Origin of the sequence: Vibrio inusitatus, assembly GCA_024346935.1 — a bacterium.
Classification (GTDB): Bacteria; Pseudomonadota; Gammaproteobacteria; order Enterobacterales; family Vibrionaceae; genus Vibrio; species Vibrio inusitatus.
On sequence record AP024879.1, the window covers coordinates 115,343 to 230,685 of the forward strand.

Annotated in this window: 103 protein-coding genes, 1 pseudogene and 1 riboswitch (2 of these 105 running past the window's edge); of the genes and pseudogenes, 60 read left to right on the forward strand and 44 right to left on the reverse strand. The window is 42.9% G+C overall.

Annotated elements, in window-relative coordinates; translation table 11 throughout:
* Positions 1 to 346: the end of a bile acid:sodium symporter family protein gene (locus OCU48_RS13745; RefSeq protein ID WP_420719129.1), read on the forward strand. 590 nt of this gene lie to the left of the window's left edge; 346 of the gene's 936 nt are visible here — the last part of the coding sequence; the start codon falls outside the window, past its left edge; it ends in the stop codon at positions 344 to 346.
* A gap of 74 nt (positions 347 to 420) precedes the next feature.
* On the opposite strand, the gene OCU48_RS13750 is transcribed toward OCU48_RS13745, so the two are convergent.
* Genes OCU48_RS13750 through OCU48_RS13775 form a run of 6 tightly spaced genes read right to left on the reverse strand, consistent with a single transcriptional unit; the run spans position 421 to position 4,991 of the window.
* Entirely contained in the window at positions 421 to 1,200 is a 780-nt protein-coding gene (locus OCU48_RS13750) for a heme ABC transporter ATP-binding protein (protein ID WP_141346391.1), read from the reverse strand.
* On the reverse strand, positions 1,200 to 2,264 hold the full coding sequence (locus OCU48_RS13755; RefSeq protein ID WP_141346390.1) for a FecCD family ABC transporter permease: 1,065 nt from the start codon (positions 2,262 to 2,264) through the stop codon (positions 1,200 to 1,202). Before OCU48_RS13755 ends, OCU48_RS13750 begins: the two co-directional genes overlap by 1 nt.
* A gap of 2 nt (positions 2,265 to 2,266) precedes the next feature.
* Positions 2,267 to 3,112, reverse strand: coding sequence for a heme/hemin ABC transporter substrate-binding protein (locus tag OCU48_RS13760; protein ID WP_141346389.1), 846 nt, complete (start codon positions 3,110 to 3,112; stop codon positions 2,267 to 2,269).
* Complete coding sequence (locus OCU48_RS13765) at positions 3,112 to 3,531, reverse strand: ExbD/TolR family protein (RefSeq protein ID WP_141346388.1); 420 nt, start codon at positions 3,529 to 3,531, stop codon at positions 3,112 to 3,114. Before OCU48_RS13765 ends, OCU48_RS13760 begins: the two co-directional genes overlap by 1 nt.
* On the reverse strand, positions 3,528 to 4,199 hold the full coding sequence (locus OCU48_RS13770; RefSeq protein ID WP_141346387.1) for a MotA/TolQ/ExbB proton channel family protein: 672 nt from the start codon (positions 4,197 to 4,199) through the stop codon (positions 3,528 to 3,530). The genes OCU48_RS13765 and OCU48_RS13770 overlap by 4 nt, the downstream gene beginning before the upstream one ends.
* A gap of 24 nt (positions 4,200 to 4,223) precedes the next feature.
* A complete protein-coding gene (locus OCU48_RS13775; protein WP_141346386.1) occupies positions 4,224 to 4,991 on the reverse strand; it encodes an energy transducer TonB in 768 nt (255 codons plus the stop codon).
* Between the two features lie 202 nt (positions 4,992 to 5,193).
* On the opposite strand from OCU48_RS13775, the gene hutW reads away from it, so the two are divergent.
* The 5 genes from hutW to OCU48_RS13800 all read left to right on the forward strand — a co-directional run bounded on the left by hutW (position 5,194) and on the right by OCU48_RS13800 (position 11,901).
* Complete coding sequence (gene hutW, locus OCU48_RS13780; protein ID WP_141346385.1) at positions 5,194 to 6,591, forward strand: heme anaerobic degradation radical SAM methyltransferase ChuW/HutW; 1,398 nt, start codon at positions 5,194 to 5,196, stop codon at positions 6,589 to 6,591.
* A gap of 15 nt (positions 6,592 to 6,606) precedes the next feature.
* Positions 6,607 to 7,125, forward strand: a complete 519-nt coding sequence (gene hutX / locus OCU48_RS13785; RefSeq protein ID WP_141346384.1) for a heme utilization cystosolic carrier protein HutX — start codon at positions 6,607 to 6,609, stop codon at positions 7,123 to 7,125.
* The gene (hutZ, locus tag OCU48_RS13790) at positions 7,125 to 7,706 is read left to right on the forward strand and encodes a heme utilization protein HutZ (protein WP_141346383.1); all 582 of its coding nucleotides are present in this window, start codon (positions 7,125 to 7,127) and stop codon (positions 7,704 to 7,706) included. The genes hutX and hutZ overlap by 1 nt, the downstream gene beginning before the upstream one ends.
* A 98-nt stretch (positions 7,707 to 7,804) precedes the next feature.
* Positions 7,805 to 9,949, forward strand: coding sequence for a TonB-dependent hemoglobin/transferrin/lactoferrin family receptor (locus tag OCU48_RS13795; protein ID WP_141346382.1), 2,145 nt, complete (start codon positions 7,805 to 7,807; stop codon positions 9,947 to 9,949).
* A gap of 170 nt (positions 9,950 to 10,119) precedes the next feature.
* On the forward strand, positions 10,120 to 11,901 hold the full coding sequence (locus OCU48_RS13800; protein ID WP_208727195.1) for an ABC transporter ATP-binding protein: 1,782 nt from the start codon (positions 10,120 to 10,122) through the stop codon (positions 11,899 to 11,901).
* 58 nt (positions 11,902 to 11,959) lie between these two features.
* On the opposite strand, the gene OCU48_RS13805 is transcribed toward OCU48_RS13800, so the two are convergent.
* Entirely contained in the window at positions 11,960 to 12,520 is a 561-nt protein-coding gene (locus OCU48_RS13805; RefSeq protein ID WP_141346380.1) for a DUF4136 domain-containing protein, read from the reverse strand.
* Positions 12,521 to 12,644: 124 nt separating this feature from the next.
* Between OCU48_RS13805 and OCU48_RS13810 the strand changes: the two genes are divergently transcribed.
* Complete coding sequence (locus OCU48_RS13810) at positions 12,645 to 13,820, forward strand: BamA/TamA family outer membrane protein (protein WP_141346379.1); 1,176 nt, start codon at positions 12,645 to 12,647, stop codon at positions 13,818 to 13,820.
* Between the two features lie 93 nt (positions 13,821 to 13,913).
* Here OCU48_RS13810 and OCU48_RS13815 read toward each other — a convergent pair whose 3' ends face one another.
* The 7 genes from OCU48_RS13815 to napF form a co-directional block, all read right to left on the reverse strand.
* Entirely contained in the window at positions 13,914 to 14,063 is a 150-nt protein-coding gene (locus tag OCU48_RS13815; RefSeq protein WP_167496210.1) for a hypothetical protein, read from the reverse strand.
* A gap of 1,467 nt (positions 14,064 to 15,530) precedes the next feature.
* Complete coding sequence (locus tag OCU48_RS13820; RefSeq protein ID WP_141347402.1) at positions 15,531 to 15,671, reverse strand: TIGR02808 family protein; 141 nt, start codon at positions 15,669 to 15,671, stop codon at positions 15,531 to 15,533.
* A gap of 9 nt (positions 15,672 to 15,680) precedes the next feature.
* Entirely contained in the window at positions 15,681 to 16,253 is a 573-nt protein-coding gene (locus OCU48_RS13825; RefSeq protein ID WP_141347401.1) for a NapC/NirT family cytochrome c, read from the reverse strand.
* A gap of 32 nt (positions 16,254 to 16,285) precedes the next feature.
* Positions 16,286 to 16,840, reverse strand: a complete 555-nt coding sequence (locus OCU48_RS13830; protein WP_371859144.1) for a nitrate reductase cytochrome c-type subunit — start codon at positions 16,838 to 16,840, stop codon at positions 16,286 to 16,288.
* Positions 16,841 to 16,908: 68 nt separating this feature from the next.
* A complete protein-coding gene (gene napA, locus OCU48_RS13835; protein ID WP_141347400.1) occupies positions 16,909 to 19,398 on the reverse strand; it encodes a periplasmic nitrate reductase subunit alpha in 2,490 nt (829 codons plus the stop codon).
* Positions 19,395 to 19,724 carry a chaperone NapD gene (locus OCU48_RS13840; RefSeq protein ID WP_141347399.1) on the reverse strand — a complete coding sequence of 110 codons (330 nt, stop codon included), beginning with the start codon at positions 19,722 to 19,724 and terminating at the stop codon, positions 19,395 to 19,397. Before OCU48_RS13840 ends, napA begins: the two co-directional genes overlap by 4 nt.
* Positions 19,711 to 20,229 carry a ferredoxin-type protein NapF gene (gene napF / locus OCU48_RS13845; RefSeq protein WP_141347398.1) on the reverse strand — a complete coding sequence of 173 codons (519 nt, stop codon included), beginning with the start codon at positions 20,227 to 20,229 and terminating at the stop codon, positions 19,711 to 19,713. Before napF ends, OCU48_RS13840 begins: the two co-directional genes overlap by 14 nt.
* 177 nt (positions 20,230 to 20,406) lie before the next feature.
* Between napF and narQ the strand changes: the two genes are divergently transcribed.
* Together narQ and OCU48_RS13855 are read left to right on the forward strand one after the other, a co-directional pair.
* Positions 20,407 to 22,125, forward strand: a complete 1,719-nt coding sequence (gene narQ, locus OCU48_RS13850; protein ID WP_141347397.1) for a nitrate/nitrite two-component system sensor histidine kinase NarQ — start codon at positions 20,407 to 20,409, stop codon at positions 22,123 to 22,125.
* Between the two features lie 13 nt (positions 22,126 to 22,138).
* Positions 22,139 to 22,744 carry a response regulator gene (locus OCU48_RS13855; RefSeq protein WP_141347404.1) on the forward strand — a complete coding sequence of 202 codons (606 nt, stop codon included), beginning with the start codon at positions 22,139 to 22,141 and terminating at the stop codon, positions 22,742 to 22,744.
* Positions 22,745 to 22,791: 47 nt separating this feature from the next.
* Here OCU48_RS13855 and OCU48_RS13860 read toward each other — a convergent pair whose 3' ends face one another.
* The 4 genes from OCU48_RS13860 to moeA all read right to left on the reverse strand — a co-directional run bounded on the left by OCU48_RS13860 (position 22,792) and on the right by moeA (position 26,418).
* The gene (locus OCU48_RS13860) at positions 22,792 to 22,998 is read right to left on the reverse strand and encodes a dodecin (protein WP_141347396.1); all 207 of its coding nucleotides are present in this window, start codon (positions 22,996 to 22,998) and stop codon (positions 22,792 to 22,794) included.
* A gap of 329 nt (positions 22,999 to 23,327) precedes the next feature.
* Positions 23,328 to 24,284, reverse strand: a complete 957-nt coding sequence (gene tal, locus OCU48_RS13865) for a transaldolase (RefSeq protein ID WP_141347395.1) — start codon at positions 24,282 to 24,284, stop codon at positions 23,328 to 23,330.
* Positions 24,285 to 24,422: 138 nt separating this feature from the next.
* Complete coding sequence (locus tag OCU48_RS13870; RefSeq protein WP_141347394.1) at positions 24,423 to 25,172, reverse strand: molybdopterin-synthase adenylyltransferase MoeB; 750 nt, start codon at positions 25,170 to 25,172, stop codon at positions 24,423 to 24,425.
* Between the two features lie 7 nt (positions 25,173 to 25,179).
* Positions 25,180 to 26,418 carry a molybdopterin molybdotransferase MoeA gene (gene moeA / locus OCU48_RS13875; protein ID WP_141347403.1) on the reverse strand — a complete coding sequence of 413 codons (1,239 nt, stop codon included), beginning with the start codon at positions 26,416 to 26,418 and terminating at the stop codon, positions 25,180 to 25,182.
* Between the two features lie 171 nt (positions 26,419 to 26,589).
* Between moeA and folE the strand changes: the two genes are divergently transcribed.
* Entirely contained in the window at positions 26,590 to 27,243 is a 654-nt protein-coding gene (gene folE, locus OCU48_RS13880; RefSeq protein ID WP_141347393.1) for a GTP cyclohydrolase I FolE, read from the forward strand.
* Positions 27,244 to 27,259: 16 nt separating this feature from the next.
* Here the strand turns inward: folE and OCU48_RS13885 are convergent, their stop codons facing one another.
* Positions 27,260 to 28,231, reverse strand: coding sequence for a TDT family transporter (locus OCU48_RS13885; RefSeq protein WP_141347392.1), 972 nt, complete (start codon positions 28,229 to 28,231; stop codon positions 27,260 to 27,262).
* Between the two features lie 932 nt (positions 28,232 to 29,163).
* On the opposite strand from OCU48_RS13885, the gene OCU48_RS13890 reads away from it, so the two are divergent.
* Entirely contained in the window at positions 29,164 to 30,144 is a 981-nt protein-coding gene (locus OCU48_RS13890) for a CobW family GTP-binding protein (protein ID WP_141347391.1), read from the forward strand.
* A 627-nt stretch (positions 30,145 to 30,771) separates the two neighbouring features.
* Here OCU48_RS13890 and OCU48_RS13895 read toward each other — a convergent pair.
* The 4 genes from OCU48_RS13895 to OCU48_RS13910 form a co-directional block, all read right to left on the reverse strand.
* Positions 30,772 to 30,933 carry a hypothetical protein gene (locus OCU48_RS13895; protein ID WP_167496235.1) on the reverse strand — a complete coding sequence of 54 codons (162 nt, stop codon included), beginning with the start codon at positions 30,931 to 30,933 and terminating at the stop codon, positions 30,772 to 30,774.
* Positions 30,934 to 31,056: 123 nt separating this feature from the next.
* Entirely contained in the window at positions 31,057 to 32,001 is a 945-nt protein-coding gene (gene ylqF / locus OCU48_RS13900; RefSeq protein WP_141347132.1) for a ribosome biogenesis GTPase YlqF, read from the reverse strand.
* Between the two features lie 311 nt (positions 32,002 to 32,312).
* The gene (locus OCU48_RS13905; protein ID WP_141347131.1) at positions 32,313 to 32,810 is read right to left on the reverse strand and encodes a MarR family winged helix-turn-helix transcriptional regulator; all 498 of its coding nucleotides are present in this window, start codon (positions 32,808 to 32,810) and stop codon (positions 32,313 to 32,315) included.
* 34 nt (positions 32,811 to 32,844) lie between these two features.
* Positions 32,845 to 33,738: a DMT family transporter gene (locus tag OCU48_RS13910; RefSeq protein ID WP_141347130.1), complete on the reverse strand. Its 894-nt coding sequence runs from the start codon at positions 33,736 to 33,738 to the stop codon at positions 32,845 to 32,847.
* A gap of 850 nt (positions 33,739 to 34,588) precedes the next feature.
* Between OCU48_RS13910 and OCU48_RS13915 the strand changes: the two genes are divergently transcribed.
* The 6 genes from OCU48_RS13915 (at position 34,589) to OCU48_RS13940 (ending at position 40,819) form a co-directional block, all read left to right on the forward strand.
* Positions 34,589 to 35,977 (forward strand): coniferyl aldehyde dehydrogenase, encoded by a 1,389-nt coding sequence (locus OCU48_RS13915; RefSeq protein WP_141347134.1) that lies wholly within the window; start codon positions 34,589 to 34,591, stop codon positions 35,975 to 35,977.
* Positions 35,978 to 36,015: 38 nt separating this feature from the next.
* Entirely contained in the window at positions 36,016 to 36,459 is a 444-nt protein-coding gene (locus tag OCU48_RS13920; RefSeq protein WP_141347129.1) for a hypothetical protein, read from the forward strand.
* A gap of 319 nt (positions 36,460 to 36,778) precedes the next feature.
* Complete coding sequence (locus OCU48_RS13925; RefSeq protein ID WP_141347128.1) at positions 36,779 to 37,177, forward strand: DUF4345 domain-containing protein; 399 nt, start codon at positions 36,779 to 36,781, stop codon at positions 37,175 to 37,177.
* On the forward strand, positions 37,177 to 38,949 hold the full coding sequence (locus OCU48_RS13930) for a sulfatase family protein (protein ID WP_141347127.1): 1,773 nt from the start codon (positions 37,177 to 37,179) through the stop codon (positions 38,947 to 38,949). The genes OCU48_RS13925 and OCU48_RS13930 overlap by 1 nt, the downstream gene beginning before the upstream one ends.
* Before the next feature lie 149 nt (positions 38,950 to 39,098).
* A complete protein-coding gene (locus OCU48_RS13935; RefSeq protein ID WP_141347126.1) occupies positions 39,099 to 40,331 on the forward strand; it encodes an anaerobic sulfatase maturase in 1,233 nt (410 codons plus the stop codon).
* Positions 40,331 to 40,819, forward strand: a complete 489-nt coding sequence (locus OCU48_RS13940; protein ID WP_141347125.1) for a hypothetical protein — start codon at positions 40,331 to 40,333, stop codon at positions 40,817 to 40,819. Before OCU48_RS13935 ends, OCU48_RS13940 begins: the two co-directional genes overlap by 1 nt.
* A 48-nt stretch (positions 40,820 to 40,867) precedes the next feature.
* On the opposite strand, the gene OCU48_RS13945 is transcribed toward OCU48_RS13940, so the two are convergent.
* Positions 40,868 to 41,437: a TetR/AcrR family transcriptional regulator gene (locus tag OCU48_RS13945; RefSeq protein WP_141347124.1), complete on the reverse strand. Its 570-nt coding sequence runs from the start codon at positions 41,435 to 41,437 to the stop codon at positions 40,868 to 40,870.
* Positions 41,438 to 41,605: 168 nt separating this feature from the next.
* Here OCU48_RS13945 and OCU48_RS13950 point away from each other — a divergent pair, with 168 nt between their 5' ends.
* The 10 genes from OCU48_RS13950 (at position 41,606) to OCU48_RS13995 (ending at position 51,562) form a co-directional block, all read left to right on the forward strand.
* Positions 41,606 to 42,277 carry an NAD(P)H-binding protein gene (locus tag OCU48_RS13950; RefSeq protein ID WP_244312385.1) on the forward strand — a complete coding sequence of 224 codons (672 nt, stop codon included), beginning with the start codon at positions 41,606 to 41,608 and terminating at the stop codon, positions 42,275 to 42,277.
* Between the two features lie 70 nt (positions 42,278 to 42,347).
* On the forward strand, positions 42,348 to 42,863 hold the full coding sequence (locus OCU48_RS13955) for a chalcone isomerase family protein (RefSeq protein ID WP_141347123.1): 516 nt from the start codon (positions 42,348 to 42,350) through the stop codon (positions 42,861 to 42,863).
* Between the two features lie 73 nt (positions 42,864 to 42,936).
* Positions 42,937 to 43,431, forward strand: coding sequence for a hypothetical protein (locus OCU48_RS13960; RefSeq protein WP_244312384.1), 495 nt, complete (start codon positions 42,937 to 42,939; stop codon positions 43,429 to 43,431).
* Positions 43,432 to 43,502: 71 nt separating this feature from the next.
* Positions 43,503 to 44,372 (forward strand): DUF302 domain-containing protein, encoded by an 870-nt coding sequence (locus tag OCU48_RS13965; protein WP_141347121.1) that lies wholly within the window; start codon positions 43,503 to 43,505, stop codon positions 44,370 to 44,372.
* Positions 44,373 to 44,561: 189 nt separating this feature from the next.
* Positions 44,562 to 45,242 carry a hypothetical protein gene (locus OCU48_RS13970; protein WP_141347120.1) on the forward strand — a complete coding sequence of 227 codons (681 nt, stop codon included), beginning with the start codon at positions 44,562 to 44,564 and terminating at the stop codon, positions 45,240 to 45,242.
* A gap of 29 nt (positions 45,243 to 45,271) precedes the next feature.
* Positions 45,272 to 45,805 (forward strand): DUF3332 family protein, encoded by a 534-nt coding sequence (locus tag OCU48_RS13975; protein ID WP_141347119.1) that lies wholly within the window; start codon positions 45,272 to 45,274, stop codon positions 45,803 to 45,805.
* A gap of 295 nt (positions 45,806 to 46,100) precedes the next feature.
* The gene (locus tag OCU48_RS13980) at positions 46,101 to 47,204 is read left to right on the forward strand and encodes a helix-turn-helix domain-containing protein (protein ID WP_141347118.1); all 1,104 of its coding nucleotides are present in this window, start codon (positions 46,101 to 46,103) and stop codon (positions 47,202 to 47,204) included.
* Between the two features lie 146 nt (positions 47,205 to 47,350).
* Positions 47,351 to 49,717, forward strand: a complete 2,367-nt coding sequence (locus OCU48_RS13985; protein WP_141347117.1) for a glycoside hydrolase family 3 N-terminal domain-containing protein — start codon at positions 47,351 to 47,353, stop codon at positions 49,715 to 49,717.
* A gap of 133 nt (positions 49,718 to 49,850) precedes the next feature.
* Positions 49,851 to 51,044 (forward strand): DEAD/DEAH box helicase, encoded by a 1,194-nt coding sequence (locus OCU48_RS13990; protein ID WP_141347116.1) that lies wholly within the window; start codon positions 49,851 to 49,853, stop codon positions 51,042 to 51,044.
* 185 nt (positions 51,045 to 51,229) lie between these two features.
* The gene (locus OCU48_RS13995; RefSeq protein WP_141347115.1) at positions 51,230 to 51,562 is read left to right on the forward strand and encodes a TehB family protein; all 333 of its coding nucleotides are present in this window, start codon (positions 51,230 to 51,232) and stop codon (positions 51,560 to 51,562) included.
* Positions 51,563 to 51,648: 86 nt separating this feature from the next.
* On the opposite strand, the gene OCU48_RS14000 is transcribed toward OCU48_RS13995, so the two are convergent.
* Positions 51,649 to 53,301: a sulfatase-like hydrolase/transferase gene (locus tag OCU48_RS14000; RefSeq protein WP_141347114.1), complete on the reverse strand. Its 1,653-nt coding sequence runs from the start codon at positions 53,299 to 53,301 to the stop codon at positions 51,649 to 51,651.
* A 312-nt stretch (positions 53,302 to 53,613) separates the two neighbouring features.
* On the opposite strand from OCU48_RS14000, the gene OCU48_RS14005 reads away from it, so the two are divergent.
* The 4 genes from OCU48_RS14005 (at position 53,614) to OCU48_RS14020 (ending at position 57,008) form a co-directional block, all read left to right on the forward strand.
* Positions 53,614 to 54,747, forward strand: a complete 1,134-nt coding sequence (locus tag OCU48_RS14005; protein ID WP_141347113.1) for a DUF3179 domain-containing (seleno)protein — start codon at positions 53,614 to 53,616, stop codon at positions 54,745 to 54,747.
* Between the two features lie 76 nt (positions 54,748 to 54,823).
* Positions 54,824 to 55,363, forward strand: a complete 540-nt coding sequence (locus OCU48_RS14010; RefSeq protein WP_208727226.1) for a sulfatase-like hydrolase/transferase — start codon at positions 54,824 to 54,826, stop codon at positions 55,361 to 55,363.
* Between the two features lie 54 nt (positions 55,364 to 55,417).
* On the forward strand, positions 55,418 to 56,500 hold the full coding sequence (locus OCU48_RS14015; protein WP_208727224.1) for a sulfatase-like hydrolase/transferase: 1,083 nt from the start codon (positions 55,418 to 55,420) through the stop codon (positions 56,498 to 56,500).
* Positions 56,501 to 56,579: 79 nt separating this feature from the next.
* Positions 56,580 to 57,008 (forward strand): DUF4174 domain-containing protein, encoded by a 429-nt coding sequence (locus OCU48_RS14020; protein ID WP_141347112.1) that lies wholly within the window; start codon positions 56,580 to 56,582, stop codon positions 57,006 to 57,008.
* Between the two features lie 113 nt (positions 57,009 to 57,121).
* Here OCU48_RS14020 and OCU48_RS14025 read toward each other — a convergent pair whose 3' ends face one another.
* The 5 genes from OCU48_RS14025 to nrfA all read right to left on the reverse strand — a co-directional run bounded on the left by OCU48_RS14025 (position 57,122) and on the right by nrfA (position 62,466).
* A complete protein-coding gene (locus OCU48_RS14025; protein WP_141347111.1) occupies positions 57,122 to 57,514 on the reverse strand; it encodes a 3D domain-containing protein in 393 nt (130 codons plus the stop codon).
* Between the two features lie 426 nt (positions 57,515 to 57,940).
* Positions 57,941 to 58,537 carry an acetate uptake transporter gene (locus OCU48_RS14030; RefSeq protein WP_141347110.1) on the reverse strand — a complete coding sequence of 199 codons (597 nt, stop codon included), beginning with the start codon at positions 58,535 to 58,537 and terminating at the stop codon, positions 57,941 to 57,943.
* A 272-nt stretch (positions 58,538 to 58,809) separates the two neighbouring features.
* Positions 58,810 to 60,171, reverse strand: coding sequence for an APC family permease (locus OCU48_RS14035; RefSeq protein WP_141347109.1), 1,362 nt, complete (start codon positions 60,169 to 60,171; stop codon positions 58,810 to 58,812).
* 190 nt (positions 60,172 to 60,361) lie between these two features.
* Entirely contained in the window at positions 60,362 to 60,997 is a 636-nt protein-coding gene (locus OCU48_RS14040; protein ID WP_141347108.1) for a TPR domain-containing protein, read from the reverse strand.
* An 83-nt stretch (positions 60,998 to 61,080) separates the two neighbouring features.
* On the reverse strand, positions 61,081 to 62,466 hold the full coding sequence (gene nrfA / locus OCU48_RS14045) for an ammonia-forming nitrite reductase cytochrome c552 subunit (protein ID WP_371859136.1): 1,386 nt from the start codon (positions 62,464 to 62,466) through the stop codon (positions 61,081 to 61,083).
* 512 nt (positions 62,467 to 62,978) lie between these two features.
* Between nrfA and nrfB the strand changes: the two genes are divergently transcribed.
* The 6 genes from nrfB (at position 62,979) to OCU48_RS14075 (ending at position 68,052) form a co-directional block, all read left to right on the forward strand.
* On the forward strand, positions 62,979 to 63,563 hold the full coding sequence (nrfB, locus tag OCU48_RS14050; RefSeq protein ID WP_141347106.1) for a cytochrome c nitrite reductase pentaheme subunit: 585 nt from the start codon (positions 62,979 to 62,981) through the stop codon (positions 63,561 to 63,563).
* Between the two features lie 8 nt (positions 63,564 to 63,571).
* Positions 63,572 to 64,258 (forward strand): cytochrome c nitrite reductase Fe-S protein, encoded by a 687-nt coding sequence (gene nrfC / locus OCU48_RS14055; RefSeq protein WP_141347105.1) that lies wholly within the window; start codon positions 63,572 to 63,574, stop codon positions 64,256 to 64,258.
* Between the two features lies 1 nt (position 64,259).
* A complete protein-coding gene (gene nrfD, locus OCU48_RS14060; RefSeq protein ID WP_141347104.1) occupies positions 64,260 to 65,207 on the forward strand; it encodes a cytochrome c nitrite reductase subunit NrfD in 948 nt (315 codons plus the stop codon).
* A gap of 72 nt (positions 65,208 to 65,279) precedes the next feature.
* The gene (locus OCU48_RS14065) at positions 65,280 to 67,244 is read left to right on the forward strand and encodes a heme lyase CcmF/NrfE family subunit (protein WP_141347103.1); all 1,965 of its coding nucleotides are present in this window, start codon (positions 65,280 to 65,282) and stop codon (positions 67,242 to 67,244) included.
* The gene (locus OCU48_RS14070; protein WP_141347102.1) at positions 67,241 to 67,675 is read left to right on the forward strand and encodes a cytochrome c-type biogenesis protein; all 435 of its coding nucleotides are present in this window, start codon (positions 67,241 to 67,243) and stop codon (positions 67,673 to 67,675) included. Before OCU48_RS14065 ends, OCU48_RS14070 begins: the two co-directional genes overlap by 4 nt.
* A complete protein-coding gene (locus OCU48_RS14075) occupies positions 67,672 to 68,052 on the forward strand; it encodes a hypothetical protein (protein WP_141347101.1) in 381 nt (126 codons plus the stop codon). The genes OCU48_RS14070 and OCU48_RS14075 overlap by 4 nt, the downstream gene beginning before the upstream one ends.
* A gap of 248 nt (positions 68,053 to 68,300) precedes the next feature.
* Here the strand turns inward: OCU48_RS14075 and OCU48_RS14080 are convergent, their stop codons facing one another.
* The gene (locus tag OCU48_RS14080) at positions 68,301 to 69,872 is read right to left on the reverse strand and encodes an arylsulfatase (RefSeq protein WP_141347100.1); all 1,572 of its coding nucleotides are present in this window, start codon (positions 69,870 to 69,872) and stop codon (positions 68,301 to 68,303) included.
* Between the two features lie 422 nt (positions 69,873 to 70,294).
* Here OCU48_RS14080 and OCU48_RS14085 point away from each other — a divergent pair, with 422 nt between their 5' ends.
* The 11 genes from OCU48_RS14085 to OCU48_RS14135 all read left to right on the forward strand — a co-directional run bounded on the left by OCU48_RS14085 (position 70,295) and on the right by OCU48_RS14135 (position 86,051).
* Entirely contained in the window at positions 70,295 to 71,356 is a 1,062-nt protein-coding gene (locus OCU48_RS14085) for an efflux RND transporter periplasmic adaptor subunit (protein WP_141347099.1), read from the forward strand.
* A gap of 2 nt (positions 71,357 to 71,358) precedes the next feature.
* Complete coding sequence (locus OCU48_RS14090) at positions 71,359 to 74,451, forward strand: efflux RND transporter permease subunit (protein ID WP_141347098.1); 3,093 nt, start codon at positions 71,359 to 71,361, stop codon at positions 74,449 to 74,451.
* A gap of 137 nt (positions 74,452 to 74,588) precedes the next feature.
* On the forward strand, positions 74,589 to 76,136 hold the full coding sequence (locus OCU48_RS14095) for an arylsulfatase (RefSeq protein WP_141347097.1): 1,548 nt from the start codon (positions 74,589 to 74,591) through the stop codon (positions 76,134 to 76,136).
* Between the two features lie 162 nt (positions 76,137 to 76,298).
* Positions 76,299 to 78,524 (forward strand): tetratricopeptide repeat protein, encoded by a 2,226-nt coding sequence (locus OCU48_RS14100; RefSeq protein WP_244312387.1) that lies wholly within the window; start codon positions 76,299 to 76,301, stop codon positions 78,522 to 78,524.
* A gap of 73 nt (positions 78,525 to 78,597) precedes the next feature.
* Positions 78,598 to 79,596: an AAA family ATPase gene (locus OCU48_RS14105; protein ID WP_141347095.1), complete on the forward strand. Its 999-nt coding sequence runs from the start codon at positions 78,598 to 78,600 to the stop codon at positions 79,594 to 79,596.
* A 21-nt stretch (positions 79,597 to 79,617) separates the two neighbouring features.
* Complete coding sequence (locus OCU48_RS14110; RefSeq protein ID WP_141347094.1) at positions 79,618 to 80,562, forward strand: DUF58 domain-containing protein; 945 nt, start codon at positions 79,618 to 79,620, stop codon at positions 80,560 to 80,562.
* Positions 80,559 to 81,107 (forward strand): DUF4381 domain-containing protein, encoded by a 549-nt coding sequence (locus tag OCU48_RS14115; protein ID WP_141347093.1) that lies wholly within the window; start codon positions 80,559 to 80,561, stop codon positions 81,105 to 81,107. The genes OCU48_RS14110 and OCU48_RS14115 overlap by 4 nt, the downstream gene beginning before the upstream one ends.
* On the forward strand, positions 81,100 to 82,143 hold the full coding sequence (locus tag OCU48_RS14120; RefSeq protein WP_141347092.1) for a vWA domain-containing protein: 1,044 nt from the start codon (positions 81,100 to 81,102) through the stop codon (positions 82,141 to 82,143). The genes OCU48_RS14115 and OCU48_RS14120 overlap by 8 nt, the downstream gene beginning before the upstream one ends.
* Positions 82,136 to 83,830 (forward strand): VWA domain-containing protein, encoded by a 1,695-nt coding sequence (locus OCU48_RS14125; protein ID WP_141347091.1) that lies wholly within the window; start codon positions 82,136 to 82,138, stop codon positions 83,828 to 83,830. Before OCU48_RS14120 ends, OCU48_RS14125 begins: the two co-directional genes overlap by 8 nt.
* Entirely contained in the window at positions 83,820 to 85,118 is a 1,299-nt protein-coding gene (locus OCU48_RS14130) for a BatD family protein (protein WP_141347090.1), read from the forward strand. The genes OCU48_RS14125 and OCU48_RS14130 overlap by 11 nt, the downstream gene beginning before the upstream one ends.
* A 24-nt stretch (positions 85,119 to 85,142) precedes the next feature.
* Entirely contained in the window at positions 85,143 to 86,051 is a 909-nt protein-coding gene (locus OCU48_RS14135) for a LysR family transcriptional regulator (protein WP_141347089.1), read from the forward strand.
* Between the two features lie 59 nt (positions 86,052 to 86,110).
* Here the strand turns inward: OCU48_RS14135 and OCU48_RS14140 are convergent, their stop codons facing one another.
* Positions 86,111 to 86,431 (reverse strand): hypothetical protein, encoded by a 321-nt coding sequence (locus OCU48_RS14140; RefSeq protein ID WP_141347088.1) that lies wholly within the window; start codon positions 86,429 to 86,431, stop codon positions 86,111 to 86,113.
* A gap of 211 nt (positions 86,432 to 86,642) precedes the next feature.
* Positions 86,643 to 86,741, forward strand: a riboswitch (TPP riboswitch).
* A 109-nt stretch (positions 86,742 to 86,850) separates the two neighbouring features.
* Between OCU48_RS14140 and thiC the strand changes: the two genes are divergently transcribed.
* A complete protein-coding gene (thiC, locus tag OCU48_RS14145) occupies positions 86,851 to 88,782 on the forward strand; it encodes a phosphomethylpyrimidine synthase ThiC (protein WP_141347087.1) in 1,932 nt (643 codons plus the stop codon).
* Positions 88,783 to 90,238: 1,456 nt separating this feature from the next.
* Here thiC and OCU48_RS14150 read toward each other — a convergent pair.
* Both OCU48_RS14150 and OCU48_RS14155 read right to left on the reverse strand, forming a co-directional pair.
* Positions 90,239 to 91,933 (reverse strand): alkaline phosphatase family protein, encoded by a 1,695-nt coding sequence (locus tag OCU48_RS14150; RefSeq protein WP_141345698.1) that lies wholly within the window; start codon positions 91,931 to 91,933, stop codon positions 90,239 to 90,241.
* 28 nt (positions 91,934 to 91,961) lie between these two features.
* Positions 91,962 to 92,747, reverse strand: coding sequence for a formylglycine-generating enzyme family protein (locus OCU48_RS14155; RefSeq protein WP_141345699.1), 786 nt, complete (start codon positions 92,745 to 92,747; stop codon positions 91,962 to 91,964).
* A gap of 139 nt (positions 92,748 to 92,886) precedes the next feature.
* On the opposite strand from OCU48_RS14155, the gene OCU48_RS14160 reads away from it, so the two are divergent.
* Both OCU48_RS14160 and OCU48_RS14165 read left to right on the forward strand, forming a co-directional pair.
* On the forward strand, positions 92,887 to 94,218 hold the full coding sequence (locus tag OCU48_RS14160; RefSeq protein WP_141345701.1) for an anaerobic sulfatase maturase: 1,332 nt from the start codon (positions 92,887 to 92,889) through the stop codon (positions 94,216 to 94,218).
* Positions 94,215 to 95,216, forward strand: a complete 1,002-nt coding sequence (locus tag OCU48_RS14165; RefSeq protein ID WP_244312306.1) for a tetratricopeptide repeat protein — start codon at positions 94,215 to 94,217, stop codon at positions 95,214 to 95,216. The genes OCU48_RS14160 and OCU48_RS14165 overlap by 4 nt, the downstream gene beginning before the upstream one ends.
* Here the strand turns inward: OCU48_RS14165 and OCU48_RS14170 are convergent.
* Together OCU48_RS14170 and OCU48_RS14175 are read right to left on the reverse strand one after the other, a co-directional pair.
* A complete protein-coding gene (locus OCU48_RS14170) occupies positions 95,175 to 95,471 on the reverse strand; it encodes a hypothetical protein (protein ID WP_141345703.1) in 297 nt (98 codons plus the stop codon). The two genes, OCU48_RS14165 and OCU48_RS14170, sit on opposite strands and share 42 nt — an antisense overlap.
* Positions 95,472 to 95,795: 324 nt before the next feature.
* The gene (locus OCU48_RS14175) at positions 95,796 to 96,515 is read right to left on the reverse strand and encodes an SDR family oxidoreductase (RefSeq protein ID WP_141345705.1); all 720 of its coding nucleotides are present in this window, start codon (positions 96,513 to 96,515) and stop codon (positions 95,796 to 95,798) included.
* A 140-nt stretch (positions 96,516 to 96,655) separates the two neighbouring features.
* Between OCU48_RS14175 and OCU48_RS14180 the strand changes: the two genes are divergently transcribed.
* From OCU48_RS14180 to OCU48_RS14190, 3 genes are read left to right on the forward strand one after another with little or no spacing between them, the layout of a single operon-like run.
* Positions 96,656 to 97,102 (forward strand): methyltransferase family protein, encoded by a 447-nt coding sequence (locus OCU48_RS14180; protein WP_141345707.1) that lies wholly within the window; start codon positions 96,656 to 96,658, stop codon positions 97,100 to 97,102.
* A gap of 3 nt (positions 97,103 to 97,105) precedes the next feature.
* Positions 97,106 to 98,029, forward strand: coding sequence for a LysR family transcriptional regulator (locus OCU48_RS14185; RefSeq protein WP_141345709.1), 924 nt, complete (start codon positions 97,106 to 97,108; stop codon positions 98,027 to 98,029).
* Complete coding sequence (locus tag OCU48_RS14190) at positions 98,030 to 98,581, forward strand: DUF805 domain-containing protein (RefSeq protein WP_141345711.1); 552 nt, start codon at positions 98,030 to 98,032, stop codon at positions 98,579 to 98,581.
* 59 nt (positions 98,582 to 98,640) lie between these two features.
* Here OCU48_RS14190 and OCU48_RS14195 read toward each other — a convergent pair whose 3' ends face one another.
* The 3 genes from OCU48_RS14195 to OCU48_RS14205 form a co-directional block, all read right to left on the reverse strand.
* Positions 98,641 to 98,877 carry a hypothetical protein gene (locus OCU48_RS14195; protein WP_141345712.1) on the reverse strand — a complete coding sequence of 79 codons (237 nt, stop codon included), beginning with the start codon at positions 98,875 to 98,877 and terminating at the stop codon, positions 98,641 to 98,643.
* A gap of 232 nt (positions 98,878 to 99,109) precedes the next feature.
* Entirely contained in the window at positions 99,110 to 100,141 is a 1,032-nt protein-coding gene (locus tag OCU48_RS14200; RefSeq protein ID WP_141345714.1) for an acyltransferase, read from the reverse strand.
* A 181-nt stretch (positions 100,142 to 100,322) separates the two neighbouring features.
* The gene (locus OCU48_RS14205; RefSeq protein WP_141345716.1) at positions 100,323 to 101,555 is read right to left on the reverse strand and encodes an L-lactate MFS transporter; all 1,233 of its coding nucleotides are present in this window, start codon (positions 101,553 to 101,555) and stop codon (positions 100,323 to 100,325) included.
* A gap of 548 nt (positions 101,556 to 102,103) precedes the next feature.
* On the opposite strand from OCU48_RS14205, the gene OCU48_RS14210 reads away from it, so the two are divergent.
* Both OCU48_RS14210 and OCU48_RS14215 read left to right on the forward strand, forming a co-directional pair.
* Positions 102,104 to 102,460: an NADH:ubiquinone oxidoreductase gene (locus OCU48_RS14210; protein ID WP_141345717.1), complete on the forward strand. Its 357-nt coding sequence runs from the start codon at positions 102,104 to 102,106 to the stop codon at positions 102,458 to 102,460.
* Between the two features lie 203 nt (positions 102,461 to 102,663).
* The gene (locus OCU48_RS14215) at positions 102,664 to 104,169 is read left to right on the forward strand and encodes an NAD(P)H-hydrate dehydratase (RefSeq protein ID WP_141345719.1); all 1,506 of its coding nucleotides are present in this window, start codon (positions 102,664 to 102,666) and stop codon (positions 104,167 to 104,169) included.
* Positions 104,170 to 104,201: 32 nt separating this feature from the next.
* On the opposite strand, the gene ggt is transcribed toward OCU48_RS14215, so the two are convergent.
* Complete coding sequence (gene ggt / locus OCU48_RS14220; protein WP_141345721.1) at positions 104,202 to 105,938, reverse strand: gamma-glutamyltransferase; 1,737 nt, start codon at positions 105,936 to 105,938, stop codon at positions 104,202 to 104,204.
* Positions 105,939 to 106,611: 673 nt separating this feature from the next.
* On the opposite strand from ggt, the gene OCU48_RS14225 reads away from it, so the two are divergent.
* Positions 106,612 to 107,655, forward strand: coding sequence for a GMP reductase (locus tag OCU48_RS14225; RefSeq protein WP_141345723.1), 1,044 nt, complete (start codon positions 106,612 to 106,614; stop codon positions 107,653 to 107,655).
* A gap of 114 nt (positions 107,656 to 107,769) precedes the next feature.
* Here the strand turns inward: OCU48_RS14225 and OCU48_RS14230 are convergent, their stop codons facing one another.
* Positions 107,770 to 108,831, reverse strand: a complete 1,062-nt coding sequence (locus OCU48_RS14230) for a phage integrase (protein WP_141345725.1) — start codon at positions 108,829 to 108,831, stop codon at positions 107,770 to 107,772.
* Positions 108,832 to 108,943: 112 nt separating this feature from the next.
* A complete protein-coding gene (locus tag OCU48_RS14235; protein ID WP_141345727.1) occupies positions 108,944 to 109,177 on the reverse strand; it encodes a restriction endonuclease subunit S domain-containing protein in 234 nt (77 codons plus the stop codon).
* A gap of 1,629 nt (positions 109,178 to 110,806) precedes the next feature.
* Between OCU48_RS14235 and OCU48_RS14240 the strand changes: the two genes are divergently transcribed.
* Both OCU48_RS14240 and OCU48_RS14245 read left to right on the forward strand, forming a co-directional pair.
* Complete coding sequence (locus OCU48_RS14240) at positions 110,807 to 111,529, forward strand: hypothetical protein (RefSeq protein ID WP_141345729.1); 723 nt, start codon at positions 110,807 to 110,809, stop codon at positions 111,527 to 111,529.
* Between the two features lie 98 nt (positions 111,530 to 111,627).
* Complete coding sequence (locus tag OCU48_RS14245) at positions 111,628 to 112,335, forward strand: hypothetical protein (protein ID WP_141345731.1); 708 nt, start codon at positions 111,628 to 111,630, stop codon at positions 112,333 to 112,335.
* 80 nt (positions 112,336 to 112,415) lie between these two features.
* Here the strand turns inward: OCU48_RS14245 and OCU48_RS14250 are convergent.
* Both OCU48_RS14250 and OCU48_RS14255 read right to left on the reverse strand, forming a co-directional pair.
* Positions 112,416 to 113,142, reverse strand: a pseudogene (locus tag OCU48_RS14250) (IS5 family transposase); the annotation flags it as partial.
* A gap of 117 nt (positions 113,143 to 113,259) precedes the next feature.
* Positions 113,260 to 114,066, reverse strand: a complete 807-nt coding sequence (locus OCU48_RS14255) for a hypothetical protein (protein WP_141345733.1) — start codon at positions 114,064 to 114,066, stop codon at positions 113,260 to 113,262.
* 568 nt (positions 114,067 to 114,634) lie between these two features.
* Here OCU48_RS14255 and OCU48_RS14260 point away from each other — a divergent pair.
* Positions 114,635 to 115,343, forward strand: the 5' portion of a protein-coding gene (locus OCU48_RS14260) for a hypothetical protein (RefSeq protein ID WP_141345734.1). It continues 89 nt past the right edge of the window; the window shows 709 of its 798 coding nt (coding positions 1-709); its start codon is at positions 114,635 to 114,637; its stop codon lies off the right edge, out of view.

Here is a 115,343-nt window from a genome sequence, read left to right on the forward strand (position 1 = left end):
CGTTTACAGTGCATTTTGTGACTCCATTGACCATGGGATCTGGAGCGACTTTTCGCCGATGCTTCTGCTTGTTTCAGCGTTGATCTGCTTGGTTGTGTTGATGGTGATGGTACACGGCATCAAATGGGGCGCGCGTAAGGTTGGGTTTAATCACCAAGATGAGGTAGCAGCGGTATTCTGCGGTACTAAAAAAACCTTAGCCGCCGGTATTCCAATGGCTAAGGTCATCTTTGCTCACGATCCTAATCTGGGGATGATACTGCTTCCAATCATGTTGTATCATCCAATCCAAATTTTCTACTGCGCCGTACTAGCCAACCGCTATACCAAAGTTGAAACGGCATAGCATCACACCCGTCATCCTGACGAAAGTCAGGACCTTAGATACAACCCCACTTTGCAAAAAGTGCCCAGAGCCAATCAAGCAGCGGACAATATTACTGGATGCTGCTGCGTGGGGTGCGGCACGATCTGCGTTTTCCAGCGATAAACTTCTTCGATAGTTTGTGAGTTTAATACTTCCCACGGTGTGCCGTCAGCGACGATATTACCTTGGTTCAATACCACTATTCTATCGGCGTATTGCGCCGCTAAGTTAAGATCATGCAACACCGCCACAACGCAAGCTCCTGAATCTGCTTGCTCCTTCGCAAGCTTGAGAGTGTTGTGCTGGTGGCTCAAATCAAGTGCTGAGGTTGGCTCATCAAGAAACAGCACCTTGTTATGTTTAACTGAGTCTAACTGGGTGAGTACTCGTGCAAAATGCACTCGTTGCTTTTCCCCTCCGGATAAGCTGGGATACAGGCGCTCAGCGAGAGGGAGAACTCCGGTTAGATTCATTTTCTCTTTGGCAATACGGCTTATCTCTTTTTGTCCACCCGGTAGGGTCAAACCACCTAATTCAACCACCTCTTGAGCGGTGAAATTAAAGGTAAGCGAGCTAGATTGTGGTAGCACTCCAAATTGCTTAGCTAATGACTTTTTATCCCAGTCTTGAGTCGGCTTTCCGAACAGAAAATGTTGCCCAGTATAGGATATCTCATTGCTGAGGGTCTTTAGCAGTGTACTCTTGCCTGTGCCATTTGGGCCCAGAAATACGGTGAATTCATTTGGGTAAAATTCGATGTTCACTTTATCTAATATTGTTCTGTTGCCAATATTTACCGAAATATCAGAACATTGAACTGAGGGTGTACGCATTAGATTCGCCCCTTTTGTGAGATAAGTAGCCATAGGAAGAAAGGTGCTCCTAGCACTGCGGTAATAATACCCACAGGAATTTCCAAGGGAGCGACCAAGATTCTCGATAACATGTCAGATATGAGCAGTAACAACGCCCCAAGTACCGTTGCCAGAGGAATCAAGATTTTGTGATTTGGACCTGCGATCATTCTCCCTAGGTGGGGCACTATGAGGCCGATAAAGCCTATCATTCCCGCAAGAGAAACGGTAACACCTACACCGGCCGCCGTAAGTAAAATCAAGCGACGTTTAAGTTTTTGCACGTCAATTCCTAGATGGCCTGCTTCAGCCTCACCAAGTAATAAAGCATTTAGGTTGGCAGACTCTCGATAGAACAAAATGCCAAGGACTAACAATACGATGCTTCCAAAAGCTACCCCAGCAAAATTAGCTCCGGCTAATGAGCCCATTGTCCATAAAGACAAGTCACGCAAGGCTTGATCGTCGGCATAATAGTTGAGTAGTCCCAACATTGCGCCGGAGAGTGCGCCAATAGCGACACCTGCCAGCAACATCATAGTCACAGAGGTGCCGTTAGGGGATGTACCCAGTTGATACACCACAAGGGTTGTAATAGCGCCACCTAAAAAGGAAAAGATGGGCACAGTGCCAAACATCAAAAGGGCAGGGTAGGTTTGAGCAAGAGACCCAAACACGACGATAGCCAAAGCTGCGCCCAATGCCGCTCCTGCAGAGACGCCGATAATTCCAGGATCGGCCAATGGATTACGGAACAATCCCTGCATAACGGTACCACAGATGGCCAATATTCCGCCGATGGCGATAGCAAGTAGAGTGCGAGGCAGCCTGACTTGTTGCACTATCATATTAACATGCGCGGGCAAATCGGAGCTGGGCATGCCTGGTAGAGTGAAGTCCGGTAGTAGGGCACTGATGCTCTGAGTAAAGCTGATATCCATGGGACCAACACTTATTGAGAGTATGCTAGCGAGATAAACCCCGAGTAGAGCGATACCCATTAGCGCTGGTGTTGGCAGTTTTAATGATGATGCAAAGTTCATAATCAGTTGCGCTCAAATGTTTGATAGAGTGATTGGCTTAACTCAACACTTTCAATACCAAAACCGCCAATGATAGCGCTACTTGGTATTGGGATAATTTTGTTGTCTGCCGCTGCTGGTGTAGCCGCTAATAGTGGAAATTTCTCGATAATACCTTGCTGTCCGCCTAGTGCATCCCACGTACGTTGGGCAACCAAAATGTAGTCTGGTTGAACGCCGACGATTGCTTCAAATGACATTGACTTATAAGAGCTGAAATTACTGTTAATTGGGTTGGTTGCACCTGCAAGCTGAATGATCTTGTCTATCGTCGTTTCAGAGCCCGCGACTGTTGCCGGCCTTCCTTCGCTGAGCATGGCAAAGATAGCTTTAGGTTGGTGCGCTGAATCAAGGCTCTGCAAGGTTTCAATCTGTTGATGAAGCTGCTGTTTTAATTCTGAAGCCTGTTCTTGTTTACCCGTTATCTTAGCAATGGCATCAATACGACCGGCAAGATCGGTTTCGCGATCTCCTGACGGGACAGTAATCACTTCAATACCCGCAGATTTCAGCAATTTTAATGTTGAATCAGGGCCCATCTCATGAGAACCAATCACATGAGTGGGGTTTTGTGCCATTAGACCTTCAGCAGAGAGTTGACGATGGTATCCCACTTGAGGCAATGAACCTGAGTGATCAAAGTGACGACTCGTTACATCAATTGCAACCAATTGGTCTTTTGCATCTAGAGCGTACATAAGCTCGGTAATGCTAGAACCGACACTAATGATTCGATTTTGCTCACCCGTTGAGTTGGCGAAAACAGGTAGCGCTAAGAAAAGGCTAAGTATTAAGAGGAATGGTTTCATTATTTACTCTCTTCCATGACGATATTGGTAGCGTCGATGTTATTGTTTTGAAGCCACGCGAGAACCTTAAGCATGGACTCAACGTCGGCGGATTTATCCGGTGAGATAATCAAATCTCGCTTTGGTGATGCCTGCACTTGGAGTCGCAATTCATCAGTAAACTCTTCCCAGCTTTGAAAGCTAACACCATCGATGGCCCATTTTGGCTCTGAAGCAAGAATATTAACCGCAATGACTTCTTTATCTTGGTCGTTCAAGACTTGAGCATCGTCGGTTTGAGGTATTGCTACTTCCATGGTTTTTATAGTGATGTTTGCAGTCAATAGAAGAAACACCATGACAATGAAGATGATGTCCAGCAAAGGAGTGAGGTCAGGAGTGAATTCTTCATCAAACAAACTGGATTGCGACTTGATCATGCGACGACCTCTTCACATGTCTTTGCATTGTCTGGGCAGTCAATGTAAATGCCTTCTATATGCAGATTACTGTGGTTTAGGGTGTATTCGATCTTGGCCAAGGTTTTCTCTACCCACATGCTAAGAAGTTGTGCACCAGTAATGGCTGGTAGGGCGATAAGCAAGCCAACTGCAGTAGTCGACATAGCCAAACCCAGGCCATCGGCTAGGACTGCAGGAGAGATGGCTCCGGAGGTGTGAGCAAGTCCTTTAAACATATCAATCAAGCCAAGCACAGTGCCGAGCAAACCAATTAAAGGACTGATAACCCCGATAATGGACAAGATACGTATCCCAGATTTGTATTGCTGACGCTTTTTAAACAACCAAATACTTACTGCTTCTTCGCGCAGTTCTTTGGTAAAGCTACGATGACCAAGGAGCATGCGCATTGCTTGATAAATGATGGTTTTACCTTGTAAGTCTTGTTCAATAAACTGTTCAACTTGTGCTGAATTGGAGAAGTTTATGTGGTGCACCTTGGAAAGAATCTGCGTGGTATGAGTTCGCCCATTCACCAACATGAAAAGGGTACGTTCAATAATGAGCATCAGAGTAAGCGCTGAAAGTATCGTCAGCGGTATGGTCATCATTCCTAGTTGGCTATGAAGCGTTATCAAGATTTGCATAGTTTGCTCTAGTTAAGTTTGCTTTTAGTTAAGTTGAAAGTTGATTGGAACCTGCACTCGATAAGCGATGCGTTGTCCTTGTTCATTTCTGCGTTGAAATTGCCATTCTGAAACCGCATTAAGTGCTGCTTTGTCTAACAGTCTGTGCCCAGAGGAGTTCACCACTGTTTGTTTAATCTGCTTGCCTTCTTCGTTGATCCAAATCTCCACCAATGTACTTCCTTGCCATCCCCGTTTTTGTGCGAGTCTTGGATAGCTTACCGGTGTTGGCTTAGCTGAAAATGTGGGTTTTTCGACCATTTTTGGCTTGCTAGAACTTGCGGCATTACTAGAAGCGGTTTGCGGTTGTACCACTTCCTTTTCGCGTTTTTGCTCTACAGGTTTGTCTTTCGGCGTTTCTTTCGATTTAGTTTCGACAGGTTCAGTTAATGTCGGCTTTGGTTCGTTCTTCGCTGTTTTAGTCGGTTGAGGTTTCACAGGCTTGGTTACTGGCGATTTCTTCTCAACCTTCTTTTTCGGCTTTTCTACGAGCTTTGCTTTCTTTAGCTGTGCCTGTTCCTTTGCTTCACTTTCCTTCGGTGTACTTTTTTCGGGTAGTAGTGGCTGAGGTTCTACTTCTTTCTTTTCTGCCTGTTTTTCAGGTTGAGCGAGAGAAACAAACTTGATGCTAACCGCATGTCCTTCATTGCTACTTGCAAGGCTTACCTCCTGCTTTTGGGTAGAGAAAGAGAGAGCAACCCCGTGAATTAAAAGAGAAAAAATGCCCGCGAGTAGATATCTATAATTCTTCACAGTGGTTGGAAACCATTACCAATTAAGTACTAATAAAAGGCATTATGCAGATAATGCGAATAGGATCAATTATCATTTGCATTATTTATTAAGATCAATATAGTGGTCACAAATTTGAGCGAATGAGATTTGTTCTCATTTAATTCTGTGGCACAAATAATAGAAATTCGCCACGCAGAACATTGAAAACCAAGAAGAAATAATGAATCTTGAATTAAACAACCCTGCTCTACTTGACCCAGAGATAGTGGGCAACCATACACCAGACCCATTGCGCTTCGCCTTTGCGAAAAAGAAAGGCCCGCATGCTGGTGGAATGGCAAAGCCAGTTCCTACAGAGCTCACTCAATCAGCGCTAACAAATGCATCCTCTGAGCAAGGGAATAAGGGACCTCGTTGTCTTTATATCCATATTCCCTTTTGCCGTGTGCGCTGCACCTACTGCAATTTCTTCCAATATGCCTCTAGTACTAAGCTCATCGATGAATACTTTGAAGCTTTGAAAAAAGAATTATTGTGGAAGGCCGCAATGCCTTGGACTCAAGCATTTCCTTTTCGAGCTGTGTATATCGGTGGAGGCACACCAACAGACTTGAGTGCTAAACAGATAAAGCAACTGGGTGAGATGATTCGAAGCCATTTTCCTTTAACTCCAGATTGTGAAATTACCTTAGAGGGGCGTATTAATCGCTTTGATGACCAGAAATTCGAATCTGCACTTGAAGGTGGCATTAACCGATTTTCGTTTGGCGTGCAGAGCTTTGATACTAAGGTTCGTCGCAGTGCCAAGCGATTAAATGATGGTGAAGAGGTACTAGAGCGTCTTCAACATTTCGTTAGCTATGACAGCGCGCCTATTGTTATCGACCTTTTATACGGTCTGCCTCATCAGACATTGGATACTTGGGCATCGGATTTGGAATTGTATTTAGAAAGTGGTGCCCATGGCGTTGACTTGTACCAATTGATTGAAATGCAGAACCTACCAATGGAACGTTTGGTCGAACAGGGGAAACTACCAGAGCCTGCCAATACTCAAGTTAAGGCGAGCATGTATCAAATGGGCGTTGAATTCATGGCGAAACACCATCAAAGACGTCTTAGCGTTAATCACTGGAGTTCAGACAACCGCGAGCGCTCCATCTACAACAGCCTAGCGAAAACATCAGCGCAGGTAATGCCACTTGGCGCAGGCGCTGGGGGCAATGTGAATGGTATTAGCTCAATGCAGTATCGTGACATGGATAAATACATTGAGGCAGGCAAAGCAGATGAGTTTGCAGCAGGTATGGCATTTTACAGTGCGCCAAATAACAGCCTAGTCAATACCATTAAGGCCGCCTTTGACCGTGGCGTTTTAAGTGAAAGAGTGCTGCCTCAAGGTATGTTTTTAGCACTTAAACCATTGTTTGACGCATGGCAGAAAAACGGGTTAGTGAACCTTAGCAGTGGCTATCTTTCACTGACTTTAGCAGGACAATTTTGGTCTGTAACGCTGGCGCAAAATCTAATACAAGTCGTTTCTAATCAGCAAAATCCGAATAGCCTGTTGAAACCAAATAACAATAATATCGATAAAAAAAGCATCAAAGCAGCTTAATTTTAGGGGGAGAAGATGTACACATCATTAACAAAGCAGCAAGTATTGGAAGCGGTCGCTACCATGATGGAAAACGACGATGCAGTTCCTGTGTCGCAAATGGCAAATGAACTGAATGTAACAGAAGGCGAGATTACTTTTGTTTTGCCTTCTAGCATGGTCACGTCGGTCGCGGGTGAGAAGGCTCAAGAAATTTTAGAAGCTTTACCTACTTGGGGAAAAGTGACGACTATCGTTCATTCGTTCGGTTCCATTTTTGAATTTAAAGCCCCTTTCCCTAAAGGTAAGGTCGCACATGGTTACTACAACCTAATGGGGCGTGAAGGCGAATTACACGGTCATTTAAGATTGGATCTGGTTAAACATATTGCATTGGTGTCCAAGCCATTTCGTAAGATGGCAAGTCACTACATTGGTTTTTACGATGAAGCAGGAGAGTGTGTATTCAAAGTCTATCTTGGGCGAGACAAGAAACGTCAACTGTTCCCTGAACAAATTGAAAAGCTAGAGTTGCTAAAAAAGGAATTCGCATAATGAGCACGCAACAAGCCGAAGATCGCGCTGAGATCAGACAACAACGTCTACAAGGCCGTTTAGGTCCCGAGGTTCAAGAGTTTCGTAATACTTGCAAAAGTCTGCAGCTCGCGACAATTACTAAAGAAGGTCTGCCACATGTTAGTTACTCTCCCTTTGCGTTTGATCAAGCGGGCTATTACATCCTAGTGAGCGATCTAGCTGCTCATGGTCAGAATCTCAAAGGCAATAGAAATGTATCCATTATGATGGTTCAAGACGAAGCATCGGCAAAGAGCGTACACGCAAGAAAACGCCTTACTTTTGATACTACAGCCGAGCATATCGATAAAAGCTCAAAGCAGGGCAAGGCTGGAGTTAATGCATTGATTGAACGATTTGGCGAAATGGCTCAAAACCTCGCACAACTTGGCGATTTTAACCTCTATAAATTGACGCCTAGCAGTGGTCGTTACGTCAAGGGCTTTGGTCAAGCATTCAATGTCTCAGGCAATGATCTTGTAGATTTCCTTCATCTCAACGAAGGTCACGTCGAAAAAGAGAAGCAAAAAATCGCAGAATTGACGGCCGAACAAGATTAGCTCTCACTTTTCATAATTAAAGAATTAGCCTGTAGCCGACTGATATTTTCAGTCGGTAGGGCATTTACATATTTATAAAACGGATTTTGGGTCAAACCATGTACAAAAAAACAAGTCTGGCATTAGCCATCAGTGCAGTGTGTGCATCATCAACAGTATTTGCGGAAGAAACCTTTACCTTTGATGAGGTGGTAGTCTCGGCAACTCGAACAGAGCAGAATAAGAGCGATGTTTCTTCCTCTGTTGCAACCGTGAGTCGCGATGATCTCGATGCGGAAATGAACAGCAATCTTAAAGATACCTTGAAATATACACCGGGTGTTCAAGCTCAAGGCAGTGGTCGCTTTGGCGTGTCGGGTTTTAATATTCGAGGTATGGAAGACAGTCGCGTTAAGGTAATGGTCGATGGGGTTCAGCAACCCGTGCCGTATAACCCAGGTGCAAGCCAACAACGTAAATATCAAAATACCATTGAGACAGATACGCTAGCAGGTATTGAAGTAAATAAAGGTCCGTCGTCAAGTCTATACGGTTCTGACGCGCTGGGCGGCGTAGTGCTTATGCGTACTAAAAATCCAGAGGATGTTTTGGTAACTGAAGGTGATGAGCATCGCTTTGGTATCAAGTCAGGGTATTCTTCGGTTAATAGTGAGTTTAAGAACACGGCGACCTGGGCAATGCGCCAAGGCAAGTGGGAAACCATTGCTATGTTTACTTATGCAGATGGTAGTGAATATCAGACACACAGTGATGGTGCCGATATCTTAGGCCCTGATCGCGGCGCAGCCGACCCTGCTGATACAAAGCTTTACAACGGTTTAGCTAAGGTATTTTACCAAGCGAATGACAATCATCGCTTAGGGGTGACCTTTGAATATTTCGATTACCAATATGATTCATTCTTAGCCTCTGAAGAGGGTTATGAAATCATGCCGGGCTTTGTGTATACCGATTCTTCTGTTGAAGACCACAATAATCGAATGCGCATTGGTTTTGAGCATGAATGGGCAATGAACAGCCTAATTGCTGATGATTTGGCATGGAAAATATCGTATCAAACCACAGAGAGTGAATCGAACAACTACGACACGACTAATTGGTTCCCTATTTATACAGACCGCATTCGTAACCGTCAGCGTATTGCACAAGATGATTCATACCAGTTTGATATGCAGTTCAATAAGCTGATCATGGCTGATGGGCATTATCATGAGCTGACTTATGGTGGTAGCTTCTTGTATAACGACTTCTCTTTGGAAAACACGGACTACTTTATTCAAAGTGGTACAGGTGCGCCGCCGAGTTCGTCTCCGGGCAGCACAGGTCTTCCTAATGCAACGGTGCAGCAATGGGGTATCTTCGTTCAGGATCAAGCTTTCTTAATGGAAGAAAAACTGGTTCTTTCTGCAGGCCTTCGCTATGACTCTTTCTCAACAGACCCGGAAACGACAGATGGCTATGGTGTTGAGCACGAGAGCAACGACAATGATGCGGTTACTGGTCGTATTGGTGCAGTTTATCACGTCGCGAATTGGTTTAGCCCCTACGCACAAATAAGCCAAGGCTTTAAAGCACCAACGGTTTACGATCTTTACTACTCGTACAGCGAAGGCGCAATCTTCATGGGTAATCCAAACCTAGAAGCAGAAACCAGTTTGTCTTATGAGGTGGGCTTCCGTGGTACAGGTAAGATCTATCAATATGAAGTGAGTGCTTTCTATAACCAATACGATGACTTTATCACTAGCAAGGTGATTGGTAACCAAGGTGATAAAGATATTATTACCATGGTTAACATCGATGAGGCGAAAATCTACGGTGCTGAAGCTGCGGGTACCATTCTTGGTCCTCAAGGAATGTACACGATGTTAAGCATTGCTTACGCTTACGGTGAAGATGTAAATACCGGTCGTGAACTAGATTCTGTTGCACCACTGACGGGTGTTATCGGACTTGGCTATGACAATGAGAACAAGACACTCGGTGCTCTAGTTAACTACACCATGGTTGCAAGTAAAGATAGCTGGACCGAAGTAGACAACATTGACGCTCCTTCTTATAGCGTGCTGGATGTGACAGCTTACTATCGCCCAATGCAAGACTTAACCTTGCGTGCTGGCCTGTTTAATGCCTTCGATGAAAAATATTGGCTGTACGATGATCTGAGTGGCAGCACTGAACGCACAGACTTTGATACTCAAGCCGGTCGTAACTGGGGTGTGAACGCCGAGTACTTCTTCTAATCACGCTCCAATCGATAGCCGAGTGCCATTAGGTGCTCGGCTTGTTGTGTTTTAAATAATCCAAAACACAATAATTAATCAATAGTTAAACAACATTTCAATTCAAAGCGTACAATTAAAATTAAGGCTTATAGAAAGGATTTTGTGTGACCGAACAACAAGCTGGCGAGATGCCAAAGCTCAATAAACAGTGGTTATATCAACAGGCAATGAAGCATAAAAAGATGCTTATCTACGCCAATTTCATCGCATTTGTTGCAACCCTGATGAGCGTACCAATCCCTTTGCTTTTGCCTCTCATGGTAGATGAAGTCTTACTTGATAAACCTGCCAAGGGTTTGGCATTTCTTAATTCATTCTTGCCTTCGGGGTTACAAACTGCCACCGGTTATATTGTCACTGTTCTCATTCTGATCATCGTGATGCGAATAGGAAGTCAAGCACTAAATATTTTACAAACCCGACAGTTTACTTTGATCTCTAAGCAATTGACCTGTCAATTGCGTCAATGGATCCTTGATAAGCTAGGCCGGGTTTCCATGCAGCAATATGAGGAGAAGGGCAGTGGGGGGCTGACGTCTCATTTAGTGACAGATATAGAGACCATTGATAAGTTCATTGGTAATACGCTGAGTCGTTTTGTGATTAGTGTGCTCACTGTCATTGGTACAGGAGGCATTCTACTTTGGCTCAACTGGCAATTGGGTTTGTTTATTATTTTAATGAACCCCGTTGTGATTTATCTCTCTCGTAAGCTTGGACAAAGAGTTAAACACCTTAAGAAGAAAGAAAACCAATCTTTTGAGCGGTTCCAGCAAAGACTTGTAGAAACTTTGGATGGTATCTATCAGCTTCGTGCAGCCAATAGAGAACAAGAGTATCTAGGTCGGTTGAAGCAAGATGCTGAGTCTATACGAGTAGATGCGGACAAGTATGCGTGGCAATCGGATGCCGCAAATCGTCTGTCGTTCTTAATGTTCCTAATTGGCTTTGAGATCTTTCGTGCTGCAGCTATGTTGATGGTGTTATTTAGTGACCTCACCATAGGACAGATCTTCGCGGTGTTTGGTTATTTGTGGTTTATGCTCTCACCGGTTCAAGAACTATTGAGTATTCAATTCTCATGGTACAGCGCATCAGCGGCTATGAAGCGCTTGAATGGGATTTTAGATATGCCAGAAGAGCACCGTCCTGTTGCTTCTGTAAACCCTTTTGAAAAAGGCGAACCTATCGAAGTTGAATTTAAGAGTGTAGGTTTCTCTTATGATGCCGAACGAAAGGTGCTTGATGACTTCTCGTTAAAGATCCCGAAAGGAAAGCGAGTGGCCTTGGTTGGTGCATCTGGTGGGGGTAAGTCAACCTTGATTCAGCTTCTTCTTGGTATCTATCAAAAAGACAGTGGTGACATTTTGATCAATGGGCATACCATTGAAACAGTAAGCTATGAGGCACTGCGAAAAGAGCTAGCGGTAGTGCTGCAGCAACCAATGATCTTCAATGATACGCTTCGTCAAAATCTTACTCTTGGACAAGACTATAGTGACAATGAGCTATGGAGCGCGCTAGAGGTTGCCCAACTTCTTGGTCTGAAAGAGACGTTGCCTAAAGGGCTGGATTCTCATATCGGTCGTCAAGGTGTTCGTTTATCTGGAGGCCAACGCCAAAGGCTAGCCATTGCACGAATGGTTTTGAGTAACCCTGAATTAGTGATCTTAGATGAAGCGACTTCAGCACTTGATACTTCCACCGAAGCAGAATTACACCTTGCGTTGAATCGTTTTTTGAAGAATCGTACAACGTTAATTGTTGCTCACAGATTATCAGCTGTTAAACAAGCTGACTTGATTTATGTTCTTGAAGATGGAAAGGTCATACAGTCAGGCACGCATACAGATTTGATTGAAACTGACGGGCTTTATCAGACTTTATACGGGTCATTACAAGCAGGATAATAATGATAATACGCGGTTAGTTTATTGGGGAAGTAAAACTAACCGCCGTATCTTGTAATTAATTGGCTGTAGGCATCTCACGTAATATAGTATCTACATAGCGCGATATTTGTTGTTGGTGCTCTTCTGGATCGCGCTCAAGATCAGCACCACTCTGTGCTAACGCGCGCCACTTTGGCTCTAGCAGTGGAAAATTAAACATAAAAATAACCAGTGAGCCTTTTTCGTCGCTATTGTGGAAATCATCCGCTGGGATTCCAGTGCTTAACTGCGTTTTTGAAAACAGCATATCGTCTGATAGCTGAGACTCTAACGCAAGACCGTATCCGACCACAAAATCCGGAGATTGACTAAGCTCCACACGAAAATAGCCTTTTTTTGCCAGTTCATTTTCGATCGCTTTGTCAAAAACTTGTCGCAAAGATTGCTCTTGGTCCTTTTCTTCAATAAATGCCTTACCAGAATTGGGGTGCCAAGCATAGGTACTCATATTCTTTGAAATAAACTGGAAGTCACCACTTGAAACCACACCTACAGCAAAATTGTTTTCGCGTTCTGGAGTAGATGTAACACAAGCACTAAGGAGCATTGTACAAACCATTGCTAAAAGTGTTTTCATACGAGCAATAAACCTTGTTAAATAAATGTTTCATTAGCTAGAATAAGCGACATAGTCGGTAAAAGTCTAGTTAAAACGAAGACATAGCCACGACGCAAATTTATAGACATCACAAGGAGTCGTAATGTCTACCAAGCCACTATCTTCAATTTTGTTCATAGGCTTTCTGATTTTGCACTTTTCGGCAAATGCTGTTGAGCCGCTCTTTGCCACCCCACCCGATGCAGAGCCTACGTGGGTCGATAATGCATTCGACTTTGTTGGAGCGGATGGTGGGTTTGATCCTGATAAAGGGGTCGACATGAGCTATATTCCTTCAGTGTTTTATAACCCAGAGCAAGAATTTGGTGGGGGAGCCTTGATTATTGGGCTTTATAAAACCGACTCAGCAATAGACTTTGAACAAACCTCTTCCTTTGTTATTAATGCCTATGTATCAACAAATCTATCTGTAGGGGTGACTTTTGACAATATCACGTTCCTGAATGATGGAAATAACCGCTTCGAGATTGATTCAGAAATCCATGACGAGCCCGTTGTATACTATGGACGAGGCTACGACTCTACCAGCATTGATGATAATAAAGTGTTGTATACAGAAACCTTAGTGACGTTAACCCCTCGTTGGTACCATCGTGTGGCAGACAGTTGGTTTATTGGTTTAGGTGGTAATGTAACCTACATTGATACTCGTGATCCTGAAGTGGGGGATGAGGTGAATAACGGCGGTAATCCTAGCCTGTTTAACGATTTAGAATCAAATACGTCAGCAGGTGCCTTTGTTACCGTGCTTTACGATAGTCGAAACTATATCGAGAACACTGAAAAGGGAACGTTGCTCCAAGCCGACTTTGGCGCATATTATAGTGACCTCAACTCGGACTCATTTGGTAAGTACGATATCGAGCTTGCTCATTTTATTGATCTAGAGCCAGTACCAGGAGTGCTAGCGCTACAAGGACAAGGAAAGTTCACTTCTGGCGATGTACCTTGGAATAAGCTTCCTGATCTAGGGGGAGCGTATGCAATGCGTGGTTATATATTAGGTCGACATCGTGATGAACAAATGGCGATGGCACAAGTCGAATATCGATTACCTATCTATCGTCGCTGGGGCAGTGTCTTCTGGGCTGGTGTAGGCTCGACAGGTGAAGAGGTTGATCAACTAAGCGATGACATACTTACGTCGTATGGTTTAGGGCTACGTTATCGTTTGAAGGGGCGCATAAACTTAAGAGCGGATCTTGGGTTTGGTGAAGATGAAACCTTATTCTATTTTAATGTGAATGAAGTATTCTAACGATTAACTGTTTAGCAAAAAACGACAGCCCTATTCTTTATAACTAGAAGAATGGGGCTGTCGCTTTTGATCTAGGGGTAAGCAAATTAGAGATTAAAAGAAGTGACCTAACCCGTGTAGTGAAGATATAAGACTTGGCAAAGCAACTAAGCCAATTTTTACTGCAACAATAATGGCAATAAGACGTCCAATTTTGTGTGTTGCCGCTTTGTTTATCTCATTTGCATGCTGGCTGTATATCATGCGAATTCCTCATGAGTGAATAAAGATAGGGTCAAATTACTCTTAATTATGGTCAAAAAAAGTGCGTATTGCGAAAAGTTTGAACTGAAACTAGAGCATGAGTATGTTCTATGATATCGACCACATAATGAAATATGAGAGCAATTTCATGTGTTATGAGTGTGGTTTCGCATCTATTCAAGTGACTACGCCCTAAGATTCCCACTAACAACATGTGGGAATGACCGAGCTTCGTTCGTGTGCATATCGTTAACGCCAACGTCGTCATTACCGAGATTTCTTATCGGCAATCTTTGATTGGGTGCGTCCTAAGATTCCCACTAACAACCTGTGGGAATGACCGAGCTTCGCTCGTGTGCACATCGTTAACGCCAACGTCGTCATTGCCGAAGTCTCTTATCGGCACTCTTTGAGTGGGTGCGCCCTAAGATCCCCACTAACAACCTGTGGGAATGACTGAGCTTAGTTCGTGTGCACATCGTTAACGCCAACGTCGTCATTGCCGAAGTCTCTTATCGGCAATCTTTGATTGGGTGCGTCCTAAGATCCCCACTAACAACCTGTGGGAATGACCGAGCTTCGTTCGTGTGCACATCGTTAACGCCAACGTCGTCATTGCCGAAGTTTTTTATCGGCAATCTTTGAGTGGGTGCGCCCTAAGATCCCTACTAACAATATGTGGGAATAGGCGGGCTTCTTTCGAGTGCACATCGTTAACGTCAACGTCGTCATTGCCGAAGTCTCTTATCGGCAATCTTTGATTGGGTGCGTCCTAAGATCCACACTAACAATATGTGGGAATAAGCGGGCTTCTTTCGAGTGTACTTCGTTAACGTCAACGTCGTCATTGCCGAAGTCTCTTATCGGCAATCTTTGAGCGGGTGCGTCCTAAGATCCCCACTAACAACATGTGGGAATAGGCGGGCTTCTTTCGAGTGCACATCGTCAACGTCGTCATTGCCGAAGTCTCTTATCGGCAATCTTTGAGTGGGTACGCCCTAAGATCCCCACTAACAACACGTGGGAATGACCGAACTGCTTTTGTGTGCACATCGCTAAAGCCAACGTCGTCATTGCCGAAGTTTTTTATCGGCAAGCTTTGAATGGGTGCGTCCTAAGATCCCCACTAACAACCTGTGGGAATGACTGAGCTTCGTTCGTGTGCATATCGTTAACGCCAACGTCGTCATTACCGAGATTTCTTATCGGTAATCTTTGATTGGGTGCGTCCTAAGATCCCCACTAACGCATGTGGGAATGACCGAGCTTGATTCGTGTCACATCGTTAACGCCAACGTAGTCATTGCCGAAGTCTCTTATCGGCAATCTTCAAATTGGAACGCCCTAAGATTCCCCTTAACAACAGGTAATAATGACAATATTCTTGCTTTTAGCTCTGAGACGTCTATAAAAAAAGCCCGATGCTTTTGGCATCGAGCTTAATCAGTCACCGATCGTAATGATGGCTTAGTTTGTATCTTCTTTATCGGCTGTGATGGAAAGTAGCCAGATGCTGATAGCGGCAACTGCTGCAAAACCACCAATGATAATCACCGGCATAGCGCTATAACCCAATACGTGCCAGATGATGGATTCTAATTGACTCATAACTCTCCCTTACCAACCTTGAACGCCGTGCATATCTGGCAGTTTGTGTGCAATACCTTTGTGACAATCTACACAGGTTTTGTCACCTGAAGCGAGCGCTGTAGAGTGTTGTTTAACACTGCGATCACCCTGTTCAGAGAAGTCCATATAATCAAACTCGTGACAGTTACGACACTCTAGTGAGTCGTTAGCTTTCAGACGAGCCCACTCACGTTCAGCTAGGTGGCCACGGCGAGCTTGGAATTTCTCTTGTGTATCGATAGTACCAATGATGTGGGCAAATACTTCCTTGGATGCCTGAACTTTACGAATAATCTTATCAGTCCATTCATGAGGTACATGACAGTCTGAACAAATTGCTCGTACACCGGAACGGTTTGAGTAGTGGATAGTCTCTTGTATCTCTTGCACGATAGGCTCGTGACATCCAGCACAAAACTCTTCGGTGTTGGTGTATTCCATCCCAGTATTGAATGCGCCCCAGAATAGAAGACCACCAGCAAACCCCATGAAAAGAACAATGCCTGCGGCTGCCTTACTTGGAGTTGTTAGTCTCTTCCAAAACGCTAGTAAAAATTTCATAAATAGCCTCTTTTGTTAACGACTAGTAAAGGTTATTGAAGTGAATCAACAGGTTTAAATTCGTTCTCTACCAGTGGTTTTGCATTCGCTTGCGGCACGTGACATTGCAAGCAGAAGTAACGTCGTGGAGACACGTCGGCCAATACAGCATCTTCACGGTTTACATAGTGAGTAACACTCACCTTGGTGGCACCCATTTCACCAGCATTTTTCCAGCTGTGACATGCAAGACATTTGTTTGCATTCAATGAAACTTCATATCCTCGAATGTTATGAGGAATCAATGGTGGTTGGTAAACATAATCACTTGAAATAACTTGCTCACGAGGATATTTTTTGAAGCTATCCGCAGGGCGTGTTGCTTCTAGTTCACTAACGCCACGCAGTGACTCAACACCACCAATACCACCTGGATTGAGCAGTTCAGCTTGCTCAACACCCGCATTTTCTGCCTTTTCCATATCGGTTTGCTCTAGCATTGCATCATCCATATCAGGTTTAGCATTGCTAACACCTTCAACGTCCGCCTGAGCAATACCTGCGGCAATAGCACTTATTGATAACAGAGCAATCAACAGCTTTTTCATTATTATTTCTCCGCCTAATGGCTAAATTTTGGGGGCTAGAGTCCTAGCCCCGAATATTTGACAAAGGCCTAAGCCACTTTGGTGATCTTGACTGGACACTTCTTATAGTCAGTCTGTTTAGACAATGGATCCGTTGCATCCAAAATCAGCTTATTGATCAGAATTCGAGCATCAAAAAATGGTACGAAAACTAAGCCTTTTGGTGGGCGGTTACGACCACGAGTCTCAACACGAACACGAATCTCGCCACGCTTATTGGATACCAATACCTCATCACCTCGACGTAGACCTCTCTGTTTAGCATCTGCGGGATGGATATAACAGACAGCATCAGGAACAGCCTTGTAAAGCTCTGGTACACGACGAGTCATAGTACCTGTGTGCCAATGTTCTAGAACACGACCGGTACATAGCCACATGTCGAACTCTGCATCTGGCACTTCAGGTGGAGCCTCGTATGGCGCTGAGATAATCCACGCTTTACCATCGGGCTTACCGTAGAAGTCCCAGTCTGAGCCTTTCTTAGCGTATGGGTCTGAGCCTTCTTTAAAGCGCCAAAGTGTTTCTTTGCCATCAACGACAGGCCAACGTAAGCCTCGCACTTGGTGGTAAACGTCGTATGGTGCTAAATCGTGCCCATGACCACGTCCAAAGGTTGCGTATTCTTCGAATAGACCTTTTTGGACATAGAAGCCTTGCGCTTTAGCGTCATCATTTAACTCTTGTGCTTCAGATAGCGGGTACTTATCGATATGACCGTTTTTAAATAGCATGTCGTACATGGTCTTACCGCGATATTCAGGTGCTTTAGCCAATAAGTCTTCTGGCCAAACCTCTTCCATCTTAAAGCGTTTAGAGAATTCCATCAGCTGCCATAAGTCAGACTTCGCTTCACCAACGGTTTCAACCTGTTGGTACCATGCCTGAGTACGGCGCTCTGCGTTACCGTAAGCACCTTCTTTCTCAATCCACATTGCAGTTGGAAGTATAAGGTCAGCGGCTTGAGCTGTTGCTGTTGGGTAAGGGTCTGAACACACGATGAAGTTTTCAGGGTTGCGATAACCAGGAAGACGCTCAGTGTTGATGTTTGGACCTGCTTGAAGATTGTTGTTACACATCACCCAATAAGCGTTCAATTTACCATCATGAAGCATACGGTCTTGTAGAACCGCGTGATAGCCAGGCTTCGGTGGAATAGTACCTTCAGGTAGCTTCCAGATATCTTCGGCTATTGCACGGTGTTTAGGGTTTGCAACTACCATGTCTGCTGGCAGACGGTGTGCGAACGTACCTACTTCACGAGCAGTACCACATGCTGACGGCTGACCTGTTAGCGAGAATGGAGAGTTACCTGGAGTCGAAATTTTACCTGTTAACAAGTGAATGTTATAAATCAGGTTGTTCATCCATACACCACGAGTGTGTTGGTTAACACCCATAGTCCAAAGAGACATGACCTTGGTGTTTGGATCGGCGTATTGCTCTGCCAATTGAACAAGATGTTCTTCAGAGACACCAGAGATTTCGCTTGCTTTTGCTACCGTGTATGGTGCAACAGATTTAGCATACTCGTCAAAGTTGATGCCTGTCATCTTGCCTGAATTTGGATTCTCAGCGGCTAGCTGCAATGGGTCATCGTCGCGCAAACCATAACCGATATCCGTATCTGCTTGTTTAAAGTGAGTGTGTTTGTTAACAAAGTCTTGGTTTACTTTGTTGTTCTGAATGATGTAGTTTGCGATGAAGTTCGCAATCGCAAGGTCAGACTGAGGGTGGAAAATGTAGCCGTAGTCTGCCAGTTCAAAAGAACGGTGATAATAGGTCGACAGAACATTCACTTTTACGTGAGGGTGGCTTAAACGGCGATCCGCAATACGAGTCCATAGAACCGGGTGCATCTCGGCCATATTTGAACCCCAAAGAACAAACGCATCCGCATTTTCAAAGTCGTCGTAACATCCCATTGGCTCATCGATACCAAAGGCACGCATAAAGCCTACTACCGCAGATGCCATACAGTGGCGTGCGTTAGGGTCGATGTTGTTTGAACGGAAGCCTGCTTTCATCATTTTTGAGGCAGCATAACCTTCCATAACGGTCCATTGACCCGAACCAAACATACCAACGCTAGTCGGACCGCTTTTCTTCAGTGCTTCTTTCCATTTGTCTGCCATGGTATCCATAGCAACGTCCCAAGAAACAGGAGTAAATTCACCGTTTTTATCGTACTTGCCGTCAGTCATTCGTAGTAGAGGCTGAGTCAAACGATCTTGGCCATACATAATCTTAGATAGGAAGTAACCCTTGATGCAGTTTAAGCCTTTGTTTACCGGAGCCTCAGGGTCACCCTGAGTTGCAACAACCTTACCGTTTTGAGTCCCGACTAATACTGAACAGCCAGTACCACAAAAACGGCAGGGTGCTTTATCCCATTTAATTTTGGTTTGGTCTGAGCTTGCGATGAGATTGGTCGCAGAAGCGGGAAGTGAAATTCCGGCTACCGCTGCCGCTGATGCAGCAGCGTTTGCTTTCACAAACTCGCGTCGTGTCATTTTCATAGTGTGTCCTCTTGCGGGGTCGGTGTACCGATGCTGGCATCGGTAGTAGCCGTTGCATGTATGTCGGTGTCAAGGGTGTCAATATCGGTTTCGATTTGGTGATAAACCAAAGCCGTACTAATTACTTCTGGTAGATCGTTTATTTCATCGATAGTTGTGGTGATGTAACCTTCGTTTTCTGTTTCCATTACCACCACAAATTTGCCTGAATCTTCGGCAAAAATTTCAGTGGCGGAAAAGCTATCCACCTTACTTCGAACTGTCTCCATTGCTTCAGGAGCACAGTAAACGATAAAACTTGAGATATGAACTTCACTGGCTGGCATTGCTATCCTCGTTGCAGTCAGTCATTGATATAGCTGACACGGGACAAGCGCTAATACAGGCTCCACATCCAGTGCACAACTGAGAGTCTAGTTTAGGTTGGGGTACATGCCCAACGCCAAAAGAAAATTGTATTGCTGTTGGTTCGCATTCGTCGCTACAGGTACGACATTCGACATTCTTGTAAGCGAGGCACGTGCTATTAATTTTAGCCGCTATTTTCCATGCTGTTTCTTTTGTTGGTCTAAATATCGGTTCGGGACACGCATTCACGCAGCTTTCACAGAAGGTGCATTCACCTTTTTCAAAATCAACAGTAGGAAATCCACCACTGCCTTTGATTATAATTTTTGTTTCACACGCATCGATGCACTTGCCACATTGGGTGCAACCATCGATAAATATAGAGTCAGCTTGGGCCCAAGGAAGACGTTGACCTGCGTCGTAAACCAATTGGGTTTTCGACGCTCGTCGAGTGAATAATTTTCGTTTTGATAAATCGACCAATTTCGTCCCTGAGCAATTGAGCTTAAACTATGAAAAATGCGCTATTGTAAATACCTACTAATTTTAGGTGAATAAAATGTATTCGATATACCTCAAAAGGGTTAAACTTATGCTTAAATTGTTTTAGATCAATTAGTTAATACGGCAAAGATCACGAATCTACGGATGGGGTTTTGAGTGAAAAAACGAACTACACAATCAGTAGCTTTTACCATTGGTGGCGCAGTGTCTTTGATGGTAATTCTGTCTGCGTTGACTATCATCGTTGCAGTCGCAACGGTCTACTCAAGCTTTGATGATGCGGAGGCGGTAAATGTCTCTGGTTCTATGAGGATGCAAAGCTATAGGCTCGCTCACGATATCGAAACGGATTCTCCGGAAACAGCCGAACATATTGAGCAATTTGAGGCATCCTTATTTTCTCCTTCTATGCAAAACCTTATTCGCTGGAATGTACCGTCTGATATTCAAGAAAACTATCAGTCCATTGTCGATCGCTGGCATGTCATGAAAGAGCTTTTGCTTTCTAAAAAACACACTGAATATCAGCAACATGTACCAGTGTTTGTATCTCGAATAGATAAGTTTGTATTTAAGTTGCAGCTAAATACTGAGCAGAAACTTCTCAATATGGTGGTGTTTAGTGGGTTTGGTTTAACCTGCATTATCCTGATCTCGTTGGTGATAATGCGTTTTGTCCGGCTCAAAGTTCTCCAACCACTGCAGTCTTTGGTCAATGCAAGTCGAGAGGTTGAGTCGCAAAACTTCAATGTTGTGTTGAATGAATCGGTGAACAATGAGTTGGGAGCGGTGGCTTCGACGTTTAATGGTATGACCCAAAATCTTAAAAATCATTATCAAAGGTTGGAAGCGACCGTTGAGAATCAAACAGAGGAACTGCGTCACGCTAACCGCTCGCTGAAGGTGCTGTATAAAAGTACACAACAACTGTCTGCATCACGGCTAGCTCCTGCGCATTTTCAACAGATTATTAGTAATATGTCGACGGTCGAAAATGTTCATGCCGTTAGATTGATTATCGATGATAGTGCAGGTCAGCCTACCGAGTTGATTGCCGGTGATGTTTGTGGTGATACATGGCAAGAGACTCCTTTAATTCTTGATGAAGTGAGGCTAGGGTGTTTATGTTTACAAACGACACTGCAGTTTTCCGAGCAAGAACTCATCGATAATATGTCTTATATCTTGGCTAGGGGTATCTATTACAATCAGGCTCAAAAGAAGTTTGAGCAGCTTTTAATTTATGCTGAGCGAAGTGCTATTGCCCGTGAGTTGCATGACTCTTTGGCGCAATCCCTGTCATTTTTGAAGATTCAAATGAGTTTGTTAAAGCGTTCAATGAAAAAAGAGGGCTCAATTGCCGATATGCCCAAGTCTTCAGCCATCGTTCAAGAAATCGATGATGGTCTGCGGGAGGCATACACTCAATTGAGAGAGTTGTTGAGTACCTTTAGATTTAGCATTGATGAAGCGAATTTTGGTGATGCCCTTAATGTGTTGATTGATAAGCTTCAGACAACCACAGCGGCAGAGATTCATGTAGACAATAATCTCTCTTCCATGCAGCTTCAGGCTTCTCAGCAAGTTCATTTGCTACAGATTATTCGTGAAGCAACAAACAATGCGATTAAGCACGCCGAAGCGAGCTTATTGCATGTGCAATGTACACAAGAAGAAGACCAAATTACTGTCGCTATCATAGATAACGGACAAGGATTTGACACTGAGATAGAGAAAGCAGACCATTACGGTCTATCTATTCTCAATGAGCGAAGCCAGTACCTTAATGGCAAGCTAACCATCACCAGTGAGCCCAATGTTGGGAGCACAGTACAAATAACCTTTACCTGTAAGGATGAATCTGACAGTGAGTAATATCTACCGCATTATGATTGTGGATGACCATCCATTGATTCGTCGTGGCATCAAGCAATTGCTGTCGTTTGAAGATGATTTCGATATTGTGTGCGAGGCAACTAACGGAACAGAAGCGTTGGCACTGGCTCATCAACATGAACTCGATCTTATCCTGTTGGATTTGAATATGAAGGGACTGTCAGGCCTAAATACCCTACAAGCACTGCGATCAGAAGGCATTACGGCGAAGGTTGTGATCCTGACGGTTTCGGATTCACCTGCGGATATGGATGCCATTGTCAAAGCGGGCGCAGATGGCTACCTATTGAAAGACAGTGAGCCCGATGAGTTGATCGAACATCTCCATTCAGCATTAGATGGTGACAAGGTGTATAGCGATATTGTGGCTCAGCATATTCGAGACCGCGCCGAAAATCCAAGCTTGTTAGATAGCCTCACTGAACGTGAATTAGAGATCCTATCGAAGGTAGCTCTGGGCCATCGCAACAAGCAGATAGCAGACGTCTTATTCATCTCTGAGTCAACGGTGAAGGTTCACATGAAGAGCTTGCTGAAAAAGCTACAAGTGAAATCACGTACCGCCGCTACGATTTTGTATCTAGAGCACTACGGTTAATCCGGTTAGGCGTATTAAAAAAGAGGCCGAAACCTCTTTTTTAATACCTAATCCAATGTAAATCCAATCTTCACAGTCACCTGCCAATGGGCGACTTTTCCTTCTTCGATATGACCACGAACTTCCTGCATCTCGAACCAGCGCATGTTGTGCACACTTTGACTGGCTTTTTCTACGGCATGATTAATAGCGTCTTCGATACCAACGCTTGATGATCCAACAATTTCCATTTTCTTGTAGGTATGATGTGGCATTTAGGCTCTCCTTGAAATAATAATTGGAACTTAGTAAACCTAGTTGTGGAGTGGAATTGTGGCAAGATCTGGTATCCGAAAGTTCTTTGGCAATTCCCCTGCTTGGTCAGTGCTAAGATCTCTGATAGGAGCGCTCGGAGGTGAAAGAATTGGTGATTGTCATTATGGCCTCCCCTTGTCATGCCCGAAGTGTTTTATCGGGCATCTAGTCATGCAAAAGTTGGCTCTAACTCTAATCTTATAGCTGAAAGCATTTAGTTTTAAGCTGAACATAAAAAAGGCCCCTGCATTGCAGGAGCCTAGTCATAGCAAATGAAGCGTCAGAGCTATTAAGCTGTCAGTTTCGCGGTAAGCATTTCTTCTAGCTTAACCTGATCCACTGCGAACAAACGGATGCCTTCTGCCAGTTTTTCTACTGCCATTGGGTCTTGGTTGTGGCCCCAGAAGAACTCAGCTTCTGTTAGAGGAGTAGGGCGCTCTTTAGTTGCACCGTTATCAACAAGCTTCTCTTCAACAACACCTTCCGCGTTCTCTAGATCTTCAAGAAGAGCAGGGCTAATGGTTAGACGATCACAGCCTGCTAGTTCAAGGATTTCACCTGTATTACGGAAGCTTGCCCCCATCACTACAGTGTTGTAACCATGGTCTTTGAAGTAGTCGTAGATTGCGGTTACGGATTGAACACCAGGGTCTTCGCTAGCAGCAAAGTCACGGCCTTCTTTCGCTTTGTGCCAATCCATGATGCGACCAACAAATGGAGAGATCAGGAATACGCCTGCTTCAGCACAAGCTTGTGCCTGAGCAAATGAGAACAATAGAGTAAGGTTACAGTTGATGCCTTCCTTCTCAAGTTGCTCTGCAGCGCGGATACCTTGCCATGTAGACGCTAATTTAATCAGAACGCGGTCTTTTGAAATACCCGCTTCTTCATACATCTTGATTAAGCCACGAGCGCGGGCGATGCTACCTTCCGTATCGTAAGATAGGCGAGCATCAACTTCAGTTGAGATGCGACCCGGAATAATACCTAGGATTTCTTTACCAATGTTTACTGCAAGCAAGTCACCGGCATAATTTAGCTGTTGGTCTAAGTCATCAAACTTTTGCTTGGTTTGCGCAATGACGCTATCGATTAGCGTAGCGTAGTGCTCAAGTTGAGAGGCTTTCAGAATTAGAGAAGGGTTCGTTGTAGCGTCTTGAGGTTTATATTTAGCAATTGCTTCAATATCACCAGTGTCAGCGACCACTACAGTCATAGAGCGAAGTTGTTCTAGTTTATTGCTCATGTCTTGTTCATCCTATACAAGAAAACAGGGTGGAGGGGAATGCCACCCTTAAAGAATAAGATTAATCTAAGGTATTGAAGCGAGTTTGTGAATCATTTTCATTGGCAGATTGTGATAAAAATCTTACGCAAACGTTTACTAGATATTACAAACAGAACATGACGGTTGTTTTGGCAGAGTAAATTCCTGCCATTTCATGCTTAGAGCATCAAACATCATTAATTTCCCAGGTTTGTGAGTACCTAGATTTGAGAGCAAACGGATAGCTTCCAATGCTTGCATACTTCCGATAACACCAACAACCGGCGCTAAAATCCCAGCTTCAACACAACTCAATTCATTGGCACCAAAGAGTGTACTCAAGCACTCGTAACAAGGTTCATCCTCTTTATAGGTAAAGCTGATCACTTGTCCTTCAAGTCGAATTGCGGCGCCAGAAACCAAAGGCGTTTTGTGTTTGTGACACAGTCGATTGAGCTGATTTCGAGTAGCGAGGTTATCACTCGCATCGATGACTATTGAATGATTAGCTATAGCTAAATCAAGCTCAATGTCATCTAAGCGGTGCCCTATAGCGGTGATTTCACAATATGAATTGAGCTGTGAAAGACTAGCTTTTGCAGATTCTACTTTCAGAGTGTTCACATCAGATTCAGCATGAAGAATCTGTCGCTGCAAATTAGAAAGTTCAACGACATCATCGTCGACAATAGTCAGCTTGCCAACACCACCAGAGACAAGGTAAGGCGTTGCCGCACAACCTAAGCCTCCAGCTCCAATGATCAGCACGGAAGCCTGTTTGAGGGCCTCTTGCCCCTCAAAATTAAAGGAGCGCAAGATGATCTGGCGATTGTAGCGAAGCATCTCTTTGTCGCTCAAGATTTCCATATAACCTCTAATATAGGGTGGAATTAAATAATTGGATTTGAACGGTCTCTCCTGCTTCCACTCGACCTCGTTCACGCTCAAGAATGACAAAGCAATTCGCTAGGCTCATAGATCGGAAGGCGCCTGAACTCTGGTTTCCGGTGGTCTCTACTTCAAACTCTCCGTGTTCGTTTACAGCGTAAATACCACGCTGGTAATCGGTGCGACCCGGATTCTTCTTGAATGACGATAATGTCTTTGCCGGTAATGTTGGTGCAGGCTTCCACTCACTTTCGCCTCCGAGTTTAGCCAGCAATGGCTGAACTAAAATGTAAGCCGTCATAAAGGCCGATACAGGGTTTCCGGGTAGACCACAAAATAGGGCGTCATCGAGTTTACCGAATGCAAAGGGTTTACCTGGCTTTATGGCGAGTTTCCAAAAACCAATTTCCCCTTTTTGTTCAAGGATATCTTTGGTGAAATCAGCTTCGCCGACACTCACACCACCTGAAGTAACAACGACATCGGCCTCTGTCTTCGCTTTATCAAACGCTTGAGCTAGAAGTTCGACATCATCAGGGATAACACCTAGGTCGATTACATCACAACCAAATTTTTCAAACAGAGGTATGGTTCCGTAACGGTTGCTGTCGTAGATCTCCCCTGCGCCAAGTGGTGTTCCTACAGGCTTTAATTCATCACCTGTGGAAAAAGTGGCTACGATCGGTTTGCGATACACTTCAATGTGCGCAATACCTAATGAGGCCAACATAGGTAGATCGCGAGCAGTAAGTCGCTTGCCTTTTCCTAGTACAAGTTGTCCTACTTGGATATCGTCACCGAGTGGGCGGATATTCTGATTGATTTTTACGTTCGAAGGATCAAACACAATACCTTCGTCAGTGACAGTGACATTCTCTTGCATAATCACGGCATCGCACCCTTCAGGGATTTGTGCACCAGTCATAATCCGAATACACGTCGTCTTAGGCCATTCTCCTTGCAAAGGAGCACCAGCAAAAGATTGCCCTGCCAATGGAAGTGTTGATTTAGTATTTAGGTCTCCAATTCTTACTGCATATCCGTCCATCGCTGAGTTGTCGAAAGGAGGTACGTGAATAGGGGATAATATTTCACTAGAGAGAACTCGACCAATAGCCTTGTCGAGAGCCAATGATTCAGTCTCGTGGACGGTATGAGTGTTTTCGAGAATTTTGGCCATTGCCTCTTCAATCGGCATCAAGCCCGGAGCATCACAGCAACCCATCATAATTCCTTGTTTGTACAGCGATAAAAATCAAACTGTAACACGATGCCAGAAGCGAGACACTTAAGTGATTAAATTAGATGATGTAATTTTGATGAAATCCAAGTATTCTCTTTCGCCATCGCGCAATTGTTGGTCGAGCGATGCAAAGATGTACAGATGGAGAGTTAAATGTCAGGTTTAAGCGAATCAGCTCTGCTGGTAAAAGAAGCACTTGCTAATCGTGGTTTAGAAACCCCAATGATAGACAGTGATCTTACTGCGGAAGATAAAAAGCAGCAGATCGAATATCACATGCGTGAGATCTTAGGCTTATTGCAACTGGATCTAACCGATGACTCTTTGCAAGACACCCCCAAACGTATCGCTAAGATGTATGTGGACGAGGTGTTTTCTGGTTTAGATTACGCACGTTTCCCTAAGATAACGGTTATCGAAAACAAGATGAATGTGAGCGAAATGGTACGAGTGAAAGACATCACTCTAACCAGTACCTGTGAGCATCACTTAGTGACTATCGATGGTCGTGCAGCAGTGGCTTATATTCCTCGTACTAAGATCATTGGATTGTCGAAGATTAATCGTATTGTGCGCTTTTTTGCCCAGCGCCCTCAAGTGCAAGAGCGTATGACTCAGCAGATCCTCGTTGCACTGCAAACCTTACTAGAGAGTGAAGACGTAGCCGTTACTATTGACGCGACCCACTACTGCGTTAAATCTCGCGGTGTAATGGATGCAACCAGTGAAACTACAACCACTGCACTAGGTGGTATCTTCAAATCTAACGCAGCAACTCGTCACGAATTTCTTCACGGTCTACGTTAATCACCTAGTTTGCTAGCTATTGCGGTTTAATCTTCTTATGTTGAGGTTTAAATCGCTCTGGCCAATACATAGCAACATACCCAGCCGATACCCACAATACCAACAGCGTTGCTATTGTCAGCTCGAACATTCCAAATTTATGTAACCAATACCAATCTTCGTGTGCCAATTCAAACCATGTAGTCAGCCTCGACATGGCAATAGCGCTAATGACTGATGGAAAGGTAACTGCAGCTATGGACGGCTGAAATTTCAACCTGAGTAGATTGATATAACAAAGATAAATGAGTAGGGTCATTGTAATTGCGATGCCGGCTAAAGCGCCGGTTAAAATTGGATCAGGATCTGGAAAATTCACCAAATAAGCGGCAAGGGTTAGGTTGATTGGTGCGGCCATAATAGCAAGTGTTGGACGTGCTCGGCGTGGTAGTTTGCCAAAGAACACTAAACGGTACAGCACCAAAGGAAGCATAAGAAAATAGATACCGATGCACAGCATGGCCATGTTTTGTGAAAACACCTTATGTCCTAGTTCTGATCCCGCCAGAGTACTACTGATTACCCCCACAGGATACAAGAACCAACTAGGAACAACATTGACCATTTTGAAGTTGGCGAATTGAAATCCAAAAAATAGCACCATCATAGTGATATGTAGGCCCAGTGAAATGAGCCATAAGATTGATGCGATATGAGGTATTTCGGTTGCGAGATAGTCGCATAGCACCAGTAGCGCCATGCTCATCGGAGCCATTAAGCTGCCACTTAACGGGTGCTTAATGTCAGCCAAAAAGAGACGTGGATTGAGACTGTATTTAAGAAGTACGGGAATAAGTATCAAAGTACCCATTAACGCTAAGTAAGGACGAATTACATTGCCAACATCTGGGATATACAATGCCCATGCCTGTCCTAAACCGATCAGTCCCAGTGCAAGCGCGGCTTGCGAAGGCGGAATGTGATGGAACCGATGAAATTTGCGCAACAAGTCTCTTATTCTCCAAGGGTAAAATAGCTAATGTTGAATGGTGCATATTAAACCGCAACCGAGCGCTTATTGCCATGATCAAAAAGGTAATAAAGAATTCATTATCTGGTAATACTTGCAGTTTTTAAAATATGCGCCATAGTTAAATCGTGAGGTAAAAATCGAATCTTACAGGGAGGAAAGGGTTACCTCACTTTGATTAACATAAGTGTAATCGCAATACAGCTGAAGAGCCGAAAATACTTTAATGCTCGTTTATAGTTCTCCGGTCAACAACCCGCGAGATTCGCAAACTCACGATTGAGTAACGAGACCATAAGGCGCATGCAAAGTGCGCCTTTGTGCTTTCTGGCGTTTACAGAAAGAGAGCAAGATAGACTCTTTTGGGTATCAAAATCCGCTATTTTCTACGGAAGTTACAAATTGTTTCACTTTTCTGTATATTTCAATCACTTTAACTTATTGAAATAATTAAATAAATTTACCTATCAATAATGGGAACTTAGTTTGCGTATTTCGAGATTAATGTCCCTGTCCATTATTTGTACGACAAATGTATAATCCTCCATCTTTAGAGTTGTTACATATTAAGTATTCGAGAATATTTACGGCTTAGTTTGATGTGTTTTTCAGTGAGGTGGTTGATGAAAGTTGTAGAGTACGCATTAATGTCTGCGTTTGCTGTTGTCATTTTATTTGCACTTTTTAGTACATTTATGGCACACGCAGGTGGTATCTGGGATACGGTTTTAACAATTAAATAGTTATCTCATATTAAGTTAAGGGGTCCTGATTACGGACAATGACGATCCCGCTTGTCTCCCTTCTTTGATTATCTTTCTCCTCTTTATTGCATCTTTAGTTTTAACCTTTCTCCATATTATTGAATCTTGTAAACTCTAAGCATAATTCATCTGCTCAGAACGGCTTCTATGTCTCGTAAAACTCCCGCTAACATCATCACTGGATTCCTAGGCACAGGAAAAACCACAACTATCTTAGAGCTATTAAAGGAAAAACCTGACAATGAAAATTGGGCAGTCTTAGTCAATGAATTTGGTGAGATAGGTATTGATGGGGCAATCATGGCTGACAGTGGTGCTCTAATTAAAGAAGTTCCAGGAGGATGTATCTGCTGCACCGCGGGTGTACCGACAAGTGTGGCGATAACGGCGCTACTCCGTAGCAATCCTGACAGACTAATAATTGAACCTACAGGTCTAGGCCATCCAAAGCAGATTATGGCGACACTATCCTCAGCTCAATTCAGTCCGTATATCGAACTTCGTACTACATTAACCCTCACAGATGCTCGATACTTTGATAATGACAAGTACACGACAAACTCGAATTTCAAACAACAACTGGAAGTCGCGGATCTTATTATCGCAAATAAGAGTGAATTAGCGGCTACTGAGCAGGTTGAGATAATGCGTGACTGGTTACAATCTCAGGATATTCACACCAAGGTTATTAGCACGACAAAAGGTGACATAGAGTTGTCGCTATTGGATATGTTTGTTAAGCCAAGCGAACATATCGACGTGGAAGAAGAGCACCATCACCATGCAGCTCTTGAACCACAATTCCAACTACCACCCAATCAAACCCACATCAGAAAAGAAAATAAAGGGCAGGGCTATTTTTCTTGCGGTTGGTTGTTTGGCGCAGAGATTACCTTTGACTTTGATTCTGTTTTTTCGATGTTAAGCGATCTTAGTGCTGACCGAGTTAAGGCTGTAATAAATACCGAGAAGGGTTGCTTTTCCTTCAATAAAGCGGACGGCGTACTGTCGGTGAGTGATTTGTCACTAGAGGGTTTTGAGTCGCGTATTGAGGTCATTGATACGCAGATAATGCCGTGGGATCAGTTAGAAGACGTTTTATTGAATCTTGCTAGTGGTGATCAATAACAACTGTATTTAGATATCGCTGAGTAGAAACAAGTCACTAATAGCGACCAAAGAGCAGCTACTAGTGCATGCTTTTAGCTATGATCTGAAGCGCATATACACGGAGATTGCCGATAGGAGACCTCGGCAATGACGTTTGGTGGATTAGTGGTACGTGTAAAGTTCGGCGCTTGTCATACCAGCAGGGATCTACGAATACCTATGTACGGAGATCGCCAATAAGAGACCTCGGCAATGGCGTTTGGTGTGTGAGTGGTGCGTGTAAAGTTCGACGCTTGTCATCCCCGCACGCTTTTAGCGGGGATCTAAGAACACCTATGTACAGAGATTGCCGATAAGAGACCTCGGCAATGACGTTTGGTGTGTGAGTGGTGCGTGTAAAGTACGGCTCTTGTCATCCTCGCATGCTTTTAGCGGGGATCTACGAATACCTATGTATGGAGATCGCCGATAAGAGACCTCGGCAATGACGTTTGATGGGTGAGTGGTGCGTGTAAAGTACGGCCCGTGTCATCCCCGCATGCTTTTAGCGGGGATCTAAGAAAACGTATGTTCGGAGGTTACTGATAGAAGACTTCAACAATGATGTTTTTTAAACCAGTGGAACGCGTCATTCTAAGATTATTACTAGCCTTTAATAAACCGGTCGAATGCTTTCATAACACCTTGTGCCCAGTCTTGAATGTCGCGAATGGGATCACCGGTAATGAATTTCCACATGTCTTCTCCAAAGAAAAGGCAAGCAAGAAGAAACAAACCAATAGCGGGATACAGTAGTCGGCGTAGCATTTTTCTTCCTCCATGAAGAAAGGGTGCATGCGACTAAATATAGAACAATTATTCTATAAATGAAAAACCTCAGCTCAAAAAATGAGCTGAGGTTTTTGTTTTTTGCGGTATTTTATTAGCAGTTTAGCGCTTATTTCGAAGATATCGTTTACGACGTTCTTCTTTTTTCTTCACTCTTGCTTCTTCTTTACGAACGGCTTCTTTCTCTACTTCAATCAACTCTTCAGTGATCATTTCAGGAAGCTCGAGAGTGATCTGACCGAGTACGCCTTGTCGAAGTTCATGCAATAAGATTTCTGAAGCCTTGTGCAGGTCAACGCGTCCACCAGAGCGTAAGGCACCTCGCTTACGGCCTATAGCTTCCATCAACTCAATCTCAGTATCAGGCAGTTCGTCGAGTTGGTAACGCTCAATCAAACGTTCTGGATACTGCTGTGCCAAATATTCAACAGTGTAAAAAGCCACTTCGTCGTATTCCATCGCAGTATCTTTGATAGCGCCTGTTGCTGCAAGACGGAAACCACTGTGTGGGTTTTCTACTTTAGGCCATAGAATTCCTGGAGTATCAGAAAGCACCACACCGTTTTGTAGGTTGATACGCTGCTGGCGGCGCGTTACGGCAGGTTGGTTACCCGTTTGAGCAATAGTACGTCCAGCTAAAGTATTGATAATAGTGGACTTGCCTACATTAGGAATACCCATGATCATGGTGCGAATGTTCTTGCCCATGGCTTCACGGTGAGGGGCCATCTTGCGACACAGTTCCATAATTTTATGGATCTCTTGAGGGTTTTCGGTAGTCACAGCCATCGCTTTAACACCCTCTTGAAGCTCAAAATGCTCAATCCACATCTGTGTCAGTTCTGGATCTGATAGATCTCTTTTATTGAGCACTTTGATACAAGGTTTATCACCACGTAATTCAGAGATCATAGGATTCTCAGATGAGTAGGGGATACGGGCATCTAGTACCTCGATAATGACATCAATCTGAGGAACCACCTCTTCGATCTCTTTACGAGCTTTGTGCATGTGGCCCGGAAACCATTGGATTGTGTTGTTAACCATTTGAAAAATAACCTTTATTTTCTTCTGTTTACTTTGCTGGGTATCGGGAATATTAATTACTGAAAAAGAAATTTTGTATCTAGATACTAATTACTAGCAACAGAATGAGCAGATAAAGGGGATTTTAACACTTTATAGAGAAAGGGCGAGTTTTCTGCTAATGCTCACGATAAATAGGCATTGTGTACAGCTCACTAATATCCTGCAAAAACTAATTCCCTATGGAAAGAGGTAAATAGTAAATATTCAACCTGAGCCAGCTAGATAAATATCAAGTGGATTAGCTACAGGCTAGATTAGAAATGATGTTATTACCCAAGGTGGCTTATCCATTTTTTGAGTAATGAGTTCAGTTGCGTTTGTTCGTCATTTGTCAAAGGTGAACAGAGTTCATCTACTTTAGTGAAGTATTTTTTGATACCTTCATCGATAAGCTCAATACCTTTGGCAGTCAATCCAACGACTATACTGCGCCTATCCTGCTCACTGTGGATTCTATGTATTAAGCCCTTAGCCTCAAGTTTATCCAAGCGATTGGTCATAGCGCCGGAAGTGAGCAGGGTTTGTCGAATTAGGTCGGATGGTGTGAGCTGAAACGGAGCGCCATTTCGATAGAGGGTGGCAAGCACATCGAACTCACCCATAGTGACCTTCAACTCCTTATAGATGGGCGTCCGAGCATTCTCTAGCGACTTATTTAAGCGCGTGCTTCGACCAATGATGGCTAGAGGAAGGCTGGTTTCCATCAAGGAGTGATTGCTCTGCCATTGATGTAAAATTTTGTCTATATGGTCTGCCTTATCTGACATCGCATTTCCTTACTATCGATGGATAACGGTAACTTTAATACTCGATGATAGATTGTTCCGTAGGAAGTTTCTTCATATTTTCATAGACTTGAGCTAAAAAATTACAAACTACCATGATAACCATAACAGCGATTTGTACCTGACTGAAAGACTCGCCCATTATTGTTGCACCAAGAATCATGGCTAATATGGGATTTAAGGTACCAAAGAAGCTTAGCTCTGATGTGGTGATAAGTGGGATAGTAAATACGTATGCTCCGTAGGCGATCGAGGTTAAACCCACGATAAGCCAAATCATCGCCTCCCACTGTGCCAAAGTAGATGGTACAGGGCTATCAAAAGCGCCACCACTAAAATTGAGCTGCCAATAAGCCATAGGTATCAAGATAAGACCGCCAAAGATCAATTTCCATGTCAGTAACTTCCACCAGTGTATTTGCTTCATTACGTGCTTGGTGACTAGACTACCCGCGATAAGCGCTGTCATTGCGCCTATCAGCAGTAATATCGCAGAGATACTGATATCAGATCTGCTAGTTATGAACAGATAACCTGCGCAGGTAACTAGAATCAGCGCCGAGATGAGTTGAATACAAGAAGGTTTAATCTGATGTGCTATACCTAGAACCGCTAGTCCCACCACTGGCAAGGCTATCATTCCTACACCGACAAGCGTACTAGGAAGATGCAGAGCACTGGCAAAGAGTAATCCGAAAAACAGAGCAATGTTCAAAAAGCCAACCAGTAGCAAGGCAGGAATTTCGTGCATCCTTGGCAAAGTCGGTTTGATCAAAAGTAGAAGCAAACCAGCAGGTAGAGCACGCCAAACGGCAAGCGCAAATGGAGACCAATGAGTGAAGTAGGTGGATAGGATGGCATAAGTGGTTCCCCACAAAAGAGGAGCAAGTATCGCTAAGAAAATTCTCATTATTATCTCCAAGTAAAGTATCTTTATATGAAGATATAATGTTTATTAGAATTAACCTAATGATCAAAGTAGAAACTGACTGTGCACTTTTGATCTGTAGGCTGAACAGCCATTTACTACTATTGGTATGAGAGTGAAGCGAGATGAAACCAGTTTAATTTTATTTTTGGGGTAGGGTATGAGCATAAATAGCAGACAAAATAAAACCCCACTTGGTTTCCCAAGTGGGGTTTAATCTTTACTCGCAGCAATCCGGCTACTAACAGTGCTCCCTGCATCTTTCCTTGATAGTGGTTAAAATCCGTTAACCTAGTTCCATGTCGTCGCCATCCTAGCGGTGTCCATCCTAGCCTATCATCCTGACGGGCGAACTCTATCCTAGAGCATTACATCCTTGCTGATAACTCATCCTAAGCCATCACATCTTCATCCTGAAGACACCTAATCCTTTAGGTTTTTCCTTTTCCTGCCAACTTCCTGTCGACAAGATTAGTATCACCGTTTAGTAGCGGCTCTACAATAAGGTCAAACTTTTTAGTTGCGAATTTTTGCGCCTTAATTTTTCTGAGTTGATTTTTTATTTTTATTATTCAATGGTTTAGTTTATTTTTAGGCAGATTTTTTAACCCAGTAAAGATAGATATCTGCACTCTTTGTAAGAGATCTCGCACAAAATAACGGGCGTTTAGCCTTTATTAGCTACTGGAAGATCAGTTTATACCAAGCGTTATACCCTCGAATAAGAATAATTTGTTGAGAAAGAACTAGACCGACCGGTTTGTTTTGTGTAGTCTGTGTGCAACTTAACCAAAAGGTGAAACTAGTGAATAGCATTAAAACCGTTGAAACCATGCAACTTCAGCATTCTGAAATGAAAAAAGCATTTGAAATGGATCCTATGCCGTCAATGGAATCTCGTATTGAGAAGTTGACCAAACTTAGACAAACACTGATTGATTACAGTGATCGTATCTGTGAAGCGATGAATCAAGATTATGGTAAGCGAAGCGTTCAAGACACACTGATTGCAGATGTGTTGCCGTGTATCGCGAATATTGATTACAGTCTAGAACATATGCAAGAGTGGATGACTCCCTCTGTTCGCTCTGCGGGAGCGCTTCTATCACTGTCGAAAGTAGAAGTGGTATATCAACCTAAAGGTTTAGTCGGTATTGTGACGCCTTGGAACTTTCCTGTGATGCTATCTGTAGGTCCGCTTATTTCTGCGATTACGGCGGGTAATAGAGCCATGATCAAGATGAGTGAATTCACTCCAGCAACTAACCAGATCTTAAGTGAAATGTTTGCCTCTGTTTTTGCTCAGAATGAAGTTGTCGTTGTAGAAGGGGAATCAGATCTATCCTCCAAATTTACCGGGCTAGCATTTGATCATCTGCTATTTACTGGCTCAACCGCTGTTGGCCGACTAGTAATGAAAGCTGCTGCTGACAACCTAACCCCGCTTACGTTGGAGCTTGGTGGTAAGTCGCCAGTAATTGTTGCCGACGATGTAAGTATGCAGTTGGCGGTAGAGCGTATCATCTATGGTAAGAGCCTGAATAACGGTCAGGTTTGTGTGGCACCGGATTATGTGTTGGTTCCTGAACAAAGCAAAGAAGCCTTTATTACTGAATATAAGCGTCAATATCAGACTTTATTTGCAAACGGTGTTGAATCAGAAAACTTAACCTCTGTTGCAAATGAGCGTCAATATAATCGTATCATCGGGTTATTGAACAACGAAATCTTGGCAGGAACTCGTATAGAGCCTTGCCACGACATGAGTATTGATGAGAATGCACATCGTCTAGTGACTCATCTGGTAGTTGAACCGAACCTTGACTCTAACATTATGGATGAAGAAATCTTCGGACCGTTATTGCCTGTTATTGGTTATTCTAATATTGACGAGGCAATCCGCTTTGTGAACAGCAAGCCTCGTCCGTTGGCGCTGTATCTGATGTCATTTGATGAAAAGCTACAATCGCAGATCAAGAACACTATCCACTCTGGCGGTATGTGTATCAATGACTGTGTTTTCCATCTAGCCGTTGATGATGCTCCATTCGGCGGTATTGGTGAGTCGGGTAAGGGTAACTATCATGGTAAAGAAGGCTTTATTACCTTCTCTCATGCCAAAACGGTAATGACCAGTGGTGAAGAGCACCAGATTAAACATTTGTTCTCAGCGGAAGATAACGAATTCAAGTTGGCAGTAATGGCGATGCTAGGTAAATAAGCCGCTACTTTGATTACGATAACTACGAGAGAAAGATAATGTTAGAACGTTTTTTTGAGAAAACTATTTACCCTTACTTGATGGTGACGGGTTTTCTGACTGCAACCGCTTTTATCACCTTCATTGCCCCTGAATGGAGCATGAGTAACCTGTTTTTCTACAACGGACAGATGATGGAAAACTCCATTTATCTTAAGGCTACTTACCAGCACTGGGGTGTCATGGTGGGCTGTATTGGTGTGTTGTTGATGGTCTCGGCAAAGGTGAAATCACTGAGAACCTCGACAATGATTTACAGTGCCTTTGAAAAAGCGATGTTCGTTGGTTTATTTCTCTACAACGTTTGCATTAACGATTATCAGTGGTTTTATGGGTGGAGCGGTGTATTTGTTCTAGATGGTTTCGTGACTCTATATTCATTCACGTATCTTTATTACTACCTGACTAGAGATAAATCCAAAGCGCCAGTTCATTTACGTTAATCAAGCACTAGCCAATAAATTAATTTCGTTAAATTAAAAACTTCGCGATTACATCGTCACTTTACTGATGTATTAGATGCTGCCACTAAACCAACTGGTCGGCATGTAACGTTGTGATCGCAAATAACCAAAAGGCAACACATCATGGTCAGTCAACATCGATACCATCATTGATGCGGTTGTGTAACATCTTTCCACTTATATGAATATAGGGAAGCAATGGTCAAAGGAATGACTCTTTTTTTAATGAATAAAGTAGTTGATTACTTAGTTTCATTCTAGGTAAAGCATCGGCTTATTATCTCTAAGAGTTACTATCATGAAGAAGCAAAATCTATTTTTAATGACGGCCGCAATCGGTATTTTTCCTGTGGCTATGTCGTATGGCTTATTACCAGGCTATTTCTTTGGTATCGATTTAAATACTCCCGAGTTGGTTAATATTTTCCGAGCGATTATGGGCTTGTACACAGCAATGGGTATTTTTTGGCTAATAGGCGCACTAAAAAAGACCTATACCGAAGCTGCTTTATATAGCGTGGCAGTATTTATGGGTGGTTTGTCTATTGCTCGAATTCTTAGCATCAATATTGATGGTATGCCCAACGCGATCCTTCTTGCTTATACCGCAGTTGAAATTGCCATCGGTACAACGGCCTTGTGGTTGATCAATCAAAATCAACAACAGATAAACAATGCAGTATTGGAGAATGCGTAATGGATAAGAAAATTGTAATCAGCCTTGGACTAGTCGCGCCGTTTATCGCTTTTCCATCACTAGGTGCAGCGTCACCGGATGCGCATACTGAAACTAAAAAACCAAACATCTTACTTATCGTTGGTGATGATCTTGGAATGGGTGATCTACAACCGTTTGGATCAGAAATAAACACTCCAACATTAAATGCTCTGGCAGAAGAAGGTATACGATTCAATAATTTTCATGCATCACCAGTATCTTCAGTGACTCGAGGGCAACTTTTTACCGGTGCAAATAGTATCGAAGTCGGTTTGGGTTCGTTCGATTATTCCATTTATCCTGAATCTAAGGGTAAGAAGGGTTACGAGGGTTATCTTACCCGAGATGCAGTGACTATAACCGAACTACTAAGAGACACTGGGTATCATACCTATCATGCGGGGAAATGGCATCTAGGCTCAGGGAATGGTAAAGGTCATCCACCACAAGACTGGGGCTTCGAGCAGACTTATGGAGTATATGCGGGTGGCTCTGCGCACTGGGATGATACCGATATGTATCCATCAGTGAAGGTGGCAGAAAAAGCCATCGCCGAAGGGAAAAAGCCACCTGTAACTCAGCAAAAGTTCTTTGAGAATGGTGTGCAGGTAGAGCGAGTTAAAGGTATCTACTCGGATGATCTTTATACAGGTAAGATGATCGAGTATATCGATGAAAACAAAGACACGGGCAAGCCATTTTTTGGTTACCTAGCCTTAACAACAGCACATTTCCCTCTGCAAGCGCCTTCCGCTTTAATAGACAAATACACTGCGATGTATGAAGAGCTTGGCTACGAAGGGCTGAAAAAACAGCGTTACGAGCAAATGATTGAAGCGGGGGTCTACAAGAAAGGGACGCCTTTCCCTGAGGAAAACCCGATCACTAAAAAATGGGATGACCTGACGGATGCTGAAAAGAAAACTCAAGCTCGTTTGATGGCGACCTATGCTGCCATGATTGAAGCTCAAGATTTCTATATTGGCCGAGTTCTGGATTATTTGCGTGAATCGGGTCAACTGGACAACACCTTGGTTATCTATATGCCAGATAACGGACCAGAGGGTTCAGATGCGATGGGACCACTGGCGAACGATCTATGGACAGATTGGACTACCGAACACTTTGATATGTCTGATGAAGCGATTGGTACTTCTCGTTCAAGTCGCCAGCTTGGCATTGAGTGGGCGAATGCGACTACGGGCCCTTTGCAATGGTGGAAATGGTTTGTGTCAGAGGGTGGCGTGCGTGTACCCCTAATCATGACGCCACCGAATAACAGCGGTTTTGAGATGCAAGGCGAGATGTCTAACACCACGTTAAGTGTTAAGGATCTCCCTATGACCATGCTTGATTATGCTGGTATCAATCATCCAGGTGCTACCTACAAGGATCGCAAGGTCGTAACGCCGTCTGGTAAGTCTATGTTGCCATTCTTATCCGGTATGGAGGATACGGTGAGAACGGATAACGATTGGTTTGCCTTTGAACTGTTTGGCAATGGGTTTGTGATTCAAGGTGACTATAAATTGATGAAGCTGAGAACGGGTATGTACGGTGATAGCGAATGGCATCTGTATAATATCAAAGAAGATCCAGCAGAGTCTGTGCCACTAGAGGATGAACTACCGGAGGTGTTTGATTCTATGATGAAGACCTACGAGCAGTACAAGATTGATCACAATATTGTAGAGGTTGAAGAGAATTGGAATCCGTGGTTGGAAGCCGCTGGCCACACTATGTCTCACTAATCATTTATAAATATGAAACCCTTGGATTTATAGTCCGAGGGTTTTTTTTACTTAGAGCTAGACCGACCGGTCAGTTTTGTGTATTATCTTTTATATACAAAGGGGATAGGACACAATTGAGAAGGAACCTCTCCAATCTGGGGAATATAATGACTGCGATTACAGCTCCACAATTTAATGGCAAGGCACACATCAAGATGCAAGCACTAGCAAAGCCAATTGGTGCCACCTGCAATATTGATTGTACGTACTGTTATTACCTTGGTAAGAAAGAATTACTGAACTATTCCGCGCGTGATTCGAACGTAATGGATATCGCAAGACTTGAGCTTTATATCAAGCAGTATATTGAGGCGCAAAACACTCCCGAGATCATTTTTTCTTGGCATGGTGGGGAACCGACTATGCTTGGGCTGGAGTATTTTCAACAGGTAGTGTGTTTCCAAAAAAAGTACTGCCCACCAGACATCACTATTACTAATGATATTCAGACTAACGCGACGCTTCTTACTGACCAGTGGTGCGAGTTCTTCAAACAGCATGATTTTGTGGTCGGAGTCAGCATCGACGGCCCTGAAGAAATACACAATACCTATCGAACGAATCGAGCGGGTCGAGGCACTTTTAAGCAGACATTGCGCGGTATCGAGCTATTGAAGATTCATCATGTCACTTTTGCTACTTTAAGTTGTGTGAATGATGTGAGCAGCCAAAAACCACTAGAGGTATATCGGTTTTTACGTGATGTAGTGAAACCGTCACAAATTCAATTTATCCCTGTTGTAGACAAAGTCAATGCAACTACCCAAAGCAAATGGCACACGCACGGTGATCTCTCAATCATACCAATAAGTGAACCGGTTACTGACTGGAGCGTACAAAGTGAGAAGTGGGGGGAGTTTCTAATCACCATATTCGATGAATGGCTTCGCAAGGACTTTGGGCGAGTTTTTATTCCATATTTTGAGAATTTTTTTGCAGTTTGGGCGGGAGAGCAGAGCAGTATTTGTTCCCTGAGTGAGATTTGCGGTAAGAGCTTAGCCGTTGAACCCAATGGTGATGTTTATGCTTGTGACCACTATGTGTTCGACCAGTTTAAGTTAGGCAATATTTCTCAAACCGACATCCAGAAACTTGCGTTCTCAGAGCGCCAAAAGAATTTTGCTTTTGCTAAACAAAAGTCTTTGCCGAGTCAGTGCTTAGAGTGTGAATACAAATTTGCTTGCCATGGAGAGTGCCCTAAAAATCGCATCATTCATTCGCGTGATGGCGAATTCGGCCTAAATTACTTATGTGATGGTTGGAGTACATTCTTTAGGCACATAGATCCAATAATCAAGAGTATCTTCATAAGAAACAATATTTTACTGGGAGAACGTTAATGTCGAACATGGTTGAGACTTATCTAATTGTCGCTTTAACCATGGCATTGCTGAGCTTGTGGAAGACTTATTCGGGACCTGCTATAGCGGCGGTGATGTCTTATTCATACCCAGAAATGCTGCTATTCAATATGGTCCCCGCTATGCTGGCAGCGTACGTGGGGTGGGCTATGGGTCCACTTGCAAATAGACTGTTTCTCCGCAACACTCGAGTCGGCTACCGCCCTAAATTGAAAAAATTTATGCAGAGATGGAATCGTTATGGTCAGGTAAGTATGGCTTTTTTGGCTCCGGTGTTAGTTGGGATCCCAAGCTATACATTTGTGTCTAAACGCCTGAACCAAAGTGTAGTAAAAACCTTTGGTCTACTAACGGCATCTATTTTATTTTGGAGTGGTATCGCATACTTCTGCTTCCTGCTGGTGGATGTAGGGCAATACATTCCGGTGGATACTATGATCCCTGACTCCGTACTAGATAGGATGTAATAAAAAAGGCTCGCAATATTGCGAGCCTTTTAAGTTTATGGATAGTTATTATTGAACGATTTTAATCGTTTCGCTCATCGCATTATCAAGTAGTGAGCGGTCTTTTTGCATTGCAGCCAATAGAGTACAACCTAACCAAAGCCCATACAGAGTGCGTGCAGTGTCGTAACCATTTTTCATTTTGAAATCACCCTGCTTGATACCATGCTCGAAGAAGTTCCCCATACGCGCGATGACCTTTTCTGCACCTTCGTTTAGTGCTTCTTGCATTTGATTCGATGTCCCAGCTATCTCACCAGATAGTTTTACTACCAAGCATTTTATCTGGAAATCTTCGGTCAGTTTTTCGCTACACCAATAATCAAAATAGGCTTTGATTCGCTGCGGCGGCGTTAGAGCAGTATCTAATAGATAGGACTCTAAGGTTTCAAGATGATCCTCAAAGTAATCATCGAGTAGGGTTTTACCAAAGTCCTCTTTAGACTTGAAGTGATGATAAAACGACCCCTTAGTAGCTTCGGCTTTGTTGAGTATCTTAGTTAAACCTATGCCTGCGAAACCTTGTTCACTCATTAGGTCAAACCCAACATCTAATAGCTTCTGTTTTAAGTCTTTCATTTTATCCCCCTGGGTATAATTATCGTTATTGTAAGAGTCTCTATACCGACCGTCCAGTATGTTTTGTTGAATTATTAAAAAATATATAGACCGGTCGGTATGTTGCGTGTATATTGTGCTCATTCAAAGGCAAGCTGTGTATGTTTTTTTAATAAAGAGCGAGAATTTATGACATTGAACACTTCTATCGTTATTGCTGGTGCTACTGGACTAGTAGGCCGAGAAACACTGAAAGCTGTATTGAAAGATTATCGCGTTTCTAAAGTGATCAGTCTTTCTCGTCGCAAGATAGAAATGGAAGATTCTAAACTTGAGCAATGGATTACTAATGATCTGAGCAAGCCCGAACTTCAAGCAAATAATCTAACACCGTCAGTTGGCATTATTGCTTTAGGGACAACGCTGAAGAAAGCAGGTAGTAAGGAAAAGCTTCGCGCTATTGACGTGGATTTGGTAGCAAACACAGCGAAGACAATGAGAGAGATGGGTGTGAAGCATTTGGTCGTAATCTCATGTTTGGGTGCCAATCCTAAAGCGCTATCCCATTACCTACGATGCAAAGGGGATATGGAAAACCTTGTTGAAGGGCTTAACTTCGACAATGTATCGTTTATGCATCCGGGTCCACTTGCAGGTGATCGTCATGAACATCGTACAGACGAAAAGCTGCTACAAGGGATGATGCGCTTCGTCACTCCTTTAATGATAGGTAAGCTTCGTAACTACGCGCCAATTGAAGCCAATGATGTAGCGCAGGCCATTTTAAAGCTAATGTATATGCATAACAAGAAGCCTGTATCACGCGTGACTACTCAGCAGATATTGAAAATGGTGGCGTAGCTGAACGTGTGGTTAAGCGCTTATAGAGGCGCTTTCTTTTTTGATTTACAATAAACAGACTGGTCGGTATATGAATACTAAATCTTTACTTTTACTTTGCATTGTATCTTTGTCATTGCCTGTATTCGCTGAAAACAATATGCGTTTTGCTAGCGACAACTCAGAGTCAGCTTGGAGTTATTCTGATTATCAAGACATCGCGTTTGGAACTCGCACAACTTGGTTCGTTGATTATTACACTATGACTTATAAGAAGGATGAGGAAGGTAATACTGCCTTGATACTTACCTTCCTACCTGAGCAATTAACTCAGAAGAAGGTAGGCACTGCTTTTGTTGAGGCTTTAGAGAAGAGCAACCCTGGCATTAATACCAGTGACGTTATCATTGATGGTTTGATAGATCAGCTTTCAATTTCTCTATCTCGAGATGACACCGTTGTCATTATTGAACGCGGTAATCAGATCCAAATTCAACATAATCAGAGAGTGATCTATCAATTTTCAGATGCAGGTGGCCAAAAACAGGCACTATTGAATATTTGGTTGGGTGAGAAGCCAGTTGATGATTTCCTTACAGAAGTGTAGATCCAGTCTTAAATTATTACTGATATTTTTGGCGATGTTATCCCCGTTTTCTGCAATGAGTGAGGAAGCAAGAGTGTTGGAATTGAGTGTACAAGAGACCAAGGCGTTTACGAAAGGTCTCAGTTACGAGTTGATGTTTAGAAAGTTAGCTCGGCAGGTATTTACTGAGTTGGAGCAAAATCCATCGGGTGAGATGAAAAGTGAAAGTATTGCCCTGCTCAACCGAATTGAAAATCACAATAGCCTCGTAATGAATCCTGTACGAGAACAGTTTGGTGTTGACACTAGGATTGGTTGTGGTGACAAGGCATTTGCTACTACTGTCACTTGGGTGCTAAAGGTGATGCCTTCTTTAGGTTTCCAGTATCTTGAAGGTAGTGCACGTCGATTTGTCGTTCAACTTGAAGATATTGCGAGCATTAGTCCGCCTGTATATGAAAAAGAGATGAACTATATGGTGGAGCATGAAAGAGCTTTATATCGTTATTTGGTTGAATTTAACGATGGGAATTATTCTAAAGCCGATTCAGTTTTTGAAGATTTTATTGAGCAATACCATATTAAATAATCGCTAATCGAAATGGAATTCAATTAATTTACGGATATCAATATCAAATTTATTATTAAGAGATACTGTTTATGAAAAAATTACCATTGATCGCATTACTTGCTATCCCTTTAATAGGATGTGGCACACCTACAGACTTAAAACAGCACAAATTAGATTTGGCTAATGTAGACCTTAGAGCGGACGTACTGTCGAACAATGCTCCCAAACAGCACCTTGAACATGTCTTAACGATTGACCACTCGCGCCTGGCCAAAAAAGAGGGTGAGTATTTGGATGCTAGCCGCGTGGATTTCTACGCCAATAATGCGCTTAATACTGAATTAATGCAGGAAAATATATTAGTGGGTCTCGACTTACCATTACGTGTATTGAGTTACGCTGAAGACCACCAGATAAAAACAATGTACACCGATGCTGAGTTTTTAGCAAAACGCCACGGTCTTAGCAATGAGCGTGTACTTGAACAGTATGATGATGAGGTTGAAGAATTAGTAGACCATATTCCGTCAGCACAAACTGTACCATCTACTGAAGTGAGTAAAGGCTTCGGCATTGAAACAATCGTTTCCCAATATGACTTTGAAGATACCCTTGAGCAGATCGAACATGATGTATTAGCTGAAGGCGATACTGTCTGGTTTATGAACTGGGATTATAAGCAAGAAGCAGCCGAGCTTGGAGAAACATTGCCGAAAGCAACATTATTGGTGTTTGGTGGTCCAGCGCCAGGTGCTAAAGCGATGACTGACTTCTCAAGTATCGGTTTAGATGCTTTTGGACAAAAGGTATTAGTGTTTGAACAAGACGGTGAAGTGATTGTTGCTTACAACGATATTGTTGATTTTGCAGAGCTTCATTACGGTGACAACGCTATTGCACACAGGGTTATTAACTACCGCCTAGGAAGCACATTGAAAGGCGCGGTATTCGATTACTAATAACGTAAAGTAATTAGTTATCTTCTTTTAAATAAACCAACAGAAAATATATCAATATGACCGAAAGGTTAGCATTATTTACGACTGTTGGTTCTATTTTATATAAGTACAAGATGTACGAATTAATTAAATGGAGTTTACATGGCATGTATCTATTAAGAATGATACATATTAATAATTGGATTAAACATGAAAACAAAAGTAATTACACTATCATCACTTCTATTTCTTTCTTTATCTGTTCAGGCAAATGAAGAGCAAACAACTGAAGTTGAAACTGCTCAATCTAAAACTGAGGGCCATCACGCACAAGACGTTCGTAATGTTCAAACTAAACTTGAAGCAGACTATTTCACTCATGACCACTTTGATGGGTATGCCGTGGGTGGTGACTTTGGTATTACTGACAAAGCAAGTATTGGTGTTACTTACACAGCGCTAGACTACACATGGAATGACAGGCTTGGTCGAGAAAACAGCAGTGATAGCGATATGATCGCACTGACTGGTCAATACAATATCAATGAGAATATTGTGATTGATGCGCTTTGGAATGTATCTGGTGACTACGACCAACTGACTTTTGGTGGTAATTACGTCTCTGATGCCAGTTTTGGTGTTTGGAATATCGGTGCGAACTATTCTATGGGAGACTATAACGATAGTTTCGATTTTGAAGCGGGTGTACTTATTCCGTTTGGCGATTTCTACTACCGTGGTGATTTTACGTATTACCTAGACGCAGGTTACGACACAGAATTTGAAAACAAAATCGGTTGGACCAATGGTTCTATTGACGTGAATGCTTCATTCAATATGTATGAGTTTGATGATTCGTATGTTGGCATCCACTTTGGCTACTTGTTTTAATCGTGGGGTTTGATATTCATATGAAGTCCATGAAGAAGCCTTTGTTGGTTGTTGCTGTTGCCCTTAGTGCGCCTATATTGTCTGGCTGTGTAGGTAGCAATTTTGTCACTAAGAAAGTGATGGAATTTAACGTTAAAGTTGTTGATAACCGTTACGCTCGTGGTGGGGTAAACTTCTTGCTTGCACCTGTTTATGGCTTTACCACCTTAGCTGATTACTTTGTGGTGAACTCTATCGAGTTTTGGACTGGTAAAAACCCATATGATGGCACTCCGCACATCTTTGATAGCAAGGTTGATACTTATATTGATATCAATGGTGATCTAGACCCTTCATTAACGGATGCACCTATTGATCCCATCAGTTATAAGCAGGTTGAAGAGAGTCAACTTCGCTCAATTGATGAAAACACTATTGAGATGACGGTAACCTATATTGATGGAACGTCATCTGTGTTAGTGGGCGAAAAGATGGGATCAGACATTACTTTTATCGTTGATGGTGAAGTCGTCTCGACCACCAACATGGCAGCACTTAGTTCGGCATTTACTATCGAGTCTTAGTTCTAAACCAGTGTGATTGAAAAGGCAGTGTTCATTAGTTTGGGCCTGCTTTTTTGTTTAATGGGGTACTTATGAAAGATAAGCGCCTGTTTTAGAAGAGATGTTCATGGAAACTTTAGAACTAAGCTAATCTTTAATAGAGTGCAAACTAAGCGTTGTTTGCCACTATTTGTGATGAGCGACTGACAAAGGAACGTCGCAGGTACTTTCATCACAACCAGGTTTCGATATAATTCTCAGTCTATTTACAGTTCGCACTGATGTGCAGTGAGTTGAACATGCTTGAGAACCTGACGTGAAAAAGCTGTTGTTGTTACTCGATAGTATGATCTACTTTGATCGACAGGTACTCAAAGGTATCCAGGCTAAGGTAGAAGAACTGAGCCTCAAGGTTGAGCTTCATCTCGAGTCCTACACAGATACGGATTATCTACGCTCCCAGAAGTGGGACTACGTTATCGCTGATCTTAATAAACCCAACGTCCTCGATGCTCTTCAAGATCTTAGCATTCATACCTTAGTATTTAGAAATCATGACGGTGGAGAAGTACCTGCAAGATGTTCTTCTGTAACCGTAGATAATTTTGGCCTAGCTGATACAGCTTTGCAAAGCTTTAAAAACAGTGGCTATCAAGCTGTCGGTTACTACTCCAGTCAGCAAGATAGGAATGCGCAGTGGTGTTTGGAGCGCCATGCGGGTTTTGCTCAGTCTGCTCAAACAGGTGGTTTTGCCATCATAGGTGATATTGAACAAGCTATTGCTAATAAGGTGTTTCCGTTGGGGGTGTATTGTTCTTCAGACCGTTCGGCAAGAAAGCTAGTCAACTTTTGTTATCGTCAGTCAGTTAGCGTTCCTGAGCAAGTTTCTATCATAGGTACGGACTACGATGATACTGAGCGAATGTTGTCTTCCATTCCGCTTAGCTCTGTTGCCTTAAATCCTGTGGAATTAGGTAAGTGCTGCATTGATACTCTGTTTAAGTCAGTGAGGTATAAAAAAGCGTATCACGAGATATTTTCATCTTATGAGCTGATCCACGGTCGTACTACGAAATCTGAGATAAAACTCGATACTGTATTGGTGAAGGCGGAAAGTTTCATTCGAAATAACTTCCATCGAAACATTAAAATCAAGCAAGTTACGGATTATTGTCGAGTGTCGCGAAAAACCTTAGACAGTCGTTTTTTAGAGAGCTACGCAGAAACAGCTCATCAGTTCATTACTAGACAAAGGCTCGATAAAGCCAAGCAATTGCTCGTCTCTACCGAAGACAGTATTGATGCCATCGCCAAGCAATGTGGCTATCCAAATCAGAGCTATCTTTCTCAGGTATTTTTGAAGCAACTAAGTACCACACCAAATCAATATCGTCAGCAAAGTGAGAAAGCAAAGCTCTAAAGGTATGTTAGTTATTTTGCAAGATAACCTTTAAATTTTATATATTTGGTAAGTTGAATTATCAATTTTATAACTGCGTTTCATCAAGCAGAAATTCCCACCATTAATCACGATAATCCATGGCATTGTTTAAACGGAGTATCGTGATGACCCTATACAAAAATGCATCGTTCTCAACCCAAGAAAGGGTTGCCGACTTAATGGCAAGAATGACGATAGAAGAAAAATTTGCTCAACTTGGCGCTCAGTGGCTAATCCTCGATCCCGAAGGTGAGCACAAAGAGCGAGAGCTCGAAATGAGTGACAGCCAATCTGGACGAACGATTAGCGATAAGCTAGGGCAAGGTATTGGACAGATCACCCGCCCTTTAGGAACACATACCGTTTCACCTGCTGATGGCGTTAAGGCACTAAATGAACTTCAGAAATTTCTCGTGGAAGAGACACGCCTAGGCATTCCAGCAATCTCTCATGAAGAATGTTTAGTGGGTTTGATGAGCTCAGAAGCAACCTTGTATCCCTCTTCACTTAACTACGGGCATACTTGGAATCCTGAGCTGATTTATGATGCAGCTAGTGATATTGGACGACAGGTGCGAGCCGTTGGCGCAAAGCAAGGACTTGCTCCAGTATTGGATGTATCTAGAGATGTTCGCTGGGGGCGGACCGAAGAAACTTTAGGTGAAGATCCCTATTTAGTAGGGGTTATGGCAACCCAGTACGTCAAGGGCTTGCAGGGTGAAAACAGAGACTTGTACGCAACCCTAAAACATTACGTCGGTCACTCTGCGAGTGAAGGTGCACGTAACCACGCTCCGGTTAACCTAGGCTTTAAAGAGCTTAATGATACCTTTATGCTGCCATTTGAAATGGCAGTTAAGTTAGGTAATGCAGGTTCAATCATGCCGGCATACCATGATATTGATGGTGAGCCGTGCCATGCTTCTCATTATCTACTTACGGAGGTGTTACGTGAGCAATGGGGCTTTGATGGGCTAATTGTCGCCGATTACGGTGGTATCGATCTACTTGCCGCTCACCACGCTGTTGCTGCCGATAGCACTGAAGCGGCAGCGCTTGCATTTAACGCAGGTCTCGATGTTGAATTGCCAGACGATGCTTGCTCCAATCGGTTGACTCAGGCGTTAGAAGCTGGATTGATCACCATTGATACTATCAATGAAATCGTAGAGCGAATCTTGAAAACCAAGTTTGAATTTGGTCTTTTTGAAAATCCTTACACTGAGACCCCAAGTGAACCCTTACACAATGATAAGAGCACAGAGCTTAGCTATAAAATCGCGAGTGAATCTGCAGTACTGTTAAAAAATGACGGTACTTTACCTTTGTCTAAGCAAACGCGTATCGCGGTTATTGGAGCAACGGCAAATGATCCTCTGGCATTACTAGGTGGTTATAGTTTCCCTGTGCATCTTATCCTTAGTGATACAGATAGCGGAGAACTGAACTCAAACACCTTGCTTCAGAGCCTAAACGAATCGTTTGAGACGGTAGGGTATGCAAAAGGCTGCGAAATCCTCACTGAACGTAAAGCTAATGCACCTGTATTCCCAGGCGATGTTAATATGGCGATCGCTCAAGCTCAAACGTCACCAGTTAGCAAAGATACCTCATTGATCAAAGCTGCTGTTGAAGTAGCTAAGAGCAGCGAGGTGATTGTGGCGTGTGTTGGTGATTTGGCAGGCTTGTTCCAAACTGGAACGATAGGCGAGGGCTCGGATACTGATAGTCTAGAGCTGCCCGGTGTGCAGCAACAGTTGCTTGATGCTTTGCTCGATACAGGTAAACCGGTAGTCGTTCTAGTTACGGGCGGTAGACCATACCAATTAGGTCGCGCTGAAGACGAAGCAAGCGCCATTTTATATGGATGGGCACCAGGCCAAGAGGGGGCAAATGCGATTGCCGATATCCTAAGTGGTGAAGTTAATCCAAGCGGAAAATTGACGTTATCAATTCCTAAAAATGTAGGCGCAGTACCGTATTTCTATAACCACAAACTAAAGAGTGCAGGGACTCCAATCGCTTATCACTTTGGTTCGGCGTACAACTTTGGCTTTGGTTTAAGCTATACGCAGTTCGATTACAAAGATGTTCTATTAGCTGAAAATAGTGTCGAATTTGATGGCACGATTGAAGCCTCAGTGACTGTCACTAACACTGGTGAGAGAGCCGGCGCTGAAGTGGTACAGCTGTATAGTCGAGATAAGCTTTGCTCTGTGGTACGTCCGGTTAAAGAGTTAAAAGGTTTCCACAAAGTATGGTTGGAATCCGGGGAGAGCAAGCGCATTACCTTTAGTCTGCCCGTAGATATGCTCAACTTTACCAATGCCAAGCATCAGCGGGTTGTTGAAGGCGGTGAGTTTGACATTATGATTGGCCGATCATCCAGCGAGATTGAACATAGCGTTATCGTTAACGTTAATGGCAAGGTGAATACGCTACCAAAAAACTGGCGTATGATCTGTCAAACAAAAGAAGTTCAGACGGCGTAAACCTCTAAACACAACAGGCCTTAATTCAAGCCACTCTTACGAGTGGCTTTTTTGTTTGTGCGTGATACCATTCCGCAAGTTTTCGAGCCATAGCCTATGCTATTGCTGTCCATCTATTTCTAATGAGTAATCTATGCCATTTTCCAAGCTTGGTTTAAGCACACCTCTTCTCAACGCCATCAATAAAGTGGGTTACGACAAGCCCACTTCTATTCAAGAAAAAGCAATTCCGATTGTTTTAGAAGGGAAGAACCTGATTGCTGCCGCGCAAACAGGTACGGGTAAGACGGCGGGCTTTGTATTGCCAATTTTGGAGATGTTGAGTAAGGGTGAAACTCAGCGCAAGAAGCGTATTCGTGCATTGATCGTGGTGCCAACACGTGAGTTAGCGATTCAGGTGGATGAAAAGATCAAGCAATATGCTGAGGAGACTAACCTCACCTCTATGGCGATGTATGGCGGGGTAGAATATGAGCCGCAGAAGCAGGGCCTTATTGATGGTGTAGACGTACTGGTTTCAACACCTGGGCGTTTGATTGACCTCTATGGTCAAAAAGCGGTGTACTTCGAAGAGGTTGAGGTTTTGGTTCTTGATGAAGCGGATCGCATGTTGGACATGGGCTTTATTGAAGACATCAATAAGATCATTGCTCGCCTACCACAAGATATTCAAAATCTGTTGTTTTCGGCGACGTTATCAACTCCTGTTCGCGATCTAGCAAAGAGTGCAATTAATGACGCTGTAGAGATCTCAATTGCTAAGCACAGTGCATCAAAATCGAATATTACACAGTGGCTAGTGACGGTAGATAAAGATAAAAAGTCTTCTTTGTTAGCTCACATGATTAATGAGTATCAATGGGACCAAGCCCTGATATTTATTGAAACCAAACACGGTGCGGCCAAGCTTGCAGCGCAACTTGAGAAGCGTGGTATTTCTGCTGAACCTTTCCATAGTGGTCGCAACCAAAAGGTTCGTGCTCAGTTACTTGAAGATTTCAAAGCCGGTAAGATTCAGTACATGATTGCGACTGGCATTGGTGCACGTGGTATTGATATTGACGGGCTTCCACGAGTGATTAACTACGACTTACCTTATCCTGCGGATGAATACGTGCATCGTATTGGGCGTACCGGGCGTGCGGATAAGAGTGGTGAGGCTATTTCTTTTGTATCCAAGGATAACTTTAAGAACCTGTGCATGATTGAAAGTCGCCTTGGTCATTTGATTGAAAGGCGTGAGATTGAAGGTTTTGCACCACGTAAAGAAGTACCTATTTCGGTTCTAAATTATGTGCCAAAGCATAAACGAGATCTAAGAGATTAAACGCTGGATTTAACCTAGTAACTGACAAACGGTCAAAAGATTGGGAAGTGGCCGTTTGTGTAGTGGAGACTGGCTATTTTAAACGCAGGTTCATTTGAAGTTCAGTCTATCGTTGTTGTTCTCTATTTAGATATTCTTGCTATGGTTAGTGGATATCATATTTGACTATCAACAAGGGTGAAGCAATGACTATTCCTCATGATTTTATCAATTACAAAAAAACAGACATCTTTTCAAAAGAACAGATCCCAAAGATGTTTTTGTTTGAGCACAATACTAAAGCAGGAGTGTACGGAAAAATTAACGTACTGACTGGAACTCTAAAGTTCACTGGATTTACCGAGCGTCGAGGTGATGTGGAAAATGAAACCTTAATCAATGCGGGTGAGTGTTTGATATCTCCACCTGAATATTGGCATAAAGTGGAATTTATGACCGATGATACGCAGTTTTTTGTCGAGTTTTATGCCCAAAAAGATTCAGAGATCGTGATTAAAAACCTGAGTGAACGTAATTAAACCAGCTTTAAGTAGAATGACGTTAATAGAAAACAAAAAGCTCTACTAGTGAAAACGAGTAGAGCTTTTTTAGTTTTGATAGTTATTTAGTGCCAAGAAATAAAATCATCGATGAGTTTCTTCGTCTCTGGGCGCAAGTTATCGATTCCAGAGTAAGGGACTCCTTTACCAAGGGGTAAATGGGGATATTTCTCAATGGTCATTAGGTGTCTTTTTATCATGTCTTGAAATGAAGCACCGGACCATAGCGCCATACCAATATGAGGATTTTCTTCACGAGGATCTCGATAGACGTTATAAACAGGTGCTGCTGCACCGGGCATGCCTGGGACTGGCATATGCATCTTAAATTCGTCTTTCACTACTGCAGCTAGGCGGTCTCCTTGGTATACGTAGACATAATCACGACGTCCACTAAACTCTCCTTTAAGAAGTAGGGGGGTTTGGTTGATACCATCGATTACTCGATCTCTAGGGATATAATCAGTTGCTTGTCCAATGGTCGCTAGTGTTGTAAATAAATCACTGACATGAAAGATATCACCTGCGGCTGTATTTGCTTCAATCGCTGTTGGCCAACGAATATAAGCATCTGTGCGGATACCGCCTTCTAGGAAATCGGTTTTCCCCCCTCGGTATATAAGCTGACTCAGACCAGATGGACCGCCATAGTGATACATTAATCCGTTATCAGCCATCAATATTACGATTGTATTCTCAGCGATGCCTAATGTTTCCATCTCTTGTAGAAATTCTCCAAACCAAGTGTCCAGCAATTGAAGCTTTTCTGCCATAAAGCCACCATTTAGTGACTTATTTGGAGTTTGGTCATGAACAAAGTTCAATGGATAAAGTGGCCAGTATTGGAGATAAAAAGGCTTGTCTGATTTGGATAATTGCTGCAGTTGCTCGATGGCTTGAGCTTGATATCGTACGTTCATTTCATGGTAGTCAGCTTGTGACCATTGATGACCGGCTGGCATTTCAACCTCTTTCGCAGTTGCTCCTTTATGGGCCTCTAAACCCGTCACCATGCCGTTGGGTCTAAACGTATCATCAATAACAAAATCATTGCTTTGAATGGTTGGGTCCCAGCCAAAAAGGTTATTTGCTTGAGCTGCTTCTTTGGTCATTAGCGCAAGCTGAACTTGTTGATGTACAGGGAAGGCGGCAAAATCAAAACCTTGATTGTGAGGGTAAGATTCTTCTATATCACCTTGGTGCCACTTGCCGATGTGAGAAGTGTTATAACCAGACTGTGAAAGAATTTCAGCAATAGTCACTTCGTCTTTAGACAGCCCTTCACCAACCAGTGTTACTTTCACTTCGCTTGAACCGCTGCGGATTGGGTGCCTGCCCGTCATCATGGCAGCCCTAGTTGGGGTACACGAGGGCTCTGTATACATACGTTCTAGTGCCAACCCTTCGGTGGCAAATTTGTTAATGTTCTCGGTATTGACACCCATTACATGATTCATTTTACGGCTGCCCATCTGACCGTAGCTTAAATCATCAACCAAAATGTAAACAATATTAGGTCGTTTATCACCATTTTGTTTGCGAATTTCGGCTAGTTTACGATCAACTTCCTGATCTTCAGCTTTCCATGTTTCACCATGTTGCCGTTGTAAAACATTGAATTGTGCATCGTGGATGATGTCAGCCGCTCCGACAGAAGTCATTCCGAGCAATGCTAGGCTAAACCCCACTATACCTTTCTTTAGTTTCTGTATCTGCATATCTATCCATTCACTACTTGTTAACATCCATGTAAAGTGAAATCATAACTTATTTTAGAGACTAGGTGAATGTTATACTTTATTGCAATACCTAAGGTGTTGAATAGCCTATAGTTAAGTTGATTTGTACTCAGTTTCTAATTTTCTACTTTAATGATCCACTGCGGTACAAGAAATAGGTCACTGTTGTTAATGAGATATTGCGAATTGTCGTGATTTTGACTTACTTTATTCTATAGATATTTTGGCTCAATAAAGAGCGGTAGCAAATTAACTAATACCTTAATCAGGGAAGGATGAGAGGGATAAATAATGGAAGTATTTTTAATCATTTTGGCATTGGTAAGCTTACTTATTGGAGCTTATGGCTCGGTTGCACTAACCGAAGCAGGACAAATTATCAATTTGCCTCGAGATTGGGTCTTTGGCTATTTCAAACATAAGCGTAAGCTGAGTATCGCAATTGCAATACTAGCCGCAGTGGTTGTATTTTCCGCGGTGAGTAATTCTCTGTTCACTCCTATTGGCTTAACTCTTTACGCATTAGCTGTTGTAGCTTGTCTATTTTTCATAAACATATTTGCTCCAATTATGTGGCTCCGTACTCAACAATACGGGGCTAAGTTCATGAGTGTGGCTGAAGCTGAATCTCGTCTAGCGGATGATACAGATGTGTTTGTCCTTGAAATAGACGGTGATGCAAGGGCTTATCCTCGTGATTCGATGCAAGTCCCGCATATTGTTGGTGACAAAGTTGGTGGTAAAGAAACCGTAATGAGCTATTGCGCATTGAGCAATTTGCCTGTGGCGTTTAATCCGAATATTAATGGAAAAGACACGGATTTGAAGGTCATCGCTCAAGTTAATAATAATTTAATCTTTACCGATACAAAAACAGGAGAGCTGTATCAGCAAGTAACGGCGACTGGGGAATATTCGAAAACCGAATTAGAACAGTATCCCGTGCAAAGGATGACTTGGGGAGCATTTAAGGCTCTTTATCCGGAAGGGAAAGTGTTTGATTACAAACCCAACGCTTTAGACAAACTGACGCTCAAATTGTTTGATAATGCTTTAAAAGATCATTATGCAGGCAAGCCTCTGTTCCCTACGTTGAATATGAATGATAAGCGCCTAGATTCGTCAGTGAAAATTTGGGGGGTCGTGGACGGAAATGAAGCTGTCGCCGCACATCCTGAGAGCTTTAGCGAAACATCTAAAATTCAGACTGAAATCAACGGGAAATCAGTATTATTTGTCCACTTTGAAAGTTATCAAACCGTTGGCGCTTTTTGGGTCGATCATAGTCGTGATTGGACCAACGCTGAAATCAGTGTCTACGGTGAATGTGAGGGTGAGAAATTACCAAGAGCAAAACTTTTCTCTGGGATGCCTTGGATGGTTTGGAGCCACTGGTTCCCTCATGGAAGTATTTTAAAAGGTTAGCTTTCTGACTATGAATTAAGAACGAAACTCGAGTTGAATTTGAACTCAATAATATTACTAAGTAACGGAGTACTTGATGTTATATCAAAAGCAATTTACTACCGGTTTGATAGGGATGGCTTTAGCGATCCCAACTCTAGTGGTGGCAAAACCTATCGTGCAGGATGCACAGTACAACATATTGAAAGTTCAACACGAAGAAGAGTGGTCGAAAGCTGATAAGGATTTAGATAAAAAGCTCGCGGAGTTTAAAGCATCTAATGGTGGGAAGGCACCCAACTTCCTGTACATACTTATTGATGATATTGGGTTTGGTGATGTGGGCATTCCAGAACTGAATGCGGTCAGAGGTTATAAAACACCCAATATCAATCAATTTGCAGATGAAGGTATGCGTATGGCTCGTATGTATACTGAACCGTCTTGTACTCCAACTCGTGTAGCAATGATGACGGGAAGACATCCTGTGCGAAACGGTATGGGTGATACTGCGGTTGATATTGCTGGATTTGGACTTGCAGCAGAGGAAGTGACTCTAGCTGAAATTATGTCTCAAGCGGGTTATGCAACAACGCATATCGGCAAATGGCATATGGGAGATATAGAAGAAGCATAGCCTCATAATCAAGGCTTTGACTACGCCGCTTTTCCTGTTCATCAACAAGGTCAATTGACCATATTTAATGACGACGCAGCGAATGAAGAAGTTTCTATTGGTATTGGTGAACGAAACTATGATTCCCGGTACACCTTAGACCATTGGTTTAGGCCAGATCCTGCTGCTATGGTCACGGCTTTAGAAGCAGTTAAAGGTGGCAAACCTCAAGAAGTCCATATGGAAGCAGGGGAGCGTTGGACAGAGAAGAAATATAAGGAGATGAACTACCGCTACCAAGATCAAGCCATTGAGCATTTGCGTATATTAGCGAAGCAAGACAAACCATTCTTTTTGCAGTACTGGCCGCTTTATCCTCTATCAGCACCTCGTCTAGCGTATGACGAATACACGACACCTAATGGTGGTACCTACGTTGAAAAGATGAAGCTACTTGATCAGTGGATTGGGGATATTCTGGGCGAAATGGAAACTCTGGGGATTGCTGATAATACTATCGTTGTCATCATGGGAGACAATGGACACTTTACCAAATATTCTCCGGGTAGTGGATATACTCCTATGGTGTTTAAGGGTGGTAAAACTGATGTTACTGAAGGCGGAGTGCGTGTTGACGCGTTTGTCCGTTGGCCAAAGATGATTGAAGAAGACAGCATTGCCGGTGATATTGTCCATGTTTCCGATCTATATACTACGATGGCCCGTATCGCTGAGGCGACGGATTATATTCCTCGTGATCGAATTATTGATGGTATTGACCAAACGGCTTTATGGCTCAATGGTGATTCTCATGGTCGTAGAGATTACGTATATATATACAGTGGTAAGTCTTTGAAAGCGGTTGTTCGCGAGCAATATAAGTTGCAAGTGCCAGGCCCTGGGGAAAACCCTGTGGTGGCCAAATTCTACGATCTTTTCCGAGATACACGTGAAGAATGGCCTGTATCAACTGAAGTTGGAGCGTGGGGTGGTGCTGAGTTTGTTCGTGTAATAGAGCGCCACTTTCAGCGTAAAGCTAAGTACCCAGATAGCCCGCCAGCGTTTGGTGTACCTTATGAGGGAATCACTAATTTGCGACCTGAATCTAAGAAAGCGGTCGAAGCCTTCTTAATTAAGAAAAAAGCAGCAGAAATGTAATCCTTTAATAAGCCGTGCATGACTTGATCTCTGATTTAGGTTCGTAAGAGATCAAGCCATAAACCTTATAGGTTTCACAATGAAAGTACTTATTAGTTTGTTCACCATGATTGTATTGAGTAACTTTACGATGGCCTCAATGAAAAACGGAAAAGAAATAAATTCACTTTCTGATTTTAAATGGAACTATAGAGTCATTCTTATTAATCAATTGCACAGTGATATAGACTTTCAAAATGTACTTAACACAATGTCATCAGAAATTTCTGAAAGGCACATAGCTTGGTTTTTGCTGACGGAAGGTGACGTCATATCGAATCTTAACGTCCGTCTATCAAATGACATTCAACTTCAAATGCAAAACACGACCGCCTCATCGAATGTGGTACTTATAGGAAAAGATGGAGGGATTAAAATGAAGTTGGACGAATTAGATTTGCCTGCAATTTTTAGAGAAATTGATTCAATGCCGATGCGACAAGCAGAAATGAATAATCAATTGCTGTAAACCAGATATAAAAATGCCACCTACGAGCGGACTCCTCTGGGTGGCATTTTTTTATTTTTCACTTATGTAGTTGACGTTTTTTAGTCGTACTAAGCGCTCATGAATAGGGTTAATTACTTTTCTTCATCCACTGTCCAGTGAATAATGACCTCTTTTTTACCCCACTCTCTCGCTTTCGCGACGTCGTTACCCATATAGATATCAATCTTCTTGGTCCAACGCTTATTCATTTTGTCTAGCACCAAATAAGTACCATCCAAACCTTCAATGGTAACTTCTTGATTGTGGGTCAGCCCCATTTCGATAAGATCGCGAGAAACGGCGATAGACTTCATGCCTGGCTTTAGAGTATCTCCCCATGCGGCTAGATTTGGAGTTGAGTCAGTTTCACCAACACTAGAGGTATAAGCGCTAGCTGTTACCTTCAAGGATTGTTCGTTGCTGTCACACCCTGAAAGAGCAAAAACAGCCAGTGTGATAGCGATATAAGAGTTAAATTTCTTCATTTATGTCTTCCATTACTTTTTAACGATCCATATTGCGAAAAACCATAGAGCCTGTTGAGCGCTACTAAGCCATAGTAGCGTATTGCGCGATGTTTCAGCCATAACAAAATTTACTCATTGTTATAGAGCTTCAATTGTTGCTCCCTCGTTCTTTAAATATATGGACGGTGTAATACCAATCGTACTAATTAACTGGTCATTCTAACTTGTTAAAATGCTTGATAACGGCGTTAGAATTTTTGATTGTAGAATAACTACTTATCGAAAAGTTCTGCCTTGTTCTCGAGCATTTTTCCTGCGTTATTTCTGATCACTTACTTAGTGTGATTGGTATAAATGATGGGTAGAGTGCTATAAGTTACAAAGCAGATACAAAAACGCCACCTAAGAGAGAACTCTAGGTGGCGTTTTTTATTGTATTTTTATTTACGCAGTCGCGGTTTCTTGAGGCGCACTTGCTGCTAGTGCTGGTTTACCAACAGGTAAGATAGTACGACCGTACTCTGCATTGAGGACTTGAGCCATTGCAAAGTAGATTGCTGATGCGCCACAGAAGATGCCTTCGATACCAGCAATAAAGCCAATAGTGCTGTTTCCAGTAAAGTCGTGAGCGGCAAGTAGGAAGAATAGTATGGTAAGTGAACCGAAAACTACTTGCTTAGCGCGTGGGTAACGAAGCGAACCAATGAACATAAAGCCTGTGAATATGCCCCATAGAACGAGGAACCAAGCCATAAAGCCCGCAGGGCTTGCTGGTAAGCCCATGTATGGCATAACAATAATGCCAACAAGCGTTAGCCAAAATAGGCCATAAGATGTAAATGCAGTGGTACCGAAAGTATCACCGCGTTTAAAGCACATAATGCCAACAATCACTTGGCTCAAGCCACCGTAGAAGATACCCATAGCGAGGATCATTGAATCCATAGGAAAGAATCCCGCGTTATGGATGTTCAGTAGAACGGTAGTCATACCGAAACCCATTAGGCCCAGTGGTGCTGGATTAGCCAGTTTGTTTGACATTTAGTTACCCTATTCAAAAATGTGCGCAAAAAATCAACAGAGAGTTTAAAGTACAGCTGTTAAATTACAATAGAATGAATGTGCAAACTAAGATTCCATTTTGTACGACAAATAATTCTTGTAACAATACTGAAATGCTTTGTGCTTTAGTCGTAAAGAGTATTTTAACCAGCTAGATTAATCTTTTATTTATCACGATTGCTATTATCTCATTGAAAAAAAGGAACCAGCAAAGCTGATTCCTTTAAATGTTCGCTAAAGAAGCTACGTAGTTAATTTACTCTAGGTGATGATTTTGCATAAACGATCAATCCAAGACATGCAATTACACCTGATAGTACGAATGAGGTGATATTGGATGGAACGAATCCATATAGTGCATAGCCTGTACCTGCGATAGCCAGAATCACAAACAGTGGTAGGGCTGGGACGCGAATAAGACGTTCCGTATCAGGCTGTGTTGAACGCAAACGCCAAACACCGATAAATAGCAATGCATAGATAATCCACATTAGCGCGATAGGTAGGTCGCCATACAAATCAAAAATGCCATCGTGAATACCTGTTCCCGCAAGAACAAAGCCTACCAGCATGTAAACCGCTAGTAACGCTAGCATGGTTAATCCAGAACGCACCGGCAGGTTGGTTCTTGTGGAAACCGATAGTAGTGCTTGAGAGCCAATGAAGTTGCGGCGCATGGCAAGAGAATAAGGCATACGCATACCTAAAAGCATCAAGCCGTTAAAGCCACCTAAAGCAGAAATCACGATAAAGAAGGAGAGAGTTCTCCCTAAGCTTTCACCAAATAGCAGATTAGCTACGTCAGACACGCCCATTTCGCCCTTGGCAAAAGAGGCACCATCAGCTACCGACAGTAGCCCAAGCGTAAAGATAACGTAGACTAAACCGATGATTGCCAGACCGCCGACCATAGCCAAAGGTAGATTGCGTTGTGGATTTTTGATTTCGTGCGCAATAGTGGTTACAAAAATCCAGCCGTCAAATGCAAACAAAACTGGAATCATGGCAGCGGCAATAGCAGCGGCAAAACTAACTTGAGTTACTGAAGCAATCGCGTCAGCAGAAGCGGTAACTGCCTCCCCTTGGTAGAAGAAACCAAATAACGCGATAGCCAGCAGCGGGATCAGTTTAATTAATGTCGCAATACGCTGAAGTAGTCCGCCCAAAGATTCTGCCAAAAGGTTAGCTGCAGCGAAAGTCACGAAATACAGTGCAGAAAGGCCTGCGAGCACAGGTAGTGTGGGTTCGATCTGCAAAAACGCACAAGTAAATACCGCTGAGTAATAAAGGATAACAGCAAGAATGAGCGGGATATAAAGAACGGTTTGTACCCAACCGACGAAGAATCCAAAGCGTTCACCCCAAGCGGTTTCACTGAACGACATCAATCCGCCAGTTTTAGAACCCATTGATGCAATCTCTGAGATTACAATGGCTGCAATGGTCGTCAGCAATGCTGCTAAAACCCAAGCGATCACAGCATAGGTGCCATTTCCACCAGTGGCTTCTAGAACAGGACCTGCTTTAAAAAAGATGCCGATACCAACTACGATACCAACGACCAGTGACACAGCAGTACCTAAACCGTATTTAGGCTGTAACTTTTCGTGCACTTTAACTACCTCAATTAACGTCTAGCAAAAATCTTGAGTGCTAAAACTCAAGCAATATATTTTAAGGCGAGGATTTTAGACTAACCACAAAAAAAAGCGACCTTAGTTACTCATGTTAATGCTAAAGAGAAGGTGTATCGGAAGGAAAACTTAGGTTTCAGACTATCTTTGAATCGCTAAGGGAGAAATGTTATTGGATAAAGGACTTTGCTTGGTTGATGCTGTTGATTATTTTAGCTCTATCAACGCCCAAGCGATTGGAGTCAAGAATCATGTTCCAGTGGGTAATGGCTTCTTTGTATCTAGCACTCATGAAGTGATCTGAAGCTATCAGTTGCAGCGCTGTCTCGTTAAATGGGTCCATCTCTAGAGTAATATCTAATAAGCGCTGAACATCAGACGTAATGGTTTGTGAGTGTTGATAATACTGAGCAGTGGCTAGGGCGGCAAACTGCCCTGCATAAGGGGCTTTAGAAAGCCTTATTGCATAGTCAAAGCAGGTGGTTGCGGAATCAAATTCATATTGCTCCATATAAAGCTGACCAAGCTCGAACCATACCTTTGCATTGTTAGGATTGTCAGTTAGACGTTGCTGCTTGTTCTCCATCACCTGTTCAATGGTGAGAGGCTCTACGGCAAGAATAGGTGAGGGTAACTCGTCTTTTAGGACAAGCCAAACCCCCGATGCTAGAGTAAAAACAACCACAGTCATCAAACTGGCTAGGGTCAGACTGGCTTTATTTGACAGTTGTTTACGCAGCGCAGCATACAGAATGCTCGCTGTGATTAAGACCAAGCTGGATAATATAGCCGCTGTGCCCTGCATTGATTTTCCTATGACAATGAGGCTCCGAAATCATCGGAGCCTCTGTTAGGTTGTTATTGTAGTCAGCCTATCTTAAGTAAAGCTTAATATTTTGCTTCACGAGCTTTGGCTTCTTCTTCCCATTTTGGCACAACAGTTTTTAAGAAGTGTTCTTTCTCTGCATTCATAGCGTCCATATCCATGCCAAGAGCGGCTTGTGCTTTCTCTTTGGTTGAGATATCAGGGATTTGTACTGGTTCTGTAATTCCTTTTTTTGCAAGAAGGCGAATAGTCTTGGTTCTTGCGTCTGCTGCTCTATCTACAGCGGTACCTAGAACTTCTAGTGCAATCTCAGGAGCATGCATGTGCACTCCGTGTGATGCGATAGCGTAATCCCAGCGCCATTGAGCATGACGTATGTCTTGAAGGATTGGCTCCATTTCTTTCTCTGTTGCCCCAGCATCCCAAGCGGCCTTCGCCTCAAAGTGAGCAGCAACAATTTGCTTCTCTGCGGTGAGTTTCATATTTAGCACTTGCGCTTTACGCGTTGAAACTATGCCTTGAAGTTGCTCTTTGCTTTGAGTGTGACAGTTTGCACAAGTATCTTCGAAGCGGTCAAAAGGATTACCAATTTTATGATCGGTATAAATTGTGCCATCTTCTCTTTCGACTTTAGGCATATGACAGTCAGCACACACAACGTTGTTCTTGCCGTGAATACCATCGCGCCAAGTTTCGTAGCCTGGGTGCTGAGCTTTTAGCATTGGGGCTTTAGATACGCCATGGGTCCAGTCCGCAAAACCTAGGGCATCGTAATAAAGTTCCATTTCACCAACACTTGTGCCCATATCCCAAGGGAATTTAACGGCATTTTTAGCGTCTTTTACAAAGTAGTACTCAACGTGACATTGCGCACAAACACTAGCTTGTTGGTCTAGACGAGATTGCTCTTCGAAAGGCTTACCAATAGCTTGCATGGCGCGATCGACATAAGGGCGAGTAATGGCTAGCTCAGGCTCTCCATTTTTGAATTTTTCACTACCGGTATCATGACAGTCAGAACAGCCAATCGGGTTTACGATTTCACCACCAAGACGAGCCCATTTACCTTCAAAATATCCGTCTTCTCCACGCTCGTCAATGACACGAGCAACGTCAGGGCTCTTACAACTCCAACACGCCATTGGCATAGGACCAGACTCAGCATCCGTAGGCCCGCCAGTACGCAAGGTTTGTCTTACATCGTCAATGGCATAAAAATGCCCACGAGCTTTGTTGTAATCTTTAGCAAAGCCATAGCCTGCCCACATGATCACCATATTTGGATCTCCTGCGAGCGCATCGTCTATTTCTTCACTTTCACTGGTAGCTTTCCAGCTATGGTACTGATCGGGATGTGCTTCTTCGAATGCTTGATTGCGCGGATCAATGCGCACTCCATCCTCGGCAGACGCAAAAGCACTGCAGGTCAAAAGACCTAACAAAGCTATAGGCGCGAAAAACCCTAGTTTCCACTGTTTGTTCACAATGCTATCTCCATATTCTCATTTTATGAATTGCGTTGTGGGGCAGGTTCCTAAAAAGAATTGGAGGTGAAGCCTATACGGTGGAACATTATAGACAACGGGATAAGTGTAAGTGAAAAATAAGAGCTCACCCTAGTTAATAATAGCTAGCTTGATCTGGATCAATTTAAGCTGTAGGTGTAGATCACAAAGATAGAATCATATGTAAAGAATAGTTCATTAGATGAGTTATTAATTAAAATTCAATAGCTTACGTTATAGTCTTCTGTTGGTTTTAATCGATCTATGTCACTAATCTCTATTAACAAACTCGTTATGTAGCACATTCGCCACTATTATTATTGAGTAAAGCGTTGTGGCTTATCCTAAATAAGAATTGATTGCACTTGGCTTGAATTATTTTTGAGCTAAGAGTTGTTAATTAGTGGTCGAAATAAATTGGACTAAATTCTATTTCGATTTAAGGGAAGGATACGATGGGCAATATTAAATTGACCTTAGCCACACTGCTCCAAGCTTTATTAGCACTGTGCCTATTTGGTTATTCTATTAATGCTTTGGCCAATGATGGTGTCCCTAGTGATTCAGCGACATCAGAACGTTTTAAAGTAGAGTTAATAAGAGACAAAGATTACAAATGTACTCAATGCCACAAAGACTCTAAACACACTTTAGCTGGATCTCATGGACAGAATGTCATCGATGCAATCGGTAAAGAAGCCAATTGTACGGACTGTCATAGTAATATCGGGCCAGATCACCGCGACGGTGGAACAACCGTCATCAAATACTCTGATGCGCAGTCGCAATTAGGGACGGATAAGCAACAGTTATCTCCTGAAATGATTCTTAAAGCAAACAGCACTTGTATGGATTGTCATACGCCTGAAAGTTTGCGTGAATCTAGTTGGACGCATGATGTCCATGCCAAGAACTTAACATGTTCGAACTGCCATACCGTTCACGGGACTGATGCCAAGGTGTTGTCCTATGATCATAAGGCTGTCGTTGGTATGTGTGTCGATTGTCATTCAGACTTCAACCACAAGCGCGAAGAGTAGGAGGTGATATGAGTTGTTCTAGAAGAAACTTCATAGCTGGCGCAGGCGCAGTCATCTTTACCACAGGCGTTGGTACAACTGCGGCTTTATCTAGTCGAAGTTCGTTTGCCAGTGAGGAAGATGAGACGAAGATAAAATATGGCATGCTACATGATGAAAATGCTTGTATTGGGTGCACAGCTTGCACCGAAGCATGTCGCGAGGTGAATAATGTTCCCGAGGGCGTTAGCCGTTTAGAAATTGAACGCTCTGAGCCTATTGGCGAATTTCCCGATGTGGAATATCGGTTTACTCGGGATGCGTGCCAGCATTGTGAGAACCCGCCGTGTGTATATGTGTGCCCAACAGGAGCGGCATACAAAGACGAAGCAACAGGCATTGTCGATGTGCATAAAGAGAAGTGTGTTGGTTGTGGCTATTGCTTAGCAGCCTGTCCTTACCAAGTTCGCTTTTTCCAACCAGAAACTAAATCAGCTGATAAATGTAACTTCTGTCGTGATACTAATCTTGCAGAAGGTAAGCAACCTGCTTGTGTAGAGAGCTGCCCAACCAATGCATTAGTGTTTGGTGATCTCAATGATCCTAACAGTAATATCAGTCAAGCTATTAAGACTAAGCCTGTTTATCGTGACAAGGTAACTTTAGGCACTAAGCCCCAGATGTATAAAGTGCCGTTTGATAAGGGGGAGGTATAACATGAACAGTGCATTTCATTTCGACTCTTTAGTGTGGGATTGGATCATTGCTATCTATCTTTTCCTCGCAGGAATGTCCGCAGGTGCAGTAATTGTAGGTTTATACCTTAAACGTAAGGTAATCACGGGTGACGCATCGGAAAACGGCATAATTAAGGCCATTGCTTGGCTTGCGCCATTTGGCATTATTGTGGGTCTACTGATATTAGTTTTCCACCTGACTAAGCCTCTAGATTTCTGGAAAATTATGATCTATTACAACCCGACGTCAGTGATGTCGATGGGTGTGATTCTATTCCAGGTCTATATGGCGGTATTGTTTGTTTGGATTGGTATGATCTTTAGAACCACCATCATGGACTTCTTGGGTGGTAAATTTCAGTTTGTTGACGGGCTGCTTCTTAAGTTCAAACGCTTCGAAAATGGTATCGAATTATTCCTTGGATTCCTAGCAATCGCTCTGGCGGCCTACACTGGGTTCTTGCTCTCAGCGTTACAAACGTATCCAATGCTTAACAATCCTGTACTGCCGATCCTTTTCTTGTTCTCTAGTTTGTCATCAGGTGCAGCCGCATGTTTGTTGTTTGGCATTCTTGTGTTTAAAGAAGATGCACACAGCTCTAGTGTGGCTTGGATTCATAGCTTTGAACGTCCAGTAGTACTGTTTGAACTATTCGTATTAGTGACATTTTTCACCGGTCTTATTTTTACTGGGGGACAACACGAAGCGGCAGCTTGGAATGCCATAGGTGGAGGGTTCTGGTCCAATTGGTTCTGGTTTGGTGTGGTGGGAATAGGTATGTTGCTTCCATTGGCTATGAACTACTTTAGTCCTTCTAGCACTAAGCACAATCATGGCTTTATCTTAACGGTCACTAGCCTTAGCTTAATCGGTGTATTGATGCTACGTACATTTGTATTGTATGCAGGACAGATGACGGTTATTTAGATTCCGTCTGATTAACTCCCAAGTAACTTGGATTCGTTCGAGCTACTTGGGTTTATTTTTATAGGGAATGGGATGCTAGCGAATCTAGGGTTGTTTTGTTTGATCCTGACAGCAGTAGTCAGCAGTTGCGGCGCTGGAGTGGGTCTTCATAGCCTTTTTCAGAGCAAGCAAATGCCTGTGCCTGCAGTTATCTCTCGCTCTTTTTCCACGATCGCCTTTCTTTTTGCTGGATTATCACTGTTATTGCTGAGTTATGCGTTTGCCAGTGATGACTTCTCTCTGTCTTATGTCTCGGATAACTCAAATAGCGCATTAGCATTGCCATTTAAGATTGCCGCGACTTGGGGGGGACATCAAGGCTCAATGCTATTTTGGGTAGCCATAATTGCAGGTTGGGCTGTATTGGTTTCCAGACGAAATAATAGTATGAGTGATTTTCATGCTAGCTGGTTGATGTTGGCGCTGGTGTCGATTTTTAGCTGGTTCACTTTGGTTGCTTCTAACCCCTTTGCAATGAATGATGTGTTGCCATTCGAAGGGCGAGATCTCAACCCTATGCTACAAGACATAGGCCTTATCATTCATCCTCCTTTATTGTATGTAGGCTATGTTGGATTTGCCTCTGTGCTGGCGTTAACCTGTGGCTATTTGATAGAGGCGAAGACTGAAGGTGAACTCTTTGAGCGCTTAACCCGCCATACTCTGTTGGCATGGGTTTTCTTAAGCGCAGGCATTATCGTCGGTGCAGGATGGGCCTACTACGAGCTTGGTTGGGGCGGTTGGTGGTTCTGGGACCCTGTTGAAAATGCCTCCCTTTTGCCTTGGTTAACGGCAACAGCGTTAGTCCATTCAGTAATGGCGAGCCGAAAGCAAGGACAGTTAAAGGTATGGACCTTTTCACTGGCGATAGTGACTTTCTGTCTGAGTATTCTAGGAACTTTTATTGTTCGCTCTGGGGTATTAACCTCGGTGCATGCCTTTGCTGTAGACCCAAGTAAAGGACTGACATTGCTGGGTATTTTGAGTTTGGTGTTTATAAGCGCTTATGTTTTGCTAATCAATCGAGTCGAGTCAATTAAGTCCAACGCTATCTCACGATTTTCTAGTAAAAACACCTTTATCTTGTGGGCTCTCAATCTCTTTGTATTGGCAACGGCGATTGTCCTGCTCGGTACGTTCTACCCCATGTTGTATCAATTGTTCGGATTAGGGAACATCTCCGTTGGCGCTCCTTACTTCAATTTATTGTTTGCACCGTTAACCATTATTGCTCTAATGGTAATGGCATTAAGTCCTCTGCTTAAATGGCAAGCACAGCCAGGCATTTTTCCTTGGAAATTAGCACTAATTACAGTATCAGTGAGTGCCTTGTTAGCATGGATGTTTATTTGTTACTACATCTATCATGACAGTGAGGTCGCTGCCACATGGTCGACTTATGCGTTTATCACTACTTGGGCTGCAATTTGGTTGATGGTGACTCACGTTCTTCGATGCTTACGAGTGCGTAAAAAGGAATATAGATATAAGGTTTATTTAGTATCTGTTGCTCATGTTGGTGTTGCGATACTGGCTTTTGGAGCCAGTATGAATAGCTATTATTCTTATGAATTGACCGCCAAGCTAGGCCCGAAAAGTAGCGTGCAGTTTGGTGACTACAACATCCATTATCAACATACTAAGCTCTATATTGCGCCAAGCTTTACTGCTGAACAGGCTGTCATTGAGATTGCGGATGCATCGGGAAATACAGTGATAGCAAGGCCAGAAAAGAGACATTATCCCGTTCGCGTAATGAATATGACCGAGCCTTCTTTGACACCGCATTGGAATGGAGATGTATATATCACGCTTGGAGAAAAGCTAGATCCTCAACATTACGCTGTTCGAATTCAGTTTAAGGCCTTTATTCGCTGGATTGGCTTGGGGGGACTGCTAGTTGTTTTCGCAGGAATTGGTTTACTTGTCCGTGGTGTGCTGACTAAACAATTCAATTCACGTAGCAAAAGAGCTATAACGCGGGAGTATCAAGCATGAAGCCATTCAGGGGCTTGATAATATTTTGGGGATTAAGCTTCTGCTGTGCAACAGCGGTATTTGCTGCAGGCTATCAAACTATTTCCCATCCTGTTGACCTGTTTGAGTTTGATTCGGTATCGCAACAAAAACAGGCAATTCATCTGGCTAAAACCTTACGCTGTCCTATGTGCCAGAATCAAAATTTAATTGAGTCTAATTCTGCGGTCGCGAAGGATATTCGACTTCGAGTATTCGAGTTGATTAAGGCAGGCAAATCAGATGATGAGGTCAAAGAGTATATGGTGCTTAGATACGGTGAACACGTGCTCTATCAGCCCTCATTTAGCATTAAGAATGCCATGCTGTGGGGCATCCCTATCGTACTAGGATTACTCATGATTAGCTTTAGTATTGGTTATATCAAACGATCGATACGAGGTATCAATTGAGGCAACAATACCATTTCAGGCGTTCTAAAGATGGCGAACTTCTTATATGGAACGTGACTAAACTTATCGAGATAACGCAAGGAATGTCGGTAATCTTAATGCCTCTTGATACAATCCAAGAGCTAGATGAGGCCTTTTGGTATGATCTTGGTGGTGGTAAGCCAACCTGTCGCAATATTGCGCAGCATGCCAAACTTATCCAGCAAACAGACCTTACATATCCCATTATCCTGTGCCATGAAGGACGGGTAATGGATGGTATGCATCGGGTTTGTAAGGCTTTGATGCAGGGTGCGACCCATATCAAGGTAGTGCAGTTTGCAAAACCGATCCTGCCTCATTTCATCGACGTAGACCCAGAGACTCTCTCTTATTAATTATCGTATAACTCAAGTGGTAAATCATCACGACCTTTAAAAAAGTAAAGCGTTTTCCAGTAAACTCATCCACGCATTCAGCTTCTACTTCAATCTTCTTTTTTCTAGATATTTGATAGTCGCTACAGATGATAGCAACGTGTTGCGAACCCTAACGCCTTGTTATCACATCATCCTAGAATAAAAAAGCTCAGCCACAAGGGCTGAGCAAAATCTCCAACAAGCAGAGAGGAATAATGTGTGATGATTTATTTTTTGTTCATCTCATCAATTTGCTTTTGTAGCTGATCAATTTGGCTCAGTTTTGCTTTCACGCCTAACGAAGTTTGGCTGATCGCCGCAGGGTTTATTACCTGACCCTGTTGGCTAGGGAACTTGTTCAGCGTTGCAAAGAATTTACCAAGTTCATCTTGAACCGGTACGAATAACCACATGTTATCTGCCATCCAGCGTAGGTACATACCTGATTCGTGTGGCGCCTTTTCAAATGGGTCAGCACGTAGGTGGATGATCTTTGGCCAGTTAGACTCGAAACGCACCGCATCAGTAATGTTACCTTCTAGCGTTGCAAAGTGCAGTTTCCAATCATTCCAACGGATAGCATTTAGCTCGCCGTTTGCCGTGAAGTACAGTAGTGATTCACGAGGACCTTTCTCTTGTTTTCCTTCAAAGTACGGCATGAAGTTGTAGCCATCGATGTGTACTCGCCACTCTTTGCCATTAGACGTGTAGCCTTCAGTTAATTTCTCTTTAACATCTGGAACGCCAGCTGCAGCCATGATCGTTGGAAGCCAATCTTGGTGTGCCATCATCTCATTAATTTTGGTACCAGGTTCAATAACACCAGGCCAACGAACTAGCTGAGGAACACGCATACCGCCTTCCCAAGTTGTACCTTTTTCGCCGTGGAACGGTGTTGCACCGCCATCAGGCCAAGAAACGGTTTCAGCACCATTATCGGTTGAATAGATAACGATAGTGTTATCCGCGATACCTAGGTCATCTAGTTTGTCTAGAAGAATACCTACGTGGTCATCGTGCTCTAGCATGCCATCAGCGTATATGCTGATGCCCGATTTACCTTGATATTTTTCTTGAAGGCGAGTCCATACGTGCATACGAGTGGTGTTGTGCCAGATGAAGAAAGGCTTGTCTGCTTTTACCGCTTTTTCCATAAAGGCAAGAGAAGAATCTAGGAACTCTTCATCCGCGGTTTCCATGCGCTTACGTGTCATAGGACCGGTATCTTCAATGCGACCGTCAGCATAAGATTTGATTACACCACGAGGACCGTAGTTCTTACGGAACTCTGGGTCTTTAGGGTAGTAGTAAGTCTCTGGTTCTTCTTCAGCATTGAGGTGGTAAAGGTTTCCAAAGAACTCATCAAAACCGTGTTTTGTCGGTAAATGTTGGTCTTGATCACCAAGGTGATTTTTACCAAATTGAGCTGTCATGTAGCCTTGATCTTTCAAAAGATCAGCAACCGTTGGAGCCCATTCAGGAATACCGTGGGTAGAGCCTGGCATACCAATAGTAAGAAGACCGGTACGAAATGGTTCTTGACCGGTAACGAACGCGGCACGACCCGCTGTACATGATTGCTGTCCGTAGTGGTCAGTAAATAGTGCACCTTCGTTTGCAATACGATCGATGTTAGGCGTTTCGTAGCCCATCATGCCTTGGTTGTATGCGCCGATATTCCATAGGCCAACATCATCGCCGAAGATGGCAAGGATATTTGGCTTGTCTGCTGCGACAGCTGATGCTGATGCAGCCAACATTCCTGCTGTTATAGCCAGTTTGCTGAATTGATTAGTCATTGAGACTCCATCACGTTTGGTTAGGAAAAGGATTGCGACAGTTCAGCGAAGCAGAGTTAAGCACTTTACCGTTACACGGAGCTAACGCTAACAGGCTGAAAAGATGACTTATCTGAACTGTTGTTGGCACATAATGTAATTTTCAAGATGGGTGTTGTCGCTTTATAGACTTTATAACTATTAGTAATAATGGGGTGGTGGTGATGCCAAATTGAAAGAGCGGAAGGGGCGTGGGTATTGTTGCTATGGGACTTTCAGAGAAAGAACAGATTAAAGAGCGTAACTTTGTTGCATCTTGTAGCAATATTTACGGTCGCAAATTTTGAGATAAGCATCAAATAATGACATCCCCATTATCTAGCTTCATACACAACAAGTAGAATACCGCCACACCTCTACACCATTAAGCCTTTCCAAGCACCATGAAAAAATACGCACTGATTGCAGTTATTATCACCATTGCAGGCTTCTCTGCATTTTCTCTTCATACGACAGAAAAAGAAGCACCGAAATTATCGAACGCTCTAACAGTCGATACCACGTTTGCAGGGCAGGATGCTCTTGAGCGGAACGTTCATATGCTAGGCAATACATTTGCTCACCAATCTGTAGATATAAAACCAGAAGAGAAAGGAAAGATCGCAAAGGTTCTAGTAAGGTCAGGAGATGATGTGAAGCAAGGACAATTGTTATTCTTGCTAGATGATAGACATCAACGTGCCGTTGTTCAGCGAGAAGCAGCGAGCTTGAAAGAGCTTCAACGTCAACACAGTAATCTACTTCGACTCTTACCAAATGGCGCGGTTCCACAAGGGGACGTAGACGCAGCGCTTGCTAATGTTGAAATGCAAAAGGCTGAATTAGAACTTGCCAAGGCAAGGTTGCAAGACAAACGAGTGACTGCACCCTTTTCTGGCACCTTGGGATTAGTCGATATTACTGTTGGTCAAAATGTAGAGAGTGAATCAGTATTGACCACACTTGATGACTCAAGTCACTTAAGGCTAAATGTGGCTTTTCCTGCGAAGTACCTCCGCCAACTTAGGATTGGACAAACAACCAAATTATCGAGTATCGAAGGCGCTAAGTCTGTAAAGGCAACGCTTACCAGTTTAGATAGTCGTGTAAACAGTCAAACCCAAAATATTCAAGCACAGTTTCGTATTGATAATGATAAGGCTCGATTAACGCCAGGCAGTCTTGTGCTCGGCGAATTGCCATTGCCTACGCAAACTGAAGTAACCGTGCCGTTACAGTCAGTAGTGTATCGAGGGCATGAACGCTTTGTGTATGTTGTACAAAATAGCACTGTAGAAAAACGCATCGTAATACTCGGCGAGCGCACGGGTGAGAAAGTACAAGTTCTCGACGGACTGGATTTTGGTGAGGAAATCGTTTATCGCGGCACAGTGAAATTACGTCAAAATGCAGAAGTTGAAATCATTGACACAGTGGATACTCACTCATCAGATGGTGATGTGTAGTTATGAAACTGTCAGATTTTGCAATATATCGCCCAACTTCAGCGATAGTCTTAAACATTCTTTTCATTGTGTTTGGCTTGGTTGGCGCAAGTATGCTGGCTGTTCGAGAAATGCCGGATGTTGAAAGTAGTGTTGTTTCTGTAGGGACACCCTATGGAGGTAGTGCTTCATCGATTGTTGAGAGTCAAATAACTAAGCCTATTGAAGATCAACTGAGTGGGATTGATGGGATCGATTATATTTGGTCCTCTTCATGGGATGGTTGGTCAGGCATCAACATTACCTTTAAGTCAGGCTACGACATGATTCAAGCGGTAAGTGATGTACGCGATGCCGTGAGCCGAGCACGAGGCAGTTTACCCGATGATGTTGATGAACCTGTTGTGCGTAAAAATAGCAGTGAAGGTGACCCCTTCATGTGGCTCAACCTTACAAGTACTAAGCATGATCGCATCGAGCTCAGTGATTATGCGCAACGAATATTAATAGAACGTCTAAGTTTAGTGCCGGGTGTCAGCGCTATTAATACCTCGGGTATGATCGAGCGAGTGCTGTATGTAGAGATTAACCCAGAAGACCTCGCTGCTCGTCAGTTAACAACCACAGATGTGGCGCAAGCACTGCGCGCTGAGAATCTACAATTGCCTGCGGGGTATGTGCGGAATGAATCTCTAAATGTGGTGGTTCGTTTAGAGCGGTTGTATCAAAAATCCGAAGACTTTGAACAACTGCAAATTGCAGAAAAAGACGGACAATCGGTACTGCTAAAGGATGTCGCTAATGTCTACATCGGCGCGAAAAAAGAGACTACAACGTTTAAAGCCAATAATGTTGATAGCATAGGGTTAGGTATCGTTGCGATGTCTCAAGCGAATCCTTTGACGGTATCAGATTCTGTTCTGGATGAGATCAAATCTTTAAAACATTTTTTACCTGAAGGCGTAGAGCTACACGTTGATTACGATAGTACTGTCTTTATTCGTGAGGCCATTAAAGAAGTCTATATCACGCTAGCGATAACCGCTGTGCTAGTGACAGCAGTGCTGTACCTCTTTTTAGGGCGGCTATCGACGACGATTGTCCCTGCGATAACTGTGCCTGTTTCCCTTATCTCTGCATTTTCTGTTGCTTACTTGTGTGGTTACTCTATTAACTTAGTGACACTTATGGCTTTGATTCTTGCCATAGGTTTAGTGGTGGATGATGCCATAGTTGTGGTGGAGAATATTGTAAGGCACAGGCGAAACGGCGCGCCGGCTATGGTGGCGGCATTTAAGGGAACCAAAGAGCTTAACTTTGCGGTGATTGCAACCACACTAGTGTTGATCATGACTTTTCTACCTTTAATATTCTTAGAAGGAAAGCTGGGCAACATGTTCGCAGAGTTTGCCGTTATCTTATCAGCCGCTGTGGGCTTTTCATCTATTGCCGCATTGACTCTTGGGCCTGTTCTCAGCGAACTGTTGTTCCGAAACGAATTAGAAGAACCTAATCGAGTTTGTTTAGCCGTAGATAAGGGCGTGAACCGTATTCAAGTTGCTTATCGCAATAGCTTAGAGTCCGTTCTCAAGTGGAAAACCTTCTCTTTGTTTGTACTAATCACGTGTTCAATTGGGCTTTATTTTGTCTATCAGCAACAGCAACGAGCGTTTGCTCCTGTGGAAGACCGAGGGGCTGTGAACGTTTATGTCGGTGGCATAGAAGCAACCAGCTATGAACGTATGCTCAAGAGCATGGAACAAATCAATGATCGCTTGATGCCACTTGCTTTTGAAGATGGCCCAGTGGCCTCGCTTAATTACTCCACTCCCGCTTTTGGTACATGGGCTGATCATCAAGGCTTCTTTATTATCAGACTCAAACACTGGAATGATAGAGATATGAATGCCACACAAGTGGTCAATCATATAAAAGAGCTGACTCGTGATGTGACCGATGTACAGGTGTTTCCATACCAACCAGGTTTTGGCGGCGGAATGGGGGAGCCAGTACAGTTTGTATTGCAGGGTGAAGAGTATGAGGTCATTTACCACATTGCTAAAGAGCTAGAAAAATCAGCGGAATCTAGTGGCAAGATGGATGGCATAAAGCTTGATTACAATCCTACCACCCCGGAGATTTTGCTGACGGTGAATCGTGAAGTCGCTCGTGATCTTGGGGTCAGTGTTAGCGAAATTGCATCTACCTTGGAGGTGTTACTCGGAGGAGCAACAGAAACTCGTTTTGAAGAGCTAGGTGAAGAGTACGATGTATACCTCAAGGCCAACGAAGCTCAATTTAATTCAGCAGCAGATTTAAGTAAGGTTTACTTGCGGTCAAACGATGGCGAATTAATCTCCTTAGATATTTTAGTATCCGTCAATGATGTGGCTTCAGCACGTGGGTTGTTCCACTACCAACGTAAAAAGTCCATTACGCTAAAAGCAAATTTGGTGGATGGAATAACTCTAGGTGGCGCTCTGAGCTATCTAGAACAGCAAGCATCATCGCTGTTACCACCAGGCTATACCTACGACTATGCAGGTGAATCTAAAGACTACTATGATAATCAGCGTGAAGTATGGCTTATCTTTGCGCTGTCTCTGCTTGTCTCATATTTGGTGCTTGCAGCTCAGTTTGAAAGTTTTGTAAGCCCAGCAATAGTGATGTTAACCGTACCGATAGGTTTATTGGGCGGTCTTATTGGTATTTTGCTAGCGGGGGATAGTTTCAATCTTTATTCCCAACTGGGAATGCTTATGCTTATTGGCATGGCGACAAAAAACGGTATCTTGATTGTTGAGTTTGCCAATCAGTTAAGAGATCGTGGCCAAGATGTCAAACAAGCCATTCTTAACGCATCAGAGCAGCGTCTTCGCCCTATTGTGATGACTGCTATGACGACACTTTTAGGCGCTATACCAATGCTCGTTGCTACAGGTGCAGGTTCAGAAACTCGCTTTTCTGTCGGTATCGTTATCTTCAGCGGTATGTTGCTCACCACGGTGGTGACTTTGTTTGTCATACCAAGTTTATATCTTTGGATTGGAGGCTATAGTCACTCTCCAGAAGCACGTGTTAATCAGGTTAATAACTCATTAGCAGAGCATACTTAAATAACGGGTACACCTTGTCGCATATGGTTGATTTTTGGTCTATAACTCAATGACCAAGCGTACAACTAATGTGGATTGCAGAGTTCTATTTCGTTTTCTCGTGATTGAGCTATAGGAATATATGACAAGGAGTTTATATGAAGTGTTTTAATGGTGCCAAGAGTAGGTTGGCTATCATAGCGTCGATGCTTATGGGGGCTGCAACAACTGCTGTTGCAGCTGAAAAGCCGAATATCTTAGTTATTTGGGGTGATGATATAGGACAATCTAATATCAGTGCGTACACCTTCGGATTAATGGGATACAAAACCCCAAATATAGATAGGATTGCTAAAGAAGGCATGATGTTTACCGATTATTACGGCGAGCAGTCATGTACAGCAGGTCGTTCGACCTTTATTACTGGACAAAGTGTTCTTCGTACTGGACTAAGTAAGGTGGGCTTGCCTGGTGCCGACCTCGGCCTCCAACCCGAAGATGTCACCATTGCCGAAGTCTTAAAACCTATGGGCTATGCAACAGGACAGTTTGGTAAGAACCACTTAGGTGATAAAGACGAACATTTGCCAACTGCCCATGGCTTTGATGAATTTTTCGGTAACCTTTACCACCTCAATGCTGAGGAAGAACCTGAGAATATCGATTACCCGAAAGATCCTGAATTCCGTAAGAAGTTTGGCCCTCGTGGGGTTATCAAATCTTACGCTGACGGCAAGATAGAGGATACGGGGCCACTGACACGTAAGCGCATGGAAACGGTCGATGATGAAACTCTTGCTGCCGCTATTGATTTCATGGGGCGTTCAGTTAAAGCCGAAAAACCTTTCTTTGTATGGTGGAATGCCACCAGAATGCACTTTAGAACCCACGTGAAACCTGAGTTATCGGGCTCAACAGGTATCAGTAACTACGCCGATGGTATGGTTGAGCATGATAATCATGTTGGAGAACTACTCAAAGCAGTCGATGATCTCGGCATCACAGATAACACGATTGTCTTTTATTCAACAGACAATGGCCCTCACATGAATACATGGCCAGACGCAGGCTTAACACCGTTCCGCGGAGAGAAAAACACTAACTGGGAAGGTGCGTATCGTGTTCCTGCTATGGTTCGCTGGCCGGGTAAGATAGAACCAGGCAGTGTGTCGAATGAGATTATGCACCACATGGACTGGTTACCCACTTTTGCCGCCGCCGCCGGTGATACTGAAATCAAAGAGAACCTGCTCAAAGGGACCTCTGTTGGTAAAACCAAGTATAAGGTTCATCTCGATGGCTACAACTTCTTGCCGCACCTTACGGGTGAAGAAGAACAAGGCCGAAGAGAAGAGATTTTCTATTTTACCGACGATGGTGATCTTGCCGCTCTTCGTTACAACAAGTGGAAGATCGTATTCTTAGAGCAGCGTGCTACAGGGACATTTAAAATCTGGTCTGAACCGTTCACGCCACTGCGTGTGCCAAAAATCTTCAACCTAAGAATGGACCCGTACGAAGTTGCAGACAGAACGTCAAATACGTACTACGACTGGATGCTCGATCGAGCGTTTATGTTGGTGCCTGCACAAGCCTACGTCGGCAAGTACTTGAGCACATTTGAGGAATTCCCACCAAGACAAAAAGCGGCAAGCTTTAGCTTGGATCAAGTAATGGAAAAACTGCAAACCCCTCAAAATAAGTAAACATAAGTAAACATAAGTAACGATATCAAAGACCAGAGCCAAATTTGTTGGCTCTGGTCTTTGTTTTTAAGCTATTGTTGTAAATAGGAAAATCAAGAATTAATAAGTTGTAAGGGTAGTATTTTGAATATAGTTGGCAGGAAGCTATTTTTGTTCATTGTAATGATGGGTGTTGGCTTAGCTTTTTCACTTGCGCAAGCTGAGAATTCAGGTTTTGTCGGAAGCAAAGCTTGCCTTGATTGCCATCAGAAAGAATATCAACAGTGGTTAGGTTCAGACCATGAAATGGCAATGAAGCACGCGGACGAAGCGAGTGTATTGGGTAATTTTGATAATGCTACCTTTGAGTTTGCTGGAGTTGAAAATCGTTTTTTCAAAAAGGACAAACAGTATTGGGTCAATATACAGGGCGACGACGGTCAATATCGTGACTATCAGATCAAATATACCTTCGGCCATGATCCTCTCCAGCAATACATGGTTGAGTTTGAGGATGGCCGTGTTCAATTAATTCCATTTGCTTGGGACTCTCGCTCAAAAGAAGAGGGCGGTCAGCGCTGGTTTCATCTTTATCCAGACCTGACACCAACTGATGAGTTTTACTGGACTAACTCTGGGCAGAATTGGAATTTCATGTGTGCCGACTGTCACTCGACCAATCTAGAAAAGAACTACGATTCTCAAAAAGACACCTACGCTACCACTTGGTCTGAAATCAATGTAGGTTGTGAGGCATGCCACGGGAAAGGGCAGGATCATATGACGTGGGCAAATGGCGATAAGTCCAGTCAGGCCGCGCATTTTGGCTTTGATCGCGACCTTTCAAAAGCAGTAAAAGAGTGGGTGTTTGAAGAAAACATGCCAGCCCTGCAACCCAAGAGTATTCACCCTACCGATCAAATGACAATGTGTGCCCAGTGCCACAGTCGTCGTACGCAACTGACAGAAAAGGAAGACCATGTACAGAGCACCTTACTTGATCGTTATCGACTGAGCCTGATTACTCCAGAGCTTTATCATGCTGACGGGCAAATCTTTGATGAAGATTATGTCTATGGTTCGTTTCTTCAATCTAAGATGGCAGACAAAGGGGTGAGTTGTACTAACTGTCACAATCCACATACGGCGAAATTGGAAATAGCCGAAGAGGCGGTATGTAGCCAGTGTCATTTACCAACCCAATTTTCACCCAACAATCATACTTTCCACGATAAAGACTCTGAAGCGTCCAAGTGTACCACCTGCCATATGCCGGAAACGACCTACATGCAGGTTGATCCAAGACGAGACCACAGCTGGCAGATACCAAGGCCAGATTTGAGTACTCACTTAGGTACACCGAATGTGTGCACCTCTTGTCATGAGGATCAAACCAATGAATGGGCATCTGAGTCCCTAGCTAAATGGTTCCCTAATTCAAAGCATCAAAACCAACAACATTTTGCCGTGGCATTTTATGCAGCCGAGATCGGTTATCAAGGCGCCGAAGAAGCGTTGGCCTATACTGCGCAAGATAGCACGCAAAGGGACATCATTCGTGCCTCCGCGATCAGCCGTTTAGCTCCCTACCAAAGTAAAAATACCACAGTAGCGCTAGCAAGAGCTGTGAAACATGACAGTGAGTTGATTCGCGGGTCTGCGGTGCAAGGCTCTGCAAGCTTTGAAGCGAGGGATCGTTGGCAAATACTAGCACCATTGTTGAAAGACAAAGTGTTAGGAGTGCGTACTGAAGCGGCGAGTGCACTTGTGGTCTATTGGCCTGAGTTAAATCAACAGCAAAAGCAAGCACTCAACAAGCCGTTACAAGAGTACATAGAGATACAGGAGTTTAACTCCGACAGAGGCTTTGGACGGACTAACTTAGGGAATGTGTATAGAGCACAAGGCAATTTTGAACAGGCGATTGAGCAGTATAAAGGGGCAATTGCTGTTGAACCTTATTTTGCAAATAGTTATGTGAACCTCGCTGATATTTATCGTGTACAAGGAAAAGAGCAGCAAGTGTTTTCAACCCTTGAACAAGGCATTGAGGCACAACCAAAATCTGGTGCATTACGCTACAGTGCCGCGTTGTCTTTATTACGCCAAGGAAAAAATAACCAAGCTACTCTTTATCTGCAAAAAGCCACAGAAGTTGAACCAGATAATGCGCAGTATTGGTACCTATATGGACTGTCTCTGGAATCGACAAGTGTGCCACAGGCATCTCAAGCAATTGATAAAGCTTTTCGAATCAGTGGTAATCCGCAACAGCTTTATGCTCGATGTGAAATGTTGGTGAAATACAGCAAAGATCCGAGTGTTGAGTTCCAAGCTCGACAGTGTCTCAAGGAACTTGAAAAATACGCCTCTCCACAATTGATTAACGAATTGCGAGCTAAGCTATAACGACGAATTAGTATAACCATTAGTTATGTTTAACTTGCGTAGAATAGAGTAATTCGATGTTTGAGGATAAATTATGAGTGCGTCACAAGAAGCGGTTGCAGCGTTAGTATCTCAGGTAGAGCAGTCTGTGGTTGGGCAGCAACACGTTGTTGAATCTCTAGTGTTAGGTTTACTTACTAATGGTCATGTGTTGTTAGAAGGGCTTCCGGGAACAGCAAAGACGCGCTCAGTGAAAGCCTTAGCGGATGCGCTGCATTCATCATTTGGTCGTATTCAGTTCACACCAGACCTTTTACCTTCAGATGTTACAGGTACCGAGGTCTATCAAGAACTTGATGATGGTTCGGGAAAGAGCAAGCCACAACTGCACTTTCAGCCAGGCCCTATCTTCAACAGCATTGTATTAGCAGATGAAATAAACCGTGCGCCCGCAAAGGTTCAGGCAGCGTTACTCGAAGCGATGGCAGAGGGAACGATCACTGTAGGTGAGCAGACGCACCAATTGCCAGATCTTTTCATGGTATTAGCAACACAAAACCCGATAGAGCAAGAAGGGACTTACCCTTTGCCAGAAGCGCAAATGGACCGATTTATTTTAAAGGTAACGGTTGATTATCCTGATGATGATGCTGAGATGGATATCATGCGATTGGTGCGATCTGAAGAAACTTCAAATAACACTCGTGTACAACAACAGAATATCCCCTCGATTGACCCAATCCATGTGCTCAAGGCGAGAGAGGAAATTGCTAAAGTTGAAGTATCTGAGATCGCAGAGCGGTATATCGTTGCCCTTGTGATGGCCACTCGCCATACCAATCGTTATCCCGAATCAAATCTATCTCGCTGGATTCAAGTAGGCTCAAGTCCGCGCGCGACTATAGCTCTCGATAAATGCTCACGCGCCTATGCTTGGCTTCAAGGAAGAAACTATGTGCAGCCAGATGATGTTCGAGCGGTAGCGCACGGGGTTCTTGGTCACAGACTTACTCAAAGTTACGACGCACTGGCAGAAGGGATTTCTGCAAAACAGATCATTGATGAGCTTCTTGATACCGTAGCCATTGGCTAGTCGCCCTGCGGAGTTAATGCTATGAAATCAGCTCAACCTGAAGCCAGTGATGCACGAGTCTATTGCCAATATTCACGCCTTGTTCAATTGCAAGGGCAGGTAGGTTCGTTTTCTTTTTTACCCCAATTAAAAGCCGGGACTATTTTATCTGGTCGCCATCAATCTCTATTTCGTGGTCGCGGTTTAAATTTTGAAGAGTTACGCCACTATCAAACGGGCGATGATATTCGAAATTTAGATTGGAAAGTGACTATGCGTACTGGTAAACCGCATGTACGAGCTTATACCGAAGAAAAAGATCGCAATGTCATTTTGTGTATTGATCAGCGTTCAAGCCTGTTTTTCTCGTCCGTTGAGGTAATGAAGTCTGTCGTTGCAGCAGAGGTTGCCGCTTTGAGTGCTTGGCGAGTACTTAAGGACAGTGACCGTGTGGGTTTTGTAATCGCAAGGCCTCATGGTGTTGATTGGTATAAACCCCAACGTAGCCGAGCTCATTTGTTACACCGACTAAATTGTCTAGCTGAAGCCAATCAATCCCTTGGTGTGGCCTCTAAAGATAATGAGTCAGCCTCATTTGAACAGTTGATGTCCGTCATTACTCGCGTTGCAACTAAAGGGTCAACGGTCATAGTGTTAAGTGATTGGCATGGGGCAAAGGCGTCCGATGTAGATAGGTTGCAACAACTTCAAGCACACAATGACGTGTTAACCGTATTGATCTCAGACCAACTTGAAGAGGCACTTCCCTCTCGCTCCAACTGGGTAATGGGGGATGGTACCCATCAGCTCAATATCAGTGAATCGGCTAAATTGAAGAAAGCGAACCACGGATTAAAGCAACATCAAGAACTTAAGAGAGTTCAGTTGGTACGTCTGATGGCAGCAAAAGGACTACCTTTGATTCAACTGGATACATCGGGCAATCATTTAGAGCAATTTAAGCGTGGGATGGGGGCACATCGATGACGGTTCATACCCCCCCGCAGAGCTATATGCTGCGTGATATTGTCGAGGTTGCTGTTGCGCCGTCAGTCAGTTGGATGCCTGAAACCATAGGTTGGAAAGTGGTGGGTGTAACTGTCATGCTCTGCGTTAGTGTGTGGGCCTATAAAAGCTTGTATCTTTGGTGGAGTAATCGATATCGAAGGGAGGCATTGCAGAGTTTTGATTTGCTCTTAAAGGCATGTGAATCTACAGACAACAAACAGGTAAGCTCTCGTCAAACAATCTCTCAAGATGTGCACCATGTATTAAAAACAGTGTTATCAACCGTTAATCCAGCAACACGTCCGTACTATGGGTTGCCTTTTCTACAGTCCCTTGATGCCCAGAACGAATCGACGCGTACTGTATTTGCTGACAAATGGTCACATTGGCCAGAATCTATGCTAGTGCAACAGAATGCGCTAAGTAAGGTGGAGTTGATCGCCTTGATCGCAGACTGCAAAGTGTGGGTGAAGCAACATGTTGTTCAAGCTAGCGGTGCCGAAAGGGAGATGAGCGATGCTTGATTCGTCTTTAGAATTGCAACATCCCTATTGGCTACTCGCTTTGCCACTGCCACTACTCGTGTATTGGTTAATTCCGGCTTATCGTACTAAGCAATCAGCGATAAAAGTGCCTTTTTTCAGTATCTTGCTCAAGTCCTTAGGGGAGTTACCCAGTGAGGGTGCAAGTCAATTGCGTCCTTCAGTGTGGCAACGGTGCATCTTAGTGATGTCATGGTGTTTAGTTATTTTTGCCCTATGTAAACCGACAATATTAGGTGAGCCACAAACACGTGAGCGCTTAGGGCGTGATGTGATGGTAGTGGTTGATTTGTCAGGCTCGATGGCCGAGAAAGACTTTACTTCCCGAAGTGGTGACAAAGTTTCTAGACTCGATGCCGTAAAAGAGGTGCTGGAAACCTTCGTTGAGTCTCGCAAAGGAGACCGACTAGGTCTTATTCTGTTTGGCGATGCGGCATTCATTCAAACACCATTCACGGCTGACCAAACGGTATGGCTTAACTTGCTAGAGCAAACCGATGTAGGGATGGCGGGTGCGAGTACCTACCTTGGTGACGCTATAGGTTTGGCTATCAAAGTGTTTGAAAATAGTGCTACAACCAACACAGAAAAAGCACGTGAAAGGGTCACCATTGTATTGACCGACGGTAATGATACGGGAAGCTTTGTTGAGCCAATAGACGCAGCCAAAGTTGCCAATGCCAAAGGTGTGAAAATTCATGTGATCGCCATTGGCGATCCCGCGACTGTTGGTGAACAAGCTCTTGATATGAAAACCATTTCGCGTATTGCTTCTGAAACCGGTGGTGAGGCTTTCGAGGCGCTAGATAGAGAAGCGTTGAGCCAAGCTTATGAAGAAATTAGCGAGCTTGAACCCCAACTTTACGAAAGTTCGACCTATCGTCCCAAAACCAGTGTTCATGCTTATCCTATTATGCTGGTGGTCGCACTGTACTTAATTGCTTTCATTGTTAGCACCGTTAGAAGAGTAGCGAGAACGAATATAAATGAGATGACAGAGGAGAGAACCGATGTTTGATTCTCTTTTTTGGCAACAAGTGTTCATGCAATTCCACTTTATTAGACCACTATGGTTGCTTGCTCTTCTCCCTTTAATAGCGGTGGTATATCTGCGTTGGAAGCATGAGACTGTTGGCAGCTGGCAAACCATACTGCCCAAACATCTAAGAAAACCGTTGACTATTGGGGATGTGGGCTGGCGAAAGCAACTGCCTCTTAAGTTGCTATTTGTCTCGATGTTGCTTGCGATTATTGTTTGTGCTGGACCTACTTGGCAACGAGCACCCTCTCCTTTTGGTGAAGACAAGGCATCATTGTTGATTGCTTTGGATAATAGCCCGTCAATGTTAAATGAAGATCTACCACCAAGTAGGTTAGAGCGTTCAAAGCAGAAAGTTCAGGATTTATTGAAGCTTCGTGGTGGCGGACAAACAGGGCTGGTGGTTTTTTCTGGCACAGCACACCTTGCTATGCCAATGACGAAAGATAGCTCTGTATTTGCGCCTTTCTTGGCCGCTATTGACCCTAGCATTATGCCCATAGAAGGCAAGAAAGCGGATAGTATCACCGTACTTATCGATGAGCAGTTAGCCGATGATAAAGCCGGAACAGTGCTCCTTATTAGCGACGGTATTACGCCAAACAGCATTGCCCCTCTGGTCGATTACTTTGATAACAGTCGTCATCAGTTGCTGATTTTAGCGTCGGGCAATCATCAGGTACAAAGTAGCAACCCTATGGATCTCAATTCATTGAAGAAACTTGCTAATGATAGTGGCGGTAGCATCGAGGTGATATCAGTCGATGATGCTGATATCAGCGCATTAAATCGAAAAATCGAACGGCATATGCAACTTAATAATGAGTCAGCAATGCCATGGCAAGATATGGGTTACTACTTACTGATACCTATTGCCTTATTGTTATTGTTTTGGTTTAGAAAAGGTTGGTTGGTTCAATGGGCACTACTGCTTTGTATTTTAACGCCGGCATTGTTTGTTAATGACTCGCATGCTTCCTTAGAAATGCACAGAGCTGACTCCACAGAGCCCAAGGTTGAAGTCACTCAATGGGATAAGCTTTCTCAAATGTGGGCAGATCTATGGTTAACGCCAGATCAGCAAGGGCAGTGGCACTTTAATCAACACGATTATCTTCAGGCCGCTATTCATTTTCAAGATCCTCTTCGTAAGGGCATTGCTTATTACTATGCCGGTGAATTTACGTTGGCTCACGTGCAGTTTTTAAATGCAGATTCACCCCTGTCATTATTTTATGCGGGCAATGCGTTAGCCAGACAGCGCGAATACCTTAGCGCTAGGAACTTGTTTGCCTACTTATTAGATCAAGATAAGTGGGATCTATCAGATAAGCTCGCTACCGATGTGAAGCACAATTTAAAAGCAATGCAGGCTATTGTTGATGAGGTAAACCGACTCAGTGAGAGCCAGGCCGGTACGACAGATGGTCCTGAAGACTCTATGGAGTTAGGCGATAAACCGCAGACGGGAGATGGTGCGGAAGACCAAGCTGTAGCGGCAATGATGCTCAAAGAGACGTTGAATGCGAATGAGATCTTAGGCAGTGACGAGCTCGCGGATAAATGGCTACGCAAGGTAGAATCTGATCCTAAGCTCTTTCTAAGAGCCAAGTTTCAAATAGAGCTACTTAATCGTCAAAGCGAGGAGCCAAGCAATGCAGAATAACCTTTGGCGACTTATCCTGACTACTTTTTTAGCCATCACATTTTCCATCAACACTTTTGCTAACGAAATAGCTCAACTGCAACGTAGCGGTGGAGTGCAGATAAAAAGCTGGTTGAATGATAATCAAGGCATTACACAGCCTGAGCAGACTTCGATTAATCAGCAATTAACGTTGTACATAGAAGTATCGACACCTCGCTGGTTTACGGGAGGTACTCGAATTGGTGTGATTGAAATACCTCATGTTATCGCCAAGCAGCGCTCTCAACTCGCAGTCAATTACGCTGAAAAGCGAAAAGGAGCGACGTGGTCAGTGCAATTGTGGGAGGTAAACTTATACCCGCAACACAGTGGCGAGTTTGTTGTTCCACCACTTGCGGTGCAGGTTCAAGTATCTATTGACAGTGGCGTGAATGTGAAAGGGAATCTTTACACTGAGCCATTGCGGTTCACCGCTAGTCTACCAAGTGGTTTATTAACGGAAGACACGCCGTGGATTAACAGTCCGAAAGCTGCAATAAGCCAGCAATGGCAACAGTCTAATCAAGAACTGAAGGCTGGAGACACGATTACTCGTACTGTCATTGTTCAGGCTACCGATACTTTGTCGGTGCTATTACCGCCAATAATGTCTACTGATAGCGTGAATACGAGCACAGGTTATCAACTGTATTCAAAGCCGGTGAGGCTATCGGATACAGAAAACCGTGGGCAGTATCAGGCGCAAAGAATAGAAGAAGAAGTGTATGTACTGCAAACAGGAGGTGAGCTCACCTTTCCTGATTACGCGATTTCTTGGTGGGATCCAAACAAAGCTGAACTACGAGAATTGCGTGTTGAGGGGCAGTCTTTCAAAGTGTCTCACACTTTCTCTTCATGGGTGCGCTATTATAAAGGTAACTTACTGATTATACTCTTTGTTTTTAGTGCTGTCCTCGGAGTGTATTGTGCGTTAAAACGCTATTATGAGAGGCAACCTAAGCCGGCTTGGTGGGTCTTTGTTCAAGAATTAAGACAAGGTAACGAGCAGCGAATCCGAACCTGTTTATATGCACGTTTACGTACTCAATCCGGTGATTTACAACTGAGTGCATTGTCGTCCTCAGACGATTGGAAAATGCTCGCCTCACAGATTCAAAACGAGAAGACTTCCTTTATTAAAGGGTGCTATCTATGGCGAGAGATAGGGCGACTTGCTGATAAAAATAATGAGCAATGGATCCTACGATATCTCGCCTTACCTCAACTGGTAAGATTAAATCAACGTTATAAACCGCCTAAGCCTTAGTCTTAGCACAATCACTAGGAATCTATGAAAAGTACTGAGCTCAACCTGATCCCTTTCTTTGTCGCTGTGTATGAAGAAAGTAGTATGTCTAAAGCCGCCAATCGCCTTGGGGTCAGTCAGCCGGCAGTCAGTAAGGCGTTGAAGCGCCTACGAGAGATCTACGATGATCCTTTGTTTCACAGGAGCCCTGCTGGCGTTAAACCCACGACTTTTGCTGAAGATATATACCCTGCATTATCGGCATCTTTTAAGAACTTTACCTCGACACTGTCTGCTGCTCGAGATTTTGATCCAAAGATATCAGAGCGCATTTTTTCCATAGCATGTATGACGACGATTGCTTATCAATTGATGCCGGAGTTGTTAGTCAAGATTAAGTCAAAAGCACCCAATATAGCGCTTGAGGTGCACCCACTGTTTACTGAAGATCATGAATCTGATTTGCGATTGCAAAGATACGACTTGGTCATTGATATGAGGCCAATAGAAAGAACGTCTCTTAAGATGGCCGCATTAGGTAGAGAGTCGATTAGTGTCATTGCTAGAGAAGGGCACCCAAGGTTATCAGGCGAGATAACGGCAGAAGAGTTTTTACAAGAAGACCATGTTGTGGTGTCACGTTGGAAGAGCCGAAGTGCAATGTTGTCGAGTCATCATTTTCAACATCTTAATAAGCGAAGGATCGTTTATCGTTCTCCTGGCGTGTTAGAGATGCTGCCAGTGGTATGCAAGACAGATTATATTGCTCTTTTCCCTTCATCAGCCATTGATACTATGGCAAAACACTATCCAATACAGAGTCTAGAGACCCCATTTCTGGATATTTCTGAAGATATTTGCATGCTTTGGCATCCAAGTAGAACAACAGAAAATGGTCATAAATGGTTAAGAAGCCAAGTTCAGTCTGTATCAAAGATGATTTTCAAAGAATAGAAATGTAAAAGGCCCACTTGGTATTATCACTCCTTAACAATACCAAGAGGGTCGTTAGTCTATAGGCTATGCCAGCGTTTACCCGCTTCGAATCCTACGAGCGAAGACATACGTTCTAGGTATATAGATGGAGTGCACTGAGTATTTTCTAGCGTTTCCGTGAACTGATTGAAAAACGATTTGTATATCGTGAACATATCTTCGTTCGTACCAGAAATGCTTTGCTCTCTTGCGACCTTCCTTGCTTTTTGTGTCAGGTAACTCTCAATTACGCTCGATTCACCACGAAGTAAAGCGTGCTTGTTGATCCAGCCTAGTTCGCCATTGGCGATGTCAGCGTTAATAGAGTTTTTAAGCAATGATAGTTTGGATGTATCCATTGATGCATTCCTACTTAGTAATAATCAAAAGACCACTTTTCCAGCACAACTAGTGATAGCGACTGAAAAAGAACGGCGCATCCTAGATCCAGAATGGTCAGACGTCTACAAAATTCACACTAATTTACATTTATACCCACAAAGTAGTATGCGGTTGATTATGCTTGCGATTGTGTGACTTTTCTTCCTGAGAAAGGAGTTGTATACTCGCAAACACTTGTCGGAGTGCCATAAGGCTGAGACCGTTAACTCGGGATCCGTTGAACCTGATCAGGCTAATACCTGCGAAGGGAACAAGAGTAGAGATCACATCATCATAGATCTCTATCCCCAGATCATAGCTCTATCTGAGTTATGGTCTTTCTTGTTGCATCCATCCGCCAAGCATTTGATAACCCTTAATTAATAGGAAAAATGCTATGTCGACCCGTAAACAAGCTAGGCTAGATGCGAAACACTATATCGATTCATTGTCTGTTGAGTCATATCCTAATTCCACTAAGTCTTATATTCAGGGTTCGCGCCAAGATATTCAGGTGCCAGTTCGCGAAATAGCCCTTGCAGATAGCCTCATTGGTGGCACTAAAGAGGCCCCAATATTTCAATCCAATGAGCCTATTCATGTCTACGACACTTCGGGTGTTTATACAGATCCAAAACACACTATTGACCTTTATAGCGGCTTACCAAAACTGAGAGAACACTGGATAGAAGAGCGAAATGATACTGAGTTATTGAATGATGTTAGCTCCGTCTACACCAAATCTCGTCTAGAAGATGACACTCTTGATGACCTACGTTACGGAAACCTCCCGCCTATTCGCCGAGCTAAAGAGAACCAGTGTGTTACCCAACTTCACTATGCACGACAAGGCATTGTTACGCCTGAGATGGAGTACATCGCTATTCGAGAGAATATGGGCAGGCAGAAGTTTGCCGACGAACAGTTAAATCAACAGCATCCGGGACATAACTTTGGTGCAAATCTACCCAAAGAAATAACGCCTGAATTTGTTCGAACAGAAGTCGCGGAAGGCCGCGCGATCATCCCTTCTAACATCAATCACCCAGAAGCTGAGCCTATGATCATCGGGCGCAATTTCTTAGTTAAAGTGAATGCCAATATAGGGAACTCGTCAGTAAGCTCTTCTATTGAAGAAGAGGTTGAAAAGCTAGTGTGGTCAACACGTTGGGGCGCTGATACGGTGATGGACCTATCGACTGGACGAAATATTCATGAAACCCGCGAGTGGATCCTACGAAATAGCCCTGTGCCTATTGGTACAGTACCTATGTATCAAGCTCTAGAAAAAGTGAATGGTGTCGCAGAGAACCTGAACTGGGAGGTAATGAGAGATACCTTGATTGAACAAGCAGAGCAGGGCGTGGATTACTTCACCATACACGCAGGTTTGTTACTTCGTTATGTGCCTATGACGGCAAAGCGTGTTACAGGCATTGTATCTAGAGGCGGTTCAATTATCGCAAAATGGTGCTTAGCTCATCATCAAGAAAGCTTTCTATACACACACTTTAGAGAGATTTGTGAGATCTGTGCCAAATATGATGTGGCATTATCACTAGGGGACGGTCTGCGACCAGGTTCGATTGCCGATGCCAATGATGAGGCTCAATTTGCGGAATTGCGTACTCTTGGAGAGCTAACGAAGGTGGCGTGGGAATACGATGTTCAAGTGATCATTGAAGGTCCAGGACATGTGCCTATGCATATGATTCAAGAAAATATGCAAGAGCAACTCGAGCATTGTCACGAAGCGCCATTTTATACTCTTGGTCCACTGACTACCGATATTGCACCCGGCTACGATCACATTACCTCGGGTATTGGAGCTGCGCTGATTGGTTGGTATGGCTGCGCGATGCTTTGTTATGTAACGCCAAAAGAGCACTTGGGGCTTCCAAACAAAGAAGATGTGAAAACCGGTCTTATTACCTACAAACTTGCCGCTCACGCAGCCGATCTTGCCAAAGGGCACCCTGGAGCCCAAATACGTGATAATGCATTGTCAAAAGCACGTTTTGAGTTCCGCTGGGAAGATCAGTTTAATCTTTCTCTAGATCCTGATACCGCTCGTGCTTTCCATGATGAAACCTTGCCACAAGAGTCGGGTAAAGTCGCTCACTTCTGCTCAATGTGCGGACCTAAGTTCTGCTCAATGAAGATATCCCAAGAAGTGCGAGAATATGCCAAAGATAAAAAGCAAGTAGCCGAGGACCAAATGCTAGAAGTGAAGATGTTAGATAATCCTCTGGAAGGGATGCGTCAAAAATCTAAAGAGTTTCTAGATACGGGAGCAGAGCTTTACCATCCTAAAGAGTTAGTTAATTAACTCGTCTAGATAATATGTAAAACACATCATCGTCCCTGAAGTATTTATCGGGGATCTTTTCAATGGTGACGCATAGAAATAGATTCTCGATAAGAGCACTCGAGAATGACGGGAATCTTGGTTTTTATTTGGCTGACTTTAAAACTGAGAGATGCAAAGTTGGTGGTAGAAAATGAAGAGTGAAACCACCGTCGTCCCCGAAGTATTTATCGGGGACCTTTTCAGTGGTAATGCATAGAAACAGATTCTCGATAAAAGCACTCGAGAATGACGGGAATCTTGGTTTTTATTTGGCTGACTTTAAAACTGAGAGGTGCAAAGTTGGTGGTAGAAAATGAAGAGTGAAACCACCGTCGTCCCCGAAGTATTTATCGGGGACCTTTTCAGCGGTGACGCATAGAAACAGATTCTCGAGAAAAGCACTCGAGAATGACGGGAATCTTGGGTTTTATTTGGCTGATTTAAAACTGTGAGGTGCAGAGTTGGCGATGGAAAATGAAGTGTGAAATACACCGTCGTCCCCGAAGTATTTATCGGGGACCTTTTCAGTGGTGACGCATAGAAATAGATTCTCGATAGAAGTACTTGAGAATGACGGGAATCTTGGGTTTTATTTGGCTGATTTAAAACTGTGATGTGCAGAGTTGGCGATAGAAAGTGAAGTGTGAAATACACCGTCGTCCCCGAAGTATTTATCGGGGACCTTTTTAGTGGTAATGCATAGAAACAGATTCTCGATAAAAGCACTCGAGAATGACGGGAATCTTGGGTTTTATTTGGCTGATTTAAAACTGTGAGGTGCAGAGTTGGCGATGGAAAATGAAGTGTGAAATACACCGTCGTCCCCGAAGTATTTATCGGGGACCTTTTCAGTGGTGACGCATAGAAATAGATTCTCGATAGAAGTACTTGAGAATGACGGGAATCTTGGGTTTTATTTGGCTGATTTAAAACTGTGATGTGCAGAGTTGGCGATAGAAAGTGAAGTGTGAAATACACCGTCGTCCCCGAAGTATTTATCGGGGACCTTTTTAGTGGTAATGCATAGAAACAGATTCTCGATAGAAGCACTCGAGAATGACGTGAACCTTGGGTTTTACTTGGCTGACTTTAAAACGGTGATGTGCAGAGTTGGCGATAAAAAGTGAAGTATGAAATACACCGTCGTCCCCGAAGTATTTATCGGGGACCTTTTCAGCGGTGACGCATAGAAACAGATTCTCGATAGAAGCACTCGAGAATGACGGGAATCTTGGGTTTTATTTGGCTGACTTTAAAACGGTGATGTGCAGAGTTGGCGATAAAAAGTGAAGTATGAAACACACCATCGTCCCCGAAGTATTTATCGGGGACCTTTTCAGCGGTAATGCATAGAAACAGATTCTCGATAGAAGCACTCGAGAATGACGGATACATTATAAAAGCGTTCGGGCTTGAATAGCGTTCAAAAAACACACTAGTTGGTGCTGGCCACTTCTTTTAATACATTGCCCGTTGTGCCACTTGGTGGCGTAATGCCCAGTACGTTGGATAGCGTTGGCGCTATATCATAGGGAGTAACAGCACGCTCTACCTTTTGTGGCTTGGTATTGTAACCTGCAAAAATCACGGGAACATAAGTGTCGTAACTCCATGGAGATCCGTGAGTTGAAGCCACGGTTAGACCGTCCATATCATTGATATAAGTCCGAGGTGCGAACACTAGATATACATCACCTGAGCGATTAGGTTGATAATTGTTACTTACTAACCGGTTGATATGAGTATTGGCTAAACGTCCTGTAGCAACATCGGAACTGGTGACAGCGTAAGCGACCCCTTCAATTTTCATTGCTTCTTCCGAAATCATCGTTTGTAGCTCAGAAAGATTGATTTTCTTCTCTTTCACCACCTCATGATTTAAGTAAACATACGGCTGAGCATACAGTCTGAAGATCTCCTCACCTACACCGAATTCACTCTTCAGTCTTTGCTTAAGGTTATCGGTAAGCAGTGTTTTCTTATCGAAGTATTTAGCGCGTTTAAGACCCAAAGAGGCAGCAACAGGAGAGGCTTCAGGAGCGCCATGATCTGCTGACAGTACGATTAGGGTATTATCTAAACCTACGTGATGTTCGATGTCTTCAAACAAAGCTTTAAGCGTTCTGTCTAAACGGATTAGGTTATCTTCAGCCTCTAAACTCGACGGACCGTACAAATGCAATACGTAGTCGTTAGAAGAAAAACTGACCGCTAAGTAATCTGTCACATCTCGAGAGCCCAGTTTCTCTTGTTGGAGTAAGGTCTTAGCAAAATCCGCAGTCAGTTCATCACCAGCAGGGCTTACGGTCAACATAGTTGAGTAATACTTAAAACTTGCAGGCCCGTAAGGATGTGGAAAGGTTCTCTGGAAGCCAGCTAAATCAAACTTTTGATCTTGTGATACTTCTTCTAGGGTGTATTTATTTCTGTCTAATGCCAATTCCCAGCGCTTGCCTGAGTACCGTGCTGGAATATTCTTTTCGTTCCAACGTTCTACCCATGCAGGATAAGATTCATAATAGTAATCACTGGTGACGAAATCAGAAGTTGCCTTAGAAAACCAAAATGCTTTGCCTGTATGTCCCGCTAACGAGATCGCCCCGCGGTCTTTGATAGAAACGCCAAATACCTTTGATTTACCACTATTCGATACGGTGAGTTCATCACTAAACGTTGACACTAAGATAGGGGTTGGAGAACGCCCATCTTTGGTGGCTGCACGCTGAGTTGGATCGATTTCTGTCGATTTATTTACGTCAGCACCACTGGTCAGTAAGCTGTAATCGCCATCCTCAACATTATAGATCAGGCGCTCTAGACTACGGTCGTACCAAACATTACCAACCATGCCATGCACAGAGGGGGGAGCACCGGTTGCAAGAGAGACATGACCAACAATGGTCTCAGTATTACCGTGCTGATAGTGAGCATTGGTGTAATACACCCCTTGATCCATCAGGTATCGAAAACCACCCTCACCAAAGTTGTGCTTATACCTTTCTAGTAGGTCTCCGCGTAGGCCATCGACGGTGATTTGAAGTACAAGTTTAGGGTTGCTCTCAGCAGAAAAAGCGGGAGAGCTGATAAGACCAAGACTGATAAGGCTCATCGCACAGTAGCGTTTTATCATTTGGGCATTTGTCCTTGTTATTAATGAATTAGTTTGCATCTCTAACTAGACGCAATCCCATATCAGACATAATTATAGACTGGCTAGCAAAGTCTCTGCGGTAGTTTTCAGATTCATTATAAGCATAGGAAAAACTGCCACCGCGCACGGACTTATGAGCAAGTCCAATATTGGTGTCTTGAGCGTTACTTGGGTTATGAAATGGGGAGTTGCGATAAAATGTCGACTCATAAGCATCGATAGTAAACTCACCGACATTACCCGTCATATCATACAGTCCTAGCTCATTGGGTTTTTTCTGACCGACGCGGTGCGCACGATTGTTGGCGTTGCCTGCATGCCAAGCAACATCATCAATGTTGTTTGAACCACTGTAGGCATAGCCTTTAGATTCATTTCCACCTCGAGCGGCGAACTCCCATTCAGCCTCAGTAGGCAATCGATACCTTTGACCCGTGATTTCATTGAGTTTTTCGATGAAGTAATTCGCTTGTTGCCAACTTAAGTTGTTGACTGGGTTTTGAGGGCCTTTGAAGAAGCTTCTGGAATGCCCCATAACTTCTTCAAATAGAGATTGAGTAACTTCGAACTTAGAAATATAGAAGCTATCTACACTAACCTGATGCGCAGGCTGCTCAGAAGTCTTTGCATTGTCGGTGTCAGAACCCATGATATAAGTGCCCCCAGCAACGAATACCATGTCGGCTTCGATCTGAGTGGTGAGAGGGTGGGGTTCAAATAGTGAGCATCCTGTCATTGTTAACACTAGCGTCCATGCTAATAAAGGGCGAAAAGTCATCAAACGCAGGTTCATATTTGGTCTCTATCAAAAAATGAGACATTAGTTTAACAATTCGCCATTTTCCAAATGGTTATATGCGCAATAACAAGCCTTTGATATAACCAATAGTTAAAATAGGGCTGTTTTTAGCATCCAAGATAACGGTATCGATATGTTGTTGACTCAAGGCCCGCAATTTAAAGGCAAACCCTCTAAACGAATGCATGTAATGGCTAAGCCCATTGGCGCAGCTTGTAATATTGATTGCAACTACTGCTATTACCTCAGCAAGCAAGACCTATTGGACTATAAAAAGGGTTGCTCCCCAGAGATGAGTGAGCAAGATCTTGAGCAGTACATTAAGCAGTATATCGAGGCTCAAAATACGCCAGAGATTATCTTTTCATGGCAAGGTGGGGAGCCGACTTTATTAGGGCTTCCTTATTTCGAAAAGATTGTCGAACTGCAGAAAAAATATAAACCTATCGGGGTGAGTATTTCAAACGATTTGCAAACCAATGGCACTTTGCTAAACGCGAAGTGGTGTCAGTTCTTAAAAGAGAACAACTTTTTGGTTGGCCTGAGTATTGATGGCCCTGCTATGTATCACGATGCCTACCGAACCAACAAAGCAGGGCGTGGTACGCACAAGCAAGTCATGGAAGCGGTTAAATTGCTTCATGAGTATGAAGTGAGCTTTGCCACTTTGACCTGTATCAACAATCTTACTAGCCGTAATCCTTTAGAAGTGTATAGATTCTTGCGTGACGAAGTAAAGTCGCCACAAATGCAGTTCATTCCTATTGTGGAGCAAAAAACCTTCCGCGATACAGCGCCTCAAACCTGGGAAGAACAGCAACAACCTCGTCAAGGCGATAAACGTCTTATCCCAGGCTCTAAGAATTCGGTTATGGAGTCTTGGTGTGTATCTGATGAGGCATGGGGTAACTTTCTTATTGCTGTATTTGATGAGTGGGCGAGTCGTGATGTCGGTAAAGTGTTTGTGCAATATTTTGAAGCATTTATTGAGACTTGGATGGGACGAAGAAACCCATTGTGCACACTAGGAGAGTTTTGCGGAAAAGGTCTAGCGATGGAACCAACCGGTGATGTATTTGCTTGTGACCATTACGTCTATCCTGAATATAAAATTGGTAATATTCATGTTGATAAGCTGGATGATCTGGCATTTTCGAGTAAACAGCAGACTTTTGGGTTTAATAAAACTAAAAGCTTAACAGAACAATGCAACACCTGTGATTACAAGTTTGCATGCTTCGGTGAGTGTCCAAAAAATCGCTTTATTCGTACGCGCTCCGGCGAACCAGGACTTAATTACCTGTGTGCTGGCTGGCATAAGTTTTATAAGCACGCAGACCGTTCAATTGCACATTTGTTAAGAGTAATGAACTACCCCGTAGCGCATGGGAAATTTAGCGATAAGATCGTGCGAGAAGCGATGTCTCAGCCACAGCCAAACAATAGTTTTGGTGCCAAATTTTGATAAATAAAAGAATTAGTACCTTTATTGCCGCAACCGTGATGATGGTCTTTTTGTTGATAGCTCTGCCTTCTAGTGCAGCCAATCAAACAGCGGAGCAGTTGTCGTACATAGCCCAGGACAAAAGCAAAAAGCGATCTGAGCGAATTGACGCATTGGAACAATTAGCCAGTTTTCCGAGTCAGAGTGCCCTTATTGCTATCGCTCGGGGACTTAAGGATAATCAACATGATATTCGAGAAGCCTCGGTTAGAGCATCTGCGCCGTATCAATTGACTCATCGCTGGCGTCTGCTGTCACCCCTGATGGACGATTTGGTTCTAGATGTAAGGATGGCTGTTGCCAAAAACCTTGCGGTTGATTACACCAAAATGAACGCAGTTCAAAAGAGGCAATTTGATCCCTTATTTGATGATTGGGCTTCTACCTTGATTCTTAAAGGTAGTGAAGAGTCTATGATGACATTAGCTGAAGGCTATCTGTACATTTCTGACTATAACGCTGCTAGAAATGTTTATAGTCAATTGATAGAGCGCTCAGAGGGTGGAGTGGATGCGTGGATTGGTGTTGCTGAAAGCTATCGTCTTAATAAGCAGGATGAACAAGCGTTAGCGGTACTCAATGATGCTTTAGTTGTTTTCTCCGATGAACCAAGCATATTGTACGTAAAATCTTTGACGTTGGTGAGATTGAACAAGCCTAATCAGGCTGCACGAAGCATGGATAGTGCCGCCAAGATTGCGAAAACTAATAGTCAGTATTGGTATGTTAACGGCGTGCTTCAAGAGGCGTATGATCAACAGCTGGCGCTAGAGTCATTAAAGAAAGCTTATCAAATATCAGGTCATCCTGAGCAACTATATGCGGTATGTGATTTTAAGATCCGTCATTTAGATAATAAAGCGGAGGTATGCCTAATGCAGCTAGAAAAAATTGCACCGCCACACGTTATTGCCAACCTACGAAGCCGAATTGAACAAAGGGACGTTGTTACGAACTAATGCTCGTTTAACGTTTTTGCACAGTTTTCCAAAGCGCCTAATGTCATCGAAGTTAGGCGCACTGCCATCGGAAATATAGTGCTCCCAATAACTAAGCTCAGTATCAACTAATTCCATGAGTTTTTTGGGGCAACCTACGCAATCTGTCCCGCTACCACAGACAAAGGTTTCGTCTTCGTACAGAGGCAACTCCAGCTTTACTTGTTCGATAAGATCATGCATGGCAGTAAGACGATCAGGTTTACGAGGTAACATGGTTAATATTCGCCCTGTAAAAATCCTATAATAATACAAATGTAGTGGTTATGTAACGATATTTTACTAAACAAGTCTGCACTTTCTCTTTGAAAGTACAGACGGGGATGTTCTTCATGAAGATGAGGTTAATCCGTTTTTATTTATGCTGGCGATTTATCTTGTTTATACAGCGTTTATTGATAAGGTCCCCGATCAAAACTTCTGGACACGTGCTCGTTTAGAAGGGACGCTAAACCAATCTTTTGCCATCCTAGAAACAAAAATCCCTAAACCAAAAAAGCACGCCAACAAGTGGCGTGCTCTTAATCAAAACAGAAGTATTTAAGGCTGCTGTTTAGTTGGTGCTAGTGCAATTTCACGAATACAAACGTTCTGTGGCTGTTGGAATGCAAATAGTACGGCACGAGCAACGTCATCAGCGGCTAGAACGCCACCCATGTCTTCTTTCCAAGAGTCATAACCATCTTTGATCTCTTGAGAAGAGGTATGTGAAAGAAGCTCAGTTTCAACAGCACCAGGTGCGATAGTGGTGACTCGAACATTGTCAGCTGCCACTTCTTCACGAACATTCTCAGAGATAGCGTGCACTGCAAATTTAGTACCACAATATGCCGCGTGGTTAGGGAATGTTTTCTTACCTGCAATTGAACTGATATTAATGATAGTTCCGCTGTTACGAGACTTCATTGGTGCCAATACAGATTGCATGCCGTTAAGTAGACCCAATACATTCACATCGAACATACGTTTCCATTCTTGTGCATCTTGAGTGTCGATTTGACCAAGAAGCATAGTACCTGCGTTATTAACTAAACCGTCTACAGGGCCAAATAGTGCCTCGGCTTTCGTAATAGCAGCTTCAAATGAGCCCATGTCAGTGACATCAACTTTTTCGCAAAGCGTGTTTGGAAGTTGCAGGGCTTCTAGCCTTTCCACACGACGTGCAAGAAGTAGAAGAGGATGCCCTTCATCACTTAAACGACGTGCAATCGCTTCACCGATACCTGAACTTGCGCCAGTAACAACAATAAGTTTCTTCATCACTCTTCTCCAAATATGTTTCTAACACCCTATGTGTCGATAGAGGTCATTCTAGTTGAGATAATTTTGTTGATATATATCCCTTTAGGTAAAACACTGTTGCTATACTGCAACAATGAATTCGAATCTTAGAGTATAGAATGCTGAACAACAAAATACCGCCTCCACTAGTGATGTTAATATGCGCAGGATTAGGGGGCTTTTTTGATGGCTTTGCGTTTACATCACAACCACTAGCATGGTTACTAGGATTAGCGTTCTTAGTGACTGGAGTGTGGCTCGCAGTGGTTTCTGTTGTCTCTTTTAAGCAAGCTAAGACTACTATCAACCCACTCGATCCTTCTCAAGCCACTCTACTGGTTTCTCATGGTGTATTTAGGTACAGCCGGAATCCAATGTATGTATCACTGACATTACTCTTAGTTGCTTGGTCTTGTTTGTTGCTCTCAGCCTTAGCGCTGGCTTTTTGTCTCGTGTTTGTGTTGTACATAACGCAATTCCAGATTAAACCAGAAGAGAAAGTATTAAAGTCGAAATTTGGCAAGCCGTATGAAGAGTATTGTCGTAAGGTAAGACGGTGGTTATAGCTTATGTTGAACAAAGTTAATCTAGCGGAAATTCGCTCTTTTGTATTGATCGCACAGTTAGGTAATTTCACGCGAGCAGCAGAGGCGCTTAAGGTTTCACGTTCTCACATATCGCGACAGATGACACAATTAGAGTCAGATCTAGGAGTGACCTTGTTGGTAAGAACAACCCGGACTCTCAAGCTTACCCAAGCCGGACAAAAGCTTTTTGAGCAATGCCAAATAGCGCTAGGTCATATCGATCAAGCGTTATTGTCAGCGATAGATGACGTTGAAGAGGTGAGAGGGCATATTGCGGTTAATTGTGTTGGTGGGGTATTGGGTGAAGATATATTGGTGCCTATGATCAACGAGTTCATGTCTCTCTATCCACATGTGCACGTGAGTCTTGATTTTAGCAGTAATAGAGTTGACCTTATCCAAGATGAGTTTGACATTGCCTTTCGCATGGGAACTCTGCAAGACGCTAGCTTTGTCGCCCGCAAGTTGTTAGACATTGATATGGTCACCCTAGCTTGTCCTAAGTATCTTGAGCAACATGACGTGATTGCTCATCCTAAACAACTCGAAAAGCATCGATGCCTAACGGGATCAGTGAATCGTTGGAGTTTTGTGCACAATGATACAAATGAAACTTATGAAGTGAATATTAGTGGCAATTTACAGTGTAAAAATGGTCGTGCTTTGGTGAACGGTGCTCTTTTAGGCAATGGAGTAATTCGTGTTCCTTTGCTGTATTGTCAAAATGAAGTTGAAGACAAAAGATTACAACAAGTATTTTCCGATTGGCATATACCTAGTGTAGACTTTTCAATGATTTATCATAAAGACAGATTCAGACCTGCACGTTTGGTTAGGCTGATAGAATTTATATACCATAAGTTTGAATCGCTGAGACTAGAACGTGATGCTCGAAAAGGAAAATAAGTGAATAGCTATCAGATTTTGTATAAAAAGGATGTGGTTCTTGCTGTTAATCTAGGCAATACCAATGCATCAGAAGAAATAAAAAGCCTGAATGAACAAGGCTTTAAAATCTTCAGTCGTATCATACAGGCGGTATCTGAAGAGCGAGCTGTTGCAATCTATCGTGCGGAGAACCAATCTACGCATAGTGAACATGAAGTCAGTATTAAGAACGTATTTCTATTTAAAACTAACCGATTACGACGCCTTCCATATTTAGGTTATTCGTTCTCAAGTTTTATGGTTGCTGCTTTAAGTCTATTTATGCTCACACAGCAGGCGACTAATTCAGGTGGTAATGGCGCACTCTTGTTGCTGTTCCCGATCTTATTAGCACTATTTTGGTTCTCTATTGGCTTGTCCGTTGCGCGCTGGAAAAATTGTGGTCATAAGGGATGGTACTACGCAGTCGCTTTGGTTGTAACTATGCTTATAGATACCTTTTTGATGGGGATAGCGAGTACACTGTTGTGGTTATATTTATTGTTTAACCCACAATCAAACAAGATATAAGTTTAAGGAAGGAGCGAAAGCTCCTTCTTATTGAAAGTGGTCAATTCTTTACCAAAGACTTAGGCAAGCAAGGCTTTACTTGATCTCAATAGCCTTTCGAGTTGCGGGGTTAAATTGGTTCTTTTTGACATTGTCAATCGACCGGCTTCATACAATTCAACTAGCACACCGTTATCACAATGGTCACATTGACTCTCACAGTGCATCTCTTCTAAGAAGGTATCCATCTTGTAGGGAGACAGCTTAAACCTTTCCACTTCGCTGCCCTTATTGCAGTTATAAATTACCACTTCCATCTTCACTCCTTGAAGAATCCAAACTATCTATATTGATTACTATCGCTTACATCTTGACATATTTAAATAGAGTTAGGTCACACATGAATACTTCTGGAGTGTATGTGTGAAAACGATCAATGAATACATTAATAAGTGACAAATATTTGCGAGGTAAATCAAATTAAATGTAGAGCTCATTTCTTTTAAAATAGAACGAAATGAGCCCTGTATCGAAATGAGGATGTGATCGCTATCTAAGTAATACTTTTCTCAAGGGTGTTTTGGTGATGAAGTAAACAAACAGAGTGGATATAACGATAGTGCCACTCCATACGAGTAGATCCCGCTTCCACATGTCAAATCCTAAAAATCCAGCTAAATTAGAGAGATAAATAATAAAGAGCAGATGAGAGACATAGATACCAAGGGTAAGGTTAGCAATAGGTGGCACCCATTTCTTGTCTCCCAAGGTTGGGTTAGCCAATAAGAAAAAGAAAAACCCTAACGCCCAGATAGGCGTTGCAAATAGATAGTCATGAATACGAAATGCAACATCCCAATTGAGAAGACAGTAAACCTCAATAAAATGCATCACCATGCCGGCTATTAATATGGTGGCTGCTTTTCCTGAGTTAATCGTGATATTTAGCCGGCGAACTTCAAATCCTAAAGTTATCATCAGTAGACTAAAGAAAGGACCATTCCTAGTATAAAAAAGAGACGGGATGTCTGTAACATTAAAATAGCTACCTGCAAGTACACCATAGACAAATAATAGAATGGCGAATGGTAGAAGAAGCTTTTGAAGGTGAGTTTTTATGATAATAGCGATGATACCAACACCCATGGCCAGAGCAGGTAGGTACCACAGATGAACTAACCCTCCCTCGAGAAGAGAGTTGAGCGGTGTTAGCGCTAGATAGTCCCAGTACATGCTGCGCTCAGCTACATAACCTTCGGTGGTTACTGTCATCAAGTTAAATGGCATCAGAAGATAAATAGCGCTCCAAACCAACCAAACTACAGCTATAGGTTTGATGTAGGAAAGTGCCGTGCCAACAGGATCTTGATTGAGCTTAGGCTGAAGGAAATAACCCGTTAATAGAAAAAAATAAGGCACAGCGAAGCGACTCAATTGGTTAATTAAATCCCCAAGCCAAGGTGTATCTTTATATAAGGGATAATCGACGAAAAGTTGGCTATGTATGGTGATGACAGCCAGTATAGCGATGATGCGACCGAGTTCTAAGCTAGGGATGCGTTGGTGGGTAATAGTAGACATAAACAGTATCTCAGAATGTGATTCTGTTTTGTATAACAGACGCAAGAGTCCGTCTATATGAATAATAAAGCTTTAATGATAACTATTAACTCTGTCTCAAATCTAACTTTAGTGAACAAAGAGTTGTAACAAAAACAAAACAGGCCCGCAAAAGCGAGCCTGTTCGAATTAATCGTGTCGATTAAGCTGCAGCAAGCTGTGCAGATTTCTCTTCGCTGATTGGGCGAGTCACTAGAGATAGCGCTACGCACACACCCATCATAACAGCAGAGATAGTGTACGCTAGAGTGTAGCCCTCACCATGAGTCATTGAGTAGCCAACAACTGCCGCGCCGATTGCACCACCGATACCCCATGCAGTGTAAAGCACACCGTAGTTAGTACCGTAGTTCTTAAGACCGTAGAATTCAGCAGTGATAGATGGGAATACTGCTAGTAGCGTACCGTAACCCACTGCCGCAATCGCAGTACCTAAGATCAGAGTTGCTTCTGATTTGAAGGTTGCGAAAAGAACCATGTTGATGCCCTGTAGTGCAAATGCGATGAACAATGTACGTAGGCCACCAATTTTGTCAGATAGGATACCAGCACCAATACGACCGCCTGAGTTAAATACCGCTAGGATAGATGCTAGGTATACTGCGTTTGGTAGGTTCGCTTGAACACTTGCAATAGTAGTAATGTTACCAATGATCATTAGGCCAGTTGCAGAAGCAAATGCGTACATGACCCATAGAGAGTAGAACTGAGGTGTTTTCAGCATTACTTTCCAAGAGATGTCGTTGCTTTTCTTAACAACAATAGGTGCTTGACCTGCTTTTACTTTAGGCGCTTCTGGTACGTAATCTGCTGGTGGGTTATTGATTGTTGCCGCTAGAGGCACTGCAATAACAAGTACACCAACACCTAGGATAAGGAAGCTTTGGTCAATACCGTAGTTAGTGATAAGTGTAGAAGTCAGTGGAGCAAGGTAAACTGCAGCTAGACCGAAGCCCGCAGCAATCAAACCATTTACTAGACCTTTCTTAGATGCGTGGAACCACTTCATCGCAGCAGGAGAAAGACATGCGTAACCGAAGCCGATACCGGCACCCGCTACAACACCAAAGGTCATGCTGAGCATTGCAGGAGTAGTTGCAAAGCTTGATGCAATCATACCTAGGCCTGTCATTGTCGCACCCAACATTAGGATGTTACGTGGACCCATACGATCCTGAAGGATACCAGCAACAAGAAGAGCGATAGAGAAAGTAACCGTTGCAATAGCGTATGGTTGAGATGCGTCTGCCGCATTCCAGCCTAAATCAGTAACTAGAGCTTTGTTGAATACACTCCATGCGTAAAGAATGCCTAAGCAAAGGTTGATACAGAATCCTGCTACTAGGATACGCATCGCTTTATCAATCTTTTTCATCGTTTGTTCTCGGTGCCGTGATGGCTAGGTTGATTGTATTAATTGTCTGAAAGGTTAAAAAACTTTTTAGGTTTCTCAAAATTTCTAAGAGCGAGATGCGCGAATTGTACACAAAATTTTTGTGATTTAAATCTCTTTTTGTGAAAAATGGAAAATAATTTTTCACTTTAATCCCAAGGGTGAAAATTGAGAGATGGTTCGCAAATTTCGTTGTGTTTTTCACAGGATAAAACACTGCTTTATATCTATTTCTCTAACGGAATGTGATGTGATTGGCGTCTATGAAAGAAATTTCAAACTTATCATTTTATTAACATTTGAAACATCTAAGTCGTCAAAATCGTCATTAGACCGCTAAATGGCGCTTGTTTGATTTAAAACAATGTTAAATTGTTGCGATAGTGTAAAATTTGCGTGTATTTCAATGGTTTGGGATAAAAGTAGCTCAAAAAAACAGCTTGCATACGAGTGTTTTTCAGTCAAAATACAGTGAAATCTAAGATTCCAAATTTGAAAGGATGCTTTACTAAGCTTTAGTGGGGTTACACATGAAAATATTTTTGCTTTTATTTATCTCTGTTTCTGCGGGTGCGGCTTCAGCTGAACATTTAACTTCATTCCTTTATGGACTGAGTACAGCATCTCTTGCTGTGGGTGTTTGCTTCTGGCTGGCTTTCCGTTCGTCTCGTTGGCCACAACTTGCAGTGTTCCTTCTATTAACAGGTATGCTTTGCAAGCTGACTATTACCGTTGTTTCGACGATTGTAGGTGTTAACGCGGGACTTATTACTTCGCCGTTGATCTTCTCTCTTTCATACCTGTTCTTTGCGATCGCAACGACGTACGTATACTTCTATTTCAAAGATAAAAGCACAAATCGCGAGCTAGGCTTAAATCAAGCCTAATCCTTGAGATTTGGAATCACTAAGAAAAACCGTTGTAGCGAAAGCACAGCGGTTTTTTGTGTCCGTTGACTCAATGAGTAACTGAACAAGCCAGTGTTTTTCTGCGCTATTTGTGCTGGCCATTTACTGACTGTGATGGGTATAACTTCTACACTTCACTATTCTTACCATAAAATCGGGCAATAGATCGTGAGGTACCGCTCATGTACTGTTTATATTCCCCCCAGCAAATTAAACAAAGTGAACCTAAAGCCGCTGAGTTAGCTGGAATTACGCTTTATCAATTGATGGAAAGGGCTGGTCACGCAGCTTTCGAGCGCTTGCAGTCTATGCTCCCTAACACTGGACGTATTCTGGTGTGTTGTGGTTCTGGGAACAATGGCGGTGATGGTTTTGTGGTTGCTCGATTAGCTCTAGAGTTTGGTTATGACGTCGACGTGTTTCAGCCATACTATTGTGAATCAAATACCCCAGATTCAGCTCAAGCCAAACATAAATGGCTTAGTCAGGGCACCGTAATATCTAGCAGTATCGGCGAATTAGAACACTATGATCTCATTGTTGATGGCCTTTTAGGAACTGGGTTAGAAGGTAATGTTCGTGACAATCTAGCTAATTTGATAACAAGCCTTAATCAATCGAACCTTCCCATTCTTAGTCTGGATATTCCTTCAGGCTTGCATGCCGACACCGGTAGGATCTTGGGTGTCGCGGTTGTCGCGACCGTAACAGTGACTTTTATCGGCAATAAAAGAGGGTTAGTGACAGGCCAATCCAGAGATATCGTTGGTGAACTGTATATCGCAGACCTTGGTGTTGAACCTGAGTTTCAAAGTTTAGAAACAGAACTAGCCTACATCTTTGATAAAGAAGAAGCGCGAGCGCGGTTGCCAGAAAGAAAACATACTTCTCACAAGGTCCATTGCGGTCGAACGTTGTTAGTTGGCGGTCATAAAGGAACCAGTGGCGCTATTATCATGGCTGCGCAGGGGGCTTGCAGAGTTGGGGCTGGCTTAATTAGTGCAATGACTCATCAAGATACCATTATCCCATTACTCACTCGCCAACCTGAAGTAATGTCGATTTCTGTAGATAATGAAAGTAATAATGAATTGATTGAAGATGCAATGCACTCGGCAACCGTTATTGCATTAGGACCTGGGTTAGGCACCGATGACTGGTCTAAGAATCTGTTTAACCTAAGCATAGGCGAATCAAAATCTAAAGTTATTGATGCAGATGGGCTGAACCTTCTTGCCCAAAGCGCTTCTTGTTACGATTTAAACCGAAGTATTTTAACGCCACATCCAGGAGAAGCTGCAAGGTTATTAGACTGTTCAATTCAAGAAGTAGAGCAAGATCGATATGCGGCAATTGAAACGATTCAGTCGAAATATCAGTGTGTAGTGCTGCTTAAGGGAGCCGGTACATTGATATATGATGGTCAAACGACGTACGTGATCACCGCGGGTAACTCAGGAATGGCAAGCGGGGGAATGGGGGATGTATTGACAGGTGTGATTGCCGGATTACTTTCACAGGGTTTAAAACCAATAGACGCAGCATGTCTTGGGGCTTGGTTGCATTCTACTGCAGCGGATAATATCGCTAGGCAGTCAGGAAAAATTGGGATGCTAGCTACCGACTTGCTACCAGAAATTCATTCTCTTCTAAATCAATGCTCAATAAAAAGTCCACTGCCTTTATAATTTAAAGCAGCGGACTAGAACTCAGAGTAAAACTAGTCCCCTAGTGACGTAGAAGCACGCCTACGGTCTGTTGCGCCATAAAGCTTGCCATTGTTGATCTCAACCGCATTTAATCCACTGACTACTGGAATGACATGAACCTCATAGCCCATTTCAGTGAATTCAGGAACCAGTATTTCAGCGTAGGTACGCTTTTCAACCAGAAGGCCCGTTGGATTATACGGCTTGGTTCGGTCGATTTTGGTTCCATACTGTATGTTAGGTAAATCGATGGCTGACTGAGCTGATAGATCCCAATCGATCATACCAACGACCGTTTTGAGAACATACCCTGGGATCTGAGAACTGCCGGGGCTACCTACAACAAGTTTTAGGCCACCGCTTGGTTCCATCACCATTAAGGGTGTTATTGCGGAGCGAGGACGTTTTCCAGCCATAATCGAGTTTTGAACGGCTTTGCCCTCAATCTCTGGTACTGAAGAAAAATTTGCCATCTGCGCATTGAGCAATACGCCATCCACCATAACCCCTGAACCCATGCCTGTACCAACAGTACTGGTCATAGCAATGGCATTGCCCTCAGCATCGACAATGGAAATATGTCCAGTATCTTGGCTCTCAAATCCATCAATGTTTGCTAGATTTTTTTGACTAATGGTCCCAGGCTTTAATTCGTTCTGATTCATAGATCCTTGCTTAGGAAGCAGTTTGCCGCGTTCAGCAAGATAGTTTTTATCAAGGAGCTTCTCTACAGGAGCATCGACATAACTAGGGTCTCCCGCGTAGGTAATGCGGTCTTCTTTGGCTAATCTCATCGCCTCCGTCATTAGACGCCATGGCTCTGCGTCTGTGTAGTGCATTTCGTTGATTTTATATGGCTCTAGCATTTCCAACGTTTGCGCGACCAATACTCCCCCGGAGGCTGGATAGCCAAAAGAAACGATGTCATGACCACGATATGTAGATTGAACAATGTCCCGTTCTACCATCTGGTAATTATTAAAATCCTTCATGCTGAGTTTGTATTGGTCGTCATCGAGCCTTGCATTGACAGTCTCTACGATGTGCTCGCCCAATGGACCGTTGTACATATAGCTATCACCGTGCTTAGCAATCAGCTTTAGGGTGTTGGCTAATTCTGGGTTAGTCATCATAGAACCAGTAGGCTTGACGTCATCACCAGCCCAATACAGTGCATTGATTTCGGGATCACTTTCTAGACGAGATTGTTCGCGCACCAGAATATCGTAGGTGTAGCTATTCATTGCATACCCATTCTGTGCATAGTCAATAGCAGGTTCGAGTAATTCCGCCCACTCTAATTTTCCGTGCTCTTGATGTGTAGAGTAGAGTAGTTTCAACGTCCCTGGGATCGCGACAGACCGAGGACCTAAGATGTCATTTCGAGGAATAGCCTTACCATCCTCATTCAGAAACATGTCTGGTGTAGCACTTGATGGAGCGGTATCGCGACCGTCATAGGCAATAAAAGAGTCCTTTGCTTTGTTGTAATATAAAGCAAATGTACCCCCACCAATTCCCGTCATATCCGGCTCAACAACCGACATCACCATTTGCATGGCAACCATGGCATCGACGGCATTTCCCCCTTGTTTTAAGATGGAATAACCGGTGCTAGTGACATACTGATTGGTTGCGCTGACCATGAATTGGTCACCTATGGCATCTGGCGCAGTGGGTAAAGGATAAGGAATAGCTAAGGCTGTAGTGGAGAGGGTAGAAAGTAGAAAAAGAATTCGACGCTGCATTAAGACCTCTATAACTATGAATATTCAGCATTGCTAATAGTAGACCGAGGTATAGCATTCTGCTTGAATAGTTATGTGAGGAGACTGTAAGAAAGTACCATTTTTATCTTATTTATCAGTGATATAAATATTTTCAATGAATGGGTTTTAGTTCCATGGAGCAAACTGATAGTTGTTTGCATAATACCAAGCATTGTAAGTCAACCTTGATATTGACCAACACTACGATTGAACCATTAACTGCAATAAAATGTTAATAGCTTTGATTTATTCACTGAAAAAACAAGTTTTCTGCAAAAAAACACACTGAAAAGAGCATGTAAATGGTCGGGAAATGTTGAGATTTGTACCAAGATAGTGAACTGGATCACCAAAGATAGAGGCTGTTAGCGAGGAGAAATTTAATAAGTGGTTAGGTGATATTTTTTAAGTTACTGATTTGTAGAACTAAATCAGAAATTGCAAGGCGAGGATTTGCAAGTTTCAAGATAGTAGCACAAAAAAAAACTAAAAATCAGTCTTGCGACAAAATTATCTGGCTCTATAATGCTGAAAACCGGAGCGTCTGCCAACGCTCCGGTTTTTTTGTGTCCGAAGAATGGTCAACGCTTCTGCCAAAGCACGACCTGCATTGTAATTGGCACATCATCTATTGAATCAAGGAAATCCAACAATGCGTATCGAACAAGAACTTAAATTAGGCTTTAAAGATGTACTATTCCGCCCTAAGCGTTCTACTCTAAAAAGTCGCTCTCAAGTAAATTTAACCCGCGATTTTACATTCAAGCATAGTGGTCGTCAATGGTCTGGTGTTCCTGTTATTGCAGCAAACATGGACTCTGTTGCAACCTTCGAAATGGCTGCAGCTCTAGCTGAACACGATGTAATGACAGCTGTTCACAAACACTACACTGTTGAGCAGTGGGCTGAGTTCGTGCAAAACGCAGATGCTAAAACGCTAAATAACGTGTTTGTATCCACTGGTACTTCTGAAGCTGACTTCGAAAAAACTAAGCAGATTATGGCTCTTTCTGAAGATCTTATTTTCATCTGTGTTGATATCGCCAATGGTTATTCAGAGCACCTAGTTGAGTACGTTCAAAAAGTGCGTGCCCAGTTCCCTAACAAAGTTATCTCTGCTGGTAACGTTGTAACAGGTGATATGTGTGAAGAGCTAATTCTAGCGGGTGCAGATATCGTTAAAGTGGGTATCGGCCCTGGTTCTGTATGTACTACTCGCGTTAAAACAGGCGTAGGTTACCCACAACTATCTGCAATTATCGAGTGTGGTGATGCAGCGCACGGCTTAGGTGGCATGATCATCGGTGATGGTGGCTGTTCATGTGCTGGTGACGTATCTAAAGCATTTGGCGGCGGCGCTGACTTCGTTATGCTTGGCGGCATGCTAGCAGGTCACACTGAGTCTGGCGGCGAAGTTGTTGAGCAAGACGGCAAACAGTTTATGAAGTTCTACGGCATGTCTTCAGAATCAGCGATGGCGAAGCACTCTGGTGGTGTTGCAAAATACCGCGCAGCGGAAGGAAAAACCGTACTATTGCCATACCGTGGCACCGTTCATAACACCATCTCAGACATCCTAGGTGGCGTACGCTCAACCTGTACATACGTAGGCGCAGCAAAGCTTAAAGAGCTAACTAAGCGTACAACGTTCATCCGCGTACAAGAGCAAGAGAACAACGTGTTCGGTAAAGAGTAACTCCGAGATACTTCGGAAATAACGAATTAAAAAGAGCCGCTTTAGCGGCTCTTTTTTTGTCGAAAATCGATGAGTGTCGGCAAAGTGTCGGCAGTGAAGTGGAAGTGTCGACGATTAGAAGTTCGATAGAGGGTTAAAAGTAATGGCTTCTGTTAAATGATCAGGAGCAAAATGTGCGTAGCGCATGGTCATCGTTATGTCAGAATGACCAAGGATATCTCTGAGAACTAAAATGTTACCACCGTTCATCATAAAGTGACTTGCAAATGTATGTCTCAATACATGTGTTGCTTGTCCTTTCGGGAGACCAAGAGCTAGCTTGTTTAGAATGTAACGAAAAGAGTGATAACAATCTTCTTCAAACAAACGCGCTGATGTTCCTTCACTTATCAGTTGATAGACCTCTTCGGAGATAGGGATGGAGCGGTTTTTTTTACTTTTGTTTTTAATGAAACTAACCATGAAGGTTTTTTTTCCAGATTTTTTATCCACAGAGACTTTTAATTGAGAGCGCTCTAACTTTGCTGCTTCGTTCCATCGAGCACCGGTTGACAAGCATAGGACCACAATCTTATACATGTTTGTTAGCTTGTGTGCTTTTACATGTTCAAGTAACTCTGTTAATTGGTCGTTGGTGAGATAACCCATCTCGGTTTCGTGTTCTTTCAAGGGCTTAATCTTGCCTAAAGGGTTTGGTCCTTTCCATTCTTCAAGCTCAATCAATTTATTGAATATCCCTTTGAATCGACGCAGTTCAGAGTTCAGCGTAGAAACGCAAGGTGCACCTTTATTCCAACGCTCATCGGTAAAAATGATGTCGCCACGCAGACGCTGTCCGCGAAATTCACCAAATGTTTTAGCATTAAAGGTACTTGCAGTGGGGTTTCCCATGGCATGCGCCATCTTAATCATTTTGCTGTAAATCGGCCCCTCATTCGCGAGTGTCGAACCATACAAACTGTGCCATATTTGAACAATTTCAACGAGTTTACGGCGTTCACCTTTATCATCGAGCGAGGGTTTCTCATTGGCTTGCTTAAGTAAGTACTTTTCATGTTGAACAGCCTCACCTTTGGTTGCAAAATGTTTTCGTACTCGATTCTTATCTCGCCCATTAGGATATGCATCTAGAAGCCATGGCTTCTGCTTGTTATTTCCGACTTTTTTTATGGTCATAATTTATATCTATTAATGTTTGAAGGTAGGGATTTTGTATGTTGGCTAGAGCTTCTCTGATTGCTTTAAATACTGGTGTCATTTCAGAATGAGAACTCTAGCCACCAATGCCTTATAAGATGGCTGTTTGATTGCTACCCAGCTTTTCTAGTGCCTCTCTAGCGGCAAGTTCCCTCATTGCCACCATATTAACCAGAGGCTTCTCGCCTGGACGATCTTTAGTCTTGATGATAATCAGTCCACGACGCGCATAATCTTTGACAGTGTTTACGGGAATGCCTGTAAGCCTGCTGTATTCCTCAAAGGTTACAAATGGGACTGATGTAGTGATTAAATGGCTTAGCATCATAGATTCCTTTTTTGTTTATTCTTCATTTGTTACAGAGTACTCCAGAATACTTTTAGCGAAAGTCACCAAGCTTGTGAGCAAGTAGTCTTTAGTGACGGGATAATCAGCTACTATATGTGCCAATCACGTTTATTGATCTTGGTATATATAGTATTTACTGCTGATTCAGCACATCGTGTGTGCAGGGGGAATTGAATCATGATTGGGAACATGAATGATTTTTTGTGTCAAATCTTGAGAGTCGTTTCTCAAATATTCCTGTTTTAGCCGTTAGGAAAAGTGATTCTGGTTAGCTACAAGGCAAATACGGGTTGCTGGAAATGCATCAAGGTCGAGTGGCTATGGGGAGTATTGCGCAGATAGTTTATTGCCTTAGGGTAGGTTGAAATTTGGAACAAAGGGTTTTTCTAAGCGATGCAATTTTATAGTGTGATGTTTAATTTGTCTTAGTGCTTTTCTAATTGCTCTTATCATTAAACCGAAATAAAACATGACACTTTTTTCCTGCCACACCAAAACACCTACAACGAAGTAGGTGCAAGCTGAATTATTCAGTTTGAGTTGCGCGAAGTTAGCCTTCCCCGTCACTCTACACTCTATTTGGAATCAAGATGCTTTGGATAGAGATATGTGCGCCACCGCCGAATCAAGGTAACCCCTATGGTGGAAGTAAAGGTCAGTAGCTAAATGACGTAATACGTTGCCTCACTATATCTGCTAGGTGAGGATTAGCAGCCAATGAGAATAACTACTGATTGTGTGACTGGGGTAGGGGCGAAAGCTTTACACACAGCGCAGGGCAGACCGAAATGCTAGTAGGAAAAAAGCAACGGATTGTGACCAAGTTCGTGCCTAAGTCATAAGAGAAGTACTTATGATTGGGTAGGGGAAGGCGCAGCCGAAATACAAAAATACATACCTATATTGCAAATTAAACCAGGCTGAGACTAATGTTTTAGTCAGTCAAATATCGTAGTGGACTCTGAATTGCCTAGAAAGGATGTTGCGCCGGTTAGAATCAGTAGCTCTGGGATATAAGCGCCTTAGTTTATTGCTCTAAAACGTTTATGCCCCATTATGTTTTACGCTGACTTTCCTGAGTCATATCGGGCTTGTCGTCTGACATACTTCTCTTTGTGGCACAAACTCTAGCTATGAGGCCAAATCTGTTAATCCACTACAGCTGATAATTCATGGTAGTACTGCTTGTTTCTTTGGCGAGAAGAGCATACCACTTTCGGCAGTTGGCTTCCTCTTCTACACCTCTCCATGAATGTCGCAGTTATTATCTGAAATCGGGAATCTTTAGTGTAGTATTTCTAGTTGCTTGTTTTGCAGGGAATATTAGACGTGAGAAGATAGTGATAATGCCCGTATTTAGATCAGGTTGTAATCTCCGAAATTAACTAAATTAAATTAGCAATAATGCCGGACAATAAGCGCACGCACATTGGAATATTGCATATTCCAAATCTATGATAGTAATATGCAATAATTGTACAGAGTGACTGCAATTATAGGTAAAGTTAATTGTGCATACCTAAAGGCGTATGAGTCTAATAATAATGTATCATTAAAAAACCAATAATATTATTGGTTTAATTTTCTTTATAGGTATAACAATCGGTGTTTAAAAGAATAGCAAAAGAAAAAACAAAGATAGTAATTGTTTCTTTATTAATAAATATAAGCTCATCATATGCTAAAGAAAATAATTTTTATCATTTATCAGATTCTGTACCAGAAAATCATAAAATATCCAAGGTTATTCTTGGTGATTTAACTAATGATGGGCGTGACGAGCACATCCTATTAATTAAAGGGACTTTAAAAGAAAAACTAATAAAAAATGGTTCTGGCAAAGTTGTAGATAGAAATAGGCGAGGGATGATAGTCCTTACAGATGAATTAGGGAGTTACTCTGTTCTAACTAGCAATCTAGATTGTTTTGAATCTGAAAATGAAGACGGCGGATTTTATTTCCCTCCAGAAATGGAAATTAACATTAAGGGTGGTAATCTTTATGTTAAATACTTTCACGGTAGATATGGTTCTTGGGAGTACAACTTTCGTTATAATAAAAATGATTTAGAATTAATTGGTTTTGAAAATACTGAGTATAGAAATGCGATATTATCGCTAAATCAAAGTGTTAATTTTATAACAAAAAAAATGCAAACATTACGTTTGGATGAAAGTCAGTTTGATATTTTCGATTATAATGAAAAGCCAACAGATGATATGTACTTAGAGAAATGGGAAAAGCTATCTGCTGACAATATGATTAGGTTTAGTGAGATTTCATCATTAACTAGCAGAGTTGATGTTTTAAATGCAATCAACAAGTAAAACTTACACCTATAAAACAATAAATAAAAATTAGTATGTAAGTTAATTTCTAGATAGTTAATCAGGTAATACCGTGAAAAGAATAAGAGAGCATAATTGTGATTAAAATTATTAAGAATAATCTATATAAATCGAAAGCCGCTGTGATTATCCAGAAACAGTTTGAAGCGCAGATTAACCTTGGTTGTGACACTGGATTGTATGGTGTAGAACCTTCGAATGCAGCAACGAAAATTGTACAAGAAGCATGGAATAGCAACGAGTTAATGCTATCAGGAGCTTTTGGAACAAGGCCGCATCAGTTAATGATTGCAATGTTTGCTCTTTCTTTTTTCGTAGCAAAACGCTATGAGCGGGACGGCGATGCGGTAAATAGTGATCGTTTATTACTCACGTGTACCAATTTCATTGGGGTAATTTCTGATGAGATCTTATTTAATGGGCGTTTGTATGGCTTTGGTGTTACAGATGATGTAGTGCGAGAAAGAGCGATCGCACTAATTACCCCTTTCGTCAAAGCAACTAATTCAAGACCATTGGCTAATGAAATTTCAGAAGCTACTCCGTTACCACATAGCACTATAGATTGGGATATGTGGTATTTTATGTATGTTGAAGCAGCCATAAAAGGATCGGATGAGGCTGGAGGAAGAGGGCTTTCTATAAATTCTGACGGGTTGTGTCTAATTGACCTTATGGATCATGAGCCTTTGAAAAATGCTTGGACCAATAAAATAGATGCAGTCGAACTTGGTTATCAATTCGGCATTACCTTTAATATAAGCCAGTTCTCTGAGAATCTTTGAATAGATAATCTCTGCTTCTGTAAAATGGCTTGGTTGATCAAATCAGTCTGAAAACAGATCTATCTCCTAAGGCATCTTTTCTAGTTTCTAGCGGGCATACTTAGTCCTATGACTTTTTTCATGGTTTTGACATTGGCAAGCGCTTCTCCAACTTGAACATTGTAATTTCTCAAACTTAGCTGATCACTAGTAAGCTCTTTATATCGAGACATTGCTGTCTCAGATGAAGAGCGGTCGTGATAACTTGAATCGATTTTCCATTGCGCTAAAGTGTCATTCTGTAGTGCATCAGGGTTACGTTTCGTAGATGTCTATCTACACATACCCCAGAATTTTTGTGAGACTGCTTTAATGGTTTGATGCCTTTTCGTTTTAACACTTTATGGCACTCTTTTGTATTGTAAGCGCCATCACCTGATACTGCATCTACCTGCCTTCGAAGAAGGTTAGGTAGCGTTGGTAGCACTTCGCTATCACCTACATTGGCAAGACTAACTTCAGCGCTGATGACTTCATGAGTATCAACATCGACGGAAAGATGTAGTTTGCGCCACGTCCTACGCTTTTCATTCTCATCCTTTCTGGTTTTCCACTCGCTCTCACCAAAAACTTTAAGTCTTGTAGAATCGATAGCGATGTGACGTACTGGTGGACCACGCGATTTGTTACGATACTTAGCTTGTACCGTCTTAGAACGATTGCTGAGACACGTATAACCGGGTGAAGTTAGTGGTGCATCCATGAGATTGAAAATAGAGTCAATAAACCTTGAAGAGCACGAAGTGGGAGGGGAAATATTCCTTTTATTTACTAAGTATATTGTTCACATCCATCACTAGTTAAATTACCAAGAATAATTCTAAATATCTTATGATTTTCTCATCTTTATTTTATGCATGTATATTTAACCTGAGGTGATTAATTTTACTCAACTCTTTGACGTAATATTCTGGTGTTAGATTTATATACCTCTAGATACATGTCGTTAACTTTACCTAATACTGTAACGTAAAATATATATTTGTAATCTTCATTTATGAAAACATATTTATGATTGCCACCGCTTCCTTCATATATCTTTTTCCCTTCTTTCAAGACTAAACTCGGCTCTTCAAGTGTGCTCTTATTATTTTCCCAAGCAGCATATCTCATGGAGTTATCTGCTTGCCTATCAATCCTGATATAATAATCTTTAGTTGAAGAATTAATTATGTTTCTATCAAACTCTTTCACACTAGAGTGTAACCAAAGAATACTTGCATTCTTCTGTTGCTCAATAAGTACCTTAGTTGCGGGGGATTTATAGTTAATTGCGCTGATTTGACCATCATAATTAAGCCATATATTTCCACTATGCATACTTATTCCTCTCCAACCAACGGCTGACCAGTCAGAATTTGAATTAGACTCTATGATGTCTTTTAAAAATGTGTCATCGAAAATCTCAAAAAATCTTTCCTGGAACTCATTTTTATCTCCAATCGATTTTAATGGGTGCGGTCTGTTAAGAGGATAGTGAACTTGTTTGGAAATCGATTCTATATTTCCTGTTCTAAAATCAGATATTATTTCATCTATTCTATTTGTATCTTTTTCATAGCTAAGACTAAAAGGAGAAAACAACAAAAAAAACATAGATAACAGGATAAAACACGGCGAATTCATAGTGATTAACTCTAACCCCATAAGTGATAGATTGACTTGAGCCACTGTGTAGTGGTATGTATTCACTATTGTTTCATATTGCTTTTACAATATTTGGAATATTAGATATTCTTATGTCGGTGATGAATTTCATTGAATTATCGATTGGTTTGGACCTTGTTAAGGATATTGTAGTAGTTGACTGAATTTGGCCGCTACATTAGAAAATATTGAATATTTAAATATTCTGTCAAATGCTAATTTAGCAACACATATAACACAGAATTGCTTCGTTATGTTTTACACTGGCTTTTCTACCTCATATCAGTCTATGCGTCTACCATACTTTTTTTATGGCAAAACTTTAGCTATGTAGCCAAATCTGTTAATCCAATACAGTTCACTCAAGAACCCAGTTAAACAGGAAGTCAGGCGTTTATTGAGCAAAATACTTGGCTCAAGTTGCTTTGTTACCTTCTTGGTTATGCAATAAGGCCTGATAAATATTCAAGTTATCACAACTTAAACTTGCTTAGTTGTCTTTTAAAGAAAGCTACTTGATATGAGGTTTGAAATTTTGATGACGCAAATTGGTAATATCAGATATGCATGGTAATGATAGCATGCGCTCAAAAGTAAATTACTGAGTAGCAAAATGAAAAAATTAATTCTAATTATGGTTGCGGCTGGTTTGAGTGGCTGTGGAGGCTCAGATAGTGGAGATAATGGCCCTACAACCCCTCCTCCAGAAACGTTACCGCCGGGTTCTGGTCTACCTATTTTACCTCCTATTCCACCAGAACTTTGTGATGAATGTGAAGCCATTCAACCTCCATTACCAGACTTACCATTAGTTTTGCCTCCGGGTAATGGCACCGAACCGCTACCACCTGTTGAGCCAGGGCCCTGCCCAGAATGTGGCGAACCTGTTGATCCAGGAGTACCCGAATTTCCAGTTGAGCCCCCAATTGAGTTTTCTCAAGAAGGTCAGGTATGCGAGAAGGATGCGATAGCGTTTAACTATCAAGGTAATATGGGGCTTTACTCTATTGATAGGGAAACAATTTTTAATGACTGCTATAGAAGAGATGAGGGACGTATTTACCACTCTGTCTTATATGATGCGAACCAAGATTTAGTTCTTTCTGCTTACACAACTTACTATGCTCAGATTTTAGGCGGGATAAGTTCGACCTATTACCATGTTACTTATTACAACGTAGAGGGCGCTGTAACAGCTCTTGTAGAGCACGGAATTAGGCACTCATTATATGATGAAGAAAGAACTCGACTTCATATTAAAGTAGATGCAACGACCTGGGATAGTTACAAGATTGTAGAGGGTGAATGGGAGTTTCTTCAGA

What these genes read in the sequence shown, in the direction of transcription:
- OCU48_RS14135 (WP_141347089.1), top strand. Translation starts at nt 85,143, where the DNA reads ATGAAAAGTACTGAGCTCAACCTGATCCCTTTCTTTGTCGCTGTGTAT.
- nrfC (WP_141347105.1), top strand. Translation starts at nt 63,572, where the DNA reads ATGAGTTGTTCTAGAAGAAACTTCATAGCTGGCGCAGGCGCAGTCATC.
- OCU48_RS13890 (WP_141347391.1), top strand. Translation starts at nt 29,164, where the DNA reads ATGTCTCGTAAAACTCCCGCTAACATCATCACTGGATTCCTAGGCACA.
- OCU48_RS14170 (WP_141345703.1), bottom strand. Translation starts at nt 95,471, where the DNA reads ATGTTACCTCGTAAACCTGATCGTCTTACTGCCATGCATGATCTTATC.
- OCU48_RS14105 (WP_141347095.1), top strand. Translation starts at nt 78,598, where the DNA reads ATGAGTGCGTCACAAGAAGCGGTTGCAGCGTTAGTATCTCAGGTAGAG.
- OCU48_RS13915 (WP_141347134.1), top strand. Translation starts at nt 34,589, where the DNA reads ATGCAACTTCAGCATTCTGAAATGAAAAAAGCATTTGAAATGGATCCT.
- OCU48_RS13770 (WP_141346387.1), bottom strand. Translation starts at nt 4,199, where the DNA reads ATGCAAATCTTGATAACGCTTCATAGCCAACTAGGAATGATGACCATA.
- OCU48_RS14010 (WP_208727226.1), top strand. Translation starts at nt 54,824, where the DNA reads ATGTTATATCAAAAGCAATTTACTACCGGTTTGATAGGGATGGCTTTA.
- OCU48_RS13805 (WP_141346380.1), bottom strand. Translation starts at nt 12,520, where the DNA reads ATGAAAACACTTTTAGCAATGGTTTGTACAATGCTCCTTAGTGCTTGT.
- OCU48_RS13795 (WP_141346382.1), top strand. Translation starts at nt 7,805, where the DNA reads ATGTACAAAAAAACAAGTCTGGCATTAGCCATCAGTGCAGTGTGTGCA.
- ggt (WP_141345721.1), bottom strand. Translation starts at nt 105,938, where the DNA reads ATGCAGCGTCGAATTCTTTTTCTACTTTCTACCCTCTCCACTACAGCC.
- OCU48_RS14090 (WP_141347098.1), top strand. Translation starts at nt 71,359, where the DNA reads ATGAAACTGTCAGATTTTGCAATATATCGCCCAACTTCAGCGATAGTC.
- OCU48_RS13930 (WP_141347127.1), top strand. Translation starts at nt 37,177, where the DNA reads ATGGATAAGAAAATTGTAATCAGCCTTGGACTAGTCGCGCCGTTTATC.
- OCU48_RS13945 (WP_141347124.1), bottom strand. Translation starts at nt 41,437, where the DNA reads ATGAAAGACTTAAAACAGAAGCTATTAGATGTTGGGTTTGACCTAATG.
- OCU48_RS14150 (WP_141345698.1), bottom strand. Translation starts at nt 91,933, where the DNA reads ATGATAAAACGCTACTGTGCGATGAGCCTTATCAGTCTTGGTCTTATC.
- OCU48_RS13750 (WP_141346391.1), bottom strand. Translation starts at nt 1,200, where the DNA reads ATGCGTACACCCTCAGTTCAATGTTCTGATATTTCGGTAAATATTGGC.
- nrfD (WP_141347104.1), top strand. Translation starts at nt 64,260, where the DNA reads ATGAACAGTGCATTTCATTTCGACTCTTTAGTGTGGGATTGGATCATT.
- OCU48_RS13800 (WP_208727195.1), top strand. Translation starts at nt 10,120, where the DNA reads ATGCCAAAGCTCAATAAACAGTGGTTATATCAACAGGCAATGAAGCAT.
- hutX (WP_141346384.1), top strand. Translation starts at nt 6,607, where the DNA reads ATGTACACATCATTAACAAAGCAGCAAGTATTGGAAGCGGTCGCTACC.
- OCU48_RS14195 (WP_141345712.1), bottom strand. Translation starts at nt 98,877, where the DNA reads ATGGAAGTGGTAATTTATAACTGCAATAAGGGCAGCGAAGTGGAAAGG.
- OCU48_RS14175 (WP_141345705.1), bottom strand. Translation starts at nt 96,515, where the DNA reads ATGAAGAAACTTATTGTTGTTACTGGCGCAAGTTCAGGTATCGGTGAA.
- OCU48_RS14065 (WP_141347103.1), top strand. Translation starts at nt 65,280, where the DNA reads ATGCTAGCGAATCTAGGGTTGTTTTGTTTGATCCTGACAGCAGTAGTC.
- OCU48_RS14000 (WP_141347114.1), bottom strand. Translation starts at nt 53,301, where the DNA reads ATGCAGATACAGAAACTAAAGAAAGGTATAGTGGGGTTTAGCCTAGCA.
- OCU48_RS14040 (WP_141347108.1), bottom strand. Translation starts at nt 60,997, where the DNA reads ATGCAGGGCACAGCGGCTATATTATCCAGCTTGGTCTTAATCACAGCG.
- hutW (WP_141346385.1), top strand. Translation starts at nt 5,194, where the DNA reads ATGAATCTTGAATTAAACAACCCTGCTCTACTTGACCCAGAGATAGTG.
- OCU48_RS13910 (WP_141347130.1), bottom strand. Translation starts at nt 33,738, where the DNA reads ATGAGAATTTTCTTAGCGATACTTGCTCCTCTTTTGTGGGGAACCACT.
- OCU48_RS13830 (WP_371859144.1), bottom strand. Translation starts at nt 16,840, where the DNA reads ATGAAAAAGCTGTTGATTGCTCTGTTATCAATAAGTGCTATTGCCGCA.
- OCU48_RS14205 (WP_141345716.1), bottom strand. Translation starts at nt 101,555, where the DNA reads ATGAAAAAGATTGATAAAGCGATGCGTATCCTAGTAGCAGGATTCTGT.
- OCU48_RS14230 (WP_141345725.1), bottom strand. Translation starts at nt 108,831, where the DNA reads ATGACCATAAAAAAAGTCGGAAATAACAAGCAGAAGCCATGGCTTCTA.
- OCU48_RS14120 (WP_141347092.1), top strand. Translation starts at nt 81,100, where the DNA reads ATGCTTGATTCGTCTTTAGAATTGCAACATCCCTATTGGCTACTCGCT.
- OCU48_RS14095 (WP_141347097.1), top strand. Translation starts at nt 74,589, where the DNA reads ATGAAGTGTTTTAATGGTGCCAAGAGTAGGTTGGCTATCATAGCGTCG.
- thiC (WP_141347087.1), top strand. Translation starts at nt 86,851, where the DNA reads ATGTCGACCCGTAAACAAGCTAGGCTAGATGCGAAACACTATATCGAT.
- OCU48_RS14185 (WP_141345709.1), top strand. Translation starts at nt 97,106, where the DNA reads ATGTTGAACAAAGTTAATCTAGCGGAAATTCGCTCTTTTGTATTGATC.
- moeA (WP_141347403.1), bottom strand. Translation starts at nt 26,418, where the DNA reads ATGGGTTGCTGTGATGCTCCGGGCTTGATGCCGATTGAAGAGGCAATG.
- OCU48_RS13820 (WP_141347402.1), bottom strand. Translation starts at nt 15,671, where the DNA reads ATGAGTCAATTAGAATCCATCATCTGGCACGTATTGGGTTATAGCGCT.
- hutZ (WP_141346383.1), top strand. Translation starts at nt 7,125, where the DNA reads ATGAGCACGCAACAAGCCGAAGATCGCGCTGAGATCAGACAACAACGT.
- OCU48_RS14235 (WP_141345727.1), bottom strand. Translation starts at nt 109,177, where the DNA reads ATGCTAAGCCATTTAATCACTACATCAGTCCCATTTGTAACCTTTGAG.
- OCU48_RS13765 (WP_141346388.1), bottom strand. Translation starts at nt 3,531, where the DNA reads ATGATCAAGTCGCAATCCAGTTTGTTTGATGAAGAATTCACTCCTGAC.
- OCU48_RS13925 (WP_141347128.1), top strand. Translation starts at nt 36,779, where the DNA reads ATGAAGAAGCAAAATCTATTTTTAATGACGGCCGCAATCGGTATTTTT.
- OCU48_RS14080 (WP_141347100.1), bottom strand. Translation starts at nt 69,872, where the DNA reads ATGACTAATCAATTCAGCAAACTGGCTATAACAGCAGGAATGTTGGCT.
- OCU48_RS13855 (WP_141347404.1), top strand. Translation starts at nt 22,139, where the DNA reads ATGATTGTGGATGACCATCCATTGATTCGTCGTGGCATCAAGCAATTG.
- OCU48_RS14100 (WP_244312387.1), top strand. Translation starts at nt 76,299, where the DNA reads ATGATGGGTGTTGGCTTAGCTTTTTCACTTGCGCAAGCTGAGAATTCA.
- OCU48_RS14085 (WP_141347099.1), top strand. Translation starts at nt 70,295, where the DNA reads ATGAAAAAATACGCACTGATTGCAGTTATTATCACCATTGCAGGCTTC.
- OCU48_RS13755 (WP_141346390.1), bottom strand. Translation starts at nt 2,264, where the DNA reads ATGAACTTTGCATCATCATTAAAACTGCCAACACCAGCGCTAATGGGT.
- folE (WP_141347393.1), top strand. Translation starts at nt 26,590, where the DNA reads ATGTCAGGTTTAAGCGAATCAGCTCTGCTGGTAAAAGAAGCACTTGCT.
- OCU48_RS13985 (WP_141347117.1), top strand. Translation starts at nt 47,351, where the DNA reads ATGACCCTATACAAAAATGCATCGTTCTCAACCCAAGAAAGGGTTGCC.
- OCU48_RS13935 (WP_141347126.1), top strand. Translation starts at nt 39,099, where the DNA reads ATGACTGCGATTACAGCTCCACAATTTAATGGCAAGGCACACATCAAG.
- OCU48_RS14155 (WP_141345699.1), bottom strand. Translation starts at nt 92,747, where the DNA reads ATGAACCTGCGTTTGATGACTTTTCGCCCTTTATTAGCATGGACGCTA.
- OCU48_RS13965 (WP_141347121.1), top strand. Translation starts at nt 43,503, where the DNA reads ATGAAAAAATTACCATTGATCGCATTACTTGCTATCCCTTTAATAGGA.
- OCU48_RS13810 (WP_141346379.1), top strand. Translation starts at nt 12,645, where the DNA reads ATGTCTACCAAGCCACTATCTTCAATTTTGTTCATAGGCTTTCTGATT.
- OCU48_RS13975 (WP_141347119.1), top strand. Translation starts at nt 45,272, where the DNA reads ATGAAGAAGCCTTTGTTGGTTGTTGCTGTTGCCCTTAGTGCGCCTATA.
- OCU48_RS14130 (WP_141347090.1), top strand. Translation starts at nt 83,820, where the DNA reads ATGCAGAATAACCTTTGGCGACTTATCCTGACTACTTTTTTAGCCATC.
- OCU48_RS14020 (WP_141347112.1), top strand. Translation starts at nt 56,580, where the DNA reads ATGAAAGTACTTATTAGTTTGTTCACCATGATTGTATTGAGTAACTTT.
- OCU48_RS14225 (WP_141345723.1), top strand. Translation starts at nt 106,612, where the DNA reads ATGCGTATCGAACAAGAACTTAAATTAGGCTTTAAAGATGTACTATTC.
- OCU48_RS13905 (WP_141347131.1), bottom strand. Translation starts at nt 32,810, where the DNA reads ATGTCAGATAAGGCAGACCATATAGACAAAATTTTACATCAATGGCAG.
- OCU48_RS13895 (WP_167496235.1), bottom strand. Translation starts at nt 30,933, where the DNA reads ATGCTACGCCGACTACTGTATCCCGCTATTGGTTTGTTTCTTCTTGCT.
- OCU48_RS14005 (WP_141347113.1), top strand. Translation starts at nt 53,614, where the DNA reads ATGGAAGTATTTTTAATCATTTTGGCATTGGTAAGCTTACTTATTGGA.
- OCU48_RS14160 (WP_141345701.1), top strand. Translation starts at nt 92,887, where the DNA reads ATGTTGTTGACTCAAGGCCCGCAATTTAAAGGCAAACCCTCTAAACGA.
- OCU48_RS13860 (WP_141347396.1), bottom strand. Translation starts at nt 22,998, where the DNA reads ATGCCACATCATACCTACAAGAAAATGGAAATTGTTGGATCATCAAGC.
- OCU48_RS14110 (WP_141347094.1), top strand. Translation starts at nt 79,618, where the DNA reads ATGAAATCAGCTCAACCTGAAGCCAGTGATGCACGAGTCTATTGCCAA.
- OCU48_RS14115 (WP_141347093.1), top strand. Translation starts at nt 80,559, where the DNA reads ATGACGGTTCATACCCCCCCGCAGAGCTATATGCTGCGTGATATTGTC.
- OCU48_RS14210 (WP_141345717.1), top strand. Translation starts at nt 102,104, where the DNA reads ATGAAAATATTTTTGCTTTTATTTATCTCTGTTTCTGCGGGTGCGGCT.
- OCU48_RS13815 (WP_167496210.1), bottom strand. Translation starts at nt 14,063, where the DNA reads ATGATATACAGCCAGCATGCAAATGAGATAAACAAAGCGGCAACACAC.
- OCU48_RS13970 (WP_141347120.1), top strand. Translation starts at nt 44,562, where the DNA reads ATGAAAACAAAAGTAATTACACTATCATCACTTCTATTTCTTTCTTTA.
- OCU48_RS14200 (WP_141345714.1), bottom strand. Translation starts at nt 100,141, where the DNA reads ATGTCTACTATTACCCACCAACGCATCCCTAGCTTAGAACTCGGTCGC.
- OCU48_RS14215 (WP_141345719.1), top strand. Translation starts at nt 102,664, where the DNA reads ATGTACTGTTTATATTCCCCCCAGCAAATTAAACAAAGTGAACCTAAA.
- OCU48_RS14025 (WP_141347111.1), bottom strand. Translation starts at nt 57,514, where the DNA reads ATGAAGAAATTTAACTCTTATATCGCTATCACACTGGCTGTTTTTGCT.
- OCU48_RS13995 (WP_141347115.1), top strand. Translation starts at nt 51,230, where the DNA reads ATGACTATTCCTCATGATTTTATCAATTACAAAAAAACAGACATCTTT.
- OCU48_RS14070 (WP_141347102.1), top strand. Translation starts at nt 67,241, where the DNA reads ATGAAGCCATTCAGGGGCTTGATAATATTTTGGGGATTAAGCTTCTGC.
- OCU48_RS13840 (WP_141347399.1), bottom strand. Translation starts at nt 19,724, where the DNA reads ATGCCAGCCAGTGAAGTTCATATCTCAAGTTTTATCGTTTACTGTGCT.
- OCU48_RS13760 (WP_141346389.1), bottom strand. Translation starts at nt 3,112, where the DNA reads ATGAAACCATTCCTCTTAATACTTAGCCTTTTCTTAGCGCTACCTGTT.
- tal (WP_141347395.1), bottom strand. Translation starts at nt 24,284, where the DNA reads ATGAGCAATAAACTAGAACAACTTCGCTCTATGACTGTAGTGGTCGCT.
- OCU48_RS13870 (WP_141347394.1), bottom strand. Translation starts at nt 25,172, where the DNA reads ATGGAAATCTTGAGCGACAAAGAGATGCTTCGCTACAATCGCCAGATC.
- OCU48_RS13940 (WP_141347125.1), top strand. Translation starts at nt 40,331, where the DNA reads ATGTCGAACATGGTTGAGACTTATCTAATTGTCGCTTTAACCATGGCA.
- OCU48_RS14180 (WP_141345707.1), top strand. Translation starts at nt 96,656, where the DNA reads ATGCTGAACAACAAAATACCGCCTCCACTAGTGATGTTAATATGCGCA.
- OCU48_RS14125 (WP_141347091.1), top strand. Translation starts at nt 82,136, where the DNA reads ATGTTTGATTCTCTTTTTTGGCAACAAGTGTTCATGCAATTCCACTTT.
- ylqF (WP_141347132.1), bottom strand. Translation starts at nt 32,001, where the DNA reads ATGGTTAACAACACAATCCAATGGTTTCCGGGCCACATGCACAAAGCT.
- OCU48_RS13950 (WP_244312385.1), top strand. Translation starts at nt 41,606, where the DNA reads ATGACATTGAACACTTCTATCGTTATTGCTGGTGCTACTGGACTAGTA.
- napA (WP_141347400.1), bottom strand. Translation starts at nt 19,398, where the DNA reads ATGAAAATGACACGACGCGAGTTTGTGAAAGCAAACGCTGCTGCATCA.
- OCU48_RS13825 (WP_141347401.1), bottom strand. Translation starts at nt 16,253, where the DNA reads ATGAAATTTTTACTAGCGTTTTGGAAGAGACTAACAACTCCAAGTAAG.
- OCU48_RS13990 (WP_141347116.1), top strand. Translation starts at nt 49,851, where the DNA reads ATGCCATTTTCCAAGCTTGGTTTAAGCACACCTCTTCTCAACGCCATC.
- OCU48_RS13955 (WP_141347123.1), top strand. Translation starts at nt 42,348, where the DNA reads ATGAATACTAAATCTTTACTTTTACTTTGCATTGTATCTTTGTCATTG.
- nrfB (WP_141347106.1), top strand. Translation starts at nt 62,979, where the DNA reads ATGGGCAATATTAAATTGACCTTAGCCACACTGCTCCAAGCTTTATTA.
- OCU48_RS13920 (WP_141347129.1), top strand. Translation starts at nt 36,016, where the DNA reads ATGTTAGAACGTTTTTTTGAGAAAACTATTTACCCTTACTTGATGGTG.
- OCU48_RS14030 (WP_141347110.1), bottom strand. Translation starts at nt 58,537, where the DNA reads ATGTCAAACAAACTGGCTAATCCAGCACCACTGGGCCTAATGGGTTTC.
- OCU48_RS14140 (WP_141347088.1), bottom strand. Translation starts at nt 86,431, where the DNA reads ATGGATACATCCAAACTATCATTGCTTAAAAACTCTATTAACGCTGAC.